This is a genomic window from Streptomyces sp. S186, assembly GCF_051603415.1.
In the GTDB taxonomy this organism is placed as follows: Bacteria; Actinomycetota; Actinomycetes; order Streptomycetales; family Streptomycetaceae; genus Streptomyces.
The window spans coordinates 1,415,572-1,530,914 of sequence record NZ_CP193932.1 but is presented as its reverse complement, the minus strand read 5'-3'; the positions used below and the strand labels follow the sequence as shown (position 1 = coordinate 1,530,914).

The following is a 115,343-nucleotide window of genomic DNA, read 5'->3' as shown; positions in this document are numbered from 1 at the left end:
CACGCGGGGCCGGCCAGATCCCGCAGTGGCAGGAAGGGGAGAGCCAGCAAGCTTGCCGTGACGCTGACGGCCACGGTCCGGGTGACCAGCCTGGGACGGTTCAGTCTGCCCAGTGCGTCGGCGAAGGCGAGGAAGACGACGGGCATCAACACGGCGCTGTAGTGGTAGTCCAGCCCCCAATACGCCGGATTCGTCGACCAGAAGCGCCAGGCGAGCGTGGGCAGCGCGAGGAGGACCAGCGGTGAGCGCAGGGCCAGGAATACGGTCGGGGCGAGCAGCGCGAGTAGGGTGCCCGATTTCTCCGGCGGCAGGAGCAGCCGGGTGAGCGGATCCCCGGTGGCCTGGGTAGCGGTGTGGAGGTAGTCGTAGTGGCCGCCGGGGTTGAAGGCCGGGATGACGACCAGCACGATCAGCAGGCCGGACAGGATGCCGTAGGCCAGTACGGCCGTGCCCAGCCGACGACGGCCGCGCAGCAGGAGGTACAGGCCGATCGCGGTGACGGTCAGCGGTAGGTCTTCCTTGACCAGGACCAGGGGCGCCGCCCAGGCTGCGGCGGTGCGCCAGTGGCGCAGGGCCAGGCTTTCCAGGCAGAAGGCGAGCAGGGGGACCGCGAAGGCTATCTCGTGGAAGTCGAAGGCGACGGCTTTCTGCAGGCCCCAGGACAGGCCGTAGGCGATGCCGATCGCGGTGCCCAGCCGCGGGGTGGTGGTGCGGATCGCCAGCCGGGTGACCGGGATGACGGACAGCGCGACCAGCGCGGCCTGGGCGGTGAGCAGGGTCAGCGGGGTCGGGAAGAGCCGGTAGAGCGGGGCGAGGGTGGCCAGGATCGGGTGGAAGTGGTCACCGAGGAGGTTGTAGCCGGCGCCCTTGAGTTCGGAGACGGGGGCGCGCAGTTCGGCGTAGGCCCGTACGGCCTGCTCGAAGATGCCCAGGTCGTAGCCGGTGGAGCGGAGCTGGAGGTGCTTGGTGACCGACAGGGCGGCGTAGGCGGCGAAGAACAGCAGCGCCAGGAGGTGGGGGCGGCCCGGACGTCGCCGGTGGGTGTCACCGTCGCGGGGTAGCGCCAGGTCCGCGAACGGGCGAGGGCGGGACGGGGCGGGGGCGGACACTGGGCCTCCTGCAGGACGCGGACAGGGCGTCCACCGTCGGCCGGCCGTCATGAAGCAGCGATGAAGCCGCATGAAGCGATCCTCATGTGGGCAATCGCGCCCGTGGCACCATTGCGGAGTGCGCGTACTGGTGGTGGAGGACGAGGAACGACTGGCTTCCGTGCTCCGCCGTGGCCTGGAGAGCGAGGGCTACGCCGTCGATGTGTGCCATGACGGCCGCCACGGCCTCTGGATGGCCCGGCAGCAGCCCTACCAGGCGATCATCCTGGACATCATGCTCCCCGGCCTGGACGGGTACCGGGTCTGCGACCGGCTGCGACGCGAGGACATCCGCACCCCGATCCTGATGCTCACCGCCAAGAACGGCGAGTACGACGAGGCGGAGGCCCTGGACACCGGAGCCGACGACTACCTGACCAAGCCCTTCTCCTACGTGGTGCTGCTGGCCCGGCTACGAGCCCTGATCCGCCGCGGCGGCCCCATACGCCAGCCCGCCGTCCAGATCGGCGACCTGCACCTCGACCCGGCCACCCGCCGATGCCGCCGCGGCGGGACCGAGATCGAACTCACGGCCAAGGAATTCGCCGTCCTCGCCTACCTCGGGCTCCGCGCCGGAGACGTAGTGAGCCGCGCCGACCTGCTCGAACAGGTCTGGGACGCCCATCACCAGGCCACCAGCAACATCATCGACGTCCACATCAGAGCACTGCGCCGCAAGATCGACATCCCGTTCAACCGCGCCACCATTCACACGGTGCGCGGTGTCGGCTACCGACTGCTCGACGATGCTCGGTAAGCGCCTGCCGATCCGCCTCCGCGCCGCCCTGGCCGCAGCCCTCACCGCTGCCCTGGCTTTCGCCGTCGGCGCATGGTGGCTCCGCCATGAGGTCTACGCCTCGAAAATGAACGATGCCCGCAACCGGGCCAGTGTCAGCCTGGGCATCATCGAGCAGCGCTACAAGCGCGGCGCCGACAGCAACCAGCTCCCCTTCGAGACCGCCGACGCGTGGGCGATCGTCGACCATAGGGGTCGGTTCGTCGAAGGCGACCCCGACCTGGAGCCTTTCGTACCCGATCCCCTGGGTGTGCACCCTGACCTCCCAGGACCAACCGTCGCCATCGAACGGGACCTCCACTTCGGCACCGTAACCAGCGATGCCCGGCCCGGCAGCGAAGAGTTCGCCGACCGCGACTTCAGGGTGATGTCCTCGACCTTCCAGGGCCGTGGCCTGCTCGACGGCAGGTCGAGCGCCCCCGTCGAGAACCTCACCCTGCATGTCCTCGTCACCCCCCAGGACGCCGAAGAGGCCGTTGCCACGGTCGATCATGTGCTGTACATCGGCCTTCCCGCGGCAGTCCTCCTGGTCGCCCTGATCGTCTGGGCCACCACCTCACGGTCCCTGCGCCCCGTGGAGGACATCCAACAGCGCCTGCGCACCATCACCAGCCGTGACCTGAGCCTGCGCGTACCCGTCCCACCCCGCCACGACGAGATCGCCCGCCTGGCCACCACCACCAACGACACCCTCGACCGGCTGGAACAAGCCGCCGAGCAACAACGACGCTTCACCGCCGACGCCTCCCACGAACTGCGCACTCCTCTTGCCGCGTTGCGAGCAGACCTCGAAGTAGCCCTGCACTACCCCGACGGCACGGACTGGCCCAGCGTCATCCGCGGCACCCTCAGCGACGCCGAACGCCTGGAGCAACTCACCGAAGACCTGCTCCTGCTCGCCGACCTCGACAACGGCACTCCGTCAACCGCCCGGCCCGTCGAACTGGGAGTCCTGACCCGGAAAGCAGCCGCACAGGCCCGCCGGCACGCCCCCGCCTCCGTCCAGATCGACTGCCCCACCAGCGACGACGTCACTGTCCACGGCGATGCGCGACAGCTGGAACGGCTCCTGCGCAACCTCCTCGACAACGCCGTGCGCCACGCCCGCAGCCGCGTACTGGTCACCGTCTCCGCCCACGCCGCCACCGCTCTGGTCGAAGTCCGTGACGACGGCCCCGGCATCCCCGCCGAGCACCGAGAAAAGATCTTCGAGCGGTTCACCCGCCTCGACGCCTCCCGCAACCGCACCAGCGGCGGCACCGGCCTCGGCCTGGCCATCGCCCGCGAAATCGCCCACAACCACCACGGGACTCTCACCCTCAGCGAGACCCCACCCGCTGCCGGAGCTCACTTCGTCGCCGCTTTCCCTCTCGCCCCCGGTGAGCACGACGCGCGACACGAACCCAACTGAGGCCCGCCGTCACTCTCATGGGACCGAGCCGGCCGCGCCGGGGATGGAAGAGGGCGCCGGCTCAGCGCTCCGGGGTCCATCTGTGGATCAGCTCGTGCTGTGCCAGATCCTTGAAGTAGCGGTGCCGCGACCAGGCGTCGAGGTCGCCGATGACGATGAGGCGCCGACGGGCGCGGGTGACGGCGACGTTGAGGAGGTTGGGCTTTTGAGCGGCCCAGTTCCGAGACCCCACCTGTCCGGCGCCGGTGCCCAGCACCAGGATCACGATGTCCGCTTCCTTGCCTTGCGTGGTGTGCACCGTGCCGTAGCGCTTGGCGGTGAGTGCCCCGCCCACCACCTTGCCGAGGCCGTGGACGACGTCGCGGAATGGGCTGACGACGAAGACGGAATCGTTCAGACGGCGCTTTCGCTCTGTGGCGGGGTCGCCTCCCGCAGCGTCGCCGGGGAGCGCCTCGCCGGTGTGCAGTCGCTCCTGTCGGATCGCCTCGTCAATGCGGGTGCGTATCCGGTCGAGGGTGATCTCCAGGGCCCTTCCTTCCTCAGGGTTCCACTTCTCCTCGCCCGGTAGTGCGCGGACGTCCCACCACACACTGCGCTGCGCCAGCGGGAAGTCGTCCTGGTCCCGATCGACTCCGTAGACCATCATCCCGTCGTAGGCGATCTTGTTGCTGATGTCGAACATCAGGCGATCGCAGCGGCGGTGCACCCGCAGGGGGGAGCCGAGCCAGATGTCCTCGCCGTCCTGGTCCTTCAGCCAGGTGCCGTACGGGTTGAGGCGGTCTGCGAGGGCCTGGACGGAAGCGGCAGCCGGGGCCCACTGACGGTCCACCGCGAAGTGTCCGGCCAGGCGCCGCTGGCCCGTCCACGGGAGAGTGACCACGGGTTCGAGCTGCAGCGGGTCGCCGACAACGACGGCACGGCGGGCGCGCCACAGGGCGCCGACCACCTCCTGCGGGGCGGCTTGGCCGGCCTCGTCGACGAACAGCCAGCCCAGGGCCTCGCTGCCCAGCTGGGCGAACATGCGGCCCACCGAGGCGAAGGTCGTCGAGACCACGGGAACGACCAGGAACAGCAACTGCCAGGCGGCCAGCACCGTTTCGGCGTCCAGGTCTGCCGGCGCCTGACCTTTGACCACCTCCATCACGGCCTGGAGGTTCTTGCGCATGCGCTCGGGCGCGGTGGCCAGCAGCGCGCGGTGCAGATCCAGGGCCGCGAGGAAGAGTTCCGAGCGTGCCTCGGCGAACGCGGCGTCCATCCAGGGCGCTGACTGCTCCCGCGTCTCCATCGCCTGGCGGTCATCGGGGGCCGCCTGCCATTCGGTTCCCGGCACGCAGTCGCCCCACCGCTCCCTGGCGGCGGCCAGCCGGCGTTGCTCGGCTTCCCGCTCGCGGCGCCGGCGGGCCACTTGCTGTCCGGCCTCGGCGGCGGTGGTGACCTGGCGCTCACGTGCCTGCTCGCACGCGGTCAGCCGGGCCTCAGTGCGCATGATCGCGCCCAATGCCTGATCCAGTTCCCCCTGGGCGGAGCGCAAAGCCGCGTGCCGTGCGGCCCGAGCGGCTTCCAGCTCGGCAAGCCGGGCGTCTGCGGCCTCCACATCCGCTTGGAGCGGAAGGCGCCCGGTCTCCCAGCGCCGCATGGGCTCGCGGGTGACCAGTCTCCTGATCAGGCCGGGTTTGCCCGCATCGTGGGCGTGGAGTGCCGACTCCGCTGTCCTGACGCCTTCCTCGCCGTAGCGGACTGCGGCTTCGGCCAGGTCGAGTCGCGTTCGCTCGGCGGACATCGCGTCCTGGCGCCGGGCGTGCTCCTCCCGGTGGTCGGCAAGTTCGTCTTCGACGCGGCGCTGCTCCTGTTGCAGGAGCAGCAGCGTGTCATGGGCGCCGGACTCCCAGGCCACCAGCTCATCCAGGAGGGCATCGGGGCCGGCGAGCCGGGTGAGCAGTTCCGCGATCTCCTGCCGCTCCGCGGCCAGCGCGCGCACGTGGCTGCGGGCCTGGGTGAAGCGCTGGACCGCCTGCGTCCAGGTCTCCTGCCCCAGCGGCGCCGCCGCGTCGGCATCAGGGCTCGTGCTCGGGGCGTTCTGTGAGGCGGCAGAGAGGTGATTGGCCTGCAGCTGCAGGATCTTGTGCAGGCCCAGGAGCGGGCGGTCCTCGTTCGCCTCCGGCCTTGGCTTGCTGTTGCCCTTGGCCTGCTCGCCCCACCAGAAGCGCTGGACGAAGTCGGAGCGATTGCTGCGCCGTCCCAGGCGTGCGGCGATCGCACCCCAGGCGTCTTCCTCCAGCGCCAGGCTCGCGGGGCCTGCAAGGTAGTCGGCGCGCCCTTGCCATGCGTCGCCGATCGCCCGTGCGCCGGGGACTTCCAGGGTGACGTTCTCCACCGCTCCGTTGTTGGACGAAGCGATCACGATCTCGAAGCCGGTGAGTTCGGGGATCAGGGGGTGAATGGTGCGCGGGTAGGTCTTGCCGGCGTTCTCCTCCGTGCGCCAGGTACGCGGCTTTCGGGCGAAGGCATCCTCCGGCCGTTCCAGGGCCGCCAACCGCTCGGCTCGTTGGACCACCAGGGCCGCGATCAGGTCGCGCAGCATGGTGGTCTTGCCGGTTCCGGGTGGTCCGTTGACCCCGTAGAGGCCGCCGCCGTTGTCCTGCCCGAGACTCGCCAGGATGCGGTTGACCGCGAACTGCTGGCTGAGCACCAGCGGTTTGTCGGCATCCGCCGGCCACCGGCCCAGGGGCATGCTCGACGGCTGCACGCTCTCCAGCACGATCTCGGGCAGGCGCCGCACGTCAAAGCGGTTCATCGCATCCAGATCCGCCTCGGCCCGCAGGTAATCCAGCAGCGCGGTGCCGGCCTGTCCGGCCTCGAGGACACCGGCGACCCGCTCCAGATCGTCGGCGTAGAAGCTGTTGAGGAAGACATCACCGCCCGCCTCATCCGCGTGCCGGGCCGCGACCTGATAGCTCTTGACCCGGATCGCGTTGGGCAGGAGAACCTCGGCGACGCCGAGCTGCTCGGCCACCCACCGGGTGATGGCCGCCAGGTCATACACATCCAGGACCTTCGTGCCCACCTCGGGCGGAGGCCCCTCCGGTTCCGCCTCGCGCTGCTCCGCTTCCTCTGCTTCACCGTTGCCCAGACCTTGGCCGGATGCTGCGCTGTCGCCCGGGGCGTGGTCGGTCAACCGGGCAGCAGCGGAATCGATCAAGTCACCGCCGACCTGCTCGATCACCTTCGCGGCCACCGCCCCCGCCACGGGACCCAGCCCGGCACCTACCGCACCGGCCGCTGCCCCGAGCCCGCCCTTCGCCGCGCTGACGGCGAGGCGGGACATCAGCCCCGCGACCGGGCCGAGTCCCGACTGCGGCGACGCAGGGCCGGCCACGGGCTGGCGATCGACTTCGATCCTCCCGTCGCCAAGGTCCAGCAGCCGCTGCAGCAGGTGTGTGCTGTCCTCGTCGAAACCGGTCAGCCACTGGTCACTGTGCGGCCCGGGATCCAGGGTCTGCCCGACCGCCCAGGCACACGAGGACAGGGTGACACTGTCCTTGATCAGCAGCCCGTCCTGGTTCACGGTGAAGCAGAGCACGGCGCTGTCACCGCCGATCCGGCCATCGAAGTCCTGCTCGGACTCCGGAGCGCGGAACGCCTGCAGCAAGACATCACGTACCTTGTCGACCGCGAAGATCCCGGCGTAGACCGTGTGCTGCCACACGAGGCTCGGCCGGGACCGGGTCCGACTGATGACGGAGCCGGGTTCCCAGGGCAGTGGCCGATTCGGCCCCACGGCGAAGAGGTTCTTGCGTGGATTCGCCGGATCGACCTTCGGCGGGCTGAAATACTCCACGGCTCGCCAATAGCGCAGGATCTGCGCTTGACGCTGCCGCTCAGCCCTCGACCGATTGACGACCCCCATCCGTCCCCCCTGTGATCGTCGACCCCGGGCACCGTAGCAGAGGCCAGAGCGACGCAACCGCAGTTGTCCACTGCGACGAACTGGGCCGCCCCGTGGAGAGCGGCCAACGGCTCGGGCGTGCTGGGACCGGCAGTCGCTAGCTGTACCGGGCCGCTCCGGTACCAGAGTGGGAGCGGTGCCCCCTCACTTCCTGGTTCCACAGACTGGCGGAGTCGGTAGCGGCTCGCCGTCGTCTGCTCCGGGCCTTGAACGCCTCGCCAGGCGTCCGTCGGGAAGACCTGGCGGCACCAGAGTGGAGCTGGGGCGCCGCCCGCCAACCGGCGCGAGACCGCCACGGCGATTCAGAGCTACAACGGCCGAGGTGCTGTGGGAGGTAGGGCGCTCGCTCGGTCTCGGTGGGTGTTGTGCGGTTTTCGTTGGTGAGACCGCCCGCACCCGGGACGTCGAGGTGCGGGCCATGTGTCCCGCATCCCTGTGTTATTGCGCATGGGTGAAACCGCTGTTCTCTCCGCACGCATGGTGCCGGGGTGTCCGTCCCGTAGGCCGGGGCGGTGGGGTGCGGCGGATGAGTGCGGTGGCTGTGAGGGCGGCGGTGAGGTAGACGGCGGCGCCGGTGCCCAGGGCCCAGGCATAGCCGGCGACCACGTTGGTCTGGGTGGCTGCGACGGCCATCAGTGCGGCCAGGCCGACGGTGGGGCCCAGTTCCATCGCGGTGTTCATGACGCCGCCGGCCAGGCCGGTCTGGTGCTCGGGCACGTCCGCGGTGATCAGGACGGCCGATCCGGAGAAGGCGAGGGAGGTGCCGGCCGGGAGAAGGATCAGACCCGGCAACAGGCCCAGGACGTAGGTGGTGTTGGGGTCGATGGTGGCGAGCAGGGCCAGTCCCGCGGCAGCGATGGTCAGGCCGGCGATGGTGATGCGGCCGGCCCCGAACCGGGCGACCAGGGGTGCCGCGGCGCGGTTGGTGGCGATCAGGGCGACGGTGAACGGCAGGAAGGCGCCTGCCGTCGCCAGCGGCGACCAGTGCCGTATCTGCTGGAGGTAGAGGGCGAGCAGGAAGGTCACCAGGCCGATTCCGGCGGCCGCGAGCAGGACTCCGGCAAGGCCCACGATGCGGTGTGGTGTGCGGATGAAGCCGGGCGGCAGGAGCGGGTCGCGGACGCGGCGCTCAAGGGCGAGGAACGCACCGAGCAGCACGGCGCCGATGGCGAGCGGGGCGAGGACGGCGGCCGAGGCCCAGGGGTGGTCTTCGCTGAGGATCAGGCCGTAGCTGGCCAGGGAGATGCCAAGGGTGGCGAGTACGGCGCCCGCGGGGTCCAGGCCGGGGCGGGCGCGGGACGCCGGGGCGGGTCCTGCCGGTAGCAGGGGCCGGGTCAGGGCCAGGGCCAGGGCGGCGACGAGGACCGGTATGGCGAACATCCAGCGCCACGAGATCCATGTGGTGGCCGCGCCGGAGGTGAGGGTGCCCACGGCCGCGCCGAGTACGGAGACGCCGCCCCAGGTGGCCATGGCCCGGCCGAAGCGGGCCGGCTCGGGGAACACCGCACGCAGCACCGCCAGTGCTGCCGGTGCGGTCAGTGCCGCGCCGACCCCCTGCGTGAAGCGCACCGTCACCAGCGCTTCGAAGGTGGGCGCGAAGGCGGCTGCCGCGGAGGCGAGTCCGAAGAGGGCCAGGCCCGCCGTGAACAGCCGCCGGCCGCCGTACCGGTCCGCGAGCCGCCCGCCGAACAGCAGCAAGCCGCTGTAGGGCAGCCCGTATGCGGCCTGGAGCAGTACCAGATCCGCCGAGCCGAGGCCGAGCTCCCGTGCGATGTCCGGTAGCGGGATGGAGATCAGGGTGATGGTGAAGATCAGAGTTGCCTGGACGATGCCGAGCACCGCGAACGCCAGGCCGGCCCGGGGCCACGCGGTGCGGCCGGCCCCGGGACCCGCGTCCTGGCGTTGGCCGGGGAGGGGCTGTGCGGTGATGCTGTCTTGGGGGGATATGGGCATGGTGCGGATGTCCCTTGTATCTGTTGCCTGTTGCCTGTTGCCTGTTGCCTGTTGCCTGTTGCCTGTTGCCTGTTGTCTGTTGTTGTCTGTTGTTGTCTGTTGGTCGGGCAGGCGGGGCACGCCCAGCAGGGGGCGGGGTGAGGCCGGCCGGTTTAGGACGCATCGGCCGTGCGGCGGTCCTCGGCGGCCCGCTCGACCTCCTCCTGGACGAGGTCGTGGTTGATGGCGATCGCGGCTGCCGATCCCATACCGGCCGCGGTCACCACCTGGGCGCGCGAATCGGCCACATTGCCCACCGCCCACACACCGAACTCGCTGGTCCGGCCCGTGCGGTCAGTGATCACCCAACCGTTCTCATCCCTCTCGCAGCCCAGGCCGGTCAGCAGGGCATCGTGGGGCACCATGCGAGGGAAGACGAACACGGCGCTGCGGGGCACCACTTGGCCCTGGGACAGCTCGACCCCACTCAGCCGGTCGTCCGCCACCACCAGCTGCTTGATCACGCCTTCGGCGATGCGGATCTCCCGGGCGGCCAGCCGTTGGCGCTCGTCGCCGCTCAGGTCGAGGGTGTGGGGGAAGAACACCACGTCGGCCGACCACTGGCGCAGCAGCAGCGCGTGCTCCACCGCGCCCGGGTGGGTGCCCAGCACTCCGATCGGCTGGTTGCGGACCTCGTAGCCGTGGCAGTACGGGCAGTGCAGCAGGTCCCTGCCCCATCGCTCGCGTACGCCGGGGATCTCGGGGAGCTCGTCGCGGAGTCCGGTGGCCACCACCACCCGGCGGGCCCGGAGTACCGGGCCGCCGGCCAGGTGCACGAAGTAGCCGGGGGCGATGTCCTCCACCCGGCCCTCGATCACCTCCACGCCGTAGGCCGCCACCTCCGCCCGGCCCACCGCCAGCAGGGCGGACGGTGGCATCCCGTCCCGGGACAGAAAGCCCTGCATATGCGCAGCCGGGGCGTTGCGCGGTTCCCCGGAGTCCACCACCGCCACGCGGCGGCAAGCGCGGGCCAGCACCAGGGCCGCATTCATCCCCGCCGCTCCGGCACCGATCACCACCACGTCATAGACGGAATCAACGGAATCAACGGAATCGTTCGGTGCGTCGTTCTTGTTGTCGCTCATGGCGATCACCTCCGCCCTCAGGCTGGGATCGCCATCCAGAAATCACAACATTTGTTGCTGTTTACGGGACAAGGGGGGTCCAATGGGTGGCATGGAGCACGAACCCGCCGTCACCCGAGCCCTGTCCGAGGTCGGCCCCCGCCTCAAGCGGCTGCGCACCCAGCGTGGCGTCACGCTGGCGGCGCTCTCCGAGGCCACCGGCATCTCCAAGAGCACCCTGTCCCGCCTGGAGTCCGGCCAGCGCCGCCCCAGTCTGGAACTCCTGCTCCCCATCGCCCAGGCCCATCAGGTCCCCCTCGACGAACTGGTCGGCGCCCCCGAAGTCGGCGACCCGCGCATTCGCCTCAAACCCCAGCGCATCAACGGCAACACGGTGCTGCCCCTGACCCGGCAGCCCGGTTCACTGCAGACCTACAAAATGGTCATCCCGGCCACCCGCAGCACTCCGGAGCCGTGCACCCACGAGGGCTACGAATGGCTCTTCGTCCTCTCCGGGCACCTCCGTCTGATCCTGGCCGACCACGACCTGATCATGACGGCAGGCGAGGCCGCCGAGTTCGACACCCGGGTCCCGCACTGGTTCGGCAGCACCGGGGACGGCCCCGTCGAACTCCTCAGCGTCTTCGGCCGCCAGGGCGAGCGCATGCACGTACGCGCCAAACCACGCCCACGGAACAAGAGCAGCCGCTGAGGGGCCTGGCTGAATCCCGGTCGGGTCCGGCGCGCAGCGGTGCGGGAGCCACTCACACCACGGTTGCCAAGGCGGCAACGTTCTTTGCCCGCCAGGGGCACGGGGCCGCACCGTGCTCCTGAGAGCACTCCGACCTGGTGTGAGGATGGTGATGGCCGTGACCCTCCGGCCCGGCCGTGCGGCCTCGTTCTGGTTCCTCGGAGCGACGCTGGCCGCCGTGATATTCGCCGCAGGCGCGCCCTCCCCGCTGTATGTGGTCTACCAGGCGCAGTGGGGCTTCTCGGCAGGCACGCTGACGGTGGTGTTCGCCGTCTTCGTCTTCGCGCTGCTGCTCGCCCTGCTCACCGTCGGGAGACTGTCGGACCACATCGGCCGCCGCCCGGTGGTGACCGCGGCCCTGTTGGCCGAGGCGCTGAGCATGGTGCTGTTCATCGCGGCCGACAAAGTGGGCTGGCTGATGGCCGCGCGCGCCGTGCAGGGACTGGCCGCCGGCGCCGCGATGGGCCCCCTCAGCGCCGGACTGGTCGACCTGCAGCCACCCCGCAACCCGCACCTGGGGGCACTCGTGGCCAGCATGGCCCCACCCGTCGGCATGGCGACGGGAGCGCTGGGCTCCGGCCTGCTCGTGGAGTACGCCCCCGCCCCCACCACTCTGGTCTTCGCCGTGCTGACCGCCGTCTTCCTCACCACGGCCGTCGGCATGCAGGCCGTGCCCGAGACAGCGGTTCGCCGCCCCGGAGCGGCGACCTCGCTGCGCCCTCGCATCGCCGTGCCCCGCCGCATCCGCAGGCAGTTCCTGGCCCTCGTCCCCTTCTCCCTCGCCGCCTGGTCGCTGACCGGGCTGTTCATAGCGCTCGGCCCGTCCCTGGCCGTCGACGTCCTGCACCTGTCCAGCCACCTGACGGGCGGCCTGACCGTGGCCGCGGCTGTCGGCACCGGCGCGCTGGGATCCGTACTGGCCCGCGGATGGCCGCCGGCCCGCTCCCTGACCGCCGGGGCGCTGACCCTGGCCACCGGCACCGTCCTCACCCTGACCGCTCTCGCCTCGACCAGCGCCCCGCTGTTCTTCCTGGGCGCCGCCGTGTCCGGCCTCGGCTACGGCGCGGTCTTCCTGGGCACCTCCCGCACCCTGGCCCACCTGGCACGCCCAGGCGAACGCGCCGGACTGTTCGCCGCCGGCTACGTCATCAACTACCTGGCCTCCGGACTGCCCGTCATCGCGGCCGGACTCACCGCGTCCCACATCGGCCTCACGCCCACCGCCCTCGGCTACACCGCCGCCCTGGCCGCCCTCGCCATCGGAGCGGCCACCTCCGCCCGCCGTGCCACAACCAGCGGCGAACCCCTCGCGCAGCGGCCAGGCAACCCCGGCCCAGTCACCGCGGACCAAGGCCGCGGACGGCCGCACGCGAACCGCTCCGGTTGAGTTCCCCGGCAGCCGCAGGGCAATCGGATCGCCGTCGGCACCAACGCCGACGGCCACCGCGGCATCCTCGGCCTGGACGTCTCCACCGCCGAGAACGGAGCAGGCCGGCCGGCCCTGCCGCGCTCGCTGACCACCCGCGACGCGTCCGGCGCATGCGTTGCCGTAGAGCGTTTGTCCTGGATGCTCCTGGATACGAAGTCCGCCGCCGGACCGGCTGGCTTCCTTCCGCTCGCGCTTGCAACGCAGCGCCTCGGCCACATAGGCCGAAGGACCCCGCTCAGCCGCCTCCGCGCGGATCTCGTCGAGGAGATCCTCGGGGATCGTCACCGTCCCCGGTGACGCGGTGTCCGCATGGATTTGTGCGCCCTGTCCTCTCGTTCCTCTCTGCCGCACAATGGGGCGTTGGGCCTGCGGAGCCGGGTGAGTCGTATGACGCCGTGCGATTTCGTGTACTTCCCGTTCAGCGATCTTGAAAGGAAGGCCCATGGCCTCCCAGCACACATCGCCCTCGGAACCTGTCTCCGGCCGATTACCGCATACGGGCAGGCGCGGACTCCGTAGGGTCCGTGGCTCCGTGAACCGCGTCGTGGTCGTGGGGGCAGGGCCGGCAGGGCTGTCGGCGGCGCTGCGCCTTGCGGCGGCCGGGTGTGAGGTGACGGTGTGCGAGCAGGCTTCGGTTCCCGGAGGCAAAGCGTGCTCGGTGACCTCCGGCGGCTACGTCCTCGACGCGGGTCCGACGGTCCTGACGCTGCCCGAGACGATCGCGGAGGCGCTGGCGTGTGTCGGTGAAGACGCCGCCGACTGGCTGGAGTTGATGCCGGTCGACCCCGCCTACCGAGCACACTTCGCGGACGGTTCGCGGTTGGACGTCCTCACCGACACCGATGCGATGGCGGACCAGATCGCGCGTGTCTGCGGTGCCCGGGAGGCGGAGGGATATCGCAGATATGTGGCCTTCCTCCGCGCGCTCTACCGTTACGAGTGCCGCGAGTTCATCGACCGTAATGTCGACTCGGTACGGCAGTTGCTCAGTCCCGGTCTGGCTCGCCTTGTCGCACTGGGGGCCTTCCGGAGCCTGGATGCCAAAGCGGCGAGTTGTCTACGGGATCCGCGTACCCGGAGACTGTTCACGTTCCAGGCGCTGTACGCGGGCTTGGCCCCGCATCGGGCGCGGGCACTGTACGCGATCATCTCGTACATGGACGCCGTGGCCGGAGTGGTCCACCCGCCGCGGACGGCCCACCGTCCACCGCACGCTGGCCCACGCCCACGGCGAGGGCCGCAGCGCCGGCGCAGCCAACCGACTGGGCATCAGCGCGGCGATTCTGCTCGGTGACCTCGCCCTGGCCTGGGCGGACGAACTCGTGCACACCGCGGCACTCACCCCGGCGCAGCCGGCCGTCGTCCTGCCGCTCATCGACACCATGCGCACCGAGGTGGTAGCCGGCCAGTACCGCGACGTCACCGCCGCAGGCCGCCCTACCGCGGACCTTGACCGGGCCCTGCTGATCGCGCGCTACAAAACCGCCACGTACGCATCCGTGGTCGCCGCCACCGCCACGCGAACCCGAGCCATCACCCGTCACGAGCACGTCCTCACCCGCCCGTACATCATCCTGGACAACGCCGCACTGCACAGGCACCTCCGCCACGACTCGATCTCCGAGATCACCGGACGTGCCGTGGCCGTCACCCACGGCCGAGCCGGTTCGACCGTCCACCTTGCCGACGGCCGACGGATCACCACCGGCCTCGTGGTGGACGCCACCGGATCCCGCCGCGCACTTACGGCTCCCCGCGCGCCGCGTCAGCGCGCCGTGCACACCGCGCTGGAGGTCATCACCGACGCGCCGTCGGCCCGCGCTCTTCTCCCGCACGGCGAAGGCACCTTCATGGACTGGCGCTCCGTGCCCGGCATACCGCCCGGCCGGCCGACGTTCCTCTACGCGATGCGCCTCGGCGGCGACCGCGTCGTACTGGACGAGACCTGTCTCGCCCGCCGCTCGGCTTCCCCGCCCTCCGAGAGCGCCTGAACGCCCGCCTGGCCGCCCTCGGTATCCACCTCGACGGCTCGAGCACGGTTGAACAGCGAGCCCACATCACGCTCGACCTCCCGTTGCCGAGACCCGACCGGACGATCCCGTTCGGCGCGGCGGCCTCCCTCGTGCATCCCGCCACCGCCTTCAGCGTGGCGGCCTCCCTTCGTCTCGCACCCCTGGTCGCTGCAACACTGGCCGGGCATTTCCCCCGAGGACCTCACGCGACGGCCCGAGCCGTCCGGCGCGTCGTGTGGAGCCCCAGCGCACGCATGGTGCACCTCCTGCGCCGCCGCGGCCTCGAATTCCTCCTCACGCTCCCGGACGAGACCGCCTGGCAGGAGTTCTTCGACGTTTTCTTCACTCTGCCCGAGCAGCACATCGCCACCTACCTGTCCGGCCGCGAAGACCTCCCCGGCACCGCGAGAGCCCTGGCCGCGCTTTTCCGCGCCCGCACCGCACGGCCTGCGCCGAAACCTCATACGGGAAGGCGCCTTTGCACGTACGCCGTGGGCGCGTTGAACCAGCTTGATGTCGGAGAGATCGGCCAACATCGGTTCGACGTCCGCTGGATAGAGGTTCTCCCCGCGAAGCGCGCGGAGCGGTTCTCCTTCGGCATATCCTTCCATGGTTGATCGATAGGGGTTGCCGTGTCTGAATCAATGTCGCGGGATGAGGTCCTGCAGTGACTCACCAGTAATGGCTGGAGTCCGGACAGGGGTATCGAGGAGAGGGTTCGCGAATTCATTTCCGAGGTCGTTGATCATCAATCCGACCAGCGGGTATGAGGGTGATTTCAGCGAAATCGCCGATCTGTCGCAAGAGCTGTGGAAGCGCCTGTTCCGGGTCGGGTACGACCTTCCTGACGCAGGGATCTTTGTCGTGGCCGAGGATGGAGAGTTCTACGGCATCCATCATACGGGGGCGTATTACCTCGGCTCTGACGAATTAGAATTCTTCAGCAACTGGGTGAGGGGTGACTTGCAAGGTGTCTGAGAGCTGGGAAAGGACGCTGATTCCCGGGACGGCGTCTTCCCTCCTCGTATCAGCTCAGCTCTGGGCCCCGATGCCGAAGGGACTCTTGTTCCAGCTGTTTCCTGCTGTTTCGTGGTGGAGGGAGTCCAGGACGGTGAGTTCGTCTTCGGAAAGGCGCAGAGAGCCGGCGGCCACGTTCTCGGCGAGGTGGTCGGGGTCGCCGGTGCCGGGGATGGCCAGGACGTGAGGGCCACGGTGCAGTGTCCACGCCGGCTGGATCTGAGCTGCGCTCACCCCCCCGCGCGGGCGATGGTATGCACCACGCTGCTGTGGTCGGTGATCGCCCCGGAAGTGCCTCCGGTGCCGGCGATCGAGTAGAACGGCACGAACGCGACGCGCTGTTCACCGCAGATGCGCAGGAAGTCCGTCTGCTCAGGCGATGCGCCGATGCCGTACATGTTCTGGACGCAGACCACCGCTGCGATGGCCTGGGCCTCGGCGAGAAACGTCTCGGCCCCCGGCTGCGGTCTTTGCACCACGACCCGCACGCCCGCCTGGCTCGCCTGGCCCAGGAAATCCGCACATGCTGGGAGCTGGCTCTCGCCCCCTACTGGGCACGCATCCGCGCGGTGCTCGACACCGACATCCTCCACCGGGCCCGCCAGGTCGCCGAGCACGGCGCGGGCCACGTACTCAACGACCTGCACACCGCAGTGACATGGGACGGCAGCGCGCTGCACCTGAGCCGCCGGAACAAGCCCCTGTCCCGCACCACAGCGGGCCCGGGGCTGTTGCTTGTCCCGTCGGCCTTCACAGGGGCACGTGTGACCACCCGAGTCGCACCGCCCGAACCACCACAACTCGCCTATCCAGCACGTGGCACCGGGTCGCTATGGGCCCCCGAACCCACGATCGGCACCGACGCGCTTGCCGCGGTACTCGGCCGCTCACGAACCCGCCTGCTGGCCGAACTGAGCACCCCGGCCTCCACTACCCAACTGGCACACCGCACCGGCCTGTCCCCGGCCGGGGTATCCCCATACCTGACCGCATTGCGAAGCGCGGGTCTGGTCAGCGCCCATCGAGTCGGCCGCTCCGTCCTCTACGCCCGCACCGCCGCCGCCGAAACCCTCCTCAAGGCTGCCTCCTCCACATGAGGTTCGCGTCAACCCCCGAAGGACTTCCGGAGCCGACCACTCAGGTCGCGGACTGGTGGTACCTGTGACGCAACCTCAGCGAGGCCGCCGAGTGGGCCGTCGTACCGCACTGTCACTGCCTGCCTGTGCTTACCAGGTCACTCCAGCGGCCCGAGTCGGCGAGCGAGAGTTGTTGTCCTCAGGGGCCTCTCCTGACCCAAGCGCCGCACCCTCCAGTGGCAAAACATCCAACTTCCACCCCATTTGGATAGGATTCGGGTAGTGGAGCGGCCCGTTGGGCTCCGCCTCCTCCTCTCTTGGCTGGTGGTTTCCGTGCTGCGGTGGCGGCTTCGAGGCGATCCTGAAGCGGATCCGGTGTAAAGGTGGTGGCTGATTGACTGGGCGAGAAGACCAGGCTGGAGGGGAGTGGAGGGGCGCAGAGGGAGCACGGATCGCCGAGTACCTGCTGCAGGACGAAATCGGCCGGGGCGAAATGTCGGTGGTCTACCGAGCGGAGGACCTGCGGCTCGGCCGGACCGTGGCGGTGAAGCTGTTGGCGCCCGAGCTCGCCCGCAACGACACCTTCCGGCAGCGGCTCGTGCACGAGTCACGGGTGGCCGCGGCGCTCGACCATCCGCACATCGTGCCGGTCTTCGAGGTCGGCGAGACCGAGGGCATGCTCTACATCGCGATGCGGTACGTCCAGGGCAGGGATCTGGCGACGCTGCTGGCCCGGGACGGGCCGCTCTCGCTGGAGATCGCGTGCCGGATCGCCCTGCAGGTGGCCTCCGCGCTGGACGCGGCGCACGCGCACGACCTGGTGCACCGGGACGTCAAGCCCGGCAACATCCTGATCGCCGAGGGCACCGACAACGACCGGCCCGAGCACGCCTATCTGACCGACTTCGGGCTGACGACGAAGTCGCTGTCGCTGACCGATCTCACCGGCGTCGGTCAGTTCGTCGGCACGCTGGAATATGCGGCGCCCGAGCAGATCTCTGGCCGGCCGGTGGACGGCCGGTGCGACGTCTACAGCCTGGCCTGTGTGGTCTTCGAGATGCTGACCGGGGCACCGCCCTTCCGGCGGGAGGACGACATGGCGCTGCTGTGGGCCCACCAGTACGACCCGCCGCCGGTCCTCACCGAACTGCGGCCGGATCTGCCGCCGGCCGTCGACCCGGTCTTCGCCCGCGCGCTGGCCAAGACACCGGACGACCGGTACGAGACCTGCCAGGGCTTCGTGGCGGCGCTACGCGCGGCCGGGCGGACCGGGCAGCCGCCGCCCCCCAAGCCGTCGGCGGTGCCGCGAAGCCGTCCGCCGCGCCAGGCAGACACCACGCCTGACGGCTCGGCTGAGAGCACACCGCCCGGACCACCCTTCGACGATGACGACGAGTGGTGACACATGGGTGACATCGCCAAGAGTGTTCTCGGCGGAGCGTGGACAGTCCTGGTGGGATGGCTCTTGCCGACTGCGTTGAACGTGAGCCTCTTCGTCGTCGCTGTCTGGCCGAGCCTGCGGCCCACCGGCTGGTCCTGGAAGCTGTGGTCGACGGGGCTCACGCCCCTGTCTGTCGAAGTGCTGGCCGTCTCGGTACTCCTCGGACTGGCGCTCAGCGCCTTGCAGAACCCCCTCTACCGCGTGCTGGAGGGGTACGCCCTCTGGCCGAGCGCGCTCTGCGCGTACGGGCGCGCTCGCCGACGGCAGGCCAAGCAGGACCTGCAGGACCGCATCACTCTGCTTCGGCTGGAGCGCCAGGAGCAGGAGGACCGGCTGACGCCGGATGACACCGCCCGCTTGACCGCCTTGCACGCCAACCCACGGATTGCCCGAGCCGCCCGTAAAGACCGGCGGCGTACGGCCGTGCAGCGCGCGCTGCTCCGCGAACGACTCGCTCGCTACCCGGTCGACGACGCCCAGTTGGCACCGACGATGCTGGGCAATGCGATTCGGCGGTTCGAGGAGTTCGGCTACGACAGATTCCGCCTCGACACCCAGGTGATGTGGAACGAACTGACCGGTAGTGCGCCGGAGCAGGTTCGCCGACAGGTCGATCTCGCGCGCGCGAACGTCGACTTCTTCGTGGCTCTGCTCTACGGCCACTGCGCCGTCATCCTCTGCGCGGCGGCAGCCCTGACCACAGCCCGCCCCGATGTCCCGCTGCTGCTCACGGCCGTTGCCGTGCCAGGTTTCCTGATTCCGGTGTGGTATCGCGCAGCCGTGTCGGCAACCGACGAATGGTCCGCGGCTGTACGGGCACTCGTCAACACAGGACGTAAACCGCTCGCCGAATCCCTCGGCCTCGTCCTGCCGGGAAAGCTGGCCGGTGAACGAGAGATGTGGGCACTGGTCTCCAAAATGTCGCGGTTGCCGCATCACGAACGTGCCGCAAGGCTGGACGCCTTCCGGGCGGAACCGCCCGAGAACGCACCGCCGTTGCCTGGGGACAACGGCGCCGGTCAGAGCGCGAAGTAGCCCGCACGACCACAACACCTGACTGTGCCGGCGCCGTCGGACCTGCCTGCCGGCGGCCTCTGCCCGGCGAAGGCAAAAGGGCGTTGTCCAGCTCCACGGACATGATGCTGTTGGTGATCTTCAGGAGTCGCGGGTTCGAGTCCCATCAGTCAATTGCTGGCAGAGACGCTGGAAATGGGTGGTCGGAGTGGTGCGATGCCCCTCTTGGGGGTGCTGGGCGAGGCGGATGATGTCGGTTCCGGCGGCCGTGAGGACGTGTTGCACGTGTGTCTTGGCGATTCCGCGGTAGCGGCAGTGGCGCAGGCTGTGGGCGCGGACAGTCTCGGACACTGTTGCCTCGCAGCCGGAACGCAGGGCGTAACGCTGCTGCCATGCCTTGGTCTTCTGCTCTGCCCGTGCCTGGGTCTGGATCTCCTGGATGGGCTGGGGGAGCAAGGTGATATGGCGGCCCTTGCCATCGACGTTTCCCGTGCAGCGAAGGCGCCCTTCACACGCCCGACAGGACATGTGGGAGAACAGGACGGAGAAGCGGGCGTGTCCGTCGGTGTGGGTGGGCTTCCAGGGTGGGCTGGAGGCCGGCTGCTCACGGCTGGAGTGGCACGCGGATGCGGACAATCCCCGAGCGCACGAGTTCCACACCCAGTTCGTCACCCCTGATCCGCCCGGGAAGCGGTTGCGCTACCGCCTGGAGGGCGAGGACCTGCTGACCGCGCACGCAAGGTGGCCGCAGCCGTGACCAGCGCCCAGCTGGCCGGCCCTACCGACGGAAGTGAACGTCCGGACTACCACCGTTGCGTCGCCGACATGATCGGCGGCACCCCTCTGGTGCGTCTGAACGCGGTCACCCGCGGGCTCAAGCCGTTGGTGCCGGCGAAGGCGGAGTTCGTCAACCCCTGCGGATCGGTCAAGGACCGCATCGCACGGCTCATGATCGACCAGGCCGAGGCCGAGGCCGAGGGACTGCTGCGCCCCGGGGCACCATCATCGAGCCCACCTCCGGCGACACCGGCGCCGCCCTGGCCATGATCGCCCGAACGCGCGGCTACCGCTGCGTCCTTGTGTGCCAGGCAAGGTCTCGCCCGACAAGATCGCCGTGATGCGCGCCTACGGCGCCGAGGTCGTCGTCTGCCCCAGCGGGCTCGGTCCCGAAGACGCGGAGTTCTACACCAACGTCGCCGACCGTCCGGCTGCGTGCACCCCGGGTGCCTGGCGTCCGGACCAGTACGGCAACCCGATCCGGAAGGCTCCGTCTTCTCCGGCGGTGCAGGAGACCCCTACCTCCTGGAGGCCGTCGGGGAATGTTTCTGGCCCAAGAACCACGACACCGACATCTGCGACGACATCATCACCATCACCGACCACACGGCCTTCCACACCGCCCGCCGAGTGGCCCGCGAGGAGGGACTCCTCGTCGGAGGCTCCTCCGGCATGGCCGTCGCCGCAACCCTGCAGGCGTACGCCGAACTCACCGAAGACGACACGGTGGCCGTCCTCTTGCCGGACTCCGGCAAGAACTACCTCTCCAAGATCTTCAACGACACCCGGATGACCCACCACGACTTTCTCCCCAGGGCCGGTCCGACGGGTCGGCCGGGTGATCCGCCGTGACCAGCCACGACGTGCTGCGCAGCCGGACCGTGCCGTCTGCCGTCTCGTGGTCGCGCAGATGGTCCGTCAGGGTGCGGTGGGCGCGGGCTCGTGCAGTGGCGTCGGCCTGCTTCATCAGGTGGCGACCGGGGCCCGTTCCCAGCAGGAACTCCGCCGCGTCCTCGGCTCCGTGGCCCCATGTCCCGTACGCCTGCGCCTGGTTGACGGTGATTCCGGTGAAGCCGGCCGCGGTGAGGACGTCGCGGATGCGGTCCGGGGCGGCCAGGGAGAACATGCCGGGCAGCCCTGGCTGCCCGAAGTCGCCGACGGGCAGGAAGTCACGCAGTGCTGCCACCGCCATCACCCAGCCGTTGAGCATGGCATCGGCCGGACAGACGAACGCCAGGCGCCCGCCAGGCCGCAGCGCCCGGCGGACGTTGCCGAATGCCGCTACGGGGTCGGCGAAGAACATCACGCCATAGCGGCTGATCGCCGCGTCGAACGCACCCGCCTCGAAGGGATGCGCCTGTGCGTCGCCTTATGTGAAGGAGACGTTGGCGATGCCTTCCCGCTCTGCTCGGGCCCGCGCCTCGGCCAGCATCGGGCCGGACAGGTCGAGGCCCAGCGCACGCCCTTGGGGTGCCCGGAGCGCGGCCAGGCGCGTGGTCTGCCCGGAGCCGCAGCCGAGGTCGAGGATCCGGTGGTCCCCGGTGATGCCGGCGGCGTCGAGAAGCCGTTCGTTGAAGCCTTCGTTCACGGCGTTCCAGCGGTCCTGGTTGCGGGCCCAGTGGGTTCCTTCGGAGCCGTTCCACGCCTGTGCCTGCTCGGTGTTGACGATGTCCGGCACGGGTGCCTCCTGTGGTGGACGACAGAGCATGGGCATGCGCCCAAATTGTATGGGCATGTGCCCAGACTGGCAATCCCCGCTACCATCCAAGAAGTTGTGCCCCACGAGGGCGACGGAGGCAGAACGGAAGAGAGAGGCCATGTCACCGCGTGGAGTGGCGACGCCGGACGTACGCGAGCGGCTGTTCGCGGCCGCCGAGCGCGTCGTGGAAAGGGACGGACCCGGTGCACTCACCAGCCGGTCCGTCACGACCGAGGCGGGCTGCGCCAAGGGTCTGTTGCATGCGCACTTCGCGGGGTTCGACGAGTTCGTGGCCGAGCTCTGCCTGGACCGGTTCGCGCGGACGGCGGCAAAGGCACAGGCCCTGTCCGGGCTCGCCGGACAGGGCACGGTGGCGCGGAACCTCGAAGATGTCGCCCTGGCGCTGTTCGACTCCGGCGGACCCGCCATCTCGGGCCTGGCCATGGCCCGCCCCGCCGCCACGCTGCGCATCCGCGAGGCCCTGGAAGGCGGGGCGCCCGGCTTCACCACGATCCAGGAGGCCATCACCGGCTATCTGCAGGACGAGCGGGGGCTCGGCCGGGTGGCGGAGACAGTCGACCCGCGCACGGTGGCCCTCGCCATCGTCGGCACCGCCCACCACCTCCTGATGACCAGCTGGCCGGGCACACCTGACCCACGGCCCCCTATGACGCGCCTGGTGGCCGCGTTGGTGGGAGGCTGATCAGGAACAGCGCCACACACGCACGACGGCAACGGTCACGGTGCCTGAAAGACGTACGCCCGGTTGTCGAAGGGCGTCGCCACGGCCCGGTAGAGCTTCAACCGGTTGATCAGTTGCTCGGCTTCGTTCCTGTTTCCTGCGGGCACAGCGTGCCAGGCCAAAGCCGGTGGGCCGGCCACCGTCACCCGCGTGAACACCCCTCCGCGGCAATACGCCCAGGGCCTGTCCCAGGCACCACCACCGGAATTCCGGTGCCCTACCTCGCGAGGGCTGTTCCCAACCCCGATGATTGCCACACCTTTGTGGGTCCACGCCACCATCGGGTTATGACGGTCGTCATAAGCGGTGGTCGCGCTCGACTGTGACAGGCGTTATATCCAGAGGGGAGCAGGCACGTGCCCAAGGCGAACCCGCAGGCGCGGGAGCGGATCGTGGTCGGCGCCGCCGACATGATCAGCCGGCGGGGCCTGAGCGCCACGAGCATCCGGGAGATGGCCAAGCTGCCAAGGCTGCGCAAGGAGCTGGAGAAGGGGCCGGCTGCCGGGCTGCAGGCGTTCCTGGCGCTGTGGCGCAAGATCGTCGTGGACACCGGCTTCCGTGCCGGGTGCCCAGTGCCGGCCGTGGCCATCGAGGAACCGCCGACCGACGAGATCCCGCCCGCCCTGGCCGCCGCGGCCGAGGTCTTCGACCAGTGGGAGTCCCTGCTCGCCGACTCCCTGCGCGCCCACGGTGCCCAGACCGACCAGGCAGCGCAGATCGCCGCCCTCGTCGTCTCCTCCATCGAGGGCACCGTGGCCATATGCCGTGCCAAGCGCAGTGCCGAGCCCCTCGACCGGGTAGCCGCCCAGCTCCAGGGGCTGATCGACCGCGCCATCGGGGCCTGAGGCGCACATCGCCCCCTCGCCGGGTTGCCCCGGCGCCGGCCGGGTCGGCGTCCCGCACCTGGATCGCGGGACGCCGACCGGAGACCGCTCACACGCCGAGAGCGGCGTGTGGCGGCTCCAGCGCCACGTCCCACGGCTGGACCCGGCAGACGCCGGCGAGCCGGTGGCCAGGCGTCCGAGCGGCGACGCCAGGCACGGCCGCTCCAGCGGCTTCCTCTGAGTGTTTCGTCACAGAGGGCCGGAATACGGGGACGATGTGGAACCTCCGGCACTGTCTTGCCTGTCCCGCAGGGTGGAACCGACCTTCTTGCCCTTCGGGGCAGTACCCACCGGAGCAGCAGGATGACGACCCCACCGGCCAGGATCTACCAGTCCAGTGGTCGACGCCGGGCCACCGTCGCCCGGAGATGGATCATGGGAGTAGTGCCCGTGGCCGTCCTCGGGCTGATCGCCTGGCCGGTGATGAGCTACTTCGGGATTCCGCCGTTCACCGGCGAGGGTGACCCTGTCAGCTACGACCGGGCCGGTGCCTCGAAGGCCGCCGACTCCGAAACCCTGCTGCCCACGGGCCCCAGGGCCGACTTCACCAGCGTCAAGACGCTGAGTGACGGCACCAAGGTCAGCGTCGCCACGCTGGAGGGAAAAAAGTCAGGATTCACGGGCAAAGTCTGGGTCTGGGCCCCCAAGGAGTACACCCAGGACCCGAAACTCGCGGCGCGCGGCTTCCCCGTCATGATCGCCCTGCCCGGCGGCCCCGGTAACGACAGCAACTACTGGTCGGTCGGAGAGTTCGGCAAGGACAAGCTCTCGTTGGAGAAGAGCGTCTCGAAGTGGTACCAGGAGGGCAAGAGCAAGCCCTTCCTGCTGGCCATGCCGATCCTCAACCCCGGCCCGGACGACAAAGGCATCTACTGGGACGCCAGCGACATCCCCGGCCAGCCGAAGATGGGCACCTGGCTGACCGAGGACGTCCCCGACCTGATGAAAGCCAACTTCCGGACGATCAAGTCCCGTGACGGCTGGAGTTACATGGGCTCCTCCACCGGCGGGTTCGCCAGCCTGAAGGCCGTGCTGAAGCACCCCGACAAGTTCAAGACCGCCATCGCCAACGGCCCGGACATCGTGCCCGACTCCCCGCTGTGGCGAGGTCATGAGAAGGAGAAGCGGGAGAACAACCCCGAGGAGCTGGCCAAGCAGCTGGCGGCCACCAAGGGGCCGGACGTCTACATCGCCTTCCAGGTCGGCACGAAGGAGCACGCGGCGACCATCAGCGCCATCAAGAAGTTCATGGCCACGTACGGCAAGGGGCCGGTCCACACCAAGCTGTGGGAGATACCGGGCGGCACCCACAACGGTGCCACGTACCTGTCCAACATGGAGGCCCCCACGCAGTGGATCAGCGAGCACATCAAGTGGCAGACGCCCCGGCCGTGACCATGGCGGGCCCCACCAGGGCTTGAACCGACAGCTACGGCAACTGCAATGCGCCCCGCATCACCGGCGTGTACACATGGGCCGACTTCACCGTCGGGCGCCCGCCCGCTCCTCACGACCGCGCCACCGTGGCTCCCGTCAGGCGCCGAGCATGGCTCGCAGGCGTTGCTTGTCGGGTTTGCCGACGGGGGTGAGCGGGATGTCCGTGACGATGTGCACGGCGGCCGGGGCGCTCAGCGCGCCCTTGCGCTCGGTGACGAAGTCCCTGAGCGCGCCGTGCTCGGGGCGGTGCCCGGCCGCCGGGACGACCGCGATGTGCACTTCCTCGGTGGCGTCCGCGCCCCGTGCGCCGAAGACCGCGCAGTGGGCGATCGCCGGGTGGGTGAGCAGCAGGTCCTCCAGCTCGTGGGTGTAGACGTGGCCGCCCACGACGATGATCATGTCCTTGAGGCGGTCGACGATGTAGAGGTAGCCGTCCTCGTCGAGATAGCCCACGTCACCGGTGTGCACCCAGTCGTCGCGCAGGACCTCCGCCGTGAGGTCGGGGCGTCGCCAGTATCCGCTCATGGTCTGTCCGGAACGTACCCGTACCTCTCCCACCTGCCCGGTCGGCATGGGGCTGCCGTCCTGGGTGTCGTGGATGGCGATGTCGACGCCGGGGATCGCCCGTCCGACCGAGGGCTGTCCGTCCTCGGGCAGGTCCTGGTGTTCCTCTGGTCCGAAGACGGTGACGGCGCCCGCTTCGGACTGTCCGTATCCGCCGTACAGGACCGCGCCGAACACCTCGTGGGCCCGGCGCAGACGGGACGCGGAGGCGGCGCAGCCGCCGTAGCTGATGCGGCTCACGCTGCTCAGGTCGGTGGCGGCCAGGGCGGGGTGGTCCAGCAGCCGGTAGATCAGCGGTGGCAGCAGCCACAGGTGCGTGATCCGCTCGCGCTCCACGGCCGCAAGGACGTCGCCCGGGTCGAACTCCCGGTGCAGCACGATCGATCCGCCCGCCAGCAGGGTGGCGTCGGCGATGTTGCCCGCGACGTGGGCGAGGGGAGTGCAGGCCAGGAAGCGGGGCGGCGCGCCGGATCCGTAGGAACCGAAGGCGAGCATGTCCTGGTACGGGCCGTGTGCCATCCGTACGCCCTTGGGGACGCCCGTGGTCCCTCCGGTGCGGCGGATGCACCAGTCGTCCTCGGGGCGGGCGGCCCCGGGCACGGGGTCGGCCGGGTGCCGCGCGGCGCACGCGAGCAGGTCCTCGCCCAGCGGGCTCGGCCCGAAGGCGTACACCCGGGGCGGGCGGGCCAGGCGCAGCAGTCGCTCGGCGGCCTCCGGGGAGTCCGGCTCGACGATCAGCAGGTCGGTGTCGACGCTGCGGGCGATCTTGGCCAGGGTTTCGGGGGCCATGCCCTGGTAGAGGGAGACCACCCGGGCGCCCAGCAGGTTGGCGGCGTAGCGGGCGGCCAGCGCCTCGGGGCGGTTGCCGGAGAAGAGCGAGACGGTGCTGCCGCGCCCGATGCCCTGCGCGGCCAGCTCCCGGGCGAAGCGGTACACGCTGTCGCGGAGTTCTGCCGCGGTGACCTGTCGGCCGTCGGCGGCGGTGATCACCGGCTGGGACGGATGGCCGGACAGAACGTCGGCTATGGCCTCGACGTAGCAGCGGAAGGCGGTGCCGGGAGTGCCCGGAGCGGAAAGCACCGGAGATGCAGGGAAATTGTGGTGCATAGAGTATCTCTCCCTACTTTGTAGGCGATTGCTACTGAACGGGAACGCTACCTTCCGGTAATCGCAGGCAAGCGAAGCGCGGGTGAACAACAGGTGAGGACCGCGTCCGACGCGCAACCACAGCTCACCGGGCTCGCGCCACTGCCAGCGGGCCCGCGCCGAGGACCGCATCCGCGCCGCCCGGCTGCGGCTGTTCTCCGCCGCCGGCTCGACGTCGTCCCGAACCCGGCTGACCAGCAGCGTCCGGTAGGAGGTGTGGTGGTTCTGGGTGAAAGTCGCCCCGTGCGGAGCATGATTTTTGCGCCCAAGCAACTCGACAAGGCCATTTGAGGGACTATCCCGTTTGGCTGATCGGGCGGGCGGTCGCCGCCTTCCGGGTGCAGAATCAATAAGGCGGCTGGCCGGAGATGATCGCGGGACAGGCGTTGTCGGCGTGCGTGAGCGTATTACTCGGCGTATTACTGCCCGGGTATGGAGCCATGGTAAGTCCGTGCTCTGTGTTGCATAAGTCCGTGGTCTGTGTTTGTTGCACGAGAAGGCATCGGTACGAGAAGGGTGTTCCTTAATGTACGAGACGCTCTCCCGCCTGTTGGTCCAGGAGTTCGGGATCTCGTCGGACCTGGTCCATCCCCAATCAACGGCCCGAGCGCTCGAAATGGACTCGCTGTCGTTGGCGGAGCTAACAGTGATGATCACGGAAAGGACGGGACTGCGGTTCGAAGAGGATGGTGTGACGCTCGACAGTACGCTCGAAGAGATTGCCACGCACTTCGTCCCGTCCGACGAAAAGACCTCTCCGCACGGGGATTCCATGCCTTCCGTCCCGGAGTAGGCGCGGCTGGGTGCCGCTGCGGCATCCTGAACACCCGGTCATCGCATCCTGAACACCCGGTCATTCGGGAGCGCGTGAGGAAGCGCCGCGGCCGGCTGATCGAGCAGACGCTCTCAGCCCTCCGGGCGCCGAGTCGAACGTGAGCGGCTGGCTCGACGGTCGCGGGACAGGTATTGTCGGAGTGTGAGTGCGCCGCTTACCGCTCGGCATTCAGTGAGAAAAGGAACGGCGACGTGTCATCCGAGCCGTGTTCTGCGCGGCGCAGTGGCTGTAGTGACAGACTCCATGGAAATTTCGGAGTTCACAGTCTGTGTCCCAGTAGGAAGTTTCTTCACCGCATTCGTGGACTGCGGGCGACCCCCCGGTCCGTGAAGAGGTGTCGAACCCTATCGACAGGATGACCATGACTGGCTGGATCGCTGATGCTCCCTTGCTCGACGAGTTCACCTCGCGTCGCGACATCTATCCCTACTACCACGTCATCGAGGACCGGCCGACGCCGGGCGAGGTCGTCGTCGACGGCATACGCGCGGTCAACGCGGCCTCGACGGATTACCTCGGGCTCACCGCCGACTCCGGCGTGCGCGCGGCGGCCTCACATGCCGCCGCCAAGTACGGCACCTGCTGGACCGGATCTCCGATGCTCGGCACTGTCGGACTCCATCATGAGCTGGAAGAGGAGCTGGCCGACTTTCTCCGCCGCCCCGCGGTCATGCTGACCGTAACGGGATTCCAGGCCAACCTGACTCTCTCCTCCCTTTTCGACACCGGTCACATGGTGATCGCGGACCAGCACATCCACGCCTCCCTGCTGGAATCCGTCCGCCTCGGACGAGCCGAGTGCCGCCGGTTCGGTCACAATGACGTCGCCCATGCCGAAAGGCTGATGCGGATCTCTGCCGACAAGGGAAAGGTCCCCGTCATTGTCACCGAGGGCGCGTTCTCCCTCGGCGGAGACCTCTGCCCGGTTCCGGAACTCGCCGCACTCGTCAAGCGTTACGGCGGCGGCCTGATCATCGACGGTGCGCACGACATCGGTGTGCTCGGAACCAACGGGCGAGGCGTCGGCGAGCACTTCGACGTGGAGGAGGGGATCGACCTCGTCACCGGTACCCTCTGCAAGGCGTTCGGCTCCGTCGGCGGGTTCGTCGCGGGCTCCGTGAAGGCCATCCGCAGCCTGCGCCACCTCGGAAATGCGGCGATGTATTCGGCATCGATGGCACCTGCGTCCGCGGCCGCCGCGTTGGCGGCAGTACGGACGGCTCGCGCCCGGCCCGAGCTCCGCGCCGCATTGTGGGAGTCGGCCCGACGTCTGCACCGCGGCCTGGCGCAGCAAGGACACCGTGTGCCGTCCTGGCCGGGCCCTGCGGTCGCGCTGCCGGCGGGGAAGCCCGAACAGGGGCTGAAGACCTTGGAAGACGGCCTGAAGACATGGCGGGCATTGCTCGAAGCGGGTGTCTATACAGGGGCATTTCTGCCTCCCAGCGTGGCGGGGGACCGGCTCGTCCTCCGCCTTTCGGTCACGGCCGGGCACACCCCGCAGCAGGTTGACCGGATCCTTGAGGTTGTCGGACAGCTCCTGCCGCCCTGATCGAGCATTGGAGACCCGCCGCTCCGCCACGTCGCCACGCCCTACCGAAGGGAGCGGACATGCGATGCAAGGCTGCTGTCACCGGCATAGGGATGATCACCCCCGGCGGACTCACCACGGAAGCCACCTGGGCCACGGTGTGCCAGGGACAAAGCATGGCTCGCACCGATCCCGACCTGGCCGGGCTCCCCGTGGACATCACCTGCCGGGTCGACGGGTTCGACGCCGACGCCGTTCACGGCAGGCGGCTGGCCCGACGCCTGGACCGCTTCACCCACCTCGCTCTCGCCGCGGCCCAGCAGGCAGTCAGGGACGCCAAACTCGAACCGGGTGCCTGGAACGCTCCCCGCGTGGCCGTCGTCCTCGGCGTCGGTGGCAACAGCATGAACACCTACTTCCGCGAGTTCGAACTCCTGGGCCAAGGCCACCCGGAACTGGTTTCCCCCCTCGCGCTGCCGCGCAGCGTTCCGAACATGGCTGCCGCCGAGGTCGCCATCGCCCTGGGGGCCCGCGGCCCGAACTTCACTGTTGCCAGCGCGTGTGCCTCCGGTGCCACCGCACTGGCGGTCGCCGCCAGCATGGTCACCTCGGGCGCCTGCGACATCGCTCTCGCGGGCGGCGCCGAGTCCGGACTCTCGCGGATGACCGTCACGGGTTTCCACCAGATGCACGCCCTCTCACAGCGCACCGACGCTCCTCGACTCGCTTCACGCCCGTTCGACGTCGACCGCGACGGCTTCGTCCTCGCGGAGGGCGCTGCGGTCCTCGTCCTTGAGCGCCCGCAACACGCCCTGCGTCGCGGTGCCGACCAGCGTGCACTCCTCTGCGGACATGCCTGCACCTGCGATGGCTACCATCCGGTGATCCCGCATCCTGAGGGCATCGGCGTCGAACAGGCTCTGCGTACGGCGTTGAAGGAGTCGGGCCTCGATTCCCGCGACATCGGGCATGTCAATGCCCACGGCACCTCCACCCCGGTCGGCGACACGGCCGAGGCACGTGCCCTGCATCGCATCTTCGGCCCGGCGCCGCCCCCCGTCACCGCACCGAAGAGCATTCTGGGCCACTCTCTCGGAGCGGCCGGTGCCATCGAGGCGGCCCTGACCGTCCTCACCCAGCAACACCAGCTCATGCCCCCCACCGCCAACCTCCACCGCCAAGACCCCGACTGGGAACTGGACATCGTCACCCAGGCTCCCCGAGCCGCGGCCATCAACGCCTCCGTGAGCAACTCCTTCGGCTTCGGCGGGCACAACACCGTCCTGGTGTTTGCGGGGGAATGAGCGCATCGGACGGCGTTGTCACGTTGCTGGGCGTGAAGTCTGCTGCGGAGATGAGCGTCCCACCTGGACGTGCCTGCTCGGGTCTCACGATCCCTTCTCAGGCATGTCTCAGACATCTCTCAGACAGCCACCCGACTGGGCCAGTCTCGGTGACAAGCAGGGGGGCACGGGACGCACCCCGCCTGGGAAGCGAAGAACGACAGGGCGACAGGGTTCCTCCCGCCCCTGCCTGGCGCGCGACAGGCACCGCTCGATGGCGATGCTCCCGTCTGTGTGGTGAAGTGGGGACGTGACGGACCGCCGCATTCGGCGGCGGGTGCAGGGCCGAGGCCGTCCACTCCGTCCCACGCGGGCCGCGGCGCCGAGCGCCCCCTGCTGGCCGAGCTGCCGCGCCGGTCTCTGCCTCCGTCCGAGCGATACGGCCTGGCCGTAGCCTTCACAGTTCTGTGCCTGGGTGTCGTCCGACCGCGTGAAGGGAGCCGAACTTCCAGTGGACTCACAGGACTTGGACCCACAGGACTTGGACTCACAGGACTTCACCGTGTCCAACGCCACCAGCACCACCACCGCCGGAAGCCCGCCCCCCGGACCCGGGCTCGGGAAGCGGGCCGACCGTTCCCGGCTCGCCGCTCTCGGACGCCTCCTGGTCCGGCGCCGCGTACTCGTACTGGTTGCCGTGCTGCTGGCCGTGGCAGCCGCCGTCCCGATCGGCGGAGGTGTCTCCGACCGGCTGTCCGGCGGTGGCTTCATCGACCCCGCGGCGGAGTCGTCGAGGGCCGAGAAGTTCCTCGCCGACCGCTTCGGATCGGGTGCGCCCAATCTGGTGTTACTGGCCCGCACCTCAGGTTCGGTCGATGACCCGCGGGCCGCGACCGCCGGTCGAGACCTCAGTCGCCGGCTCGCCCAAGAGCCGGGCGTGCTGTCGGTCGCGTCGTATTGGACGACCCCGCACGCGTTGGCGTCGCCGCTGAGGGCCCGTGACGGGCGCTCGGCGCTGGTGCTCCTGCGGCTGGCAGGCGACGAGGACCGGGTACGGGACAACGCGAAGGAACTGGTCCCCCGTTTCACCGGCCGTCAGGGGGTGCTGAGGCTCTCTGCGACCGGGACCGCGCAGGTGTATGTGGAAGTCCAGAAGCAGAGCGACCAGGATCTCTTCCGGGCCGAGGCGTACGCGGCCCCGGTCATGCTGGTGATCCTGCTCTTTGTGTTCGGCAGTGCGGTGGCGGCCGTTCTGCCCCTGCTCATCGGCGTGTGTTCCATCCTGGGCACGTTCGTCGTACTGAGGGTCCTGTCCGAGCTGACCTCGGTGTCCGTGTACGCCATCAACATCACCACCGCGCTGGGCCTGGGTCTGGCCATCGACTACAGCCTGTTCATCGTCACCCGTTACCGGGAGGAGCGGGCGCGTGGCCTGGACACCGCTGAGGCGGTGGCGCAGAGCGTCCGCACGGCCGGGCGCACCGTGCTGTTCTCCGCGCTGACGGTGGCGCTCTCGCTGTCGGCTCTGCTGCTCTTCCCGCTGTACTTCCTGCGCTCCTTCGCCTACGCGGGCGTGGCAGTGGTGGCGCTCTCGGCCCTCGCGGCCCTGGTGGTACTGCCCGCGGTGCTCGGCCTGCTCGGCCCACGGATCGACGCGTGGGACGTGCGGCGGCTGTTCCGCCGCGGACCGCAACCAGGCGCCGCCGACGACACGTTGGCCGGGCCGGCCGCCGGGACCGCGACCGCGACCGGCGGATTCTGGCACCGGCTCGCCACTGCCGTCATGCGGCGACCGGTGCTGTGTGCGGCTGGAGTGATCACCTTGCTGGTGCTGCTCGGCCTGCCGTTCACCCGGATCTCCTTCGGCGTCATTGACGTCCGGGTCCTGCCCGCCGGCGCGCCCGCGCACCGTACGGCACAGTTCGTGGAGGAGGAGTTCTCCAGTCGCGAGACTTCCGCCCTGTCCGTGGTACTGCCCACCGTCAGTGGCTCCGCCGACCGCGAGCGGATCGCCGCCTACGCCGCCCGCCTGTCGACTCTGCCGGACGTGGCACGGGTGGACACCGTCACCGGCTCCTACGCTGCAGGACGGCAGGTGGTGGCCGCGTCCGCGCCCTCCTTCGCCGCGGGCGATGCCGGCTGGCTGTCCGTGGTGCCCTCGGTCGAGCCGGACTCCTCCGCCGGCGTCGAACTGGCGGAGCGGTTGCGGGCGGACAGCGCACCGGGCCCGGTGCTCGTCGGAGGCGAGGGTGCGGAACTCGCGGACACACGTGACGCGCTCGCCGCCCGGCTGCCCGCGGCAGCGCTGATCATCGGTGCCACGACGGTGGTGCTGCTGTTCCTGTTCACCGGCAGTGTGCTGGTCCCGTTCAAGGCCGTACTGCTCAACCTGCTCAGCCTGACCGCGACCTTCGGCGCGATGGTGTACGTCTTCCAGGAAGGCCATCTACGGTCTCTGGTCGGTGACTTCACGGTCACCGGCTCGGTGGATATCTCCATTCCGGTACTGATGTTCTGCGTCGCGTTCGGACTTTCCATGGACTACGAGGTGTTCCTGCTCTCACGGATCAAGGAGGTGTACACCGAGACCGGTGACAACACCCAGGCCGTCGCCGCCGGGTTGGAGCGCACGGGACGCCTGGTCAGCGCCGCGGCCGTCCTCGTCGCCGTCGTCATGCTCGCGCTGGCCACGTCGGGGATCACCTTCCTGAAGCTGCTGGGCGTGGGCCTGGCCCTGGCCGTGCTGCTGGATGCCACGCTGGTGCGCGGCGTGCTCGTACCGGCCCTGATGAGACTTGCCGGGCGGGCGAACTGGTGGGCGCCACCTCCTCTGCGCCGCCTCCACCGCAAGCTGGGGCTGTTGAGTCCGTAGCCGGCCACCCTCGCCCGCCACGACACCGCCATGTCACGGTGTTGGTCGACGGTTGTCACGGGCTTTCCCACCGGGCTGCCAGAGTCTCGGGAAGGGCATCCCGGTTCGCTCGGGTCACCTGGACGAGTTCGACGCCGGCACGCCGCTTCAGAGCGTCGGTGAACGGGGCACTCTTCGCGTGGACCGTGGCGACGATGTCGATCTCGGTCTCGAACAGGCGCCGGACGGTGTCCTGGAACGCGGTGCACGCCAGCTCCATACGCCCGAGCTCGTCGATCAGCACGAGCGTCCCGGGAACCGGTTCCGTCGCCGCTGCCCTGAGCGGCGGCAGTGCGAGCCGTTCCATGACGCCCAGGTCGACGCCGTACCGGCCCACCCGGGGTGTACCTGTGAAGTCGACATGGGCGAGCACGGCTCGCCGGCCGCCCGTCAGCGTCTCCGGCGCGAATCCGGTCCGCATGCCGCCTTATGTCGCGCCGGGCTTGGTCCAGCAACGGGGCGGGGGACCAGGTTCGCGGCCAGGCGTGATCCGTACGTGACGGCAGAGCCGTTGGCGCCGTCGTCACGAGAGCCGGCCCATAGGCAGAAGGACGCCGAGAACGCCCCGTCCGGCCGGGGCGTCGAGCGCAGCGCGACGTCGGTGCGGACCTCCTCGCCCGGGCCTTTGACGGGGTGGCGTACGACCGGCCCGGTCAGGGTCAGGGTCCCGGGCTGAGGCCGGAGCAGCGCGGCGAGGGCGCCGAGCTGCCAGGTCGCGGACGCCGGTGTGTGTGCGGTGCATGCAGTCTTGGTGCCTTGAGCATGAGCCATTAGGTTAGGCTGGCCTAAGTGTTCGAAGCTGTGCGGCCGCCGGGCAGTTGTGTACCTCTGGGAGTACTTGTGACGCGTTCGAGCAAGTCGACCGCGCCGACGCCAGCGATGGCGTCGGCCGAGCTTGTGATCGAGCATTACGACGGCACAGCCGTCACCTCGACCGTCGGGCGGTGGGCAACCGCCTACGAGGACGTGTACGCGGACGCGCTGGGGCTCAGCGACCATCGCGATCCGCCCGTCTCGGACCGGCTGCTGCGGCATGCCGAGCGCCCCGGCTTCGGGCTGACGGCGGCTCTGCACGGCGATGAGGTGGCCGGCTTCATCTACGGGTACACGCTGCCGCCGGACTCCCTCTGGTGGGACGGCCTGGTGCCGGATCCCGGTGCGGAGTTCACCCGCGAGTACCCCGGACGCACGGTCGGGGTGTGCGAGTTGCTGGTGCGTCACCGATGGCGGCGCTCACACATCGGGCACACGCTCTTCGAGGCGTTCCTCGCGCGGCGCCCGGAGGAGCGCGCAGCGGCATTCGTGTCCGAGGGCAACGACGTCATGCTCGCCACCTACGCCAAGTACGGCTTCGAGCCCGTCGGCCGGACGGAGCCGTATCCGGGATGGCGGCCCCACGTGGCGATCGTGCGCCCGCTCGGCCGTGGCTGAAGTCCTCTCCTGCTCCCAGGTCCTGCCCGGAAAACGAATCTCCTTCCCTGTACCCGCCATACCCGCCCCCGACCTGAGGCATAACCGTGTCCATTGAGTTGCCGCCGTCCGCAGCCCCGCGATCCGTCTACCCCGTGAACGTGGTCCCGGAGAGGGTTCGCGGCCGTCTTCTGGAACTGGCGCAGTCCGCGACGCCGGTTTCCACGTATGTGTACGACGGAGACGTCGCCGCCGAACGTGCGCGGGAGCTGCGCGGCGCCCTTCCCGAGTGGGCGGCCGTCTACTACGCCGTGAAGGCGAACTCCTTCCCCGGAGTCGTCGCGGCTCTGGCGCCGTATGTCGACGGGTTCGAGGTCGCCTCCCGCTCGGAGCTCGAACTCGCCCTGTCTGCCAAGCCGGTCGACGAGGGCGCCACCGCCCCCGTGGTCGCCGCGGGACCCGCGAAGTCCGTCCCCGTCCTGACCGCCCTCGTCCGGGCCGGGGTCGAGGCGATCAACGCCGAGAGCCTGCTCGAACTGCACCGGATCAGCCGGATCGCCGTCGCGGAGGGCGTCCGCGCCAAGGTGGCGCTGCGCGTCAACCCGCAGACGATCCCGGTCACCGGCTCGCTGCACATGGGTGGTGTGCCCTCCCAGTTCGGGGTGGCGGAGCCGGATGTGCCCGGTGTGCTGCGCGCGGCGGTTCAGCTGCCCGGCCTGGATCTGGTCGGCTTCCACATCCACGCCGCCTCCAACAACCTCGACGCCGACTCCCATGCCGCGTATCTGCGCTGGTGCGTGGAGTGGAGCGTGCGGACCGCCCGTGAGAACGGGATCGACCTGCGCCATGTCGACATCGGCGGCGGTATCGGTGTCGCCTTCGAGATCGGGGAGAAGCCCTTCGACGTGGTCCGCTTCGGGGAACTGGCCGCGCAGGTGGAGGTCCCCGACGGCGTCAAGGTCGTGCTGGAGCCCGGCCGCTTCCTGGTCACCGACTGCGGCTGGTACGCAGCCGAGGTGACCGACGTGAAGGCGTCGTACGGCGAGTCGTTCGTCGTGCTCCGTGGCGGCATCAACCACTTCCAGCTGCCCACCTCCTGGGACATCGTGCACAACGTCGCGGTCCTGCCCGTCGAGAACTGGCCCGAGGGCTGCCCCCGTCCCGCCGCCGAGGACACCCGGGTGACCGTCGTCGGTGAACTGTGCACCCCCGAGGACACCCTGCTGCGCGACGTGAAGGTGGACCGGGTGCGCGCCGGCGACCTGGTCGTCTTCCCCAACGCGGGCTCCTACGGCTGGGAGTTCGCCATGCACGGCTTCCTCGGGCACCCGGTCGCCGAACGACTGATGCTCTGAACGAGCCCCCGGCCGCCGCGGCCCGTCCCCGTGGCGGTACCGCCATCGCGCAATGCCTCCTTCCACCCCACCGGTGCGGTCATCCCCGCCTCTGTCCCCCTCCTTGGAGCCAGTCCTCATGACCCTGCAGCCCACCGACCTGCCCGCCGCGGCACAGCGGACCGCACCCAGCGGAGCGGCCATCCTGGAGCGCCAGCGCGGACGCGAATCCGCCGCCCGTACCTACGCCCGCTCGTTCCCCATCGTCCCGGCCCGCGCCCAGGGCATGACGATCGAGGACACCGACGGCCGCCGCTACCTCGACTGCCTCTCCGGCGCCGGCACGCTCGCGCTCGGCCACAACCACCCCGTCGTGCTGGAGGCCATCCAGCGGACCGTCAGCAGCGGAGCCCCGCTCCACGTCCTGGACCTGGCCACCCCGGAGAAGGACGAGTTCACCGAGGCGCTGTTCGCCACCCTGCCCGGTGACTTCGCCGACAAGGCGCGTATCCACTTCTGCGGGCCGGCCGGAACCGACGCCGTGGAGGCCGCGCTCAAGCTGATGCAGACCGCCACCGGCCGCCGTGGCGTACTGGGCTTCACCGGCGCGTACCACGGCATGACCGCGGGCGCGCTGGCCGCCTCCGGCGGTGTCGGGACGAAGACGCCGGTGCCCGGGATCGCCGCGGACGTGACCCGGCTTCCCTACCCGTACAGCTACCGCTGCCCGTTCGGCGTCGGCGGCGAGCGCGGTGCGCAGATCTCGGCCGACTACGTCGAGCGGCTGCTGGACGATCCCAACGGGGGAGTGGTGCCGCCCGCGGCGATGATCCTGGAAGCGGTGCAGGGCGAGGGCGGCGCGGTGCCCGCCCCGGACGCCTGGCTGCGCGAGATGCGGCGGATCACCGCCGAGCGCGAGATTCCGCTGATCGTCGACGAGGTGCAGACCGGCGTCGGCCGCACCGGCGCCTTCTGGGCCGTGGAGCACAGCGGGATCGTGCCGGACGCGATGGTGATGTCCAAGGCGATCGGCGGCAGCCTGCCGCTGGCGGTCATCGTCTACCACGAGGACTACAACGGCTGGCTGCCCGGCGCGCACACCGGCACCTTCCGCGGCAACACCCTCGCCATGGCGACCGGAACCGCCACGCTGCGGTACGTCTCCCGCGAGGGCCTGGTCGAGCGGGCCGCGGCCGTCGGTGCCCGGATGGCCGAGCGGCTGACCGCGCTGCGCTCCGAGCTGCCGGTGATCGGCGACGTCCGCGGCCGCGGCCTGATGATCGGCGTCGAGCTGGTCGACGCCGAGGCCGAGCCGGACGCGTGCGGCGCCCGGCCGTTCGCCCCGCAGCTGGCCGCGCAGGTCCGTGACGCGTGCCTGGAGCGCGGCCTGATCGTCGAACTCGGCGGCCGCTTCGACTCCACGGTGCGGCTGCTGCCGCCGCTGATCATCACCGACGAGCAGGTCGAGGCCGTACTGGACCGGCTGACCGACGCCCTCGCCGCGGTGACGGCCACTCAGATCGCGGGAGCGGGGGCGGGAGCATGACGGGCAAGGTGCATGAACTGCCCGTGACCGGCGGGGAATCCGCGGTCGCCGGCGGCGCGGAGGAGCGGCACGGTCTGCGGCTCGTCCCCGAACCGGCCGCCCCGCCGGCCGACGCGCTGGACGAGGAGATGGCCGGACTGCTGCGCGAGGCCGCTCCGGCATCGCCCGGCGCCCCGCACACCGCGCTGTCCGGGGGCACGGGCGGCCCCGGCGCGCTCACCCCGCTGCTGCGCACCGTCCTCGCCGCCCTCGCCGAAGGGACCGGACGGCGCGGCGGACCGTTGGCCGCCGGGACGCCCGCGGAACTGGCCGCCGACGTCGCCCGGGTGTTCGCCGAGGCGGACGGCGACGATGCCCTGCGCAGGCTCACCGACGTCCTCGCGCACGGCAGCGCCGACCCGGCCGACCCGGCCTGCGCGGCGCATCTGCACTGCCCGCCGCTGGCCGTCGCCGTCGCCGCCGACCTCGCCGTCTCCGCGCTCAACCCCTCCCAGGACTCCTGGGACCAGGCACCCGCCGCCACCGCCCTGGAGACGCTGCTGCTGGGGGAGTTGGCGCAGCTTGTCGGCTACGACCCGGCCGAGGCGGCCGGTGTCCTCACCTCGGGCGGCACCGAGTCCAACCTGATGGGCCTGATGCTCGCCCGCGACCGTGTGCTCGGCCGGGAGACCGGGCGCCAGATCGAGCTGAGCGGGGTACCGGGCGGCGGCCCCCGGCCGCGGATCTTCACCTCCGCCGCCGCGCACTTCTCGGTGCAGCGGTCGGCGGCCCTGCTGGGCCTCGGTGAGGACGCGGTCGTCCCCGTCCCCGTGGACGACCGGCTGCGCATGAAGCCCAGGGCGCTGGCCGCGGCCCTGAGCGCCTGCGTCGCGGAGGGCGACCTGCCGGTGGCGATCGTGGCCACCGCCGGCACCACCGACACCGGGGCCGTCGACCCGCTGCGCACCTGTGCGTCGCTGGCCGCCCAGTACGGTGCCTGGCTCCACGTGGACGCCGCGTACGGCGGCGGCGCGCTGCTGTCCGACCGGCTCGCCCCGCTGCTGGGCGGGATCGCACTGGCCGACTCGGTGTCGCTGGACTGGCACAAGCTGGGCTGGCAGCCGGTCGCGGCGGGCATCTTCCTCGTCAGGCGGGCGGAGACCTACGCGTCGCTGGCCCGGCGGGCGGTCTACCTCAACCCGCAGGACGACGAGGAGGCCGGCTACCCGAGCCTGCTCGGCCTCTCGCTGCGCACCACCCGCCGGGCCGACGCCTTCAAGATCGCCGTCACGCTGCGGACGCTGGGCCGAGAGGGCCTGGGCCGTCTGGTGGACGCCTGCCACGAGTTGGCGCACTCCGGCGCGGCGGCGGTCCGTGCCCATCCGCGGCTGGAACTGCACGCCGACCCCGTCCTGACGGCGTTCCTGTTCCGCTACCTGCCGGAGAACCCCGAGCACACCGACCCGGAGCACATCGACCGGATCAACGCGGCACTGCGGCGCAGGCTGCTGCGCGAGGGGCGGGCGGTCGTCGGCCGCACCGAGCTGCCGGGCGAGGGACCGGGCCGGGTACGTCTCAAGCTCACCCTGCTCAACCCGCACACCACCACCGACGAGGTCCAGCGGCTGCTGGACGCGGTCGTGGCGGCGGGCCGGGCCGAGGAGGAGCGGTGAACCACCCCGTCGAAGCCCGCCACACGGACACGGACATGGCCCCGGCCCTGCCCGAGCCCGCCGCCGGCCCCGACCCGCTCGACGACGCCGACGCCCTGCGCGCGGGCGACGCGGCGGCGATGGAGACGCTGCTGCGTGCCTACGTACGCGAGACCGGCGCCGATGTGCCCGCCGCCGGCCAGGCGCTGCAGCTGGACCTGCCGGCCAGTCAGCTGACCCTGTCGGTGCCCGTCCGGTACCGGTCGGCCACCGGCTGGCACCGCTTCGGAGCGCCCCGCCTGGCCGCCGCCGGCGACGGCAGCGGCCTGCCCGCCGACGCCTCGCTGGTGGCTGCGGCGCTGATCCGCGAGACCACCCTGGGCCGCGGCGCACCGCCGCACCACGGCGCGGACGCGGCCGCGCGGGTGCTCAACTCCGCGCGGCGCACCGCCGCCCACATCGAGCGGCGGCGCGCCGAGTCCCCCGACGCCCAGGGCCCGACGCCGTTCCTCGACAGCGAGCAGGCCCTGCTGCTGGGACACCCCTTCCACCCGGCGCCCAAGAGCCGCGAGGAGGCGTCGGACGCGGAACTGGCGGCGTACTCACCCGAGTTGCGTGGCTCCTTCCCGCTGCACTGGTTCGCCGCCCACCCCGAGATCGTGGTCGGCGAGAGTGCGGCCGGCCGGCCGGTCGCCGAGCTGCTGCGCCCCCTTGCCTCCGGGCTCGGCCTGCCCGAAGGCATGGTGCCGCTGCCCGCGCACCCCTGGCAGGCCCGCGAGGTGCTGGGCCGCCCGGAGGTCGCCGCCCTCGTCGATGCCGGGCTGCTGCGCCCGCTCGGCGCGGCCGGGCCCGACTGGTACCCCACGTCCTCCGTACGGACCGTCCAGCGGCCGGACGCGGAGGTGATGCTGAAGCTGTCCCTGGGCATGCGGATCACCAACTCCCGCCGCAACAACCTGCGCAGCGAGCTGCGGCTCGGCGTCCGCGCCGCCCAGCTCCTGGCCGCCGGCCCCGCCGACTGGCTGCGCGCCGAGCACCCCGAGTTCGGCATCCTGCGCGACTTCGCCTGGATCTCGGCCGGTGCGGACGGCCCGGAGACCGGTCTGGAGACCGCGATCCGCGACAACCCCTTCCGGGGCGGTGGACACGGCCGGCCCGAGGGTCTGTGCGTGGCCGGCCTGCTGGCCGAGCGGACCGGTCCCGGCGACGGCACACCGCCCCGCCACCGCGCCCTGCTGTGCGCGGCGGTCGAGCGCGCCGCGGGTGCGCTCGGCGTCTCCACCGCCGAGGCGTCGGCGCGCTGGCTGGAGCGCTATCTCGACGTCCTCGCCGTACCCCTGATCCGCCTCCAGGCCCGGTACGGCATCGCCCTGGAGCCGCACCACCAGAACACCCTCGTCGCCCTCGACGCCAACGGGCTGCCCTGCGCGGGCTGGTACCGGGACAGTCAGGGCTACTACCTGGCCGAGTCCCGCACCGCCGCCATCGAACGGCTGCTGCCCGGTGCGACCGACGGCGTCGACCTGGTCTTCGAGGACGCCTTCGTCGACGAACGCGTCGCCTACTACCTGGGCATCAACAACCTGCTGGGGCTCATCGGCGCGTTCGGCGCCCTCGGTCTGGCCGACGAGGGCGACCAACTGCGCGTCCTGCGTGGGGTGTTGCAGCGGCTGCGCACGGCCGAGCCCGCCGCCAGGGGCCTGCTCGACCTGCTGCTCGACGCGCCCGTGCTGCGCTGCAAGGGCAACTACCTCACCTGCGTGGACGGACTCGACGAACTGGTCGGCGACGTTCACACCCAGTCCGTCTACATCGATCTCCCCAACCCCCTTACGGAGGCACAGCGGTGACCGCGCCCTCGACTTCCCCCGACCACCACACCCCCTACGACCTGGTCGGTGTCGGCATAGGCCCGTTCAACCTGTCGCTCGCCGCGCTGGCCGACGGCGCGCCCGGCTTCCGTTCGCTCTTCCTGGACGCCAAGCCGGCGTTCTCCTGGCACCCCGGCCTGCTGATGGAAGGCACCACCCTGCAGGTGCCGTTCCTCGCCGACCTGGTCACCATGGCCGACCCGACCAGCCCCTGGTCGTACCTGAACTACCTCCGTGCCCACGACCGGATGTTCAAGTTCTTCTTCTCCGAGCGCTTCCACATCCCGCGCCGCGAGTACGACCACTACTGCCGCTGGGTCGCCGAGCGGCTGCCCTCCTGCCGCTTCGACGCGGCCGTCAAGGCGCTGGAGTGGGACGAGACGGCGGACGCCTTCGCCGTCACGTACCGCTCCGCGTCCGGTGCGCAGACCCGCGTCCTGGCCCGCCAGGTCGTCCTCGGTGTCGGTACCGACCCTGTCGTGCCCGAGCCGCTGCGCCCACTGCTGACCGACGCCCACGCCGGCCGCGTCCTGCACAGCGCCGACTACCGCACCCACCGCGCCCGCCTCGCCGCGGCCGACGACGTCACCGTCATCGGCGCGGGCCAGTCCGGCGCCGAGGTCGCGCTGGACCTGCTGCGCCACCAGGACGGCGAGGGCAACGGCGGCCCGTATGTGCGCTGGCTCGCCCGGACCACCGCGTTCGCGCCCATGGAGTACTCCAAGATCGGCCTGGAGCACTTCACCCCGGACTACATCCGCTACTTCCGCGGCCTGCCCGAAGCCACGCGCGAGCGGCTGACGGCCGAGCAGTGGCAGCTCTACAAGGGCGTCAGCGAGGAGACGCTGGGCGAGATCTACGACGAGATGTACGAGCGCACCATCGGCGGCGGCGAGCCGCGCGCCGCGCTGCACCCGGCCGTGGAGGTCGTCGCGGCCGAGGCCGACGGCGACGGATACCGGCTCACCTGCCGCAGCCGGCAGCAGGACGAACTCTTCGAGATCCGCACCTCGGCCGTGGTCTCCGCCACCGGCTACGCCGCCTCCCGCCCCGCCTTCCTGGAGTCGATGGCCGACCTGGTCGACTGGGACGACAGGGGCCGCTACCAGGTCGACGGCGACTACCGGGTCGCGCTCGACCCCCGGGTCTCGGGCACGCTGTACGTCCAGAACGCCGAGATGCACACGCACGGTGTGGGCGCCCCCGACCTCACCCTGGGGGCCTGGCGCGCCGCGACCATCCTCAACGCCGCCGCCGGGCGCACCCTCCTGCCCCTCGCCCCCCGGCAGGCGTACACCACCTTCGGCGCACCGCAGGAGCCGGCACCCGTCCCGGCCCAGGCGCCCGCCGCCGTCCCCGCCCCGGCGGAGATACCGCGATGACGGCCGCGGAGACGAAGAGCGGCGCGCCGGTCCGCGACGGATCGGCGCGCCGCGCCAAGTCGGTGCTCCTCTCGGTCATCGGCCTCCACCTGGTCGCCGAGACCGCGCTGACGCCGTTCCTGCCGCAGCTCTTCGAGCGGCTGTACGGGATCGACGACCCCGAGGCGACCGGGCTGTACCTCTGGATCTGCCGGATCGCCGGCCTCCTCGCCCTCCCGCTGTGGGGACTGGCGGCCCGGCGCTGGTCCCTGCACCGACTCGTGCTGACCGGGCTGTGCGGCTCCGCCGTCCTCGACCTGCTCCTGGGCATGGCCCCCAGCTACCCGGCGTACCTGGCCCTGTCCACCTTGATCGTCACGACCAACAGCGCACTCCTGCTGGCCTATCCGGCGTTCATCGCGGAGCACGGCGACGAGTCGTCCGAGGACGGCACCCGGGCGCGGCTCACCGGTATCTGCTCGCTCGTGATCGTCTTCCATCTGTCGGTGGTCGTCTCCACGATGGTGGGCGCCGGTGTCCTCGCCCTGCCGGAACCCCGCGTCGGCATCTCGGCGTTCGCGGTGCTGGACACCCTGCTGGCCTGGCTCACCTACCGCATCCTGGGCAAGCGCCCGGACATCCGGGAGGACAAGGCCGCAGGCGCCCGGAAGGACGGCGCCACCGCACCCCGCACGGGCCGTCTGCCGTGGCTCATGGTGCTGGCCTACGTCGCGCTGATCGGCGTCGCGTTCGACTTCTCGGTCAACGTGGCGCGTCCGTTCTTCACCGAGTTCGCCGAGGGCCTGGGCAGCGGCTCGGTCGGCGGCGCGGTGCTGTTCTTCCTGCCGAGCCTGGCCGCGCTGGCCGCGCTGGCCGTCGTACGCCGCTGCCACGACCTGCTCGGCGAGCGGCTGCTGCCGCTGTCCCTGGCGGTGGGCGCGGCCGGGCTGGCCTGGAGCTGGCTGGCCGGCTCGCTGCCCGGACTGGTCGGCGGGCGCCTGCTCTTCGGCGTCGGCCTGGGGATGGGGCAGGTCGCCGTCGAACTGCGCATGTTCCGCGCGACGGGGACGCGGGGCCCGGCGTTCACGGTCGTGGAGACCGCCCGGTCCGCCGGTCTGCTGGCCGCACCGATCGCCGCCACGGCGGCCGTCTCGTACGACCTCGCACTCCCGCTGGCCGTCGCCGCGGCCGTTCAGGCCGTTGCCGCCGTGGTGTCCCTGCGCAGCCCGCGGAGCGGCGGCACGGCACCACTCACGCCGCCTGCGGGCCCACCGGAGGCCACGGGCAGGCCCGCCGTGCCCTCGCAGATCCGGCGCGGGACGTACCGGCCCGCGCAGGCCGACGACCGCCCCCTGACCGCCGCCACCGCCGCCACCGCGCACTCCGAGGAGAACCACCGATGAACCGCACCACACGAGACGCCTGGGCGCAGGCGGGCCGACGGCTGCTCGCCAAGGCCGTGGAGGAGTTCGCCTACGAGGAGCTGCTCGGCCCCGAGCCCGACACCTCGGCCGACGCCCCCGACGCCTACCGGCTGGACTTCACCGACGGCGTCCACTGGACGTTCCGGGCGAGCCGCGGCACCTTCGGCACCTGGCGGCTGGTGCCCGGCACCCTGCGGCGGCACCCCGCGCCCGGGGACGGCGAGAGCGGCCCCGAGCGACTGCTGCTCGACGCCCGCCCGGTCCTGGGCTGGGACGGCCCCACCACGGCCGAGGTCCTGCGCGAACTGACCGCCACCCGGCGGGCCGAGGCCGAGGTCATCGCCCGCGCCCTGCCCGCCGCCGCCCTCGCCGACCTGGACCACCTCGACCTCGAAGGCCACCAGGACGGTCACCCCTGCATGCTCCTCAACAAGGGACGGCTCGGCTTCTCCGCCTCCGACGCCGCCGCCTACGCCCCCGAGGCGGCCGGGACGGTGCACCTGCTGTGGGCCGCCGTCCACAGCAGCCTCGCCTCCTACTCCGGCGTGGCCGGCCTGGACGAGGACACCCTGCTGTCCGAGGAACTGGACGAGGACACCCGCAAGCAGTTCGCGGCCGTCCTCCAGGAGACCTGCGCCGAAACCGGTCAACCCACCGCCGACTTCCACTGGCTGCCGGTGCACCCCTTCCACTGGGACGAGGCCGTCGCCCCCCTCTTCGCCCCCTACCTCGCCGACGGCCGGATCGTGCTGCTCGGCGAGGGCCCCGACCGCTACCGGCCGCTGCAGTCCATCCGCACGCTGGCCAACCTCGACCATCCGCACCGCCGCAATGTGAAGGTGCCGCTGTACATCCGCAACACCCTCGTCTGGCGCGGTCTGTCCACCAGGCCGACCGAGGCGGCGCCGGACGTCAGCGCCTGGCTGCACGCCGTCCGCGACGCGGACCCATACCTGCGGGACGAGCTGCGCTTCCACCCGCTGGGCGAGGTGGCGGGCGTGGCCGTGCGCCACCCGCTGTACGAGTCCGTCAAGGACGCCCCGTACCGCTACCACGAACTCCTCGGTGCCGTCTGGCGCGAGCCGGTCGCGACGCTGCTGGGCGAGGGCGAACGGGCCCGCACCATGGCCGCGCTGCTCAAGGTCGGCTCGGACGGCCGGGCCCTGGCCGCCGAACTGGTCGAGCGCTCCGGACTCGCCCCGCGGGCCTGGCTGGCGCGCTTCTTCTCGGCCCTGCTGCCCGGCCTGCTGCACTACCTCTACCGGTACGGCACGGCGTACTGCCCGCACGGCGAGAACACCGTCGTCCTCTACGACGCCTCCGACACCCCGATCGGCATCGCCGTGAAGGACTTCGCCGAGGACGTCAACCTGCTGCCCGGCGAGCACCCCGAGTACGCCGGACTGTCCGAGCGCGCCGACGCGCTGCTGCTGCGCTGGCCCGCCGGCGAGCTGGCGCACTCCCTCCTCAGCGCCGTCTTCGCCGGGCACTTCCGGTTCTTCGCCCCGCTGACCGCCGAGCACCTCGGCGTACCGGAGGACGAGTTCTGGAGCCTGGTCCGCGCCGAGATCGAGCGCTACCACGCCCGCTTCCCCGAACTGGCCGACCGCTTCGGGGAGTTCGGGCTGCTCGCGCCCGAGTTCGACCGGGTGGCGCTCAACCGGGAGCAGCTGCTCGGCGGCGGCTTCCACGACCGCGCCGAGAAGGACGAGGGCTTCGACGTCGTCCACGGCACCCTCACCAACCCCCTCGCCACCGCAACCGCCCCCGCGCAGGACCCCCAGGAGCAGATATGACCACCTCGCCGTACGCACGACTGCGCGCCGAGGCCGACGCCGGAAGACTGGAGGACGTGATCGTCAGCGTCCCGGACCTCCAGGGGCGGCTCCAGGGAAGCCGGCTGTCCGTGCCGTACTTCCTCGACGAGGCGGCCGAGCGCGGCTTCGGCGCCTGCCTCTACCTCCTCGCCTCCGACGTCGAGATGAACACCGGCCCCGGCTATGCCATCGACGCCTGGCAGAGCGGCTTCGGCGACTTCGTGCTGCGCCCCGACCCGGCGACCCTGCGCACCCTGCCGTGGGACGAGGGCAGCGCCCTCGTACTCGCCGATGCGGTCTGGCCGGACGGCCGGGCGGTCGAGGTGGCGCCGCGCCAGGTGCTGCGCACGCAGCTGGACCGGCTGGCCGAGCGCGGACTGGCCGCGTTCGCCGGCACCGAGCTGGAGTTCCTGGTCTTCCGCGAGACCTACCGCCAGGCATGGGACCGGCGCTACCACGGTCTGGAGACAGCCACCGCCTACAACGTCGACTACTCGCTCCAGGGTCTCGCCGAGATCGAGCCGGTGGTGCGCCGTATCCGCCGGGAGATGGTGCGGGCCGGGCTCACCATGGAGACCGCGCGCGCCGAGTGCCATGCCGGCCAGTACGAGATCGTCTTCCGTTACGACGAGGCGATGGCCACCTGCGACAACCACGTCTTCTTCAAGAACGGCGCCAAGCAGATCGCCGCCCAGGAGGGCGTCGCGCTCACCTTCATGCCCAAGTTCGACGAGGGCGAGGGCAATTCCTGCCACATCCACCTGTCGCTGCGCGGCACCGACGGCTCGGCCGTACTGGCCGACCCGGCCGCGGACGACGGCATGTCCGAGCTGATGCGCCACTTCGTGGCGGGACAGCTGGCCTGCCTGGCCGACTTCGCGCTGCTGATGGCGCCGAACATCAACTCCTACAAGCGCCTCCAGCCGGGCGGTTTCGCGCCCATCGGCATCACCTGGGGCCGGGACAACCGCACCTGCCCGGTCCGCGTCGTCGGCTCGGGGCACTCGATGCGCATCGAGCACCGGGTACCCGGCGGCGACGCCAACCCGTACCTCGCCACCGCCGCCGCGGTCGCCGCCGGCCTGTACGGCATCGAGAACCGTCTCCCGCTGCCGGAACCGCACGCCGCCAACGCCCTGGACGACCCGTCGGTGCCGCGGCTGCCCAGCACTCTCACCGAGGCGCTGCACCGCTGGGAGAACAGCGAGATCGCCGCCAAGGTCTTTGGCGCATCGGTGGTCGCCCACTACGCCCAGGCCGCCCGCACGGAGCTGGCCGCCTTCGAGTCGGCGGTGACCGACTGGGAGCGGGTCCGCGGCTTCGAGCGGCTGTAGGCGCCGCACCGGACCGTGCACAGACGCCGGCGGCCCGACACGAAGTGCGTGTCGGGCCGCCGGCGTTGTGGTGCGGTGGTGGTGCGGTCGCGTCGGCCGATGGCCGGTCGCCGGGCCGTCAGCGGAGCTTCTGCGCCATCTCGTCGAGGACCTTGTTGGCGCCGGTGTAGCCGATGCCGAGCATCCACAGGCTGTCGTTGACCGCGTAGACCTTCTTGTTCTTCACCGCGTCCAGCTTCTTCCACATGCTCCCGCCGGTGGTGGCGGTCTCCTTGGCCTTCTCCGGGTCACCGTAGGTGGAGTGGAAGATGACATCGGCGTTGGCCTCGTCGGTCTTCTCCGGGCTGATGTCCAGGGAGAAGCCGTTGCCGTCCACGTTGGCCGGGCGGCCGACCTTCAGGTCCTTGAAGATGCTGCCGATGAACGTGTCGTTCTTGTAGAGGCGGGTGTCCGCACCCTCGACGAACCGGACGAAGCCGACCTTGGTCTGCTTGGCCTTCTCGGGGCCGCCGAGGGCCTCGGTCACCTTCGCGACATGCTTCTCGTAGTCCGCGACGACGTTCTTGACCTGGTCCTTCTTGCCCAACGCGTCGGCGTGCAGTTCGAAGTTCCCGCGCCAGGCGGGGCCGGTGGTGTTGGTGAAAACGGTCGGGGCGATCTTCGAGAGCGCCTGGTAGTTCTTCTCGTCGCGCGCCTTGCTGCTCAGGATCAGATCCGGCTTCAGCCCGTAGATCGCCTCCAGGTTGGGCTCGCCGATGAGACCGACCTTCTTGATGCCCGCCAGCTTGTCCGCGGGCAGGTACGTGGACAGCGGCGCACCGGCCTCCGCCTGGACCGCGCCGACCGGCTTGACGCCGAGGGTGATGGCCGAGTCGAGGGCGTCGGTGTCCAGGACCACCACCCGCTTGGGATGGTTGGACACCTCGACGTCGCCCATGGCCGTCTTGACGGTGTGCTTGCCCCCCGTGGGCTCCGTTCTGGCGTCGTCCTTGCCACCCCCGCAGGCGGTGGCGGTGACGGCGAGCGCGGCGACGGCAGCGACGGCTGCGGCGCGGCGGTTGAAGGAGCGGGACATCTGGGGACCTTTCCGGTACGGGGACGAGAGCGAAGCAGACGGGCTAACTTAGGTAAAGCTAACCTTATGCGGAACGGTGGACAAGCTCGTCCGGATCACAACTCGGTGTCCGTGCCGGCCGGGCACTCCAAGGGGCCCGGCCGGACGCGGCGTTCACGGACACGGCGTTCATGGATACGGGTCAGCCGGACTCCGCCGCGGACGTACCCGCCGCGACCGGCGTGTCCGCCGCCGCGGAATCCGCGCCACCGCCTTCCGCCTGCCAGGGCCGGCCGGGAACGACCAGCGGGCCGCCGGTCACCGGGTCGGGCACGACGACCGAGTCGAGGCCGAAGACGTCCCGCACCAGATCCGCGGTGACGACCTGCGAGGGACGGCCCTGTGCGACGATGCGCCCCGCCTTCATCGCCACCAGGTGATCCGCGTACCGCGCCGCCTGGTTGAGATCGTGCAGCACCGCGACGACCGTCCGGCCGCGCTCGTGGTTGAGCTGCCGTACCAGGTCCAGCACCTCGACCTGGTGCGAGATGTCCAGATACGTCGTCGGCTCGTCGAGCAGCAGCAGATCCGTCTCCTGGGCGAGCGCCATCGCGATCCACACCCGCTGCCGCTGACCGCCCGACAACTCGTCCACCGCCCGCTCGGCGAGCTGCGTCACGTCCGTACGCTCCATGGCGCCGGTGACCGCGCGCTCGTCCTCCTCCGACCACTGCTGCCACCACCGCTGATGCGGCTGGCGCCCGCGCGAGACCAGATCGGCGACCGTGATCGCCTCCGGCGCCACCGGCGTCTGCGGCAGCAGCCCGATGGACCGCGCGATCGTACGGGTGGGGATGCGGTCCAGGTCCTTGCCGTCCAGCAGCACCGAACCGTGCCTGGGCTTGAGCAGCCGTCCGAGCGCGCGCAGGAGCGTGGACTTGCCGCACGCGTTGGGGCCGACGATGACGGTGACCTGACCGTGCGGGACCTCCAGATCGAGGTCCTCGACGACCGTACGCGCCTCGTAGGCCAGGGTCAGGCCGTGGGCTGTGAGCCTGCTGTCGGTCACGCTTTTCCTCCAGTACGGCTGCGGATGCTGCGGTCTTTCACGATGAGCCAGATCAGATACGGGGCGCCGATGGCCGCGGTCAGTACGCCCACGGGCAGTTCCACCGGTGCGAACAGCAGACGCGCCGGCAGGTCGGCGGCCACCACGATGAACGCACCGAGCAGCGCCGAACTCAACAGCGGGATCTGCGCCGTGCGCGTCAGGCGGCGGGCGATCTGCGGCGCGAGCAGCGCCACGAAGTCCACCGGCCCGGCCGCACCGGTCGCGATCGACGCGAGGAACACGCCCAGCAGCGCCAGCCCGAGCCGGGTGCGCTGGAGCGGTACCCCCAGCGCCGTGGCGGTGTCGTCGTCGAGCGCCACATTGCGCTGCGCCCGCGCCGCCCAGATCACACAGGGCACCATGGCGAGCAGCGTCCACCCCAGCGGGGCGGCCTCGTCCCAGCCCCGCCCGTTGAGCGAACCGGTCAGCCATACCTGTGCCTGCTGGGCCAACAGGTAGTCGCCCTTGGTGATGAACAGGTGGACGATCGACCGCAGCGCGATGGCGATGCCGATGCCGATGAGGACGAACCGTCCGGCGTGCAGCCCGCCGCGCCAGGCGAAGAGGTAGACGAGCACGGCGGCGAGCACCCCGCCCGCGACCGACACATACGGCAGGACGCCGAACGACGAGACGCCGAACGTGAGCGCGCCGATGGTCAGGGCACTCGCGCCCTGGGACACCCCGATGATGTCGGGGCTGGCGAGCGGATTGCGGGCCACGGTCTGGATCAGCGCACCGCCCACCCCGAAGGCCGCCCCGACCAGCAACCCCAGCACCATCCGCGGCAGCCGCAGCTCATTCACCACGAGTTCGGCCCCGGACGGCTGCCCCGCCAGGATGTTCAGGACCTCGCCCGGCGCGACATCGGTCTCGCCGAGGCAGAGGTAGGCGACGCACACGGCGGCCGTCAGCAGCGCGAGCGCCACCGCGACCACGGCCGCACGCCGGTGGACGAGGAAGGAGCCGCGCCCCTTCCGCACGAGCGCATAGCCGGCCGGGCGTACGCGCACCGCCGCGGGGCGCTCCGTGGCAGCGGCCGTCATGAGCTCACCGCCTTGCGGCGGACCAGGACGATCAGGAACGGCACACCGATCAGCGCCGTCATCACCCCCGCGGGCACTTCGCCCGGCGGGAAGACGACCCGTCCGATCACATCCGACACCAGCAGCATGACCGGCCCGAGCAGCGCCGCCATGGGCAGCGTCCAGCGGTGGTCGCTGCCCACCAGGGCGCGCGCGATATGGGGCACCGCGAGCCCCACGAAGGCGATCGGACCGGCGGCCGACACCCCGACGCCGGTGAGCACCGTCGCGCCGACACCACCCACGATCCGTACGGTCCCCACGTTGTGTCCGAGCCCCTTGGCGACGTCCTCTCCCAGCGCCAGGGCATCCAGCCCCCGCGCCACCGACAGCGCCAGCACCGCGCCGACGACGAGGAACGGCCAGATCTGGCCCGCCATGTGGGCATCCCGCCCGGCGATCGACCCGACCTGCCAGAAACGGAACTCGTCCAAGGTGGCCGCGTCCGTCGTCAGCATCCCCTGGATCACGGCGATCAGCAGCGCGTTGACGGCGGCACCGGCCAGCGCCAGTTTCACCGGACTCGCCCCGCCGCGGCCGCTCGACGCGATGGCGTACAACGCCACCGACGCGATCCCGGCTCCGGCGAAGGCGAACCACACATAGCCGGTGAGGGTGTGCACCCCGGCGATCGCGATGGCCAGCACCACACCGGCCGCCGCGCCCTGACTGATCCCCAGCACACCGGGATCGGCGATGGGATTGCGGGTGATGCCCTGCATCACGGTGCCCGCAACAGCGAGCGCCGCGCCGACCATCAGGCCGACGAGGGTCCTGGGCACCCGCAGGGACCGTACGACCTCGGCGGCGTCACTCGTTCCACCGTGCCAAAGGGCGTCGAAGACTTCCCCCGGGGCAATCTGGCGGGCGCCGACCGCAAGGCTGAGCAGCACCGCAAGCAGCAGTGCTATGACGGCCGCGGCCGTCCAGCCGACGCGCCGGCCGACCAGAGCGCCGCGCGGGGTGCTGATCGTGGCAGCTGACATCGCATCCATTTCGACATGACGAAGACGGTCTGAAACCTGGTACTCAAGGAGTTAGGCGACCCTAAGTGTATTGGGGCGCTTTCCGGGCGCGCGACCGACCGCCGGACAGGATGCGTGCAGCCGCCTGCAACATGTGCTCGCAGCGGCTGGAGCGGACCTACGGGCGGGGCTCGCCGCGGTAGGTGCCGAAGGACCAATTGTTGCCCTCTGGGTCCTCGATTGCGAACTCGCGGCTTCCGTATGCCTGGTTCTCGATGGGACGGATCACCTTCGCACCGGCAGCGGCGAGCCGCTCGTAGAGCTCGTCGACCCGGTCGGTGACGACGTACGCGCCGAAGGAACCGGGCGGCACGCACCACGCGGAGTCCGGCTTGTACGTGCCGAGCATGATTCCGCCGCCTTCCGGCCAGTTGAGCTGGGCGTGCGCGACAGTGCCGGCGTCCTCGTACACGGCCGTGCGCGTGAAGCCCACGGTGTCCACCAGGAAATCGATCAGTGCGGGGGCGTCGTGGGCCTGGAGGGTGGGCCAGACGCTGGGCTCGCGCGTCTTCTTCTCGGTTGCGTTCATGTGTCCCACTCTGAGCCGTAGCGGTGGCCGCCGGCTTGGATATTCCGGCACTCCTCGGCCAGCCAGGCGGTGGGGTTCACACCGGTGTACTGGCGGAAGTCGCGCACCAGGTGGGAGTGGTCGTAGTAGCCGCAGTCGGCGGCCACCCGGGCCAGGTCGGGCCGGTCGTGCGCGGACACGGCCGCTACGACCTGCGCTTTCGCTCTGTCGAAGCGCATCAGCCGGGCGGCCTGCTTGGGGGTGAGCCCGGTCTCCGCGCGAAAGAGCGTGGTCAGGCGGCGTTCACTGAGCGCGACGTGGGCGGCGAGCCCCTGGAGGGTGCCCGCGCCGTGGTGCCGGGCAAGCCAGGCCCACGCCTCGGCGACCTCGTCCCGCACGCCCGGTGTGTCCGGGGCCCGGGCCACCTGCCTGCGCAGGAAGTCGGTCAGCGTGGCGAAGCGCTCTTCCCACCGGTCCTGCTCGCGCAGTCGCTCGTGCACTTCGGCACCGGCCCGGCCGAGCACCTCGGTGCCCTCGGCGACGGCGTGCCCGGTCAGCTCCGCCGCGGGCATCCCGAACAGCGCCCGCGCAGCGAGCGGGTGCACGGCCAGTTGCACGCCCGACTCCCGCTCGGGCTGGGCCACGTACGCCGGAGCCTGTCGCAGCCCACCCACCACGATGTCCGTGCGGAAGGCGTCCGGGCCGCGCGCCTGCTCCGGCGTCAGCCCGGCGGTGACGGGTCCGTCCAGGGAGAAGATCAGCGTCAGATACGGAGACGGCAGCCCCCGGTGCAGCCCCTCCCGCACCCCGGCGATGCGGTAGCCGACGGCGGAGACCACCATGCCGCCAAGCCCGGGTGTCATCCGCACCATCTCCTGGTCGACGGTATCTGTGGCCATTCCTCCAGTATCAATCCCGGATCCCCTAGCCAGAGTGCCCTCGGGACTGCGGGCCCTGGTGTGACGCTCGAGCAGCCACCCCCGGCAGCGAGTGCGGGAGTGATTTGCATGACGTGAATGAACATGATTACCATTTTCAGCATGGTGCGGATCGGTAAGAGCAGTGGAGGGCAGCTGCCGGCGACGGCGGTGCAGAGCGCGTATTTCGCCGGGCGGGATCCAGGGCTGCCGCTGGGGGGCCTCGACTGCGTCGCGTACCTGGAGTTCAGTGGCAGGAGCATCGACGTGGGGCGGCTCGGTGACGCCGTCGCCGCCCTGATGGCCAATCCGTATCTGCGGCTGCGGTTCGTCGACGCGGAGACCTTGGAGGAAGCGGCGCAGGCCGTTCCGCCGCGGCTGCGCCGGCACGATCTGAGGGGGCTGGAGTCCGGGGACGTGGCCCAGGCGCTGGCGGGGAGACGGCGGCGGATGCTGACGGAGTCGCTGGACCTGGTTGGGGGGCGGACGTGGGCGGTGGAGGTCAGCCAGCTGCCCGACGGGACGTCCACGGTGCATCTGGCGATCTCCCTGGCGATCGCGGACATCGCCGCGATCGGCGTGCTGGCCTCGCAGCTGGCCGCCGCGCTGGGCAGCGACGTCCTCCCGGAGTACCGGGAGTTGGGGGACGTACGGGAGCGGCTGCGCCGGGCGCGGCGGCCACGGCCGGCGGTGGCGCAGGACGTCGTCGACGCCCGGCCGGTCGAGTTGTTCGCGCCGCCTCAACTGCCTCAACTGGCTGAACTGCGTCAACTGCCGCGGTGTACCGCTGTGGCCGGACCGTCCGACGGGCCTCGCGGCGGAGCGGAGGCGGACCCGGCCGCGCATCCGCTCGTGGAGCGGATGGCCACCCGGTTCGGTAACGCCGAATGGAGTCGGCTGGAGGGGCGGGCGCGGGAACTGGGCTGCACGACCGCGGCGTTGGTGCTCGCGCTGTACGAGCGGGCGCTGCGCCGGTTCTCGTCCGGCGCTGAGTTCCTGGTGACGGTGACCGGCGTCGACACCACCGGCACCGAGGACGAGGTGGTGGACCGCACGGTCACCTACGCGCACCGCGCGCGTCCCGATGCCACGGACACGTTCGCCGAGACCGTGCGCGAGGTCGGTGACGAGCTCAGGTTCCGGATCTCGCGCGGTGTCGAGGCGACGACGGAGCTGCGCGAGGCGCTCAAGGCCGGAAGCGGGCATCCTGGCCTGTCTCCTTATGTGTTCACCTTTGCGGCGAAGCGACCGGTGTTTGGTGACGATGCGGTGGCGGTGCTCGGAGAGCCCGAGTTCTTTTCGACGACGCCACAAGTGATCATCGACTGCCGGGTCTTCCGGCTGACGAGCGCGGGTGTGGAGGTCGCGTTCGACGTGCGCCGCGAGGTGCTGCCCGACGGAATGGCGCGCGAGATCTACGAGCTGTTCGTGCAATCGCTCCGCGAGGTCGTCGAACACGGCGCTCCGCGGCTGGAGTTGTGCCGTAGCACGGTCGATGAGCGGCTCGCGGTCAACTCCACCGCGCCCGCCCGCACAACCGGTCTGCTCTACGAGGACTTCCGTCGGCGGGTCGGCGAGCAGCCGCACGCCGAGGCGGTGCTCTGGGATCCGCGGCAGTACCGCGAGAGCGGTGACCCCGTCGGCGCCGGGGAACACGGGCGGCTGACCTATGCCGAACTGGACGACAGGGCACTGCGGCTGGCCGCCGCGGTCCATGCGCGGGTCGCCCCCGGCACGGTCGTCGCGATCCGGCTGCCGAAGGGACCGTCACAGGTCGTGGCGGTGCTCGGGGTGCTGTACGCGGGATGCACCTATCTGCCGATCGGCGTCGATGTGCCGGACGCACGTGCGCAGGCGATCGCCGGGGCGGCCGGGGCCGGGCTGGTGCTCACCGCGGACGATCTCGCTGTCGGTGCCGCCGATGCCCCCGGCGCCGCCGGTCACGATCCGCTGCCTGAGCCGGTGGCGGCAGCGGGCGACGGGCTTGCGTACATCATCTACACGTCCGGCTCGACCGGGGCTCCCAAGGGGGTGGCGATCGCCCACGGTGCGGCGCTGAACACAGTGGCCGACGTCAACGCCCGGAACGCGGTCGGCCGCCACGACCGGGTGCTCGCGGTGTCCGCGCTGGACTTCGATCTGAGCGTGTACGACATCTTCGGTCCGCTGTCCTGTGGCGGGGCGGTCGTCACCATCCCCGAGGACGCCCGGCGGGACGCCTTCGTATGGGGGGAACTGGTCCGCCGCTTCGGGGTGACGGTGTGGAACACCGTTCCCGGCCTGGTCGAGATGCTGCTCGCCGCCAACGACGCGAACGACGAACTGGACTCGCTGCGTACGGTGATGTGCTCCGGGGACTGGATCGACCCGGGGCTGTTCCGCAGGCTGCGGGCGGCCGCGCCGAAGGCGGTGCTGGTGGCGATGGGCGGCGCCACCGAGGCGTCCATCTGGTCCAACGCGTACGTGATCCGTTCGCAGGACGACATCGACCCGGAGTGGCAGTCGATTCCGTATGGCGTGCCGCTGTCGGGACAGAAGTACCGCGTCGTCGATGACGCGGGACGGGACCGTCCCAACGGGGTCGCCGGTGAACTGTGGATCGGCGGAGCGGGGTTGGCCACCGGGTACCACCGCGCGCCGGAGCTCACCGCCCAGCGGTTCGTCACCGACGGGCAGGGGGAGCGGTGGTACCGCACGGGCGACCTCGGGGTCTGGCGGGAAGGGCCGTTGCTGTTCATCCTCGGCAGGCTGGACACGCAGGTGAAGGTCCGGGGCCATCGCGTCGAATGCGGCGAGATCGAGCACGCGATCCGGCGGGCCGGGGGCGTTTCGGCGGCCGTGGTGACACCGATCCGGAACCGGACGGCGCTGGGGGCGTTGGTTGTCCCGGATGCAGCGGACGTGTCTGTGCCGGTGCCGTTTGATGCCGGGGCGCTCCGTGAACGGCTCGCCCGCGACCTGCCGCACTACATGGTGCCGACGGTGATCGCCGAGGCCGCGGAGCTGCGGTTCACCGCGAACGGCAAGGTGGACCGGAGGTGGGCTGCCGCGCAGCTGGAGTCGGACGGGTCCGCGGCGGCCCCGAGGCCCGGCGGCGCGGATCGTGACAGCGAGGTCGCCGCGGAATGGCGTCGCGTGCTCGGCGTGGAGCAACTCGCCCCCGACGACAACTTCTTCGTTCTCGGCGGGGACAGCCTCGCCGCGACCCGGGTCTGTGCGGGGCTGCGGGAGCGGGGCATCGAGGCCGGAGTGGACCAGCTGTTCGCCAACCCGACGCTGCGGGCGTTCGCAGCGGTCTGCGTCGCGGTGCGGACGCCGGCGGTGCCGGTGCCGGTGGCGGGTGTGTCGGACGCGCAGGACGGGCAGGATGTGCCGGCCCTCCGGGATACGGCCTGCGAGGAGGCCGAGACCGCGCTGACATTCCCGCTGACATTGCCGTTGACCCCGTTGCAGCGGGCGTACGCGCTCGGCGCGGACGGGATCCGCGGGGTCGTCCGTACGGCACCGCGGTACTCGGTCGTGATCAGCTCCGCCGGGCCGGTCGACTTCGACGCGTGGTCGAAGGCGATCGACGTCGTGTGCGCCCGCCTCGACGGACTGCGGTGCATACGCCACGGGGACGCGGCACAGCGCGTACTGCCGCCCCACGAACTCCCCGAACACCCTCCGCTCACCTGGCTCGACGCAGGCGTCCCCGCCCGGGCCGCGGACCGCTTGCGCGCCTACCTGGCCGGTCTGGACGACGAGACCGAACCGTCGACCGGCGTGCTGACCGCTGTGGCGGTACGGGGCCACGAACGGGAGATCGGGCTCAGCCTCAATTACCTCGGCCTCGACGCCCGCAGCCTCATGGCCGTACTCAACACGCTGATATCCGAGGCGTGCGGGACCGAGCCGGCGGAACCGATCGCCTCGTCCCTGGCGGAGTTCGGCCGGTACGCGGCACGGACCGCCGCCGAGGAAGCACGCTTCCGGGCCGATGCCCCCGATGCCCCCGAGGCCCCCGTTGCCCCCGATGCCTCCGATGACGACGCGGCGGGTGGACTGCGGCCACCGGAGCTGCCGGTACGGCGGATTCCCGGTGAGCGGGTCGTCATCCACTCGCGCGGGGTGCGTCTCGACGCTGATGAGACCGGCGCGCTGACCCGCATCGCCAGGGATCAGCAGGTCACCACGTCATCGCTGCTGCTGGCCGAGTTCGGGCAGTCCCTTGCGGAGATCCTCGGTGCGGACGCCGTGGACATCAGCGTGCCGATGTCCCGCCGGCCCACGGACGTCTCCTCGGAGGTGCTGGGCAATTTCACCGAACTCGCGCTGTGCCGCTGCGGTCCGGACGTCGGCGCCCGGGAGGTGCACCATGCGCTGGGGCGGGCCGTCGCCGGGTACGCGCCCGGCGAGCGGGATATCGCCCGGGCGGGCCGTGCGGCCTTCCCCGTCGTCTTCACCAGCACCCTCGGGCTGTCGTCGGCGCAGCGTCTGTTCCGCGGCGAGGTCAAGGCGGTCTGGTCGCACACCAGGACTCCCGGCGTACTGATCGACTGCCAGGTGGTGCCGCGCGACGAGGGGATCGAACTGCGCTGGGACTGTCCGGACGATGTCTTCGAACCGGGCTTCCTGGACCGGGCGTTCGCTCGGTTCGTGGGCCGGATACGGCGCCTCACCGGGAGGAGGAGCGGGGGAGCACCGGCTGCCGGCCCTGCCGCACCGGCTGCCGGCCTCGCCGCCGTACCGGCTGCCGACCCAGCGGCACGGTCCGCGGCGGTGGCGGTGTGCGCGCCGGACCGCGACGAGCTGGTGGCGACACTGCGTCACTGTGTCCGGCGCGTGGACCCGCAGCAGGTCAGGCCCGCGCTGGCGCCGGTGTTCGACCGGTGGCGCACGGCACTCGCCGACCTGGAGGTGGCGGGCGAACCGCACGCCGCGGACGCCGAGTTCCTCGCGCACTGCCTCACCGGTGAGGTGCGGGTCACGCGGCTGTTGGAGCACGAACGACTTGCGCCGGAGGTGCTGTTGACCCGTTCCCTTGAGGTCGGCGGACTGCTGGCGCAGGTGTACGGCGAGCTGCGTCGCGCCGCGGAGACCGCGGGCCGCAGCGTGCGGGTGGCTCACCTCGGTGCCGGCACCGGGCTGCTGCACAGCGTGCTCGCCGGACACCTGGCGGGGACGGACATCGAGTGGGTACCGGTCGAGCGCTCTCCGCTGCTGCGCGATCTCGGCGAGGAACGGGGCCTGGAGTCCCTCGCCGCGCCTCCCGAGACACCGGTGGACGTCGTCCTTGCGCTGGGCGCGCTGCACCGGGACACCGGATTGGCCGCCATGCTCACCGACCTGCCCGTCGTGCCCGGGGCCACGCTCCTGCTGGCCGAGGTGACCGAGCCCGACCCGGCCTCCCTGGTGACCGCGCTGCTCGACTCCCGCATCGCCGACCCGGCGACCACGCCGCTGTGGCCGGTGCCCACCTGGTGGAACTGGCTGACGGAACGGGGCTGGCGTCCCCTCTCGGTCAGCGCACCCACCCCGCAACTCGCTCTCGTACATGCCCGGTACGAGCGGCACGAGCAGTACGAGCGGTACGAGGGCGGCGCTGCGGATGACACCCCGGCACGCCGGAAGGAACAGAAGGAGCGGCAGCAGCATAAGGAACAGAAGGAACGGAAGGAGCGGGCAGAAGCACCCCGCACCGGCGTCGAGGAGCTGCTTACCGGCCTGTGGCGGCGGTATCTGCCGGAGGCCGCACGCACGGCCGGGCCGGACGACGACTTCTTCGTGCTGGGCGGCGACTCGCTCGCGGCCACGCGGGTTCTCGCCGAACTGCACACTCATGGCTTCATCGGCGTTCGGCTTGCCGACCTGTTCAACATCCCGGTGCTCGGCGAACTGGCGCGGCACGTCGCCCGGTCGGCGCGCGAAGACGAGCCTGCGGCTCCGGTGCCTGCGACTCCGCTGTTCGCGGCGGCCTCCCCGGACGCGGACCCCCGCACCGCCGCGGACACCTCTGCCTTCCCGCTGACCAAGGTGCAGCAGGCGTACCTGACCGGCCGCAGCGAACAGCAGCTGCTCGGGGGCGTCGCCTCGCACTGCTACTTCGAGTTCGACGCGCCGGAGCTCGACACCGATCGCTTCACCGCCGCCGTCGAGGCCGTGGTCCTCCGCCATCCGGCCCTGCGCACCACGGTCGCCGACGAGGACGGCGTCCTGACCGGCCGCGTCGGGGACCGGCCGGTGCACCCGCCCGTCGAATGCGCCGACGATCCGCGGAAGAGCACCGCCACGGAGATCCCCGACCCGGCTCGGCGTGGCCCGCTCACGGTACGCATCGGGCGCCCGGGCGGCCCGGGTGCGTCCGGGACCCGGATCGGGATCGGGATGGACAACCTGATGCTCGACGGTGCCTCGATGTGGCGGGTGCTGCGGGAGATCGGCGCGCTCTACGCCGGGGCCACGGCAGCGGAACTCGACCCGCTGCGCGCCTCCTTCGCCGACTACGTCTCCCAGCGCCCGTGGCTGTGCGGCACCGTGGCACCGACGGAGCGGGACTTGGCGTACTGGGCCGCCAACCCCGTGCCCGAAGCGCCCGCACTCGTCAGCGCGGCGCAGATCGTCGCACTGACCGAACGGCCCGTCTTCGCTCGGGTGGGCACCGGCCTGGACCGCACGGAGTGGGACGCGGTCCGCGCCGCGGCGGCGGGTGCCGGCCTCACGCCCGCCGCGCTGATCTTCGCCGCGTACGCCGCCGAACTCGCGCAGTGCAGCGGCCAGGAACGGTTCGCGGTCAACGTCACCACCTTCGACCGCGACCCGACCGTGCCGGGCATTGACACAGTGGTGGGCGACTTCACCTCGCTGACGCTGGTCGGTGCGCACGTGGCTGACGGCGGCGACCTCGTCCCCATCGGGCGGAGCGCCCAGCGGCAACTGGCCGCGGCCCGGGACCACCGCACCGTCACCGCCATCGATCAGCAGCGCAACGCGGTGCGGGAGACGGGGGATCCGGTGCGCGGCATGTATCCCGTGGTGTTCACCTGCGGGCTCGGGATGCAGGATCCCGGGCTGCGCTCCGACGACTTCGGGTTCGGGCAGTTGGTGTTCAGCTGCTCGCAGACCCCGCAGACGGTGCTGGACCTCCAGGTCCACGACGACTGCCGGGGGCTGCACCTCACGGCCGACCACGTCACCCAGCTCATCGGCTCCCGGCGGGCGCAGGCCGTGGTGAACGGGGTCGCACGACGGCTGCGCGACTTCGCCGGGTCCGCAGGCGCACGGCCGGACGCCGAGGAGCCGGACCCCGGCCAGTCCGGCGCCGGGCGGCTCGACGCGCTCATCCGGCAGGCGTGGGAGCGCGCGCTCGGCACGGAACTGCCCCGGGACGGGGCGAACTTCTTCCGCGCCGGGGGCGATTCACTGCGGGCGACGCGCTGCGTCCGCGCCCTCCAGGAGCAGGTCCACCCGCGGATCACGCTGCGAACCCTCCTGTCCCATCCGGACCTTGAGACCTTCACCGCCGCGGTGGCGGAGCTCGCGACCGACACGACAGACACGACAGACACAGCAAACACGGCCAACACGGCAGATGACGACTACGAAGCAGGTGAGCTATGACCTCCGTCCAGCAGCTGATCGACAGGATCGAGATGAGGGGCGTCGATCTGTGGCTGGAAGACGGGAAGCTCCGCTTCAAGGCCCCGACCGGCGCCTTCGGGCCCGAGCTGCGCGAGCAGGTCGCGGCGCGGCGCGACGAGGTCATCGCGGTACTCGCGGCTCGCGAGGCCGTGGTGCGGGACCCGGACAACGCCGACCGGCCCTTCCCGCTCACCGATGTCCAGGCCGCCTACCTCGTCGGCCGGACGGACGCCTACGCGGAGGGCGGCGTCGGCTGCCACGGCTACGCCGAGTTCCTCCTCCCCGACGACCTGGCCGGACCGGCCGGGCGGCTGCGGCAGGCATGGCAGCGGGTCGTCGACTGCCACGAGATGCTGCGCGTGACGGTCTCCCCGGACGGATGGCAGCGGATCGACCCCGGCATGGACGTACCGCTCCTCGTCCACGACTGCCCGACTCCCGAGGCGTTCGACGAGACCCGCCGGGCCGTGCGGTCGCAGCTCCAGCACCGCAGTTACGAGCTCGGCGGCGGCCCGATGATCGACGCGGTGGTGACGCGCGGCCCGGACGAGTCGGTGCTGCATCTGTCGGTGGATCTGCTCCTCACCGACTTCCGCGGCCTCGAAGTGATCCTGGAGGACTTCGAAATGGCCCTCGACGCCCCGGCGACGCCCCTGACGAAACCGTCCCTCACCTTCCGCGACTACATCCTGACGATGGGCAGGAGGGCAGGTACGGCGCGGGCGCGCGCAGACCGAGCCCGGGACGAGGAGTACTGGCAGGAGCGCAGCGAACAACTCCAGCCGGCCATGCGGTTCCCGCCCTCCCTCCGGGCCCCGGGCCGGAACCAGGACCGGGGACGCGGGCCGGTCCGCTACACACGACGCAGCCACCTCGTCGAGCCGGAGCGCTGGGCGGCCCTGACCGCCGCGGCACGGTCGCGGGGGGTGACGCCGTCCGCGCTGCTGCTCGCGGTGCTCGGCCGGATGGCCCGGCGTTACACCGACGCCGACCGCTCTCTGGTGACCGCGACGGTCCTGGACCGCAGCCCGGTCACGGAGGACGTGGACCGGATCGTCGGGGACTTCACCTCGACCGCTCTGACCGAGGCCCCCGGACAGCCCGGTGTGCCCTTCGTCGACCTTGCGCGCCTGGCGCAGGACTCCCTGTTCGAGGCGTTGGACCACGGCGCGGTCAGCGGCGTCGAGGTGGGTCGGATGCTGGCGCGCCGGCCGGAAGGGCGGAGCAGCACCCCGCAGGTGGTGCTCACCTCGACCGTGGGCGCCGGCACGGGGCCGGGAACGGGAACGGGCATTGGGCGCCGGCTGAGGCCCGTCGTGGCGGCCGGGCTCAGCCAGACGCCGCAGGTCCTGCTCGATGTGCAGGCCGCCCCGCACGGCGGCGGGGCCTCGCTGGTCTGGGACAGCAGGGACGGCGGGATCGAAGAGAGTGTGTTGGACGCCGCGTTCGAGGACTTCGTAGGCGCCGTCGAACTGCTGGCGGCGGACGAGTCGGCCTGGGACCGCGACCTCCTCGACCGCCGCGCGCTGCCGGCCGTCACGCGGGTGCCCCGGCGTCCCCGGGGCACACTGCAGACCCGAATACGGGAGCACGCCCAAGCCGCCCCCGACGCCGTCGCGGTCGTCCACTCCGGCACCGGCACCACGGTGAGCAGGGGAGAGCTCGCCGAGCGGGCCTCCGCGGTCACCCGGACGCTCGCCGGCGCCGGGGTACGGCCGGGCAGTCCGGTCGTGGTGGCGCTGCCGCCGGGCCCGGACCAGATCGCGGCGGAGATCGGCGTACTCGCCGCAGGCTGCTACTTCGTACCCGTCGACCCGGAGTGGCCCGCCGCCCGCCGGGAGCACATCATCGCCACGCTCAGCGACAGCGGCGCCGACGCCGGTGTGTTCGTGATCGACCCTGACACCGTCCTCCTGCCCGCCGGGGACCCGAACATCCCAGACATCCCAGACGTCCCAGATATCCCGGCAGTGGACCCCGGACAGCTCGCGTACGTCATCTTCACGTCCGGCTCCACCGGGGCACCGAAGGGCGTCGCGCTCACCCACGACCAGGTCGCGACCACCCTCGACGCGATGGAGGAGCTCCTCCAACTGACCGCGGATGACGCCGTACTGGCGGTCTCGCGGCCTTCCTTCGACCTGTCGGTGTTCAACGTCTTCGGCGTGCTCGCCGCGGGTGGACGCGTGGTGCTGCCGTCCTCGGGCGTCACCGCCGACCCGCAGACCTGGGTCCGCGCGGTGGCGGAGCACGGCGTCACGGTCTGGAACTCGGTGCCCGAACAACTCCAGCTTCTGCTCGACCACTTGGACGACGAGGGCGCTCCGGCGGGCCGACTGTCCGGCCTGCGCGCGGTGCTCGTCTCCGGGGACTGGGTCCCGGTACGGCAGCCCGGGCACCTGTGGCGCCACGCGCCCGATGCCCGCTTCCTCGCACTCGGCGGCGCGACAGAGGCGTCGATCTGGTCGAACCTGCACGAGGTGACCGAGGCGCTGCCGCCGGACGCGCGGTCCGTTCCGTACGGAACGGCACTGCCCAACCAGGGCATCTGGGTCCTCAACGCCGACGGAGAGCCCGCCGTCCCCGGACAGCCGGGCGAGATCCACATCGGCGGCGACGGCGTCGGCGCCGGATACCTCGGCACCGGCACCGGCACGGGCGCCAGCGCCGGCACGGGTTCCGCCGCCTCCGCCGCCTTCTACCGCCACCCGGACAACGGTGAACGCTGCTACCGCACCGGCGACCGCGGCAGGCTGCTGCCGAACGGGGAGATCGAGTTCCTCGGACGCCTCGACGGCCAGGTGAAGATCCGCGGGCACCGCATCGAGCTCGCCGAGGTCGAATCCGCACTGTGCGCCGCAGAAGGGATAGCGGCCGCCGTCGCGACGACCGCCGACACCGGGCGCGGCAAGACACTCGTCGCGGGCGTGGTCCCCCGACGCGGGCCGGACCGGCGCGCCGAAGGCGTGCGGCACGCAGAACGGGTCGAGCAGGCCGTCGCGGCCGAACACGCCGCGTTCATCGCTGAGTTGGACGCCGACGCCTTCACCGAGTTCCTCGCCCGTATGAACGCGGTGGCCCTCGACGCGATGGGCAGCAAGGTCGCCGAGGAGTGCGCGCGGGGAACCACCGGCGTCGAGGACCTCGTCGCCGCGCTCGGCGGCAGCGGCCACCGGCCACTGGTACGGCGCTGGATCCGCACGCTTCAGGACGAGGGCAGGCTCACCGTGTCGGGCGGAAACATCACCGTCGCCCCGGAGCCGCACGAGGAGACGGCACTGCTGCAGCGGTGGTCCGAGGCGCGCGAGCTCGGCCGCGCGCTCGACTACGGCGACGAGCAGCTCGCCTACGTCGAACGCTGTCTCGCCGAACTGCCCGCCCTGCTGTCCGGCGAAGCCGACCCCCTGGCACTGCTGTTCCCCGAGGGCAGCACGCATGTCGCCCGGGCCGCCTATGCCGAGAACCTCACCAGCCGGTACCTCAACGGCCTGATCTGCGCCGGCATCAGGGAACGGGCCGAGCAGCGCAACGCCGCCGGACAGCCGCTGCGGATCCTGGAGATCGGCGCCGGTGTCGGCGGCACCACCGCCCCGGTGCTCGCCGCCCTCGAAGGGTGCCGTGCCGCGTACACGTTCACGGACGTCTCGCGCTTCTTTCTCGACGAAGCGGCGCAGCGGTGGCCCGAGGTGAACGTCGCGCTCTTCGACCTCAACGAGGACCCGCAGGAGCAGGGCATGGCGCCGGGCGCCTTCGACGTCGTCCTGTGCGCCAACGTGCTCCACAACGCCCGGGACATTCCCGCGGCCCTCGACCGTCTGCACGGGCTGCTCGCCCCCGGCGGCACCCTGGCCGTCATCGACTCCACGAAGGTCAACGCGCCGCTGCTGGTGTCGATGGAGTTCAAGGAGGGGCTGACCGGATTCACGGACGAACGGGCGGCGACCGGTGACGCGTTCTTCTCCCTGGAGCAGTGGAACGCCGCGCTGGAGGCGTCGCCGTTCGAGCGGTGTGTGCACTTCCCCGCCGAGGACAGTGTGCTGCGCCCGGCAGCGCAGTCGGTGTTCTTCGCCGCCGCGCGGCTCGACGAGGAGCTCCTCACCCCCCTGGGCGCCGAGCACCGGCCGGTGGCCCGGATCTGGCGCGAGGTGCTGGGCCTTGACCCGGACCATCCGATCGCGGCCGGCGACAACTTCTTCGAGCTCGGCGGCGATTCCCTGTTGATCGCCCGTTGCGTGGGCACGCTGCGGCGGGAGATCCCCGGAGCCGCGGCGATTCCGTGGGACCGGCTGCTGCGGGAGATCGTCGCCGACCCCACGGTGACCGGGTGCGTACGGGCACTCTCCGACGGCGGCACGGCGGACCCCTCCGCGCCGGAGACCGGAACGGAGACCGGGACGGAGACCGAGAAGGGAACCGCCGACGGCAAGCGGCCCGCGGAGGCTCAACGGCCCCTGGTCCAACTCCTCGACGGCCGCGGCAGCCGCTGGCAGCGCGATGCCGTGGTCCTCGTCCACGACGGCTCCGGCGGGCTCGGCCCGTACCGCGATCTGCTGGCACGGCTGGAGACGCGGACCGAGCGGCCGGCCGTGTTCGGTGTGCGGCGTACCCCCGGCGACGGCGGTGTCGACGTCGCGCCCGAGGAGTTGTTCGGCACCCTCGCCGAACGCTACGTCCGCGCGCTCGACGACAGCGGACCGGACCGGACCGACGGACCGGACCGCACCCACGGCCGGATCCATCTGGTCGGCTACTGCATGGGCGGCCTGATCGCCGCGAGCATGGCCGAGCGGCTCGCCGAGCGCGGGACCCCGCCCGGATCGCTGACGGTGGTCAGCTCGTACCGCATCCCGTTCGTCATCGAGGACGGCCTGCTGCTCGACTACTCCTTCGCCAGGCTGATGTACCGCGACCCCGCCGACGCCGGTCTCGACTTCGACGAGCACGAACTCGGCGACCTGCTGAACGAGGCACGCGCCCGCTACGGCAACCGCGTGCCCCAGGGCGCGTTGGCACAACTCGCGGTCGACTACCCGAGGTTGGGCCCGGCGATTGCGACGGCACCCGACAGTGTGCGGGCCCGGCTGGACCGGCTCGCCGCCTCCGACCCGGCCGGCGCCTGGACGCCTGCCTCCGGCGCGGTGGGGCGGGCTTGTGTGCGAACCCTGCTCGGCCGTCAGGGCGCCCATGTCGTTGCCGCCGGGCGTCATCTGCCGCGGCTGGAAGAGGAGTTGCGGGCGTACGGGGCGGTCAGCCCGGACACCGTCCGGGTAGACCTCGACGAGTCGGGCTCCGTGGATGCGGCGCTGGCAGGGCCGGCCGGTCCGGTGGATGTCGTCGTCAACTGCGCCGGGCCGTCCTACCGTTACTCCGCGTCGACCGCGGAGACGGCGCTGCGGCACGGAGCCCGCTACGTCGACGCCGGCGGCGACCAGGCCCTCATCGGCGAGACGGCGGCAGCGGCCGAGAGGCACGGCGCGCTCGCCGTGTTCGGCGCGGGCGTGCAGCCCGGGCTGGCCGGTGTGGCCGTGCGCGCGGTCGCCGCCCGGCTGGCGGACCCCGCGACGACGGAGATCGACGCCCACTGCGGTGGGGTACAGCCGCTCAGCCGCGCAGGACTCGACGAGTACCTGCACGCGGTGCGCGCCCGGACCGGTCATCCCGGAAAGATCTACCAGCGGGGTGCCCTGCACACGCTGCCACCCGACACCGGCGTCGCCGTCCCCGAGGCATTCCCCGACACCGCTGCCTTCCCCGGCTCCCCGCGCGCCCATGTGAGCCTGGACGAGGAATGCCGGGCCGCGGCCGAGGAGTTGGGCCTCGCCGCCCTGCGGTGGTGCAACGTCACCGGCTCGGCGCCGATCGAACAGGCCCTGTCCAGGGCGCTCGGGCAGGAACGCACCCACACCGAGACGCTCCGAGCGATCGACGCCGCGGTCTCCGGGGCCCGGCCGTACTTCCGGATCAGCCTGCAGGGCACCTCGGGACACGGCACCTCGGGACACGGCACCGCGGGGCAGACCACCGTGCGCACCACCCTGCACTGCGCCGACAGCTACGCCCTCACCGGAGCCGTGGCCGCGCTGGCCGCCCTCGAAGACCCGCGCGGCAGGACCGGCGCGGTCTGGATGTCGGAGTACGTCGATGCCCGGCGCTTCTGGGACCGCATGGCCACGGACGTACCCGGGGTGTCGCTCGTTCTGGACACCGCCCCGGCCGCCGGACTGCCCGGGCCCTGGCCCTCCGAACCGGCCGAGAAGCCCGGACAGTTCGAGGAGGGCGAGCTGTGAGCCGGAGCAGACCACGCGCGGTGGTGGTCGGCGCCACCTTCGGCGCGCACTACGCACGGGCGCTGGCCGGTCCGCACTCACCCGTGGAACTCGTCGGCGTGGCCGGCACCGGCGGGCAGGCCGGACGCGCTCTCGCGGCGGAACTCGGGGTGCGCTACCTGGCCGGGACGGACGAGATCGACGGTGCCGAGCTGGCCGTCGTCGCGGTCCGCTCCGCGATCGTCGGCGGGCAGGGCGACGAGATCTGCCGTGACCTGCTGCGACGCGGCATCTCCGTGCTCCAGGAGTTGCCGGTGCATTCCACGGACGTGGTGCGCTCGGTCCGTATCGCGAAACGGTCGGGAGCGGCCTTCGCGGTGACCGGCTTCTACGAGCACCTGGAACCGGTCCGCCGGTTCATCGCCGCGGCACGCGCGCTGGACGCCGTCTCCCCGGTCACCAGCGTCGAACTCCGCACCACCGTCCAGGTGCTGCACTCCAGCCTGCGCGTACTGTCCCGGATCCTCACCTCCCCGCCGGGCGGTGACCTCGCGGTGCACCCGGCAGCGGCGCCGGCCAAGTCCCTGGTCAGCACGGGCTGGGGAGACGTCGCGGTGGATGTGCTGGTACGCAACGGCTACGACGCACGCACACCCGACGCCAACTGCCAGCCCCTCATGGGCTTCGTCCTCGGCACACCGGACGGCGAACTGTCGCTGCCGCACGTCCACGGCCCGACCCGGTGGGAGCCCCGGCTGCACGAGGACACCCCGGGACGGCTGCGCCACCCGCAACAGCGCCTGTCCCACGTCCTCGGACCGGACGATTGGACCGGCGACACCGTCTTCACCGGCCTGTGGGCGGAGGGAATCACCCGGGCGCTCAGCGGCTTCGCCGAGGCACTGACCACCGGGCGGCAGCCGGTCGGGCAGCGGGACCTCGCCGTGCTGCGCCACTGGGAGGCGATATCGGCCCGGCTCGGCAGACCCGCCGACCTGCCCTCCGCACCACCGAAATTCATCAACGTCCATGACCTGGAGGTGTGTTCTTGAATCCTCCCCTCCCCGAAGGGAGGCGATTCCTCACCTTCCAGGGCTGATGTGGGGATTTCTAGCTCACGCTGCCTGACCAGGCTGCGCCTGGTCAGGTCTTCCACGATCAGCACTAGCCGGGTTGAGACCAGCCCGGACCAGCATCACGCGAGCGGAGTTCTTATCTCGGGGGGATACGGCTCCGCACGCGGTGCAGGCATACGTTCGTTCTGAGAGAGGTAGTGCGTGCTTGGTTCTCGCTCCGCACTGCGCACAGTCCATGGTGGTGTGCGCGGGGTGTACCAGGCGGACATCCCGCCCGTGCTTGCGGCCCATTTCGATCAGGGCCGTCTTCGTCGTGCTGATGGCCGCGTCGGCGGCCTTCCGTGCCATGGTGGTCTTGGCCAGGAACTTCGGACGGAAGTCTTCGACCGCGAGGGCGTCATGGTCGGCCACCACCGTCTTGGCCCACTTGCGGCCGGTGTCCTGCCGCTGCCGGGCCACCTTCTTGTGCAGCTTCGCCGTCAGCTTCCTCGCTTCGCGGTAGCCCTTCGAGGCGGGCTGCCCGCGCTTCGGCTTCCGCCGGGTCATCATCCGCTGATAGTGCGCGAGGCGCTGGGCGGCCTTCTTGCCGTGCTCGGCGTGGGGAAGGTCGTGGGTGTCACTGCTGGTGGTCGCGGTCTCCTTCACCCCCCAGTCGATGCCGATCACGGCGCCGGTTTCGGGCAGCGGTTCGATCTTGGCAGGCGCGACGAAACTCGCGTACCAGTGTCCGATACTGTCCTGATAGACCCGCACGCTGGACGGGTTGGCCGGGAGCTCCCGCGACCACACGACGGTCAGCACGATCCCGCCCGCCAGGTGCAGACGACCGCCTCTGAGGCGGAAGCCACGCCGGGTGTAGTTCAGCGATGGCCGCGCCTCACGCTTCTTCCAGTGAGGCATCCCGGCCCGCTGCCGCATCGGCAACCGTTCCTTGATGTCCTTCTGCGCCTTGGCGCGGGACTTCCCGAAGTCGCGTATCAACTGCTGCTGCGGAACGCTGGAACCCTCACGCAGCCATCCGTTCGTCTTGCGGGCCTCGGTCAGCATCTTGTCGAGCTGCGCAGGCCCGCACATCCGCTTGGACGCACCTTCGGGCCGGTGCTTGTTCCACAGGTGTGTCTGCTTCGACTTTGCGCAGCACTCGTTCCAAAGCCACCGGCACCGGCCCCACTCGCTCACCAGGGCGGCGCGGGCCGTGGACGACACGCGAAGCCGGAACGTCCACCGGGCATGCCCGGCGTCCTCCGCTGTCGCTGCCGTCGTCATACACATCAACCTATCTGGGAGGACTGACAGTTGAGAGATCTTGATCGTTGTGGACTGCCTTACCACCGTTCGGGAAGTACGCCGGATCGCCCTGGCGGCGATCCGGGCTTCCCCTGCCCTGCTCCGCAGGAGTCCGATTCTCCCCCCAAACGGGAGGTACCCCCACGCCGCTCTAAGGGACGGGACATCCCTCGGAGGTATCCGGTGAAGGCAGTGGCACCACTGAGCGATGCCGAGACGAGCAGGGGAGGCGGCGTACCCGTCGTCCCTGTCGTCATCTTCCCGCACGCCGGGGGAAGTCCACGGTTCTTTCTGCACTGGACCGGCGTGATACCCACGGCCCGGCTGTTCGGCGTCACCTATCCCGGACGGGACGCCCGCCTGCACGAGCGGCACCGGGACAGCCCGCATGGCGACAGCCTCGTCGGCCTCGCCCGCTCGATCGCGGACGACCTCGCGGCGGCCGGCCTCGCCGAGGCGGCGCCCGTGCTCGTCGGGCATTCGATGGGTGCGCTGGTGGCGTACGAGACCGCGGCGGCGCTGGCGGCCCGCGGTGCCCGAGGCGTTCAGGTGGTGGTGTCGGGACAGAACCCGCCCTCCCACGGCGTGGGCACCGCACTGCACCGGGACACCGACGCGAAGCTGATCGCCGACATCGTCCGGCAGAATCCGGCGAGCGCGGAGCTGTGGCAGGTGCCCGAACTCCGCGAGATGTTCCTCCCGGTGGTGCGGGAGGACTACCGGCTGCTGGAGACATACGCCTGCACCGGCGCTGTGATCCCGGACATCCACGTGGTCTTCGGCGACCGCGATGACGAGGTCGACCCGGTACGCATCGGCGAGTGGAACGACTTCGCCACCCAGCGGCGTGCCCCCGTCCGATGCGCGGGCGGGCACTTCTACCTGCAGGCGCCCGACACCCAGCTCCCGGAGCTGATCAGCACCATCTGTGCCGGCACCGGAGCCGGTGCGGGTGCCGGTGCCGATGTCCGCGCTGCCCGCGGGGTGTGCGCCGATGTCTGACCAGCACACCAGGCAGCAGCCGGGTCTGTCGCGGCAGCCAGGGCTCTCGGAGAAGATCACGGGCGGCCCGCTGTTCCGGATCCTGCGGCCGGTGCTCGCCCCCACCGCGGTCGCGGTCGCGCTACAGGCCGCCGGTTCGCTGTGCTCGGTGATCCCGTTCTTCGCCCTGCTGGATCTCGCCGAGGGGCTGACCCACCATCAGGACGTGGGCGGGCCGCTGTTCTGGTTCATCGCCGGGCTCGGCATCCAGTCGACCTGCGGCTTTGTCGCCCTGCTGATCACGCACTTCGCCGACGTCGAACTCCAGGCGACGCTCCGCCGCACGCTGAGCGCCAAGCTGGGGCGGCTGCCGCTGGGGTGGTTCGGAGCGCACTCCTCGGGGCGGGTGCGACAGATCGTGCAGAACGACGTCGACTCGCTCCACCAGCTCGTCGCCCACACCCTCGTCGAGTCCGTCGCCTGCGTGCTCACCCCGGCCGCCGGACTGCTCTTCTGCTTCGCCGTCGACTGGCGGCTCGGGCTCGCGGTCATCGCTCCGATGGTCCTCTACTTCACCGTGTTCTCGGCGCTGCCCAAGACCGGAAACCGGGACATCATGGCGCGTGTCTCCGCCGAACTCGCCGCCGTCAGCTCGGCGATCACGGACTACTTCCGCGGGGTCGTGGTGCTGAAGGTCTTCGGCAAGGCGGGCGAGAAGTACGGGCGCTTCACCGCGGTCTCCGAGCGGTTCCGCGAGGAGTTCACCGGCCTCGTCCGGCCCGCGATGCGCGCCCAGGCCGTCGCGGGCGTGTTCCTCACGGCGTCGGTGATGGCCTGCTCGGTGTTCGCGGTGGGCGTCTGGAGCGTGCAGCAGGGCTGGACGCGCGCCGCCTCGCTGCTGGTGGTGTCGGCCGTGGCCATGATGCTCCCGGCGGCCGTCCTCACGGTCGCGACCAGCGCCCAGGCCCGGGCCGACGCGGCCGAGGCCGCGGGACGCATCGTCCGTCTGCTCGACGAGCCGGAGCTCCCGGCCACGGACCGGGAGGCGGAGCTGCGCGACGCGACGGTCGAGGTGCGTGACGTCGGCTTCGGATACCGCGCGGAGGAGCCCGTACTGCACGACATCACGCTCACCTTCCCCGCCCGCACCACGACTGCCCTCGTCGGGCCGTCCGGCGCGGGAAAGTCGACGCTGACGGCGCTGCTGGCGCGGTTCCACGACGTCGACCGGGGGCAGATCCGCATCGGGGGAGTGGACGTCCGCGACATCCCGACCCGGCAGCTGTACCGCACCGTCGGGGTGCTGCTCCAGCAACCGCAGCTGCCCGCCGTCTCGGTGGCCGACAACATCGCCCTCGGCCGCCCGGACGCCACTCGCGCCGAGGTCGAACGCGCGGCCCGCGAGGCACTGATCCACGACCGGATCCTCGCGCTGCCGAACGGATACGACTCGGTGGTCGGCACGGACGCCCGGCTGTCCGGCGGGGAAGCCCAGCGCATCGCCATCGCCCGCCTGCTGCTGGCGGACACCCCGGTGCTGGTGCTCGACGAGGCGACGTCCGCGATCGACCCGGACGCGGCGGCGCTGCTGAACGCCGCCCTCCGGCGCCTGACCGCGGACCGCACCGTCATCGTGATCACACATCGGCTCGACAGCGCGAAGGAGGCCGACAACACCGTGGTGCTGGAGCACGGACGCGTCGTGGAGCAGGGCACCCACGCCCAACTGCTGGAGCACGGGGGCGTCTACGCCCGCATGTGGAACGACGACCTCTGTGGGGTGCCCCGGTGATCTCCGCGCTCATATCCATCGGCGGCACCGCCACCGGCCGTGCGTTCCGTGGCTTCCTGACCCTCGCTACGCTGGTCGGTGTGCTCCAGGGAATCGCGCTGGCGACGCTGGTGCCGATCCTGCTGTCGCTCTACCGGAACGATGCCCAGGCGGCCTGGTACTGGCTGGCCGCGCTCGGCCTGCTCGCGGCGGTCGGCGGCACGCTGCTGGCGCGGGTGACGATGCGGGGATTCCACCTCGCGATGGACGTCATCGTCGCCATGCACCGCCGCATCGGCCGGCGGCTCGTCGAGCTGCCGATCGGCTGGTTCACCCCCGCGACCACGGGGCGCACCTCGCACGTCGCGGTGCGGGGCACGATGTTCGTCGCGCAGACGGCGATGGACATCCTGGTACCGCTGACGCTCCATGTCGTCACGCCGCTCACGGTCGCGGTCGCGACCTGCTTCTACGACTGGCGCATGGGGCTGGCCCTGCTGGCCGCCGCACCCGTCATCTGGCTGTCGGCAACAGTCGCCGGCCGCCGCAACGGCGCGGCCGAACGGCGGATCCACGATGCCGCTGCGGCCACCAACACCCGGCTCCTCGAATTCGCGGAGAAACAGCTGACGCTGCGCGCCGCGGGCATCGAAGCGACCGCGTACACACCGCTCGACGACGCGATCGACGCACAGCGCAGGGCCGGACGGCGGGCCCTCTGGTCCTCTCTGCTCGGCCTGGTCCTGCAGGGCCTCGTCGTCCAGACCGCGTTCGGCGCCGCCGTGACACTGGGCGTCTACCTCGCGGTGCACGGCACCGCCGACCCGGTCCACGTGGTCGCGCTGATCGGGCTGTGTGCACAGTTCACCGGCCCGCTGAAGATCCTGGCCGAGCTCGGCACGGCGCTGCGCCGATCGGCCGTGGAAGTCGGTGCCGTCCGCGATCTCGTCGAACTCGACGGACTGCCGGAACCGGCCACGCCGAGCCCGGTTCCGTCACGGCACGACATCGCCTTCCACGACGTCACCTTCGCCTACGAGCCCGGGCCAGGGTCGGAGCCAGGGCACGAGCAGCGTGGCCAACCCGTCCTCAACGGGCTGTCGTTGACCGTTCCGCACCGCTCGATGGTGGCGCTGGTCGGCCCGTCCGGGAGCGGAAAGACCACCCTCACCCGACTGATCGCCCGCTTCTGGGACGTCCAGGACGGGGCCGTCACCCTCGGCGGCACCGACGTCCGTGAGTTCGCCACCGACGACCTGATGGCCCAGTTGTCCCTGGTCTTCCAGGACGTCTACCTCTTCGACGACACCCTGGAAGCCAACATCCGCCTGGGCAACCCCGACGCCACCGACGAACAGGTCCGGCGCGCCGCGGAGTTCGCGGCGGTGACCGAGATCGCCGAACGCCTTCCCGACGGCTGGCAGAACAGCGTCGGCGAAGGAGGCCGGGCGCTGTCCGGTGGCGAACGTCAGCGGGTGTCCCTCGCACGGGCCCTGGTGAAGGACGCCCCGGTGGTGCTGTTCGACGAAGCCACCGCCGCCCTCGACCCGACAACCGAAGCCGTGGTGGCCGAATCCATCCGGCTGCTCGCCGGGCGCGCCACGGTCCTGGTCATCGCGCACAGCCTGGCCACGGTGGCACAGGCCGACTCGATCGCCTTCCTCGACGGCGGCGCCGTGGTCGAACACGGCACCCACGAGGACCTCCTCGAACGGAACGGCAGGTACGCCCAGTTCTGGCGCTCCCAAGCGGGAGAAACCCCACTGCTGACAAGGAAACCAGGAGCACAACCGTGAATTTCAAGGCCAGAGACCTGGTATCGCTCGGCGTCTTCAGCGCCGTCTATCTCGTCCTCTATTTCGCCATCAACATGCTCGCTTCGCTCACCCCCCTGCTACAGCCCCTTACCTCCTTCGCCACCATCGTGATCTGCGGCATCGTCTTCATGTTGTTCCGGTCCCGAGTGCGTTCGACCGGAATGGTCGCGCTGATGGCCCTGTTGCTCGGCCTTCTCACGCTGCTGCTCGGCCACCACGTGATCACCATGGCGACCGCCCTCGTCGCCGGTGTCGCCGCGGAGATCGTGATCGCCGCCAGGCGCGTCTCACCCGGGGTCTCCGACGTGCTCGGCTATGCGTTCTTCAGCCTGTGGTCGGCAGGTGCCATCCTGCCGCTGCTCTTCCTGCGCGAGGACACGCTCGCCCAGGTACGCGCGCAGATGGGCAACGCCTACGCCGATACCTACGCCGGCCTGATGACGCCGGGCGTGGTCCTCGCGATGGTGGCGAGTTACTTCGTCGCGGGTCTGCTCGGCGGTCTGCTCGGACGCAGGATGCTGGCAAAGCACTTCGTGAAGGCCGGACTTGCCTAGCCGGGGCTGGTTCGACGTCCGGACCAGACTGCTCGCCGTCATCGTCGTCGACCTGCTCCTGCTGTCGTCGGGCACCCGGTTCATCCAGGTCCCGGCCCTGCTGGTGCTGGCCGTGCTGCTGGTGTCGGAGCGGGCGGTACGCGGCGCCGCGTGGTTCACCGGGGCATGGGCCGCCGTCACGGCGCTGAGCCGGTGGGTGCTGCCGCATGTACCGGGCGGCGCGGTGATCATGACAGCGCTGCTGTACACGGTCCCGTACGTCATCGCGGCGGGGTACGGGTACTACTTCGTCCGCTCGACGACTCCGAGCGAGCTGTCCGGCGGACTGAACCGGATGCGCGTACCCCGCTTCGTGATCACCCCGCTCGCGGTCATGCTGCGGTTCACCGCGACCGTGCGCGAGGACGCCGTGGCGATCACCGACGCGATGCGGCTGCGCGGCCTGTTCGGCCCCGCGGCCGCGGTCCGTCACCCTCTGCGGACCGTGGAGTACGTGCTGGTTCCGCTGCTGGCGGCGGCGGTACGTGCCGGCGAGGACCTGGCCGCCTCGGCGATGTGCCGCGGACTCGGCGCCCCGGTCCGGCCGACGACGACCGCCCGACTGGGATTCGGCATCCGCGACGCGGCCCTGGCGCTCACCGTGCTGACCCTGGCCGCCCTCGCCACGCTGTGGAACGTAACGGAGTAACGGAGTGATGACTGTGGTGAAGGCGATCGCGCTCGACAAGGTCACCGTGCGATACCCGGCGGGCCGCGAACCGGCGCTGCGTGACGTCTCGTTCGAGGTGTCGGAGGGGGAGTGCGTTCTGCTCACCGGCGCCAGCGGATGCGGCAAGTCGACCGTGATCCGGCTGCTGAACGGCCTCATTCCGCACGTCTACGAGGCCGAAGTGTCCGGCGGCGTCGCGGTGTTCGGAAGCGATCCGGGGAACCGACCGCTGCACGAGACGGGACGCGCGGTGTCGACCGTGTTCCAGAACCCCAGGACCCAGTTCTTCTGCACCGACCCGCTGTCCGAGATGGCTTTCGGCAGCGAGAACGCGGGTGCGGACCCGGAGGGGATCCGCGCCCGCGTGGCGCGGGTCGCCGACCGGATGGGCGTCTCCCGCCTCGCCCGCCGCAGCATGTTCGCGCTCTCCGGCGGAGAGAAACAACGCGTGGCGCTGGCGTCGGCGGTCTGCGACCAGCCGCGGATCCACCTCCTCGACGAGCCGACCTCGAATCTGGACGACGGCGCGGTGGAGGAGCTGCGAGCATCCCTGACACGGCTCCGCGCATCCGGCGCGACCCTCGTCATCGCCGAACACCGGCTGCACTACCTGCGTGGCCTGGTCGACCGGGTGGTGCGGATGGACGGCGGCCGGATCGCGGAAACCTACCGGCCCGAGGACTTCTGGGGCCTACCCGAGCAGACGCGCCGCGAACTGGGCCTGCGCAGCCTGCACGCCCCGGAGGCCGCGCCGAGCCACCAGGCGGCCGACAGTAAACCGGGTCTGGTCTGCCACCACCCGCGCTTCGGCGAACTGCGCTTCCCCCGCGCGACGGTGACCGCTCTCATCGGACGGAACGGCGTCGGCAAGACACACACCGCGCGCATCCTCTCCGGCCTCGAAAAGTCGTCGGCGCACGTGGCCCTCGACGGCGTGCCGTTGACGCGCCGGGAGCGGACCCGCCGCGTCTTCCTGGCCATGCAGGACGTCAACCGGCAGCTGTTCGGCCCGTCGGTCCGCGAAGAACTGGCACTGGGGCGCCCGGGCGTGTCGTCATCCGCCGTCGACGACGCCCTGCGACGGCTGGACATCGGCCATCTCGCCGACCGGCATCCACTGTCGCTCTCCGGCGGCCAGCAGCAGCGGTTGGCCGTCGCGTCGGCGCTCGTCGAGGGCCGCGAGGTGTACGTGTTCGACGAGCCCTCCTCCGGCCTCGACTTCCGCTCGATGCGGTCCGTCTCCGAGGTGCTGACGAACCTCGCCGACACGGGCGCGGCCGTGGTCCTGATCACCCACGACCACGAACTCGCCGACGAGTGCGCGAAGAACCTCGTGCCCTTGTCCGCTACGGAGGATTCTCCCTGAACGTCCATGCTCCGCCCGCCTGCTCACACGTGAGTGCTGTGCTGCGCCGCCGGCTCGTGTCCTGGGGCAGGACCGGTGGCGGTTCCGGGACTCCGTTGCTGTCGCGGCCGCATGAAGACGGTGGCGGCAGCCGTGGCGAGGACCAGCACAGCCGCGACGCAAAAGGCGTTTCGGGCGCCTGTCAGCGTGGTGGCGCTCCCCTGCACGAGAGCGCCGGACGCGGTGACGTGGAAGAAGACACTGCCGAGCAGGGCGACGCCCAGGGTGCCGCCGAGTTGCTGAACGGCGTTGAGCAGACCGGCTGCCGAGCCGGTCTCGTGCGGGCGGACGTGGTGCAGGGCAGTGGTGAAGAAGGGCACGGCGTACAGGCCCTGGCCGAGCCCGGCCACCGCCAGCGCCGGGAGCAGCGACCACGGGTAGGAGCCGGGCCGACCGGTGCCGTACACCACCGCCGCGGCCACGGTGCCGAGGAGCAGGGCCAGCAGACCGACGGCCATGATGCAGGCGGCACCGTATCGCGGTACGAGCCAGGCGCCGGCGGCCCAGGACGACAGTGCCATGGCGACCGACCAGGGCAGCAGGGTGTAGCCCGCCGTCAACACGTCGCTGTGCAGCCCTACTTGCAGTTGCACCACGATCACCAGCATCAATCCGTTGACCACGGCGAAGAAGAGCACGGAGGCGATCAGGGCGGCGGGGAAGCCGCGCTCGCGGAACAGGCTCGGCTCGACCAGCGGGCTGCGGCCGCATCGCCCGCGCCACCGCTGGTGGAGAGCGAAGCCGGCCAGCAGCGCGCCGCCGAGGGTCAGCAGCGACCAGCACCAACCCGGCCACCTCACCGCGCCTCCCTGGATCAGGGGGTAGACGATCAGACCGGTGCCCAGCACCGCCAGCACCGTACCGGTGAGGTCCAGACGCGGCCGCCTGGCGGCGCGGTCCTCACGCAGCAGCCGACCGGCCAGCAGGACCGCGGCGCCGAGGGGGACGTTGACGAGGAACACCGCGCGCCACGTGGAGCCGAAGAGATCGGCGTGGGTGAGCACGCCGCCGAGCGCGGGACCGGTGACGGCGGCCAGACCCATGACGGGGCCGATACAGCCCATGGCCCGGGCCAGCTCGCGGCCGTCGAACAGGGCACGGATCATGCCGATGGTCTGGGGAATGATGAGCGCCGCGGCGGCCCCTTGCACGGCCCGTACCGCGATCAGTGCCGCGGTGGACGGGGCCAGCGCACACGCCAGCGAGGCGAGGGTGAAGGCGGCCATGCCGGCGCGGAAGATCCGCCGGCGGCCGGCGATGTCGCCCAGGCGCCCGCCGGTGATCAGGAAGACGGCGAAGGGCAGTGTGTAGGCGGCGCTGAACCACTGGATGGCCGCGTCCGAGCCGCCGAGGTCGGCACGGATCACCGGCGCGGCGACGGTCATGACGGTGGCGTCGAGGAGGTTCATCGCTTCGGCCAGCAGGAGCACCGCCAGCGCGGCCCAGCGGTGCGGATGGGGTGTGGTGGATTCGTCACGCATGGCCCGACGGTGCGCCGAGGCCCGATCCTGCTTCCACTCCTGCCGACAAAGCGATGAGACTTTCCACATTCCCGTCTCGTGTGCATGATTCTCACATGCTGGACGACATCGATCGCGGTCTCATCCACGCCCTGCACATCGACGGCCGGGCGCCGTTCAGCACGATCGCCGACGTCCTAGGTGTCTCGACGCAGACCGTCTCCCGCCGCTACCGGCGGCTGTGTGCCGAGGCATCGCTGCGGGTGGTGGGCCTGGCCGACCCCCACCGGGCCGGGCGCACGCAGTGGCTGCTACGGCTCACCGCCGTCCCGCACGCCGCCCAGGACCTCGCGGCCGCGCTCGCGCGCCGCGCCGACACCTCCTGGGTCATGCTGGCCTCGGGCGGCACCGAGATCGTCGCGCTCGTGCACACGCCTACCGCCGACGGCCAGGCCGGTCACGCGCTGCTCCTGCACGACATCCCGCGCACAGCCGGCATCACCGCCGTCTCCGCACACTGCGTCCTGCACACCTACCTCGGCGGACCCACCGCCTGGCCCGGACGCGCACAGAGCCTCGATGCCGAGCAGCGCAGCCGCCTCGCGCCCGCCGCCGCGCCCGCCCGTCCCGCGCAGCAGGCCCTCACCCCGGCCGACGGCGACCTGCTCGCCGCCCTCCAGCGCGACGGTCGTGCCAGCCTCACCGACCTCGCTGAGGCCACCGGCTGGTCGGCCGCCACCATCGCGCGCCGGCTGTCCGATCTGCGGGCCGGCGGCGCACTCTTCTTCGACGTCGAGCTCGACAACTCCCTGCTGGGCGTCACCACACAGGCAGTGATGTGGATGGCCGTCGCCCCCGCCCACCTCGACCGCGTCGCCCGGACCTTGGCAGGGCACCACGAACTCGCCTACGTCGCCGCCGTCACGGGCCCCAGCAACCTGGTCGCCGAGGCCCTGTGCCCCGACCCGACAGCGCTGCACCGCTATCTCATCGAGAAGGCAGGAGCCGTGGAAGCGATCCGCGGCCTGGAGACCGCTCCTGTTCTGCGCATGGTCAAGGCAGCCGGCCCGCTCCCGTCCACGACCCGCCCCGGCGCGCCCCGCCGCGCCAGGACCCGCACCCCACCGGCCGGGTAGGCCGCGAAGCGCTCCGGGCAGCGGTTTCGGGCCACTGCGGCGGCGAGTCGGTGCGGGCCGAGCGCGGTGGAAGGGGCCGCGCCGGCATGGGTGTTGTGCGCCAGTTCGACCAGTGTCTGCGTCTCGCGGTGGGCTTGAATGCGCTCCTTGGCAGAGGTTCGGGCATGTGCCAGGCTCGTTCGGGCGTGTGCCAGGCTCGCCGGTGCGCTGCCGTTCCGCCCCGCTCCCCTGAGGAGAGTCGGCATGACCACGATCGAGCACGACCAAGCAGGTGATCCCACCCTCTACCGCACTCCGGCGGACGCCGTTGCCGCACCACCCGAGAAGTTCGCCTACGTCGTCGGCTTCGACCGCACGGCGCAGCGCCCAGATGCCTTGTTCACCCTCGACACCGACCCCGAATCCCCGTCATTCGGCCGCGTGTTGAGCATGGTCGAAGTCCCCGGACGCGGTGACGAGCTGCACCACTTCGGTTGGAACGCCTGCTCCAGCGCCCTCGCGCACGCCGGTCACCACCACCCCGAACGTCGCTACCTACTGGCGCCCGGACTGCGCTCCTCGCGACTGCACGTCTTCGACACCCACCCGGACCCGGCTCGCCCCCGCCTGGCGAAGGTCGTCAGCGCCGACGATCTGGCCGCCAAGGCGGGCTACTCGCGCCCGCATACCCTGCACTGCGGCCCCGACGGCGTCTTCCTCTCCTGCCTGGGCGGCGCGTACGGCGCCGATGGACCCGGCGGCGTCGCCCTGCTCGACCACGACACCTTCGAGGTACTGCGCCCCTGGGAAACAGACCGGGGACCGCAGCACCTGGCGTACGACGTGTGGTGGCATCTGGGCCACAACGTCGCCGTGACCAGTGAGTGGGGCACGCCCTCGATGGTCGAGGACGGTGTGGACCCGGAGATGCTGCTCGCCCGCAAGTACGGCCACGCGCTGCACTTCTGGGACCTGGACACGGGCCGGCACCTCCAGCGCGCCGACCTGGGAGACGAGCACCAGATGGTGCTGGAACTGCGCCCGGCCCACGACCCGCAGGCCACGTGGGGCTTCGCCGGCGTCGTGATCAGCACGGCGGACCTGTCTGCGTCGGTGTGGTTGTGGCACCGGGACGCCGACGGGGATGGTGGGGAGTTCTCCGTACACAAGGTCATCACCCTTCCCGCCGAGCCTGCCGAGAAGAGCCAACTTCCCCCGGCGCTCCAGCCGTTCGGCGCCGTACCGCCGCTGATCACCGACATCAATCTGTCGGTCGACGACCGCTGGTTGTATGTCTCGGCCTGGGGGACGGGCGAGCTGCTCCAGTACGACGTCAGCGACCCCTTCCACCCCCGCCGGACCGCGTCCGTGAGGCTGGGCGGCATCACCGGCCGTGCGCCGCACCCCTCGACGCCGAACGTACCCCTGTCCGGTGGGCCTCAGATGGTCGAGCTCAGTCGCGACGGACGACGGGTGTACCTGACCAATTCCCTTTACGGGGCGTGGGACGACCAGTTCTACCCGGACGGTATCCAGCCGTGGCTGGTCAAGCTGGACGCGGACACCGCCCGCGGCGGACTGGTCGTCGACGAGCGCTTCTTCCCCCACGGCGAGGAGTTCCAGGGAAGGCGGGTGCACCAGACCCATCTCCACGGCGGCGACGCCTCCTCCGACTCCTACTGCTACCGCTGACGGCCGCCTGGCTCGCATCGACCTGGAGCGACGCGCGCGAGTACGCCGATCTCCAGCGCGGCCCACAGGGCGCCGTCGGGGGTGATCGCGCCGTCGCCAATCCGCACGGGTGCGTAGGTGCGCAGGGCAATGGGCGGCCGGATGGGTGCCGAGGACCCCTGTCCTGAGAGTCGGCTGCGATGCTCGCATCACGACAACGAGCTGGGTCACGAGGTAGCACCTTGTTTTCTGTGAGTTCTAACGGTTTGTTAATGAAGTTGAATGATTCCGGTAATAGGCGCAACGGAAGCGTGGCTTGGGTCGTGACTCGCGCCACAGCTAGGGAGGTGATATATGCCGCACTGTTACCATCGCGGCATGCTGATTTCGCGGCAGTTAATCTATTTCACGAGTCTCGCCAAAGAGTTACATTTCGGGCGCACTGCCGAATTCCTCCACATTACGCAGTCCGCCCTTTCTCAGAGCATTCGGTCCATGGAACGTTCGCTGGGACTGGAACTCTTCGAGCGCGATAGACAGGGCGTCCAACTGACCGACGCCGGGCGGGCCCTGCTGGAGGAGGCCGAGGAACTCGTCGAGCAGTCCGAGCGTGCCCTCAGGGCGGTGCGCAGAGCGGCGCAGGGGTGTCGCGGGACGCTGCGGATTCTGTACAGCCGTTCCGGGGTTCATCTTGGGCAGCGCGGTCTCGTGGAGGAGTTCCGCCGCCGGTATCCGGGGGTTGACGTGCGCACCGAGGCCGGGTGGGCGGCGCACAATCTGGAAGCCTTGCAGGCCGGTGCGGCGGACGTCGCGTTTCTGCGTACGCCCCCGTGTTCCTCGGACGTGGCCACCCATGTCGTCAGCCACGAAGAGTTGGTTGCGGTCGTGCCCGTGGGGTCGACGGTGGCCTCCTCCGGCGAAGTGGTCAGCCCCGAAGAGCTGCGAGGGGAGCCGGTGGTGACATGGCCCAGGAGCCAGGCGCCGGAGCTGTATGACCGCATATTGGCGCAGGTGTGGCGCACGGAGGGCCCGTCCGTCGGCCTGGTCGAGCCCGACTACGCGAACGTCATCGAGGCGGTCCGCGCCGGTCACGGCATCGCGGTGCTGGACCGTCGGCTTGCGGAGACCGCTGGGCAGGACGGGCTGGTGATCCGTCGGTTTGTGCCGCCGCGTCCGGTCGGCGAGGTCTCCGTGGCATGGCTGCGCGGGGCCACCGCACCGGTGCTCCGTCGCTTCATCGGCTTCCTCAGGGCCGAGCGGCCAACGCCCGTGGCGGCTATGAAGGTTGGTGTAACGGCGGGGTGAGGAGCGGCGGCGCACCATAGAGGGGCGGCCCGTCAACGCGTTGAGTGACGCGGTTGGTTGGTTCGAACCCTGGCCGACACACCCGGGCCCACACCCGCACCAGCCGCTTCGCAGCACTCTGCCCCGCCGGTCAAGTGATCGGCGGGGCAGAGCGACAGGGCCGGGCTCCTAGATTTCCTCCGCGACGGCCGGCGTCGGGAGGGCGGTTCCACGGTCGCGTTTCCGCACGTAGCGGGTCATCAGTGCACAGCTGACCAGCCAGAACACGCCGCCCAGGAAGATCAGCCAGGAGTCGCCGAGTACGGGGTCCAGGTTGGCGAGCAGACCGGTCGCGACCCAGCCGATGGCCATCACCGATCCGCTGACGCCCAACACCCAACCCTGCTTGTCCTCGGGAACGGCGTCCGAGAACACCGTGAGCAGCGTCGTGTAGGCGACCATGTCGAAGGCGCCGATGACCATCGCCAACACCCATTGCCCGGCTTGTACATGCACGAGCCCGGAGGCTACTTGCGCGACGCCGGCCACGACGAGGCCCACCTGTGCGGTGTAGGCGGCGGTGCGACGGCGCAGCAGGGCGCGGACGACCACCGTGAGACCGATGACGAAGAAGGTGCCGATGAGGCCACTGAACAGGCCCAGCCCCAGCGTGGAGTAGTGGAATTCGTGCTGCAGCTGCAGCAGGATCATCTGGAAGTAGAGGCTGTAGCCGATCTGCATGAGCAGGAAGATCACGCAGAGCAGCCGCACCCGTTGGTCCGTCGCGGCCTCGATGATGACTTTGAACGGCAGCAGCACACTGATCTTCTGTGTGCGCGCCGCCCGTGTCGTCTCCTTGAACTTCACCAGAATCCACAGGTAGCAGGCGAAGGAGAGGAGACCGACGAGGGCGAAGGGCGTCCAGTAGCTGAAGAAGCTCACCGTGGCAGAGCTTGATGTCGCGCCGCCGATGACCGGGCCGATCACGATTCCCGCGCTGTAGGCGATCGACATGATACTCATGTTGATGGCTTTGTTCTCGGGGGTGCTCAGGTCCGAGATGGCCGCCTGCGCGATGCCCTGGCAGCCTGCCATGAGTCCGCCGAGTCCGCGGCCCACGATGAGCAGGACCAGACTGGGCAGGGCGGCTCCGGCGGCCATCATGAAGTAGCTGGCCGAGAGGCCGAGCACGCAGGTCGAGAGGACCCGCTTCCGTCCGAAGACGTCCGAGAGCTCACCCATCAGCGACGAGCCGAAGAACATGAACAGCGGATACACGGCGTATCCGAGGCCGATGAAGAAGAACCGCCACTGTTCACTGATGCCGGCGGACAGGATGCCGGAGTGCGGATCGCTGAAAATCGCCGACAGGATCGGGTAGACGAGGCCGAATCCCATGGCGTCGATGCAGATGGCCAGCAACGACGGTGAAATCTTCCAGAGATCGAGCTTTGTGCCCGGCTTGGCGCTCGACTTGGCGTTCGACACGGCCTGTTCCGTCTGTTCCGTGCCGTTTTTCTCTAATCCCATATTGGTCCCTGTGTTTCACTTGCTCTCGTTGAACAGGTATCCGGTGTACCGCGCGATCAGGCTGTCGTAGTCGTCGTCGGGATACCGGAGTCCGATCGTCTCCAGCGCGGCCTGGGTGGCCTCGGTGCGGACTGCTGCGGAGGGTGTCGAGCCGTCCGGTCCGCCCGTTCCTCCGTAGAACGTCTTCAGCGGGTAGAGCACATGGTCGGGCCGGATCGGGCGTACGTGGTTCTCGATCCATTCATCGGTCGGGATGAGTTCGACCGGGTGTCCCAGGCGCCGGAGTTTTTCCAGGTACTGTCGCCACGTCATGCTTTTCGGGTTGGCCAGGTTGAAGAACCGGGGGTCCGAACCGTAGTCGCGTGTGTGGGAGAGGCCGACAATCGCCTCGCTCACCCGGTCGACGGGGACCATCTCCACTTCCTTGTCCCAGTCGGGAGCCACGCCCAACTCGATGCATCCCCTGATGAGCATCAGCGAATGGTTGTTGAGGTGGTTCGACTTTCCGGTGAGGCTGTGCCCGGTGATGTTCCCCGGACGGTAGACGTCCACGGGCACCCCTGCCTCCGCCGCCTGGACGAGCAGGTTCTCGGCGGCCCACTTGGACAGGACGTATCCGTCGGAGGCGCTGGGTTCACGACGTGGCGGAAGCTCTGCCGATCCGCCTTCCTGGATCCGGTTGCCGGCCTTGCGGGTGGAGATGAAGAACACCTTCTTGCGGCGTTCTTCGGTTGCCAGCCTGACGATGTCGACCGTGCTCTGCACGTTGGCCGCGCGCAGGCTCTCGTAGTCGAGGAGATGGTTGACGTGCGCGCCGCAGTGGTAGATCGCGGTGGCCTCGGCCGCGAGCGAGTGCCAGGTTTCCGAGTCCAGACCGAGGCGTGGTGTGGACAGATCGCCGGGAAGGAAACTCAACCGACCAGAGAATGGACCCAGTTCGATGTCGTACTCGGCCGCAGCGCGATGGACCTTTTGTGCGGCTTCGGTAGCGTCGGTCGCTCGCACCAGCAGATGAATGCGGGCGGTCGTCGTATGCAGGAGACGGTCCAGGAGATGTATGCCCAGAAAGCCGTTCCCGCCGGTGAGCAGAATGTCCCCGGCCTGAGGGGCATCCTGCCTCGGCGCGGGTGGGGGGACGAGCTCCAGGCGTGCGGTGGCGTCGGCCTGTGCCGCGCGTCGGCCTCGGCCGCTCAACCGACCGTCCCGGACGAAACCGAGCAGGTTGGCGAAGGTGGGGTCGGAAAAGAACTCCAGGGGAACTGGCGGGGTGTTGAGTTTCCGTCCGACGGTGGAGATGAGTGCGCTGGCCAGAAGGGAATCGCCACCGGTATGGAAGAAGTTGTCGTCGAGTCCTACCGTGCGCCTTCCGAGCAACGAGGTCCAGATATCGGCGAGTCCGGCCTCCTGCGCGTTCTGTGGCTCAAAGCCGCTCGGGGAGTGTTCGTCGTCCTCGTCGGGAAGTGGTAACCGATTGACGTCCAACTTCCCATTGCTGTTGAGGGGGAGGGCCTCCAGGGGCACGATGTGGTCCGGGACCATGTACTGCGGTACGTGGTCCCGCAGGAATTCCCGCACGGTCAGCGGGTCGGGGCGCCCCGCGTCCCCCGTCACATAGGCGATAAGGCGCGGGCTGCCGCGAAGTTCGCGGGGAACGACGGCGGCGTCGCGGACACCGGGGCAGTGCCGGGCATGGGCTTCGATGTCGAGGGTCTCCACGCGCATACCGCGGATCTTGATCTGCCGGTCCACTCGGCCGGTGTGTACCAGGGTGCGTCCGTCCTCGTTGATCCGGACCAGGTCTCCGGTGCGGTAGAGGGTGGCGTCACCGGGCACACCGATGGTGTTCGCCGCAATGAACTTCTCGGCGGTGAGCTTGTCGTCGAGGTAGCCGTTCGCCAAGGCGGGGCCGGCTACGTAGAGTTCGCCGACATTGCTGTCGGCTCTGTCCGGAACGACGTGGAAGGTGCTGTTCAGCATGGGGCCGCCGATGGGCACAGTGCTGGTCGTGCGCGGTTCGCGCGGGTCGAGTCGATGGTGGGAGACGACGCCGCTGAGTTCGGTCCCGCCGAGCACGGCGGTGACATCGACACTCGGTGAGAACAAGGTCCGGAAGCGGTCGATCAGGTCGTACCCCACCGGTTCGCTGCCGATGACCAGCAGGCGGAGTTTGTTGTCGGTCAGTTCCTGCGTACGGGCGGCCGGTTCGTGGGACAGGAAGTCCAAAAGGTTCTTGAGGAAGGACGGCACGATGTCGAGCACGGTCGCCCCGGTTTCCTTGACCATTTCGAGGTATTCCCCGGGGCGGAGTCGCTCCTCATCGCGACTGATCGCGACGGTGGCCCCATGCAGCAGCGGTACGAGGAGATGGCGCACCGACGAGGAGAACGCTATGGAGGCCGTGTGCACATAGACGTCGCCGGCATGGAGATCGAGGGCGGACCGGGCGGCCTCCAGGTAGTTGGTCAGCCCTCGTTGGTTGACCTCGACTCCCTTGGGCGTTCCCGTCGAACCGGAGGTGTACATGATGTACGCGGCAGTCGTGCCGGGCAGCACACGCCGATTGACCGGCTCGCAAGGTGCAGCGGACGGCACCGAGTCGTCCACGTCGACCATGACGCGCGGCGTATGCGGGGGCAGGAACTCGTCGCACTGTTCGGCAAGGGATTGCTCTGTGATGACCGCGTCCAGACCGGCGCCCCGGCAGATGGTGCGGAGTCGTTCCGACGGATAGCCGGGTTCCAGTGGGACCCAGACGGCGTCGAGGTGCATGGCGGCGCATATCGCGATCGCCATGGGGAAGCCGCGGCCGACCAGCACACCCACGCGGGTGGTTCCGGCCTCGACGGGAAGCTGGGTGAGGAGTCGGCCGGCCACACGGACGGCCTGGTGGTGCAGGTCGCGGTAGGAGAGTTCCTCGCCGGCGCAGATCAGCGCGGCCTTGTCCGGATGGTGTTCGCAGATCTTCGCGAACCGCGTGCTGAGGTTTTCCTCCGGTATGGATGCCTTCTCGCCAATGAGCGTGTACACGTCGCACCTCGGATGGGGAAAGAGAGAAGCGGTGGGGATCTCAGTGGGCGCCGTCGATGGCTGACCGGTACGGATGCCGGCCGCCGCCCGCGCGGCCCACGGCGAACGGGGCGTGCCACTGCTGGAGCGAACGGACCTGGTGGCCATCGGGCCGCGCGCTCTCGATCGCGGTGATCACCGCCTCGAAGGCCCGCAGAGTGGTGGTGTAGGGGACGTTCTTGTCCATGGCGGCCCGCAGCAGGCAGGCGAACTCCTGTCGTTCCTCGACCGTGGTGTCCCGGTCGCAGACGACGGCCAGCAAGGTCCCGCCCGGCCGCTCGCAGCACTTCAGTTCCTTCATCAGCACGTGCGGGGTCGACGAAGGAGTGGCGGCGATTCCGTGGTGGGCCAACATCTCGGCGAATTCCACATCGGTGGAGATGTGGAATCCGAGGTTGGCCAGTCGCTTCACCGGAGAGATGAACGCGCGCTTGTCACCGCCGGTCACCGAGACGAACACCGTGCCGTGATCCGGGAGGTCGCCGTACCCGGCAGTCTGCGACTTGGCGTAGGCCGGGCCGAAGGCGGCGTCGATTCCCATCACCTCGCCCGTGGACTTCATCTCCGGCCCGAGCAGGGCGTCGACGCCCAGGCCGTCCGGGGTGCGGAAGCGTTGGAACGGCAGCACGGCCTCCTTGACCGCGACGGGAGCATCCACCGGAAGCCGCACGCCGTCACCACTGGTCGGGAGCAGCCCTTCCGCGCGCAGATCGGGCAGGGTGGCGCCCAACATGACGCGGGCGGCGGCCTTGGCCAACGGAACAGCCGTGGCCTTGGAGACGAACGGCACCGTACGCGAAGCTCGGGGATTGGCCTCCAGGACGTAGAGGGTGCCGTCCTGCAGCGCGTACTGGACGTTGAGCAGGCCGCGTACACCGATGGCACGGGCCAGTGCCTCGGTACTGGTGCGCACTGCCTGGATGTCGTGCCGTTCCAGCGTGGTGGGGGGCAGGACACAGGCGGAGTCACCGGAATGCACTCCGGCCTCCTCGATGTGCTCCATGACGCCGCCGAGGTAGAGCTCGTGGCCGTCGTAGAGAGCATCCACGTCGATCTCGATGGCGCGGTCCACGAAGCGGTCCACGAGGACGGGGTGTTGAGGACTGATCTCCGTTGCACGGTCTATGTACGAGGCCAGTGCCGCATCGTCGTGGACCACCTCCATACCGCGCCCACCCAGGACGTAGGACGGTCGCACCAGCACGGGGTAACCGATGCCATCGGCGATCTGCTCGGCCTCGGCGGAGGAGGCCGCGATGCCGTATCGAGGCGCCGGCAGGCCGGCGGAGGCCAGCAGTTCCGCGAAGGCACCGCGGTCCTCGGCGGTGTGGATGGCTTCGGGCGAAGTGCCGACGACCGGCACCCCGGCATCCTTCAGACGCTGCGCCATGCGCAGTGGAGTCTGGCCTCCGAGCTGTACGATCACGCCGGCGACGTGACCTGACCGGGACTCGGTGTGCACCACCTCCAGGACGTCCTCGAAGGTGAGCGGTTCGAAGTACAGCCGGTCCGAGGTGTCGTAGTCGGTGGAGACGGTCTCCGGGTTGCAGTTGACCATCACCGTTTCGAAGCCGGCTTCGCGCAACGCCGTCGCCGCGTGCACGCAGGAGTAGTCGAATTCGATGCCCTGGCCGATGCGGTTGGGGCCGGAACCGAGGATGATCACCTTGGGGCGGTCGGCTTGGGCAGCCACCTCGCACTCGGCGTTCGGATCGAGTTCGTAGGCGGAGTAGTGGTACGGCGTCGTCGCGGCGAACTCGGCGGCGCAGGTGTCCACGGTCTTGAAAACGGGCCGCACACCCATGCGGTGCCGTAGGGCGCGTACCGCGTCCTCGCCCACAAGTTCCGTCCGCAGGGCGGCGATCTGCTCGTCCGAGAGGCCCGCGCGTTTGGCACGCCGCATCAGCGCGCTGTCGAGCACGGGTGCGGAGAGGAGCTCGGAACGGAGTTCCAGCAGCGCCGCTATCTGGTCCACGAACCAGAGATCGATACCGCTGGCCCGGTGCACCTCCTCGGCGGTGGCGCCGAGGCGCAGGGCCCGCTCCACGGTGTACAGCCGGCCGTCATGACCGGTGCGCAGTTCCTCCAGCGAGGTGGCCAGGCACGTGTCGTCGGGGTCGGGTCGGGTCCAGAAGCCGGAACTGGAGGATTCCAGGGAGCGCAGTGCCTTGCCCAGGGCCTCGGGGAAACTGCGGCCCAGTGCCATGGCCTCACCGACGCTCTTCATCGTCGTGGTCAACCCGGTGTCCGCGTCGGGGAACTTCTCGAAGGCGAACCGGGGAACCTTGACCGCCACATAGTCCAGTGCCGGCTCGAAGCTGGCAGGCGTCTGCCCGGTGATGTCGTTGCGGATTTCGTCGAGGTGGTAGCCGATTGCCAGCCGTGCGGCAATCTTGGCGATGGGGAATCCGGTGGCCTTCGACGCCAGGGCACTGGAACGAGAGACCCGCGGATTCATCTCGATCACCACGAGCCGGCCGGTGACCGGATGGACGGCGAATTGGATGTTGCAACCGCCGGTGTCGACACCGACCTCGCGCAGTACCGCGATACCGACGTCGCGCATGCGCTGGTACTCACGGTCGGTGAGCGTCATCGCGGGGGCTACGGTCACGGAATCGCCCGTGTGGACGCCCATGGGGTCGATGTTCTCGATGGAGCAGACGACCACGACATTGTCGTGTTTGTCGCGCATCAGCTCCAGCTCGAACTCCTTCCAGCCCAGCACACTTTCCTCGACGAGTACCTCGTGAACGGGGGACTCGGAAAGCCCGAGTGTCGCCATCCGCTCCAGTTCCTCAGCCGTGTGCGCCATGCCCGACCCCAGCCCACCCATGGTGAAGCTGGGCCGAATCACCAGTGGCAGACCGTGTTCGTCGGCGAACGCCCGCACATCCGCCATGGACCGGCACACCGCACCGATCGGCACCTCACCGCCGACAGCGCGGACCACGTCCTTGAAACGCTGCCGGTCCTCGCCCCGCTGGATGGCTTCGATGTCGGCGCCGATGAGTTCCACACCGTATTTGGCCAGCACTCCACGCTCATGCAGGGCCACTGCCGTGTTCAGCGCGGTCTGGCCGCCCAAGGTCGCCAGCAGCGCATCCGGTCGCTCCGCCGCGATGACCTTCTCGACGAATTCCGGAGTGATCGGCTCGATGTAGGTGGCGTCCGCGAACTCCGGGTCCGTCATGATGGTCGCCGGGTTGGAATTGACCAACGACACGCGGATTCCCTCGGCACGCAACACCCGGCACGCCTGTGTTCCCGAGTAGTCGAACTCACATGCCTGACCGATCACGATCGGCCCCGAGCCGATCACCAGAACGTGCTGGATATCCGATCGCTTGGGCATCAGTGTGCCTCCTCCATGAGACGGCTGAACTGATCGAACAGAGGCGCTGCGTCGTGGGGTCCGGCAGCTGCCTCCGGGTGGAATTGGACCGAGAACGCCGGGCCGTCCCAAAGGCGCAGCCCCTCCACCGCTCCGTCGTTGGCGCAGTGGTGGGATACCTGGGCACGCCCGAAGTCGGTGACGAACTCTTCGCGCGGCTCGCCCTCGACTGCGAAGCCGTGGTTCTGCGCGGTGATCGACACCGCGCCGGACGACGCATCGATCACGGGGATGTTCAGCCCGCGATGCCCGTAAGGGAGCTTGTAGGTCGCGCGCCCCAGTGCACGTCCCAGGATCTGGTGGCCGAGGCAGATCCCGAACAGTGGGATGTTCCGCTCCAGCACCTGTCGGACCAGGGCGACCTGCGTATCGGCGGTGGCGGGATCGCCGGGACCGTTCGAGAGGAACACCCCGTCCGCCCCGGTCATCAGCACGTCCTCGACCGTCGAGGACGACGGCAGCACATGCACCTCCATGCCGCGGGTCGCCATCATGCGCGGGATGCTCGCCTTCATTCCCAGGTCGAGGGCCGCGACCGTGCATCGCTTCCGGCCTTCCGCCGGAATTACGTAAGGCTCGACGGTGGTCACATCCGCGGCCAGGTACGCGCCGGTCATGCCGGCGGACTCGGACACGGCAGCGATCATGTCGTCGTCGGATGCCAGCGCGGCACCGGAGAACACTCCGCCGCGCAGGGAACCTGACCGACGCAGGTGACGCGTCACCGTCCGGGTGTCGATCCCGGCGATGCCCACGACGCCCTGGCGTGCGAGTTCTTCGTCCAGCGGCCGGCGGGACCGCCAGTTCGACGGGCGCGGAGCCGGGTCGCGGACGGCGTATCCGGCCGCCCAGATCCGCGTCGACTCGTCATCCTCGTCGTTCCACCCGGTATTGCCGATCTGTGGTGCCGTCGCCACCACGATCTGCCGGTGGTACGAGGGGTCCGTCAACGTTTCCTGGTAGCCGGTCATGCCCGTCGAGAACACCACCTCGCCCAAGGAGGCCCCCACGCGGCCGAACGACTCGCCACGAAATATCCGGCCGTCCTCCAGGACCAACGCGGCTTCTGTGATTCCCATTTACCCCGTCCCGTAAGTCGTCCCGTAAGTAATCGAATGCGGTGAAGTCGAAACCGGACCGTCACTCTGCGATGACGCACGGTCGAATCGCCCGCCCGGCATCGGCGGTGACGCGCCCATGCAGGAATGTCGTGACGAGCGTGGCCGGCAACGTCATTCCCACGTAGGGAGAATTGCCTCCAGGGCTCGCCAACTCCGCTGCCCGAACCGTCCATTGCGCATCACCATCGACCAGGGCCAGATTCGCCGGCTCGCCCACCGCGATGGGCCGGCCGTGGTCAGCCAGTCCCGCGATCCGGGCCGGCCGTTCACTCATGACCCGCGCGACTCCCCGCCAGTCCAGGCACCCGGTGAGCACCATGGCCTTGACCACGACCGACAGGGCCGTCTGCAGCCCGATGGCCCCGGACCGGGCCTGTGCCCACTCCCGCTCCTTCGCGCCGGGCGGACAGGGGGAGTGGCCCGTGGCCACACAGTCGACGACCCCTTCCGCAAGCGCGCGGCGCAGCTCGAGCACATGGTCCGCGCTGCGAAGCGGCGGGTTCACCTTGAAGGCGGGGTCATAGCCGGCTACGCAGTCATCGGTGAGCAGGAGGTGATGCGGCGAGACGTCAGCGGTGACGCGGATGCCCTGATGCTTCACCCACCGCAGTAAACGCATGGTCCCCGCCGCAGACACCTGGCTGAAGTGGACGCCGGCGCCTGCCTGTTCGGCCAGCAGCGCGTCCCGCGCCACCATCACTTCCTCGGCCACGGCAGGCCAGCCCGACAGACCCAGGCGTGCCGCATTGGCACCCTCGTGGGCTTGAGCTCCCTCGGTGAGTCTCTGTTCCTCCGGGCGTTGGGCGATCACGACGTCCAGCGAGGCGGCGTATTCCAAGGCTCGGCGCATGAGCAGGGCATCGGCGACGCAGTGACGGGCGTCGGAGAAGACCCGCACGCCCGCATCCGAACGTGCCATGGCGCTGATCTCGGCAAGTCTCTCTCCGCGCAGGCCGGCGGTGACGGCACCTACTGGATGGACGTCGACCAGGCCGATGGACTGTCCGCGCTGCCACGTCCGGCACACGACGGCCGGGTTGTCGGCGACCGGATCGCTGTCGGCCATCGTGAAGACCGCTGTGTAGCCGCCCAGAGCCGCGGCCGCCGAGCCGCTCTCCAACGTCTCGGCTTCTTCGTCGTCAGGCTCGCCCAGATGGGCGTGGAGGTCGACAAAGCCAGGCAGGGCGATCAGGCCGTGGCGGTCGAGTTCGTCGGCGTCGGTAGCGTCGATGCCGTGGCCGATTTCCGCGATGCGCCCATCGGCGATACGGATGTCCACCGGCTCTTCGCCGTACGGTCGAACGCCTCGCACAACGAGGGATCTCACGCGACATTCCTCCCGTCGGCATCGTCGCGACCGGCGAGCAGATGATGCAGAACTGCCATCCGGACGTACACACCGTTCCGCACTTGTTCGCCGATCAAAGAGCGTGATGATTCCACTACGGCCGAGCTGATCTCGTTGCCGCGCAACACGGGGCCGGGGTGCAGCACGACTGCCTTCTCGGGCAGCAGGTCGGCGCGCGCGACGGAGAGTTGGAAGTTCTCCGCGTACTCCCGCAGCGACGGGAAGAATCCCCCCTGCATGCGTTCGGTCTGGATACGCAGCATCATGACCGCATCCGTCGTCGGCAACTCGGCGTCGAGGTCGTGCCCGATGGATATCTGCATTCTCCTGGCCCAGGCAGCGAATCCGCCGGGAAGCAGCGTCGCCGGCGCCACAAGGGCGATGTGCGCCCCCAAGGTCGACAGCAGATGCATATTCGAGCGCGCTACCCGCGAATGCAGGACATCACCAACGATCGTGATTTTCCTGCCCGCCAGGTCGCCCAGGCGATGCCATAACGTCGTCACATCCAGCAACGCCTGCGTGGGGTGTTCATGCATACCGTCCCCGGCATTGACGACCCTTGTGCCCGTACCGGCCAGCCAGCCGGCGATACGGTGCGGGGCCCCGGACGCCGGATGACGCACGATCACACAGTCGACGCCCATCATGGCCAGTGTCCGTGCGGTGTCCCGGAGAGATTCCCCTTTGCCGACCGAGGACCCGCCGGCCGACAGATTGACCACCTGGGCGCCCAGCCTCTTCGCCGCCAACTCGAAGGAAACACGCGTTCTGGTAGATGCCTCGTAGAACAACGTGGCCACCGTGCGTCCACGCAGCAAGGGCCTGATCTGGGAGGAGGGCTCCACCTCGGATACCCCCGATACCTCCGAAGACTCACCTCTGAATTCCAATGCGCCTGCCACGATGGATAACGCGTCGGCGCGACTCATTCCTTCAGTGGACAGCAGGCTTTTCATGTCGAGTTCACCGCCCCCGAAAATTCAGCGAATACACAATGCCGTCGACGAAAAATAACCGTAGGTGATGGGGGTACTTCGCGCCAACGATAAATATTGATCACCTGATCAGTTTCGTTAATCGCGGGGTTTGTGGAGCCCGTTGTCCCCTCCCCTTCCCATCAGGCCGGTTCCGCCGCACCCGGCAAACAAGCCTGGCAAGGCTCCTGCTCCTGCACCGGGCCCGGACACCGGTGCAAGCCACCGGACGGTCACCCGCCTGAAGCGCACCGGGGACGAAGCCTGGGAGAGCCGACGGCAGGCGAGGCGTTCGCGCGGCGGCGGCAGGTGCGGGCCTCACGATGTTGGTCACAGCCCACCGGCCCGCCGGCATCCGATCGCTCCCGGCTTGTCGGCGATGACGGGACGGGGCCGCGCCAGGCCATGCCTGGTTGTTTCCATTCGATCTTTGTGTGGAGATTTCGAAAAGGTCGCTGATAGGTTGGATATGTGGTGAAGGTCGCGATGTGGCTGGGGGGTTGCGGGATGGCAGTTGCCTCTGCGGCGGCTGCGTCACCCCGCGCGAGCCACACGCAGAGTGCGGAGAGGACACGGAGTGACAGGGGCTGGGCGGGGGGCGGGTGGTCCGGATGAGATCCACGGGCCGTCGGGTCGCCGGCGGATCACACAGCGGGAGCCTCTCGCCAGTGAAGGGAACGGCGTCCGGGCACCTACGTCCGCAGACCCCGAACACTCTGAACACACGGACCACACGGAACACACGCTGCAGCTGAGGGTTGAACCGCCTGCACCGGCCGGCGAGACCATACCGACGCGGCGGCCGGAGCGGACCGACGGGCGGCCCGGTCGGCGCAAGCCCGCTCAGTCGTCATCCGCCCGCATGCGCATCGGTACGCTGCTGAGCCCCCTCATCGAGCGGCTGGCGCCGTGCGCCCGCCGGCTCAGGCCGCGTTATCCGCGTCCGGGCCGCACCGGCTGGCGCCGCTGGATGCCCTCCTGGCGGCAGTGGCTGGGCGTCGTGTCGACGGCCGTCGGCCTGACCGGACTGTTCCTGGCCGTCGCCTACGCCGCCACCGACATACCCGAGGACCTGAACGCGTACGCCACCCAGCAGGACAACGTGTACTTCTGGTCCGACGGCACACCCATGGCGCGCACCGGCTGGGTGCAGCGCCAGGCGATGCCGCTGAAAGACATACCCGAGGACGTCCGTTGGGCCGTGCTGGCGGCCGAGAACGAGAGCTTCTACGACGACCCCGGCGTCTCTTTCAAGGGCCTCACCCGCGCTCTGTGGCGCACGGTCGGCCAGGGCGACACCCAGGGCGGCTCGACCATCACCCAGCAGTACGTCAAGAACGTCTACCTGAACCAGGACCAGACCGTCAGCCGCAAGTTCACCGAGGCGATGATCGCGCTCAAGCTCGACAACCGGTTGAGCAAGGACGAGATCCTGGAGGGATACCTCAATACCAGTTGGTTCGGCCGCGGCACCTACGGTATCCAGCGCGCCGCGCAGGCCTACTACGGCAAGGACGCCGGCGAACTCAACGCGAGTCAGGCGGCTTTCCTGGCCTCGCTGCTCAAGGGCGCCGGCCTGTACGACCCCACTCTGAGCGCGGCCAACCACCACCGGGCGGTGAAGCGCTGGAACTGGATCCTGGACCGGATGGTCAAGATCGGCAGGCTGTCGCCGTCCGAGCGGGCCGGGTATCGGACCTTCCCGGAGCCGCTCAAACAGAACCCGCTGTACGACACCGGCCAGCAGAGCGACTACCTGGTGGAACTCGCCTCCCAGTACGCCAAGAACGCCGGGCACCTCTCGGACCGGCAGTTCGACCTGGGCGGCTATCAGATCTACACCACCTTCGACCGCAAACGGGAGGCGGCCCTCGACGCCGAGGTGGCCAGGGCGCGCAAGAAGGCCCGGCAGACCCACCCGGACGCGGCAGCCACCGCCCATTACGGCGTCGCGTCGCTGGCCACCGACGGCCGCATCCTCGCCGTCTACGGCGGCCCGGACCACCGGAAGCAGGGTTACAACGAGTCCAACGCCGGGACGGTACCGGCCGGTTCGGCCTTCCTGCCGTTCGTCTACGCGGCAGGTCTGGAGCACGGCGTGGTGAGGAGGCGGGACGCACCCCGGGAGAAGGTCACCCCGCGGTCCCTTTACGACGGCGACGACGGCGTGCCCGTCAGCACACCGGAGGGCCCCTACTGGGACCGCAGCGGCAAGAAGGTCACCGCCCACAACGACGGCCGGAAGTCGTGGGGCCGGATGACGCTGCGCGAGGCGCTCGCCAAGTCGGTGAACACCCCCTTCATGCAACTGGGCATGGACACCGGCCTGGACAGGGTCAAGCAGACGTCCCAGGCGGCCGGGCTGCTGTCGTCGAGCCTGGGGCCACAGGTACCGGCCCTGTCCCTGGGCAGTTCCACACCGAGCGCGATCCGCATGGCCAGCGGATACGCCACCTTCGCCGCCGCGGGGCAGCACGTCGAGCCGTACTCCGTGCGCCGCGTCACCCGGAACGGCTCGGCCGTGCGGCTGGACCTCCCGGTCGCGCGCCGCGCGGTAACCGCCCAGGTGGCCGGGGAGGTGACGCAGGCGCTCGCCGACTCCTTCCGCGCCGCCCACCCTGACGCCGCTCCCGCCGCGGCGGGGGTGTCCGGCAAGGCCGGCACCGTCGCCGACGACACGGCGGCCTGGTATGTCGGCACGGCCCGCGCCGTGTCGACGGCCGTGGTCGTCTACCGCATGGACCTGGCCAAGAGCCTTGAACCGCTGCCGCTGAAGGGGCTCGCGGGAAGCGCCGCCGACAGCGTCCCGTACGACATCTGGGCGGTTGCCATGGGGCCACTGCGCTGATCTGCGGGCCCGTACCCGGACCCGCACTCGTATCCGCATCCGTACTGGAACATCCCTCGCAGATTGAGCCTTGTATGAAGTCGACTCCGGGCCGCCGCCGTAAGGCGCGCATACCCCGCCGCCCCGTCCGTACCCGATGCGCAGCCCTCGCGGCAGCCGCCCTCGTCGTCTGCGCGGCCGCCACCGGCTACCTGGTGTTGACCCAGACCGACGGCCAGGCTTCGGCTCCCTCCGGCGGTAAGGGGGGAGCGGTCGCCCAGAGCCCGCCGCCGCCTCGCAAGCAGCCGGAGTGGGACGGCACCACGAAGATCCTCGGGGACGGATCGACCTCCTACACCGGCCCGCAGAAAGGGCAGTTGAAGGCGGTGCCGCTCAAACCAGGGGAGGTGCCTCCCCAGTTCGTCGTCTTCTCCTGGGACGGCGCGCTGGAGGGCGACGACCGGCTCTTCTCCCACTACCGCGAGATGGCCAAGCGCTACGACGCCCACATGACCTTCTTCCTCACAGGCATCTACCTGCTGCCCAAGAGCAAGAAGGATCTCTACCACCCGCCCCAGCACCCGAGGGGTTCCGCCGCGATCAGCTACCCCACCGACGAGCACATCCGCACCACCCTGACGCAGCTCGCCGCGGCCTACGAGGACGGCAACGAGATCGGCACCCACTTCAACGGCCACTTCTGCGGCGCCAAGGGAGGCGCCGACTGGAGCGTGCAGGAGTGGAAGAGCGAGATCGACCAGTTCTACGACTTCGTGGAGAAGTGGCGGACCAACACCGGCGACAAGGACACTCCCGCGCTGCCCTTCGACTTCCGCAAGGAGGTGGCCGGCGGCCGAGCTCCCTGTCTGGAGGGCCGGCCGAACCTGCTCAAGGCCATGAAGAGCTACGGCTGGCGCTACGACGCGAGCTCCCCGGGCGACTTCCAGATATGGCCGAGCAAGAAGAACGGCATCTGGGACTTTCCGCTGCAGATGCTTCCGTACCCCGGTGGCGACTACCAGGGCCTGTCGATGGACTTCAACTTCCTCTACAACCAGTCCCACGGCGAGACCAAGGGCGATCCGGCCAAGTACGCAACCTGGGAGCGGCAGACCGTCGACTCCTACATGGCAGGCTTCAACCGCGTCTACTACGGCAGCCGGGCACCGCTGTTCATCGGCAACCACTTCGAGGACTGGAACGGCGGTATCTACATGAAGGCCCTCGACCAGGTGGTCAGGAAGACCTGCGCCAAGAAGGGCGTCAAGTGCGTGTCCTTCAAGGAACTCGCCGACTGGCTCGACGTGCAGAAGCCCGAAACGCTGCAGCGCCTGCGCGGCCTGGATCCGGCCCAGTCGCCGGACTGGTCCACGGTCGTCCCATGACCCGGAAGCCGGCCTGGCTCCGATTGCCCACGCCTCTTCACATACTTCAGACATCTCGTACAGAATCCGATCGCCCGGGCTGTGTACCGGAGCAGAGGGGAACATCGTTGAAATCCACGAGAACAGGCCGCAAGTGGAGCCGCGCCACCATAGTCACGGTGGCGACAGCCTCGGTGGTCACAGGAATCCTGCTGCCCAACGGGAGCGCGAGCGCGGCGGGCCCGGCCGGCCCGACGGTGGACTCGGCAACCAAGGCCGCGTTCCAGCGCCTGGCCGACGCGGTCTTCACCGATCGCACGCAGTCCCTGGTGAGCGATGTCCGTAGTGGGCGTCAGAAGTCGCACCCGCAGCGGACATCCGGCTTCACCGGAAAAGTGCGCCTGTCCGAGACGCAGTCGCGCGAGGAGCGCTCGATGCTCGACGCACTGCGTGCCCGCAAGTCCCGCCTCGCCCGGCTCGGTGAGAGGTACAGCGGAGCCGGCACCCGTGTCACGCTGGACGCCACCTGGGTGGCAGGCCGGTATGCCACGGTCGACGTCACCGAGACCACGACTCTGGCGTACGAGGCGGCCAGGGGTGCCCGGCCCGAGACCACCGGGTTCCGGGCCCACCACGAACTTTCCTTCCAGGCCGATCGCAAGGGTGACTGGCGGCTGACCGATGTCCGCGACACCGACGCTGGCTACCTCGCGGTGAACCAGGTCGCCAAGCCGTCCACCGCCAAGCTGTCCCTCGCCAAGCCGTCTGCCGCGAAGCCGTTCGTCGCCGCGCCGGCCACCGCCGCCGACCCGCCCTCGGCGACCCGCTCGGCCACGACGTGGCCCGCGCCGGGCAACCCGAAGAACTTCACGGCCACCGGGTACGACTACCACGCCATGGCGGCCTACGCGACGAAGTACTGGAACGACTACAACCCGGACTACCCCGATTTCAGCGGCGCCGGCGCCGGCGGGGACTGCACCAACTTCGTCAGCCAGTCCCTCAAGGCCGGCGGCTGGCAGCACGTCCCCGGCTACACGACGGACTTCCACAAGTGGTTCGGCAACGCCGAGATCCAGTCGGATTCGTTCGTCGGCGTCAACGAGTTCTCCTGGTTCGCCCTGTCGTCCAAGCGCGCCACCAGCCTCGCGAACGTCTACCAGATGGACGTCGGCGACGTGCTGCAGCTGGACTTCGACAAGGACGGGTCCAAGGACCACTCCATGATCGTCACCAAGCGCAGCCGGCAGGGCATGCCGTACGTCACCTATCACTCCACCGACACCTACAACAGGTCGGTGGCCAGCCTCATCGTGTCGTACCCGACCGCCGCGTACTACGCCTACCGCACCTGAGAGGCACCCGACACAGCGGCCGGCTCCGCGGCCCGGCCACCGCACTTCGGAGTCCCCGCACTCGGATGATCCGCGGTGGCCGTACGCGTTGCCCGCCGGGTCCACCGCCGGGAGCCATCCGCGATGATGGGAGGCGTGGAGAATGCGCCGAAAACAGTTGAGATCGAGGTAGTGCCGGACGCCAAGGGCGCACTGGCCTGGCTGCATGAGCGACTGACGCCCAGCACGGACGTGTGGGAGCACGTCGTCACCGAGGTCGTCCCCGAGGGATTCTCCGCGTACGTACGCGTCTTTCACGCATGGACCGTGGAGGAGGACCCCGGACTGCGCCGGACATGGCGGGAGATGGCTGAGGCCGCCGGTGTGCATTACCACGGCGAGCTGGCGGGCGGGCCGCTGCGGCAGGAAATGCTCACCCCGCCCGTCGGGGAGCAGTGGGAGACCCCTGACGCGGAGGCCGACCTCGTAACCCGGCGCGGCCTGGCGGAGATTCTCGCGGGCGCCACGGCCCCGGATCAGGGAATCTGTTTCAGCTATGAGCTCGCCAGAACTCTCTTCGGCAAGGAGCCCATGGTCTGGAAGTCCTCGCTGTCCGCGCTGGAAGCGGTCCGCACGCACATGGGCGAGGAGCACGGGGGACCTGAGCACTGGTGGCCGGAAGACCGCAGCTGGGTGGTCGGCTGCGACTGGGATCTGTGCTCGACCTATATCGCCTGTTCCGAGGAGCTGGCCGAAAAGCTCGTCCGCAGCGACCTCGTCGAGGCTCTCAGGGTTGCCCCCACTGCCCGCGTCGACGACGGCTCCGACAGCATCAATACCTCCTCGTAGCCAAGTCACCCGGGCGTGGGCCCCGCCAGGGCCTCGGTCCTGGCGGGGCCCACGCCGGTGATTTCTTCAGGCGTCCTGGCTGACGGACGGGTTGCAGATGGTCGGTGCAGTAGCGGTTGACGTCTCGTGGGCGGCGCGGGTGTGTGATGCGGAAGGGAGGACGGCTGTCGAGGGGTGGGGCGTGCAGGGCACTTGCGCGGCGGCCATCGCCACCGTGGGGATAAGGGCGAGCAGGCCGATAGAGGCAGCACGCAGCATGAGGTTAGCCTTACTTCTTTCATGCCCCGGTATCCGTGCGCACATTTGCAGCGCACGGATACCGGGGTCGGAGAATCAAAATGCGTAAGCGACGCTACACCGGGCTGAACGGCATTGCGAATCCGGGCTATAGGTTCTGGAGAGAACCTTTGGGGTCAGTCCGCCGCCTCATTCGAGGCCTGTCGTAGCCGGCCGCTTACGCGCGCGGCCGCGCCCTTGTCGCCTAGCTCGCGGAATATGCCAAGAGCATCTTCCAAAAGCATTTGCGCTGCATCGAGGTCGCCTTCATCGTGTCGGATTTCCGCCAGGGCTTCTAATGCTCGCCCGGTTTCCTCGGGATCCTGGGTGCGGCGGGCCAGGAGGAGTGCGGACTCGAAGTGCTCGGCGGCCGGCCGCAGCTGTCGCATGGCGGCTTCCGCGTTCCCCAGGTGGCGCAGGGCGCGGCACTCCTCGTAGCGGGCGCCGATGCTGCGTGCGAGGTCAAGCGCCCGGGTGTGGTAGTCGACGGCCTCGGGGAAGCGCCCCAGACTGTGCTGGGCGGTGCCGAGGCCGATGAGTCCGTTGGCCTCGTTCTTCCGGTCACCGAGTCGCTGAAAATCGAGGAGGCAGTCCCGGTAGAGCCTTGATGCTTCCTCGGCGTTTCCGGCGAGTGCCGTAATCTCTGCGAGGTTGAACCGGGCTATCGCTTCGTCATGCGGATTCCTGATTTCCTTGGCGATATCGAGTGCTTCCTCGATGTACCGTCGAGCGAATGAGATATTCCCCATGCGTACATGAAGATCGCCCAGGTTGTTCTTCGTTTTGCCGACCGTCCTCGTGTCGCCGGCCCGCTGGGATTCGTCAATGGCTTCCAGGAAACGCTCCTGCGCCTTTTGGTACTCGCCCAGGTGCAGCAGGGCGATGGCGATGTTGTTCACGTACCTGGCGCGGTTCGCCGCGTTTCCGGATTCATTCTGTACGGCCAGCGCCTGCAAGTAGAAGTCCAGGGCCGTCCGGTACTTTCCGCGATTCCAGTCAAGTACGCCGAGCGCGCGCAGCGCCTCGCTCTCCGCATCCGGGTAGCCCAGGGTGCGGGCCAGTTCCAGTGCGCGGTGGCAGGCTTCCTCGGCCTGCGGGTAGTGGCCGGTCTGTGCGTGCGCGCCGCCCAGATCCAGCAGGGCGAGGCAGAGCGCGCGCCGGTCACCGGTGCGCTGCCAGTGGCTGACGGCGTGTCCGTGCAGCCGGTCGGCGTGCGTCCAGTGGCATTCGGCGTCGAGGAAGCCGGCCAGAACGTGACAGAGCTGGGCGGCGCGCCCGGGGGAGCTGTGCACGCGGTCGTAGTGCTCTGTGGTGAGGAGGTTGGCGCGTTCGAGGCTCAGCCATGACCGGGCGTCATCAGCATCGCTGAAGTGAGGCAAGGGCCAAGGCCCTGGAGCGAGTTCATGGGCCAGGCGCAGCCGCTGAGGGTAGATCAGCGCATCGGCCCGTGACGCGGTGCACAGATAGAAATCGGCCAATTGGTTGAGGGCATTACACCGCTCGACGTCGTCGTCGGTGGAGTTGGCCAGGGCGCGCGCGTACTCACCCAGAAGATCATGAAACCGGTACCGGTGAGGGGAGGGTTCCTGTAGCAGATGGCACTGCAGTAGCCCTTCAAGAAGCCGCTCGGTTGCCTCCAGCGACCGGTTCAGCAGGGCGGCAGCCGCGTATGGTCCGAACTCCGATCCCAAATGCAGACCGAGCAGGCGGAATGCGGAACGCTGGCCGGGCGTCAGCGTTTGGTACGAGATTTCGAATGCGCGGCCTATTTCGTGGTAGGCGTCCCGGATTTCTCCCAGCCGTCCCGAACCGCGTGTGAGGCGCTCGCGGAGGGTGGCCAGCGTCCATGACGGGTGGGTGCTGAAGCGGTTGGCGACCAGCTCGATCGCCAGCGGCAAATGCCCGCAAAGATGGACGATTTGCGCGACTTCGCTGATGTCCTGACTGCGGTGCTCCCCGGCGAACTGCAGAAAGAGCGCGATCGCGTCCTGTGGCGGCAGTACGTCCAGAGCCAGTGAGTGGGCGCCGGGCAGTCCGGCCAGGTGCCGTCGGCTCGTGACGATCGCCAGGCTGGGGGAATCACTGGGGAGGAGCGGGATGACCTGGGAGGGCGAGGTGGCATCGTCCAGGACGAGGATCACGCGCCGGCGCGCCAGCATGGTGCGCCACAGTGCGGTGCGCTCCTCGATGTCGGCGGGGATGGCGTCGGCGGGAACACCCAGCAGGCGCAGCAGCATGGCGAGCGCCTGGCCGGCTTCCAGCGGTTCCTGTACGCGCGCGTGGGCGCGGAGATCGAGATAGAGCTGCCCGTCGGGGAACCGGTCGCCCATGTGCCGCGCGGCATTGATCGCCAGCGCCGTCTTGCCGATCCCGGCCATCCCGGAGATCGATTCCAGGGTGACCACCGACCCGTGGTCGGCGACCGCTTCGACGGCCCGGCTCAGCCGCCGTAGCTCCGCCTGCCGTCCGATGAGAGCGGATTGCCGGGGCAGATTGTGCGGTGCGGGCATCACCATGGGCGGTACGGAGCCTGAGGGGGCCGCGATGGACCCGGCGGCCGCGACGGTCCCGGTGGCTGCGGCGGACGCGGCGGATGCGAGGGGCATGGCGGGCCCTGCGGGCCCCGTGGACCCGGTGGACTCGGCGCCCCCGGGAAGCAGGTCCCGCACCGGCGCGCGCCGGAGGATGCGCTGATGGATGCGCGCCAGTTCCTCACCCGGCTCCGTGCCCAACTCGGCGCGCAGTCTGCGTAAGGCGACCTGGTAGACGCGGAGGGCGTCGGCATGCCGTCCGCATCCGTAGTAGGCGACCATGAGATGGCCGATCAGCGTTTCGTCGTCGGGGTGTTGGTCCACCAGGTCGGCCAGGTCCCCGACGACGTCGGCGAAGCGGTGCAGCCGCAGTTCGAGGGCGATCCGGGAGGACGTGACACCAAGGCGCCGCTGGGCGAGCTTCCTTCGTGTGCGCTCGGGCCACAGCCCGGGCAGCCCGGCGAGCGCGTCGCCACGCCAGAGATCGTCGGCTTGGTGAAGGAGGTCGACGGCGGCTTCGGTGTTTCCGCCGTCCGCTGTGGAGCGGGCCTCGGAGGCCAGGCGCTGGAAGCGATGCCAGTCGATCGAGCCCGCGTCCATGCGCAGTGCGTAGGTGTGCGCCTGATGTGAGATACGCGGTACGTCGGGTCCGGCGCCGTACTCGCGCAGCGCCTTGCGGATTCGCGACACGTAAACGTGCACGTTCTTACGGTCGTTGGCCGGCGGATCGCCCTCCCAGAGGCGGCCGACGAGTGCGTCCAGCGAGACCGGACGGCCGACCGCCAGAGCGAGTGAGGCCAGGATCAGACGTTCTTTGTCCGAACCGAGGCCGAAACAGCGACTTTGTGCCACGAGGCCGACCGGGCCGAGCACTTGGATGTCCACCAGCGCCTCCCCCTGACAGTGCACACCCCGCCGTCAACGACTATGACAGGGGTCACAAAAGAGGGGCCAGAGGGCCTGGCGCAATGGCCGATTCCTATGCCATCGCTCTATGTCAGGGTCTCTGTACCGTACTTGATGGGTAGTTCCCCTCCGATCAATGTGCGACCGATCACCCATCCGTGACCGATCTGCGAGCGAGTCGATCCACTTTTTGGTGCAGAGGTGATCGGTAGCGGGGGTTGGTGGAACAGGGGGGCGGATGCGTCGGGACGAGAACGTGGTCGGCGGCGAGGCACAGGTCAACGGCCCCGTCATCCAGGCGGGAGAGGTCACCGGCGGCATCCATCTCCATGGCGCCGAGCAACGGCCACCCCTTCCGGTCCCACGCCAACTCCCGCCCCTCACCGCCCATTTCATGGGCCGCTCCGACGACCTGGCGGCGCTGGACGATCTGCGCTCCCGACACGACGGGCACTCACCGCCGCTGATAGTGGTCAGCGGTCCTGCCGGTGTCGGGAAGACGGCGTTGGTGACACGGTGGCTGCGCGACACCGACGAGGCGTATCCGGACGGCCATCTCTACGCCGACCTGCGCGGGCACTCCCCCGAGGGACCCGCCGAGCCCGGAGAGATCCTCGGCCAGTTCTTACGGGCCCTCGGAGTGGGCCCCGTCCCGGCCGGACTGGCCGAACAAGCCGCGCTCTGGCGCTCGGTCACCGCGGACCTCCGGATCGGCATAGTGATCGACAACGTTCTGTCCGCGGCCCAGGTCCGGCCCATCCTGCCCGGCGGCAGACGCGGCCTCACCGTCGTGACCAGCAGAAACCGGCTGACCGGACTGAGCGTGGACGGCGCTCGGGTGCACCACCTGGGCGTCTTGGACCCGGCAGCGGCCGAGGAACTCCTGTCGCGAGGAGTGGGTCGGGAACGCGTGCAGAACGAGGCCGCCGCGGCTCGCGAGGTGGTTCTGCTGTGCGCCGGCCTTCCCCTGGCCGTATGCCTGGCCGCCGCGCGTCTCGCAGCGCGGCCCAAGCAGCCGCTGCGCGCCCTGGTCGACGCGCTCGCGGAGGACCGCGATCGCCTGGAGGAGCTGACAGTGGAAGGGGAAAAGGCGGTACGCAGCGGACTGGACGGCTCGTATGCGGTCCTGTCGGAGGGCGCGGCGCGACTGTACCGGCGCTGGGGCCTGCTGCCGGTACGGGTATTCGAAGCGCGCAGCGCGGCGGCGGTCTGCGGGGTGCCCCTGCGGGTGGCCGAGCGGCTGATCGACGCGCTGCTTGAGGCCAATCTGATCGAGGAGTCCGGGCCAGACGCCTATCGCTTCCATGATCTGGTGCGGCTCCATGCGCGCGAGCGCGGTTTCCTGGACGAGACGGACGACGGCCGCAGCGAGACCCTGCGCCGGGCGTGCGACTGGTACCTGGCGACCGCCACTGAGGCCCAGCGGCTGCTGACGCCCATTCAGCTCACCCTGCGGCGGGACTTCGCCTTCCGCCCCGACGGCCTCCCGCTCCCGTTCGACGACGAGACCGGGGCGCTGGAGTGGTTGGCCGCGCACCGGCTGGACCTGCTGGAAGCCGTCCGCACCGCGACCCGACAGGGCTGGTACGACACGGGCTGGCAGATCGTCGACGCGATGTGGCCGCTGTTTCTGCGGCTGAGACACTACGGCCTGTGGATCGAGGCCCACGAACTGGGACTTGCCGCCGCGGAACGCGCCGGTGACCGGACCGCGGAGCGCCAGATGCTCAACTCCGGCGCCATCGGCCTCACCAGCGCGCATCGCATCGACGATGCCATCGACTGGTACCACCGGTCCCTGATCGCCGCGCGTGAGGCCGGCGACGTGCGAGACGAAGGACAGGCGCTGCACGGCCTGGGCACGTGCCATCGCGAGGCGGGCCGCACCGGGCAGGCCGTCTCGTACCTTTCCCAGGCCATCACGGCGTGGGAGAGCTGCGGCTATCAGCGCGGTGCCGCGCTGTCCCGGATCATCGTCGGTGAGATCGCCCTGGAGGACGACGACATCGACCGCGCCGTCGGCTGCTTCTCCCAGGCGCACACCTCGCTGACCGAGGTACGGGACCCGTACGACGCGGCGCGGGCGCTGGCCTTCCTCGGATACGCGCACACACTGGCCGCAAGCCCGGGGAAGCGAGCCGCAGACACCAGGGCCGATGCCTACGAGCGGGGCATTGGTGAGCTCCGGGAGGCGCTGGCCGTCTTCGAGGCGTCGGGAGCGGCTCACTGGCGGGCCAGGGCCTTGGAACTGCTCGGCCGGAGTGCCCAGCACCATGGCGATACGGATGCCGCCCGGGAATTCTACGAGCGTTCCCGGGCGGCTCACCTGCCGCACAGCCCTGATGAGGCGGAGCGGCTGGCGGGGCGGTTGGGGGAGCTGGGCGGGGGGACCTGTTGAGGGCGGATTCAGGGGGGCTCGAACGGAACCCGTAGGGGGTGCGAGCGCCCCCTACGGGCCTACAACGCGGTGGGCGGCGGCGGTATTCCCGGTGCTCGGCCTTCCCCTTGCTCGGCCTTCCCCTTGCTCGGTCTTGCCGTTGCCCGGTCTTTCCGTTGCGCGGCGCGTGCTCGGCGCGATAGGGCCTCGGTATGTAGCAGGCCCTCAAGCTGTGTACGTAGCGCGCGTCAGTACGACCATCGACGCCAGCTTGCCCCAGGATTGCCCCGCTGCCGCCCAGCCGTACAGGCAAGAGGGGAGCAACGCTCGGTCCGGGGCCGTGGGCGGACTTCCGCACCAGGACGGCGCGGGCACCAGGCACGGTCGCACCTGCCCCCGGCCGCCCCGGCGTTCCGCCACCGCCCAGCCCCCGTCATCCAGGGGCAGCGTGGCGAGCCGGCAGCCGACCCGGTCGGCGAGTACGTCCGCCACCCAGCGCAGGGCGTGGGCACGTGGGCGGGGGACGCTGCCGTGCAGCAGGTCGGCGCACCCGAGCCAGCGTTCCTCGGTGCAGAGGTCGATATCCACCGCGAAGTGGTCATGCAGGCAGGGCAGCCGGCCTGCGTCGACAGGCGCATCGGCGTTCCTGGCCGTCCCGTCGTCCTGTGCGTTGACGGCGTACCCGCCTTCCGTCACGGCCTCCACCACATACGCTCCCCCCGGCGTGCCGAGAACCATCCGCAGCGTCGGCGCCCCGGTGCCGGGCCGGGCCCACCGGCCGCCCGCCGCCGTGGCCGGTTCGACGCTCACCAGCCGGCCGCCGCGCCGCACCCACCGGGGCGCACCGGACGTGCACGCCGTCATGCCGGTACCTCCGACTCTCCCGCGTGCCAGGCATCCCCGTCATCCCTCGCCACCCAGGTATCCAGCGCCGGCGGCAGCGGCAGGCGCCGGGTGACGGCCGGGAACGCGGGCTGGCCAAGTCCCAGGACGCGGTACATCAGCCGCCGCATGTTCCGGCTGAACCGGCCGGGTTCGGAGGTGATACGCGCAGCGATGGCGGCGTAGTCCTGCCGTCGGTACTCGGCCGCCGCGTAGTCCAGTTGCTCCAGCAGCCCATGGGCGGGTGACAGCGTCGGTGCGGTGACGGCGAGCGCGGCGGCCGGCGAGGCGGGGTTGATCTCCCGTTCCGGTGACGCCGCCAGCAGGATCGGCGCGTGGGTGAGCGTGCCGTAGAGGGTGACCGAACCGTGGTCCCCGATGATGCCGTCGGCCGCGATCAGGACCGTACGCCAGTCCGCCTCGGGCGGCACCACCGCGATGCCCCGCGTCCGGCACTGCGCCAGCCAGGCGTGTACCTGCCAGGGCCCGTGCCCGGACCACACATTGGGGTGGACGAGGACGGCCACCCGTATTGAGTCGTCGTTCAGCTCGCTCAGGAGCCGGGGCAACAGCGTCTCGAACGAGCCGAAGGACGAATGCGGACCCCAGGTGGAGACCACGCCGATCAGCCGCTGCCCGGCGCCGATGCCGAGCGCCCTACGGTAGGCATCGCGCTGCGGCAGGCTGATCGCCATCCGGTCGTGCGCCGGGTCACCGGCCACGACCGCCACGGGAAGGGCCGCCGGGCAGTGACGTGCCAGTTCGCCCGCATCGTCCTCGTGGGGCAGTACGACGGCGGCCGGCAGCGGCCTGCCGTCCGGCACGATGTCCCGCCGGGACAGTCCCGCCACCCACTGCTCGTCCGAAGTTCCCACCCGCTTGAGGTAGTTGGCGCCGTGCGGCAGTGTGATCAGCGGGCCCCGGATCTCCTCCACGCCGCGCGGACCGGCGGCCAGTACGAGATCGAACTCCATCCGCACCGCTTCCTGCCAGGTGAGCTGCGCACTGCCCAGCCGGCCGAGCAACTGCGCCACCCCGTCGCCGAACTCATGCGGCGGCGCGGTGAACATCACCTGGATGCGGAAGTCCGACTCCAGCAGCGAGAACACCTCCTGCAGCCGCTTCCCGTAGGGCACGGTGTGCACGATGACCAGGACGCGTTTGCGGCCGACCAGCGTCAGCCACTCGCGCTTGTGCTCCGGTTTCTGGCTCTCCCGTCCCAGTCCGTAGGACGTGGTGATTGCCGACATGACATCCCCCAATGTCTGCTGTCCGCCGCCGTCGTCGTGACGGCCGCCTCCCGTTGCCCCCGGCCGATCCGCGGGGGTATGGAGGAGCTGCCCGGGTGGGTGTGCGAAAGGCTTGCCGGGCGGTTGCAGAAAGCTTGCGGCGCGGGTGACGTCGACAGGACCTGGAGCGTTTGCGCCGGTCAGGGGGTGTTGTCGTCGAAGGTGGCCCCGGGCCCCGGTTGGACGGCGGATCAGCGGAGTCCGGCGAAGAGATCGTCCTCGGGTACGGTCGCGCCGGTGGCGTCCTGGACGCGTACGAAGGTCTCCATGCCCATCAGCTCGCCGAACCTCTCCTTGCCCATCTTGAGGAAGAAGATGCTCTCGCCCTGACTGGCGTGTGCGGCCAGCGCGTCGAACTTCTGACCGCTGAACGCGGTGGTCTCCACCCACGTGGTGATTTCGTCGTCGGGGAGGCCGATCTCGGCCATCGCGGCGGCCTCGGCAGGATCCGGCTCCGGCATGTCCTCATGAAACTCGCGCATGATCTCGCCGAACCGCTGCATCATCGAGCGGGGCATCGTCGTCCAGTACACCTTCGGTGTCAGCGCGGTCATCTTCAGCGCCGCCATCGTGATGCGGTGGGCCTGGATGTGGTCGGGGTGGCCGTAGAAGCCGTTCTCGTCGTAGGTGACGACCACATCGGGTCGGTAGTGCCGTATGAGTTCCGCGAGTCGGGCGGCGCCTTCCTCCACGGGGGTCTGCCAGAAGGAACCGGGGGCGTCGTTGCTCGGCCAGCCCATCATCCCGGAGTCGGCATAGTCCAGCATCTCCAGATCGCTGACCTTCAGGACGTCACAGCTCGCCTGGAGTTCTCGACGGCGCATCAAGGCGACGGCCGCCGGATCGTGCCCGGGATCGCCCGGCTTGACACCCCCCGGTCCGTCACCGCAACCGCCGTCGGTACACGTCACGAGAACCGTGCGGATGCCCTCCGCCGCGTACCGCGCGAGGACCCCTCCGGTTCCGGTGGCCTCGTCGTCGGGGTGGGCGTGCACCGCCATGAGCGTCAAGGGCCGGTCAGTCATGTAACAGTCCTCCTGCAGGAATACGTGTGGTCTCGGTCGTGCAACAGCGCGGCCGGGCCGGCTGTTCCCGGCGCGCACGAGAACACCTCGACACCTCGACACCCCGGATCACAGGGCGGTCGGCGGCAGACGTCGATTCGGTGGATCCGTGCCAATGCCGTACAGTTCACCGTGCCGTCGCGGGGTGGAGCAGCTCGGTAGCTCGCTGGGCTCATAACCCAGAGGTCGCAGGTTCAAATCCTGTCCCCGCTACTCACAGGTGAAGGCCCGGTGGATCCACCGGGCCTTCACTGTTCGTGTTCTCGTGTTCTCGATTTCGATCTGGCGGCGGCCCGGTCGGACCGGGCGCCGGGTCAGCGTACGTGGACGGTCTTGGTCTGTGTGGTGATGTCCGCGCGCGGGTGGCCGCCGCGCGGGCCGTCGACGCCGTAGAGCACCCCACGGAACTGGAGCACGCCCCGATGGCCGGCCTTGACCTTCACATCGGCCTTGGCCTCGCCGGCGCCCACGGCCACGATGCGGCCGCACTTGACGGTGTGCCATGCGCCATGCGCCCCGACACGCTCCTGCGCGCAGAACTTCGCATACTGCACCGCGTCACTGTCCCCCTGCCCCTTGACGTAGACGCTCTGGCCGAGCTTCACGGTGCCTGGCGACACACTGAGCGTGACACTTCCCTTGGCGAACGCCGGCGTCACCGCCAGCACCGCCGCAGCCACCCCCACGACACCCACCGCGGCGAACCTCGCCCCCTGGCGCCCGAACATCCCACTTGCGGCGCGCCCGTCTCCACGATGCGTCATCGCTGTCCTCCCGTTGCTGCGTTCTCTCGTCTCGCTCCTGGACGACAACGAGCTTCAACGGTCGGGTTGGCGTTGTGCTAACGGACGGCTAACGCGGTGCAGAGGCGTGTTGGCCAGGAACGGTGCGGCGACGGCGGCGCAGGTGGGGGACCGTCGCGCCCGAGAGCGCCAGGGCTGCCGCGCCGGAGGCGGCCGGGAGCCACGGAAAGGAAGAGGAGGGGGGAGAGGTGGTGGAGGTCTGGTTCTCGGCGAGGGGGTAGCCGCCGGCGAGGCCCTTGCGGTCGTAGGCCGAGCCCGGAAGCTTGTCGGCGTAACGCTTGGCGACGAGTTGCTGGTATGCCGCGAGCGAGACGCGGGGCTTGCCTTGGAGGGCTGTCCGGGCTTCCTGGTTGAGCGGCTCGACGGAGCCGCCGCCGGTCAGCCGGTACCAGCCGTGGATCTGCGGCTCCATGAAGGTCTGCGCCCGGCCCGTGCCGCGTTCGGCGGCGCTGATGTCCGCGTCGCCGTCGCGGATGCCGGCCAGTTGCCAGGCACGGCCGCCTTGTTCCGGGGCGAGCAGGACGGCGGCCTGACGGCCGCCGGCGGCCGAGACGCGGGAGGCGAGGTAGGACAGCCGCAGGGCCGAGCCGGCGGTGGGCCTGGTCTTGCCGGTGACGAACTCGGGGGAGAGCTCGTAGAGGGGAACCGGCTTCTTGAGGTCGAAGCCGGATGCGGCGGCAGGTGCCTGCGCGAGACTGCGCGGGGCACCGGCCGTGCCGCCGTCCGCGCCGCCGGCCGGGGTGCGGCCCTCGACAGCCGTCAGGAAGCGGGCGACGGTGTCGTGGACCTTGTCGGAGCGCAGCACCTGCTGAGCGGCGGCGTAGTCGGTCGCCGCGGGAGCGGGGGCGGTGGCTCCGTCGGCGGCCCCTGCTGAACCGATTCCGCAGAGGGCGGCGGCGACGGCAGTGGCAGCGAACAGGGTGACGGCGCGTCTGGTCGTACGGTGCATGATGGGTCGTCTCCTCTAGCCGAGCATGCCGATGCGTGTGTGGGTCCACCGGAAGGAGTTGTTCGCGGAGTAGGCGGAGTAGTTCCACCAGGTGTAGGTCTTCGTGGTGGGCCAGGGGTCACCGACCGCGATCATGTTGCTGGTGCTGTCGTAGCCGTAGATGACGTTCATGTGGCCGCCGCCGGAGTTCCAGCCGATACGGACGGCGAACGGGCGCCCGTTGGCGATCTCGGTCCGGGTCTCGCCGAAGGAAGCGTTGCGGTACAGGTCGGTGCCGCTGCTGCGGAAACCCATGTTGCGGAGGGCGTTGGCCATGTCGCCGAGGGTGGCGGGGCGGTTGTTGCAGTCCAGCCGGTTGCCCTGGGCGGCCAGGCGGCAGAAGTCGTACTGGTTGTAGCGGGTGTAGCCCCAGTAGTTGGCTATGGTCAGGCCGGTGGCGTCCCAGCACCACTGGTTCTTGACCTGCTTCTGCATGCTGATGTCGAGCGCCTTGCGGCCGGTGGGCTGGGTCGAGGCGCAGACCGGCAGGTTCCCGGTGTCCTCCCGGATGAACGCGTCGGCGATGTAGAACGTGCCGGACCAGATCCAGCGGGAGTCGTTCTCGACGACGTCGCCGGTGGTACGGCAGGACATCGGGATGCGGTCGCCGACCCGCGAGCTTCCGGTGACGCCGGCCGAAAGGGACGGCTGGGACCGCTGGTTGATATTGCTGAAATTGCCTCGTCCGCCGGTGACCGTGCCGGTGACGGCTGCCTGGGCCTGGGGGGCGATGCTCAGCAGGAGTCCGCCGGACAGGACGGCGGCGGCGATCGTGGGCAGAAGTGCCTTGGTGCGCCTTGATATGCGCCTTGATGTGCGTGTTGATGTACGCGTTGAGATGCGTGTTGATGTGCGCGTTGGTCTGCGGAAGCCGTGCATGGGGGCCTTCGTTTGCTGATTGGTGATTGCTGATTGCTGCTCGGGGAGGCCGATGGAGCGAGGTTGGCGGATCAGTACTGGATGGTGTGGTGGTAGAGGATGTTGCGGGCCTTCGATCCGCTGTCCAGGCCATAGGCGGGCCGGTCGGTGAGGAAGTACTCACGGAAGGTGGACTGGCGCTCGCGGGACATCATGGTGTTGCTCTTCGTCCAGCCGCCGTCGACCTGGGACCACAGGTCGACCAGCGCGGTGGCGACCCGGGCCTCGCAGGCGTCGCCCCAGTCCATGCCGCGTGTGGTGCGGTCGTTGCCGAGGTTCATGGAGCTGCCGTTGCCCCACGTCATGACCGTGTCCTTGAAGGTGTGGAACGCCACGGCGTCGGCGAAGCCCTCGGTCCAGCCACAGGTGGTGGAGGAGTTGCGGTTGACGTAGTGGGGCGAGCAGTTGGTGACGTACGGCCACCATCCGTTGTAGAGCTTGCCCATGAGGGAGTGTCCGGCCTCGTGGATGGTGGTGTGGCCGGAGTCGGGGTCGCTGTCCGCGAGGTGGACCTTGTCGTCGCGGTTCGTCCAGTACGTACCGTCCCGGGAGCCCGGGTACCACTGGACGGTGATCGGGGTGCAGCGGCCGTTCTGCTGGTTGCTCGTCCAGCAGGTGCTGGTCGAACCGCGGTCCCACCAGAGCTTGTTGAGGGTGTCGAAGGCGTGCCAGGCGCGGCTCTGGCCGCTGTTGGCGTAGACGGTGCCCAGGCTTGCGTTGCCGGAGACGTTGCTCAGGGCGTTCGAGGTGGTCGAGTAGTGGCGGTTGTATCCGTCGACGACCGACCACATGGTGCCGGCCTGGGTCTGGAACTCCGCCCAGACCTGGGAGGTGACGGATGTGCTCGGCGTGTAGCAGAGCTTGAACGTGCCGTCTCCGTTGCCGGTCAGACCCGCGGCGAGCTTCTGCGTACCGCCGCCTGCGGTGGCCCTGCCCCAGAGGGTGACGTTGGCGTTGCTGACCGGCAGGTCCCGGTCGGCCTTACGGTTCCAGCTGCCGCCCTCGGAGGACTGGAAGCGGTTGCGCAGCGTGCCGCTGACGCAGACCGGGGCGTAGCGCTTGCCGGGGGCGGCGGCCTGTGGGGGAGCGGGAGCGCTCGGTGCGGCCGGGGCGGCGGCGCCCGGGCGTGCCGGGTGTGCCGGCCGGTCGTGCGCCGTGGGCCCGTCGGCCGGGGTCGCGTCGGCCCTGGTCACGGACATGCCCTTGGTGGTGGAGCCCTTGGCCTTGCCGATGGTCAGTTCCACCGAGGCGTGACCGGCGCGGTGCGGGTCGGGGCGGTCGATGTCACTGACGTCCGCCTGGATCTGGGCGGGGCCCGCGGCGACGGCTTTGACCTTGAGTTTGATGGTGCGGGTGCCCGGGGTGAGGGACAGCGTCCGGCTGGTGCGCTGGCCGAAGGGGTCTGCCGTGGGTGCGGCGAGGGCCGGGTTCCGGTCGATGATCCGGAGGGCGGGCGGAAGTTGGAGGGAGAGGCCGGCGCGCTTGACGTCGGTCTGTGCCGTGACGGCCACGGTGAGGGTGGTCCGCTCGCCGATGGCGGGGAGGCCGTCGAGGGAGGCGGTGACGCCGAGACAGCTCGGCGGCGCTTCGGAGTTCTTGTCCGCGGGGCGGACGGTGCAGGTTTCCGCCGGGGCGGGGGTGACCGCGTAGGCGGACGGTACGGCGATGGTGGTGATACTGGCGCCTATGCCGCCCGCTGCGACCAGCGCAGCGGTCTTCGGCAACCGTATTCGGAACATGGGCATGCCTTTCTGCGACGTGCACACGACGGGTTCGGTGCACGCCGATTTGAACCATTGGGGAGAGGGGGGAGCGGGCGCTACCGCGGTCGTCAATCACTGGTCAACGGCAGCGCCTTGATCGACAACTCACCGAGACTTTACGTCATATGGATTTCGCATGTCACATTCGGAAACAGGCAACAACGCGGCTCAGTAGGCGAATAGATGCCGTGTCACATGCGGTTTTGCGGTAAACCCGCAATGTTTTGCGGTAAACCCGCAACAGGAAAGGGAGTTTGGTGCGCACGCACTCTTTCTCCGCCGCAATGAAGGCGCGCTTTCCGCTCACTTCACCAGGGCTCCTACTCCGCCGTCATGTAGCGCGTCCACAGCTCGATCGGCAGCGAACTGCCCACCGTTCCCCGGGGTGTTCCGCCGATGCCGTCCAGCGGGAGCAGCTCCTGCGTCCTGGGGTCGATACGGGCGAGCGAGACCGCGGTCGACAGGGAGTCGCGGTAACCGACGTACCAGGCGGACTTGTTGTCCTGCGTGGTGCCGGTCTTGCCGGCCGTGCCGGGCCCGGCGGCCTGCGCCGGCCGCGCCGTGCCCTTGCGGACCGCCTCGCGCAGCGCGTCGTCCACGGCCCCCGCCACGTGCGGCGGCAGGGCCTGCTCGGTCTCCGGCCGCTCCACGGGCACGTCGTCGCCGTTGCGCCGGAGTCCGGCGACCGAATACGGCTCGGTGTGCCGGCCCTTGGCAGCGAACGTGGCGTAGGCGTCGGCCATGCGGATGGCGCTGGGCGTGGCGGTGCCGAGCGAGAACGACGGCAGCTTTTCTCCGAGGCTGCTCTCCAGCAGACCCGCCCGCACGCTCACCTTGCCGACCTGGTCCAGCCCCACGTCCATGCCGAGCTGCATGATGGGGGTGTTGACCGACTGGGCGACCGCGTCCTTGAGTGAGATCTTCCCCCAGGACTCGTCGCCGTCGTTGACCGCCCTGACGATCTTCCCCGACCGGTCCCAGTAGGGGCCCTCCGGGGTGTGCAGCGCGACCTTGTTGTCGCCGTCGTAGCGCGTCGCCGGGGTCACGGGTGTGCGGGGCCTGCCGCGCTCGTGCTGCACCCCGTCGCGCAGGGCCGCCGCGTAGACGAAGGGGGTGAAGGCGCTGCCCGCCGGCACGACGGACGAATTGGCGTCGTTGAATCCCTGTTTGAGGTAGTCCGGTCCGCCGGACAGGGCGACGATGCGCCCGTCGGTGGTCACCGACGCGGCCCCGATGCGCACCTCGCGGTCGGCCGCGCGCCGGCCCGGGGCCAGACCGTCCCGCGCCTGCTCGACCGCCCGGGTGAGCGCTGCCATCCTCTTCTTCTCGAATGTGGTGCGGATCTGGTAGCCGCCGCGCGCGAAGTCCCGCTCGGAGACGGGGGAGTGGGCCAGCAGATAGGCGCGGGCCGTCTCGACGAGGTAGCCGGTCTGGCCGGACAGGCCGGTGACTTTGGGCGGGGCGATCGGCTCGGGGAAGTGCGTGTACTGCGCGCGCTCCTGCGGGGAGAGCCTGCCGATGGCCACCATCCGGTCCAGGACCCAGCTCCAGCGCTCCACCGCGCGCTTGTGGTTCTCGGTGCCGGCCGCCGGGTCGTAGAGCGCGGCGCCCTTGAGCAGGGACGCCAGGAAGGCGCCCTCGCTCACGTTCAGCTGCGAGACGTCCTTGCCGTAGTAGGCGTGGGCGGCCCGCTGGATGCCGTAGGTACCGCGCCCGTACCAACTGGTGTTGAGGTACCGCTGGAGGATCTCGTCCTTGCTCATCTTGTTGTCGAGCTTGATGGCGATGACCATCTCGGTGAGCTTGCGGGTGAAGGTCTGGTCCTGGTTGAGGTAGGCGTTCTTCACGTACTGCTGGGTGATGGTCGAACCGCCTTGGGTGTCGCCCCCGGTCACCATCCTGGAGACGGCGCGGACCATGCCGCTGGGGGAGACCCCGCTGTCGGAGTAGAACGTCTCGTTCTCCGCGGCCAGCGTCGCCCAGCGGACCTTCTCGGGCACCTGGTGCAGCGGTATGTCCTGCCGGTCGACCTCGCCGGTGCGGGCCATCTCACTGCCGTCGGCCCAGTAGTAGACGTTGTCCTGCTGGGTGGCGAAGGCGTTGAGGTCGGCGGGTATCCCGGTGCGTAGGTACAGGATGGCCAACAGTCCGGCCACGAGGGTGACGGCGGAGCCGAGCAGCCCCAGTGTCTGGCGCCACGACGGTACCCAGCGCCTGAACCCGGTCCGGCCCGGGCGGGGATAGGCGGGGCGGAATCGTGACCCGACGGACGGGAATTCCCGTGTCCGGGGCCGGCGTTCGTACAGGCGGGGGCGAATGATCACTGGACCGTCCGGCAACGGGGCAGGGCCCGGCCGCCATGGGGGGTGGCCGGGCCGATACGGGGGTG

At 70.1% G+C, this 115,343-nt stretch carries 74 protein-coding genes, 1 tRNA gene and 5 pseudogenes (1 of these 80 running past the window's edge); 47 read left to right on the top strand and 33 right to left on the bottom strand.

Annotated elements, in window-relative coordinates:
• On the bottom strand, positions 1 to 1,109 hold the 5' portion of the coding sequence (locus ACRAS8_RS06650) for a DUF2079 domain-containing protein (RefSeq protein ID WP_438484851.1). Its footprint begins 304 nt before the window's first position; 1,109 of the gene's 1,413 nt are visible here — the first part of the coding sequence; the start codon lies at positions 1,107 to 1,109; its stop codon lies off the left edge, out of view.
• A 118-nt stretch (positions 1,110 to 1,227) separates the two neighbouring features.
• Here ACRAS8_RS06650 and ACRAS8_RS06645 point away from each other — a divergent pair, with 118 nt between their 5' ends.
• Both ACRAS8_RS06645 and ACRAS8_RS06640 read left to right on the top strand, forming a co-directional pair.
• Complete coding sequence (locus ACRAS8_RS06645; RefSeq protein ID WP_438484850.1) at positions 1,228 to 1,905, top strand: response regulator transcription factor; 678 nt, start codon at positions 1,228 to 1,230, stop codon at positions 1,903 to 1,905.
• Positions 1,871 to 3,355 (top strand): sensor histidine kinase, encoded by a 1,485-nt coding sequence (locus ACRAS8_RS06640; RefSeq protein ID WP_438484849.1) that lies wholly within the window; start codon positions 1,871 to 1,873, stop codon positions 3,353 to 3,355. Before ACRAS8_RS06645 ends, ACRAS8_RS06640 begins: the two co-directional genes overlap by 35 nt.
• 61 nt (positions 3,356 to 3,416) lie before the next feature.
• Here ACRAS8_RS06640 and ACRAS8_RS06635 read toward each other — a convergent pair whose 3' ends face one another.
• The 3 genes from ACRAS8_RS06635 to ACRAS8_RS06625 all read right to left on the bottom strand — a co-directional run bounded on the left by ACRAS8_RS06635 (position 3,417) and on the right by ACRAS8_RS06625 (position 10,378).
• A complete protein-coding gene (locus ACRAS8_RS06635) occupies positions 3,417 to 7,262 on the bottom strand; it encodes an AAA domain-containing protein (RefSeq protein WP_438484848.1) in 3,846 nt (1,281 codons plus the stop codon).
• Positions 7,263 to 7,739: 477 nt separating this feature from the next.
• Positions 7,740 to 9,254, bottom strand: coding sequence for an MFS transporter (locus ACRAS8_RS06630; protein WP_438484847.1), 1,515 nt, complete (start codon positions 9,252 to 9,254; stop codon positions 7,740 to 7,742).
• Between the two features lie 152 nt (positions 9,255 to 9,406).
• Complete coding sequence (locus tag ACRAS8_RS06625; protein ID WP_438484846.1) at positions 9,407 to 10,378, bottom strand: NAD(P)/FAD-dependent oxidoreductase; 972 nt, start codon at positions 10,376 to 10,378, stop codon at positions 9,407 to 9,409.
• A gap of 91 nt (positions 10,379 to 10,469) precedes the next feature.
• On the opposite strand from ACRAS8_RS06625, the gene ACRAS8_RS06620 reads away from it, so the two are divergent.
• The 5 genes and pseudogenes from ACRAS8_RS06620 to ACRAS8_RS06600 all read left to right on the top strand — a co-directional run bounded on the left by ACRAS8_RS06620 (position 10,470) and on the right by ACRAS8_RS06600 (position 15,527).
• The gene (locus ACRAS8_RS06620; protein ID WP_438484845.1) at positions 10,470 to 11,069 is read left to right on the top strand and encodes a helix-turn-helix domain-containing protein; all 600 of its coding nucleotides are present in this window, start codon (positions 10,470 to 10,472) and stop codon (positions 11,067 to 11,069) included.
• A gap of 151 nt (positions 11,070 to 11,220) precedes the next feature.
• Complete coding sequence (locus ACRAS8_RS06615; protein ID WP_438484844.1) at positions 11,221 to 12,495, top strand: MFS transporter; 1,275 nt, start codon at positions 11,221 to 11,223, stop codon at positions 12,493 to 12,495.
• Between the two features lie 574 nt (positions 12,496 to 13,069).
• Positions 13,070 to 13,831 (top strand): FAD-dependent oxidoreductase, encoded by a 762-nt coding sequence (locus ACRAS8_RS06610; RefSeq protein ID WP_438484843.1) that lies wholly within the window; start codon positions 13,070 to 13,072, stop codon positions 13,829 to 13,831.
• Positions 13,752 to 15,166: pseudogene (locus ACRAS8_RS06605) on the top strand (lycopene cyclase family protein). Before ACRAS8_RS06610 ends, ACRAS8_RS06605 begins: the two are co-directional and overlap by 80 nt.
• A gap of 124 nt (positions 15,167 to 15,290) precedes the next feature.
• A complete protein-coding gene (locus ACRAS8_RS06600; protein ID WP_438484842.1) occupies positions 15,291 to 15,527 on the top strand; it encodes an SUKH-3 domain-containing protein in 237 nt (78 codons plus the stop codon).
• Positions 15,528 to 15,581: 54 nt separating this feature from the next.
• Here the strand turns inward: ACRAS8_RS06600 and ACRAS8_RS06595 are convergent.
• A pseudogene (locus ACRAS8_RS06595) lies at positions 15,582 to 16,009 on the bottom strand (aldo/keto reductase); the annotation flags it as partial.
• 27 nt (positions 16,010 to 16,036) lie between these two features.
• Between ACRAS8_RS06595 and ACRAS8_RS06590 the strand changes: the two are divergent.
• The 3 genes from ACRAS8_RS06590 (at position 16,037) to ACRAS8_RS06580 (ending at position 19,118) form a co-directional block, all read left to right on the top strand.
• Positions 16,037 to 16,663 carry a DUF5937 family protein gene (locus tag ACRAS8_RS06590; RefSeq protein ID WP_438484841.1) on the top strand — a complete coding sequence of 209 codons (627 nt, stop codon included), beginning with the start codon at positions 16,037 to 16,039 and terminating at the stop codon, positions 16,661 to 16,663.
• 373 nt (positions 16,664 to 17,036) lie between these two features.
• Positions 17,037 to 18,044, top strand: a complete 1,008-nt coding sequence (locus tag ACRAS8_RS06585) for a serine/threonine-protein kinase (RefSeq protein WP_438484840.1) — start codon at positions 17,037 to 17,039, stop codon at positions 18,042 to 18,044.
• 3 nt (positions 18,045 to 18,047) lie between these two features.
• Positions 18,048 to 19,118 carry a hypothetical protein gene (locus tag ACRAS8_RS06580; RefSeq protein WP_438484839.1) on the top strand — a complete coding sequence of 357 codons (1,071 nt, stop codon included), beginning with the start codon at positions 18,048 to 18,050 and terminating at the stop codon, positions 19,116 to 19,118.
• A gap of 120 nt (positions 19,119 to 19,238) precedes the next feature.
• On the opposite strand, the gene ACRAS8_RS06575 is transcribed toward ACRAS8_RS06580, so the two are convergent.
• Entirely contained in the window at positions 19,239 to 19,625 is a 387-nt protein-coding gene (locus ACRAS8_RS06575) for a transposase (protein ID WP_438484838.1), read from the bottom strand.
• Between ACRAS8_RS06575 and ACRAS8_RS06570 the strand changes: the two genes are divergently transcribed.
• Both ACRAS8_RS06570 and ACRAS8_RS06565 read left to right on the top strand, forming a co-directional pair.
• Entirely contained in the window at positions 19,624 to 19,854 is a 231-nt protein-coding gene (locus ACRAS8_RS06570; RefSeq protein ID WP_438484837.1) for a hypothetical protein, read from the top strand. The genes ACRAS8_RS06575 and ACRAS8_RS06570 overlap by 2 nt on opposite strands.
• Before the next feature lie 68 nt (positions 19,855 to 19,922).
• Positions 19,923 to 20,684, top strand: a pseudogene (locus ACRAS8_RS06565) (PLP-dependent cysteine synthase family protein); the annotation flags it as partial.
• Here the strand turns inward: ACRAS8_RS06565 and ACRAS8_RS06560 are convergent.
• Positions 20,650 to 21,552, bottom strand: a pseudogene (locus ACRAS8_RS06560) (class I SAM-dependent methyltransferase). The pseudogenes ACRAS8_RS06565 and ACRAS8_RS06560 sit on opposite strands and share 35 nt — an antisense overlap.
• Before the next feature lie 139 nt (positions 21,553 to 21,691).
• Here ACRAS8_RS06560 and ACRAS8_RS06555 point away from each other — a divergent pair.
• Complete coding sequence (locus ACRAS8_RS06555; protein WP_438484836.1) at positions 21,692 to 22,276, top strand: TetR/AcrR family transcriptional regulator; 585 nt, start codon at positions 21,692 to 21,694, stop codon at positions 22,274 to 22,276.
• Here ACRAS8_RS06555 and ACRAS8_RS06550 read toward each other — a convergent pair.
• Positions 22,277 to 22,480 (bottom strand): annotated as a pseudogene (locus tag ACRAS8_RS06550) (hypothetical protein); the annotation flags it as partial.
• Between the two features lie 191 nt (positions 22,481 to 22,671).
• Between ACRAS8_RS06550 and ACRAS8_RS06545 the strand changes: the two are divergent.
• Entirely contained in the window at positions 22,672 to 23,160 is a 489-nt protein-coding gene (locus ACRAS8_RS06545) for an LmrA/YxaF family transcription factor (protein WP_438484835.1), read from the top strand.
• Positions 23,161 to 23,574: 414 nt separating this feature from the next.
• Positions 23,575 to 24,594, top strand: a complete 1,020-nt coding sequence (locus tag ACRAS8_RS06540; protein WP_438484834.1) for an alpha/beta hydrolase — start codon at positions 23,575 to 23,577, stop codon at positions 24,592 to 24,594.
• Between the two features lie 138 nt (positions 24,595 to 24,732).
• Here the strand turns inward: ACRAS8_RS06540 and ACRAS8_RS06535 are convergent, their stop codons facing one another.
• Positions 24,733 to 26,307 carry an AMP-binding protein gene (locus ACRAS8_RS06535; protein ID WP_438484833.1) on the bottom strand — a complete coding sequence of 525 codons (1,575 nt, stop codon included), beginning with the start codon at positions 26,305 to 26,307 and terminating at the stop codon, positions 24,733 to 24,735.
• Between the two features lie 565 nt (positions 26,308 to 26,872).
• Here ACRAS8_RS06535 and ACRAS8_RS06530 point away from each other — a divergent pair.
• From ACRAS8_RS06530 to ACRAS8_RS06515, 4 genes are all read left to right on the top strand, one after another.
• Positions 26,873 to 27,139, top strand: coding sequence for a phosphopantetheine-binding protein (locus ACRAS8_RS06530; protein WP_438484832.1), 267 nt, complete (start codon positions 26,873 to 26,875; stop codon positions 27,137 to 27,139).
• A gap of 403 nt (positions 27,140 to 27,542) precedes the next feature.
• On the top strand, positions 27,543 to 28,730 hold the full coding sequence (locus tag ACRAS8_RS06525) for an aminotransferase class I/II-fold pyridoxal phosphate-dependent enzyme (RefSeq protein ID WP_438484831.1): 1,188 nt from the start codon (positions 27,543 to 27,545) through the stop codon (positions 28,728 to 28,730).
• A gap of 59 nt (positions 28,731 to 28,789) precedes the next feature.
• Positions 28,790 to 30,013, top strand: a complete 1,224-nt coding sequence (locus ACRAS8_RS06520) for a beta-ketoacyl-[acyl-carrier-protein] synthase family protein (RefSeq protein WP_438484830.1) — start codon at positions 28,790 to 28,792, stop codon at positions 30,011 to 30,013.
• Between the two features lie 541 nt (positions 30,014 to 30,554).
• Positions 30,555 to 32,864 (top strand): MMPL family transporter, encoded by a 2,310-nt coding sequence (locus ACRAS8_RS06515; RefSeq protein WP_438484829.1) that lies wholly within the window; start codon positions 30,555 to 30,557, stop codon positions 32,862 to 32,864.
• Positions 32,865 to 32,919: 55 nt separating this feature from the next.
• Here ACRAS8_RS06515 and ACRAS8_RS06510 read toward each other — a convergent pair whose 3' ends face one another.
• Positions 32,920 to 33,324 carry a nucleoside-triphosphatase gene (locus tag ACRAS8_RS06510; RefSeq protein ID WP_438484828.1) on the bottom strand — a complete coding sequence of 135 codons (405 nt, stop codon included), beginning with the start codon at positions 33,322 to 33,324 and terminating at the stop codon, positions 32,920 to 32,922.
• Positions 33,325 to 33,743: 419 nt separating this feature from the next.
• Between ACRAS8_RS06510 and ACRAS8_RS06505 the strand changes: the two genes are divergently transcribed.
• The 9 genes from ACRAS8_RS06505 (at position 33,744) to ACRAS8_RS06465 (ending at position 46,631) form a co-directional block, all read left to right on the top strand.
• The gene (locus ACRAS8_RS06505) at positions 33,744 to 34,334 is read left to right on the top strand and encodes a GNAT family N-acetyltransferase (RefSeq protein WP_438484827.1); all 591 of its coding nucleotides are present in this window, start codon (positions 33,744 to 33,746) and stop codon (positions 34,332 to 34,334) included.
• Between the two features lie 134 nt (positions 34,335 to 34,468).
• Entirely contained in the window at positions 34,469 to 35,668 is a 1,200-nt protein-coding gene (locus ACRAS8_RS06500; protein ID WP_438484826.1) for an alanine racemase, read from the top strand.
• 118 nt (positions 35,669 to 35,786) lie between these two features.
• On the top strand, positions 35,787 to 37,193 hold the full coding sequence (locus tag ACRAS8_RS06495; RefSeq protein ID WP_438484825.1) for a diaminobutyrate--2-oxoglutarate transaminase: 1,407 nt from the start codon (positions 35,787 to 35,789) through the stop codon (positions 37,191 to 37,193).
• A gap of 128 nt (positions 37,194 to 37,321) precedes the next feature.
• Entirely contained in the window at positions 37,322 to 38,845 is a 1,524-nt protein-coding gene (locus tag ACRAS8_RS06490; RefSeq protein ID WP_438490360.1) for a pyridoxal phosphate-dependent decarboxylase family protein, read from the top strand.
• Positions 38,842 to 40,674, top strand: coding sequence for an IucA/IucC family protein (locus ACRAS8_RS06485; RefSeq protein WP_438484824.1), 1,833 nt, complete (start codon positions 38,842 to 38,844; stop codon positions 40,672 to 40,674). The genes ACRAS8_RS06490 and ACRAS8_RS06485 overlap by 4 nt, the downstream gene beginning before the upstream one ends.
• Entirely contained in the window at positions 40,671 to 42,077 is a 1,407-nt protein-coding gene (locus tag ACRAS8_RS06480) for a lysine N(6)-hydroxylase/L-ornithine N(5)-oxygenase family protein (RefSeq protein ID WP_438484823.1), read from the top strand. Before ACRAS8_RS06485 ends, ACRAS8_RS06480 begins: the two co-directional genes overlap by 4 nt.
• Positions 42,074 to 43,459, top strand: a complete 1,386-nt coding sequence (locus ACRAS8_RS06475) for an MFS transporter (RefSeq protein ID WP_438484822.1) — start codon at positions 42,074 to 42,076, stop codon at positions 43,457 to 43,459. The genes ACRAS8_RS06480 and ACRAS8_RS06475 overlap by 4 nt, the downstream gene beginning before the upstream one ends.
• The gene (locus ACRAS8_RS06470; protein WP_438484821.1) at positions 43,456 to 45,276 is read left to right on the top strand and encodes an IucA/IucC family protein; all 1,821 of its coding nucleotides are present in this window, start codon (positions 43,456 to 43,458) and stop codon (positions 45,274 to 45,276) included. The genes ACRAS8_RS06475 and ACRAS8_RS06470 overlap by 4 nt, the downstream gene beginning before the upstream one ends.
• Positions 45,273 to 46,631, top strand: a complete 1,359-nt coding sequence (locus ACRAS8_RS06465) for a glutamine synthetase family protein (RefSeq protein ID WP_438484820.1) — start codon at positions 45,273 to 45,275, stop codon at positions 46,629 to 46,631. Before ACRAS8_RS06470 ends, ACRAS8_RS06465 begins: the two co-directional genes overlap by 4 nt.
• A gap of 118 nt (positions 46,632 to 46,749) precedes the next feature.
• Here ACRAS8_RS06465 and ACRAS8_RS06460 read toward each other — a convergent pair whose 3' ends face one another.
• The 6 genes from ACRAS8_RS06460 to ACRAS8_RS06435 all read right to left on the bottom strand — a co-directional run bounded on the left by ACRAS8_RS06460 (position 46,750) and on the right by ACRAS8_RS06435 (position 52,313).
• The gene (locus ACRAS8_RS06460; RefSeq protein ID WP_438484819.1) at positions 46,750 to 47,706 is read right to left on the bottom strand and encodes an ABC transporter substrate-binding protein; all 957 of its coding nucleotides are present in this window, start codon (positions 47,704 to 47,706) and stop codon (positions 46,750 to 46,752) included.
• A 181-nt stretch (positions 47,707 to 47,887) separates the two neighbouring features.
• Positions 47,888 to 48,754 (bottom strand): ABC transporter ATP-binding protein, encoded by an 867-nt coding sequence (locus ACRAS8_RS06455; RefSeq protein WP_438484818.1) that lies wholly within the window; start codon positions 48,752 to 48,754, stop codon positions 47,888 to 47,890.
• Positions 48,751 to 49,842: a FecCD family ABC transporter permease gene (locus tag ACRAS8_RS06450; RefSeq protein WP_438484817.1), complete on the bottom strand. Its 1,092-nt coding sequence runs from the start codon at positions 49,840 to 49,842 to the stop codon at positions 48,751 to 48,753. Before ACRAS8_RS06450 ends, ACRAS8_RS06455 begins: the two co-directional genes overlap by 4 nt.
• Positions 49,839 to 50,867 carry a FecCD family ABC transporter permease gene (locus tag ACRAS8_RS06445; protein ID WP_438484816.1) on the bottom strand — a complete coding sequence of 343 codons (1,029 nt, stop codon included), beginning with the start codon at positions 50,865 to 50,867 and terminating at the stop codon, positions 49,839 to 49,841. Before ACRAS8_RS06445 ends, ACRAS8_RS06450 begins: the two co-directional genes overlap by 4 nt.
• A 157-nt stretch (positions 50,868 to 51,024) precedes the next feature.
• Positions 51,025 to 51,435 (bottom strand): VOC family protein, encoded by a 411-nt coding sequence (locus ACRAS8_RS06440; protein ID WP_438484815.1) that lies wholly within the window; start codon positions 51,433 to 51,435, stop codon positions 51,025 to 51,027.
• Positions 51,432 to 52,313, bottom strand: coding sequence for a helix-turn-helix domain-containing protein (locus tag ACRAS8_RS06435; protein ID WP_438484814.1), 882 nt, complete (start codon positions 52,311 to 52,313; stop codon positions 51,432 to 51,434). The genes ACRAS8_RS06440 and ACRAS8_RS06435 overlap by 4 nt, the downstream gene beginning before the upstream one ends.
• A 141-nt stretch (positions 52,314 to 52,454) precedes the next feature.
• Here ACRAS8_RS06435 and ACRAS8_RS06430 point away from each other — a divergent pair, with 141 nt between their 5' ends.
• Genes ACRAS8_RS06430 through ACRAS8_RS06420 form a run of 3 tightly spaced genes read left to right on the top strand, consistent with a single transcriptional unit; the run spans position 52,455 to position 67,269 of the window.
• Positions 52,455 to 59,930 carry an amino acid adenylation domain-containing protein gene (locus ACRAS8_RS06430; protein WP_438484813.1) on the top strand — a complete coding sequence of 2,492 codons (7,476 nt, stop codon included), beginning with the start codon at positions 52,455 to 52,457 and terminating at the stop codon, positions 59,928 to 59,930.
• Positions 59,927 to 66,238 (top strand): amino acid adenylation domain-containing protein, encoded by a 6,312-nt coding sequence (locus ACRAS8_RS06425; protein ID WP_438484812.1) that lies wholly within the window; start codon positions 59,927 to 59,929, stop codon positions 66,236 to 66,238. The genes ACRAS8_RS06430 and ACRAS8_RS06425 overlap by 4 nt, the downstream gene beginning before the upstream one ends.
• Positions 66,235 to 67,269, top strand: a complete 1,035-nt coding sequence (locus ACRAS8_RS06420; RefSeq protein WP_438484811.1) for a Gfo/Idh/MocA family oxidoreductase — start codon at positions 66,235 to 66,237, stop codon at positions 67,267 to 67,269. The genes ACRAS8_RS06425 and ACRAS8_RS06420 overlap by 4 nt, the downstream gene beginning before the upstream one ends.
• A 63-nt stretch (positions 67,270 to 67,332) precedes the next feature.
• On the opposite strand, the gene ACRAS8_RS06415 is transcribed toward ACRAS8_RS06420, so the two are convergent.
• Complete coding sequence (locus tag ACRAS8_RS06415; protein ID WP_438484810.1) at positions 67,333 to 68,559, bottom strand: RNA-guided endonuclease InsQ/TnpB family protein; 1,227 nt, start codon at positions 68,557 to 68,559, stop codon at positions 67,333 to 67,335.
• Between the two features lie 213 nt (positions 68,560 to 68,772).
• Here ACRAS8_RS06415 and ACRAS8_RS06410 point away from each other — a divergent pair, with 213 nt between their 5' ends.
• The 6 genes from ACRAS8_RS06410 to ACRAS8_RS06385 are packed head-to-tail and all read left to right on the top strand — an operon-like array spanning position 68,773 to position 75,778.
• Complete coding sequence (locus ACRAS8_RS06410; RefSeq protein WP_438484809.1) at positions 68,773 to 69,582, top strand: thioesterase II family protein; 810 nt, start codon at positions 68,773 to 68,775, stop codon at positions 69,580 to 69,582.
• Complete coding sequence (locus tag ACRAS8_RS06405) at positions 69,575 to 71,353, top strand: ABC transporter ATP-binding protein (protein WP_438484808.1); 1,779 nt, start codon at positions 69,575 to 69,577, stop codon at positions 71,351 to 71,353. Before ACRAS8_RS06410 ends, ACRAS8_RS06405 begins: the two co-directional genes overlap by 8 nt.
• The gene (locus ACRAS8_RS06400; protein WP_438484807.1) at positions 71,350 to 73,128 is read left to right on the top strand and encodes an ABC transporter ATP-binding protein; all 1,779 of its coding nucleotides are present in this window, start codon (positions 71,350 to 71,352) and stop codon (positions 73,126 to 73,128) included. Before ACRAS8_RS06405 ends, ACRAS8_RS06400 begins: the two co-directional genes overlap by 4 nt.
• On the top strand, positions 73,125 to 73,703 hold the full coding sequence (locus tag ACRAS8_RS06395) for an MptD family putative ECF transporter S component (protein ID WP_438484806.1): 579 nt from the start codon (positions 73,125 to 73,127) through the stop codon (positions 73,701 to 73,703). Before ACRAS8_RS06400 ends, ACRAS8_RS06395 begins: the two co-directional genes overlap by 4 nt.
• Positions 73,696 to 74,391, top strand: coding sequence for an energy-coupling factor transporter transmembrane component T (locus tag ACRAS8_RS06390; protein ID WP_438484805.1), 696 nt, complete (start codon positions 73,696 to 73,698; stop codon positions 74,389 to 74,391). Before ACRAS8_RS06395 ends, ACRAS8_RS06390 begins: the two co-directional genes overlap by 8 nt.
• A gap of 7 nt (positions 74,392 to 74,398) precedes the next feature.
• Entirely contained in the window at positions 74,399 to 75,778 is a 1,380-nt protein-coding gene (locus ACRAS8_RS06385; RefSeq protein ID WP_438484804.1) for an ABC transporter ATP-binding protein, read from the top strand.
• A gap of 23 nt (positions 75,779 to 75,801) precedes the next feature.
• Here the strand turns inward: ACRAS8_RS06385 and ACRAS8_RS06380 are convergent, their stop codons facing one another.
• Entirely contained in the window at positions 75,802 to 77,298 is a 1,497-nt protein-coding gene (locus ACRAS8_RS06380; RefSeq protein ID WP_438484803.1) for an MFS transporter, read from the bottom strand.
• A gap of 95 nt (positions 77,299 to 77,393) precedes the next feature.
• Here ACRAS8_RS06380 and ACRAS8_RS06375 point away from each other — a divergent pair, with 95 nt between their 5' ends.
• From ACRAS8_RS06375 to ACRAS8_RS06365, 3 genes are all read left to right on the top strand, one after another.
• Positions 77,394 to 78,413, top strand: a complete 1,020-nt coding sequence (locus ACRAS8_RS06375; protein ID WP_438484802.1) for an Lrp/AsnC family transcriptional regulator — start codon at positions 77,394 to 77,396, stop codon at positions 78,411 to 78,413.
• 243 nt (positions 78,414 to 78,656) lie between these two features.
• The gene (locus ACRAS8_RS06370; RefSeq protein WP_438484801.1) at positions 78,657 to 80,084 is read left to right on the top strand and encodes a selenium-binding protein SBP56-related protein; all 1,428 of its coding nucleotides are present in this window, start codon (positions 78,657 to 78,659) and stop codon (positions 80,082 to 80,084) included.
• Between the two features lie 357 nt (positions 80,085 to 80,441).
• Positions 80,442 to 81,368: a LysR family transcriptional regulator gene (locus ACRAS8_RS06365; protein WP_438484800.1), complete on the top strand. Its 927-nt coding sequence runs from the start codon at positions 80,442 to 80,444 to the stop codon at positions 81,366 to 81,368.
• A 168-nt stretch (positions 81,369 to 81,536) separates the two neighbouring features.
• Here ACRAS8_RS06365 and ACRAS8_RS06360 read toward each other — a convergent pair whose 3' ends face one another.
• The 6 genes from ACRAS8_RS06360 to ACRAS8_RS06335 all read right to left on the bottom strand — a co-directional run bounded on the left by ACRAS8_RS06360 (position 81,537) and on the right by ACRAS8_RS06335 (position 92,765).
• Complete coding sequence (locus ACRAS8_RS06360; protein WP_438484799.1) at positions 81,537 to 82,835, bottom strand: MFS transporter; 1,299 nt, start codon at positions 82,833 to 82,835, stop codon at positions 81,537 to 81,539.
• 57 nt (positions 82,836 to 82,892) lie between these two features.
• Entirely contained in the window at positions 82,893 to 86,051 is a 3,159-nt protein-coding gene (locus tag ACRAS8_RS06355; protein WP_438484798.1) for a thioester reductase domain-containing protein, read from the bottom strand.
• Complete coding sequence (gene carB, locus ACRAS8_RS06350; protein ID WP_438484797.1) at positions 85,945 to 89,298, bottom strand: carbamoyl-phosphate synthase large subunit; 3,354 nt, start codon at positions 89,296 to 89,298, stop codon at positions 85,945 to 85,947. Before carB ends, ACRAS8_RS06355 begins: the two co-directional genes overlap by 107 nt.
• The gene (gene carA, locus ACRAS8_RS06345) at positions 89,298 to 90,416 is read right to left on the bottom strand and encodes a glutamine-hydrolyzing carbamoyl-phosphate synthase small subunit (protein WP_438484796.1); all 1,119 of its coding nucleotides are present in this window, start codon (positions 90,414 to 90,416) and stop codon (positions 89,298 to 89,300) included. The genes carB and carA overlap by 1 nt, the downstream gene beginning before the upstream one ends.
• A 61-nt stretch (positions 90,417 to 90,477) precedes the next feature.
• Positions 90,478 to 91,785 (bottom strand): dihydroorotase, encoded by a 1,308-nt coding sequence (locus ACRAS8_RS06340; protein WP_438484795.1) that lies wholly within the window; start codon positions 91,783 to 91,785, stop codon positions 90,478 to 90,480.
• Positions 91,782 to 92,765 (bottom strand): aspartate carbamoyltransferase catalytic subunit, encoded by a 984-nt coding sequence (locus ACRAS8_RS06335; protein WP_438484794.1) that lies wholly within the window; start codon positions 92,763 to 92,765, stop codon positions 91,782 to 91,784. Before ACRAS8_RS06335 ends, ACRAS8_RS06340 begins: the two co-directional genes overlap by 4 nt.
• 880 nt (positions 92,766 to 93,645) lie before the next feature.
• On the opposite strand from ACRAS8_RS06335, the gene ACRAS8_RS06330 reads away from it, so the two are divergent.
• From ACRAS8_RS06330 to ACRAS8_RS06315, 4 genes are all read left to right on the top strand, one after another.
• On the top strand, positions 93,646 to 95,631 hold the full coding sequence (locus ACRAS8_RS06330) for a transglycosylase domain-containing protein (RefSeq protein WP_438484793.1): 1,986 nt from the start codon (positions 93,646 to 93,648) through the stop codon (positions 95,629 to 95,631).
• 74 nt (positions 95,632 to 95,705) lie between these two features.
• Positions 95,706 to 96,995, top strand: coding sequence for a hypothetical protein (locus tag ACRAS8_RS06325; RefSeq protein ID WP_438484792.1), 1,290 nt, complete (start codon positions 95,706 to 95,708; stop codon positions 96,993 to 96,995).
• Positions 96,996 to 97,153: 158 nt separating this feature from the next.
• Positions 97,154 to 98,329, top strand: a complete 1,176-nt coding sequence (locus ACRAS8_RS06320) for an amidase domain-containing protein (protein WP_438484791.1) — start codon at positions 97,154 to 97,156, stop codon at positions 98,327 to 98,329.
• A 135-nt stretch (positions 98,330 to 98,464) separates the two neighbouring features.
• Complete coding sequence (locus tag ACRAS8_RS06315; protein ID WP_438484790.1) at positions 98,465 to 99,157, top strand: hypothetical protein; 693 nt, start codon at positions 98,465 to 98,467, stop codon at positions 99,155 to 99,157.
• Positions 99,158 to 99,570: 413 nt separating this feature from the next.
• Here ACRAS8_RS06315 and ACRAS8_RS06310 read toward each other — a convergent pair whose 3' ends face one another.
• Positions 99,571 to 102,849 carry an AfsR/SARP family transcriptional regulator gene (locus tag ACRAS8_RS06310; protein ID WP_438484789.1) on the bottom strand — a complete coding sequence of 1,093 codons (3,279 nt, stop codon included), beginning with the start codon at positions 102,847 to 102,849 and terminating at the stop codon, positions 99,571 to 99,573.
• Positions 102,850 to 103,108: 259 nt separating this feature from the next.
• Here ACRAS8_RS06310 and ACRAS8_RS06305 point away from each other — a divergent pair, with 259 nt between their 5' ends.
• Positions 103,109 to 105,268: a tetratricopeptide repeat protein gene (locus ACRAS8_RS06305; protein WP_438484788.1), complete on the top strand. Its 2,160-nt coding sequence runs from the start codon at positions 103,109 to 103,111 to the stop codon at positions 105,266 to 105,268.
• A gap of 204 nt (positions 105,269 to 105,472) precedes the next feature.
• Here ACRAS8_RS06305 and ACRAS8_RS06300 read toward each other — a convergent pair whose 3' ends face one another.
• The 3 genes from ACRAS8_RS06300 to ACRAS8_RS06290 form a co-directional block, all read right to left on the bottom strand.
• Positions 105,473 to 106,111: a hypothetical protein gene (locus ACRAS8_RS06300; RefSeq protein WP_438484787.1), complete on the bottom strand. Its 639-nt coding sequence runs from the start codon at positions 106,109 to 106,111 to the stop codon at positions 105,473 to 105,475.
• Entirely contained in the window at positions 106,108 to 107,379 is a 1,272-nt protein-coding gene (locus ACRAS8_RS06295) for a hypothetical protein (protein ID WP_438484786.1), read from the bottom strand. The genes ACRAS8_RS06300 and ACRAS8_RS06295 overlap by 4 nt, the downstream gene beginning before the upstream one ends.
• Positions 107,380 to 107,609: 230 nt before the next feature.
• Positions 107,610 to 108,443: a PIG-L family deacetylase gene (locus ACRAS8_RS06290; RefSeq protein WP_438484785.1), complete on the bottom strand. Its 834-nt coding sequence runs from the start codon at positions 108,441 to 108,443 to the stop codon at positions 107,610 to 107,612.
• 178 nt (positions 108,444 to 108,621) lie between these two features.
• On the opposite strand from ACRAS8_RS06290, the gene ACRAS8_RS06285 reads away from it, so the two are divergent.
• Positions 108,622 to 108,695: transfer RNA gene (locus ACRAS8_RS06285), tRNA-Met, on the top strand.
• A 101-nt stretch (positions 108,696 to 108,796) separates the two neighbouring features.
• Here ACRAS8_RS06285 and ACRAS8_RS06280 read toward each other — a convergent pair.
• The 3 genes from ACRAS8_RS06280 to ACRAS8_RS06270 all read right to left on the bottom strand — a co-directional run bounded on the left by ACRAS8_RS06280 (position 108,797) and on the right by ACRAS8_RS06270 (position 110,867).
• Positions 108,797 to 109,246: a hypothetical protein gene (locus ACRAS8_RS06280; protein ID WP_438484784.1), complete on the bottom strand. Its 450-nt coding sequence runs from the start codon at positions 109,244 to 109,246 to the stop codon at positions 108,797 to 108,799.
• Between the two features lie 88 nt (positions 109,247 to 109,334).
• Positions 109,335 to 110,234 (bottom strand): hypothetical protein, encoded by a 900-nt coding sequence (locus ACRAS8_RS06275; protein ID WP_438484783.1) that lies wholly within the window; start codon positions 110,232 to 110,234, stop codon positions 109,335 to 109,337.
• Between the two features lie 15 nt (positions 110,235 to 110,249).
• Positions 110,250 to 110,867 (bottom strand): papain-like cysteine protease family protein, encoded by a 618-nt coding sequence (locus ACRAS8_RS06270; RefSeq protein WP_438484782.1) that lies wholly within the window; start codon positions 110,865 to 110,867, stop codon positions 110,250 to 110,252.
• Positions 110,868 to 110,871: 4 nt separating this feature from the next.
• Here ACRAS8_RS06270 and ACRAS8_RS06265 point away from each other — a divergent pair, with 4 nt between their 5' ends.
• A complete protein-coding gene (locus ACRAS8_RS06265; RefSeq protein ID WP_438484781.1) occupies positions 110,872 to 111,171 on the top strand; it encodes a hypothetical protein in 300 nt (99 codons plus the stop codon).
• A gap of 52 nt (positions 111,172 to 111,223) precedes the next feature.
• On the opposite strand, the gene ACRAS8_RS06260 is transcribed toward ACRAS8_RS06265, so the two are convergent.
• Positions 111,224 to 112,915 carry a mycolysin gene (locus ACRAS8_RS06260; RefSeq protein WP_438484780.1) on the bottom strand — a complete coding sequence of 564 codons (1,692 nt, stop codon included), beginning with the start codon at positions 112,913 to 112,915 and terminating at the stop codon, positions 111,224 to 111,226.
• Between the two features lie 359 nt (positions 112,916 to 113,274).
• Positions 113,275 to 115,110: a transglycosylase domain-containing protein gene (locus ACRAS8_RS06255; RefSeq protein ID WP_438484779.1), complete on the bottom strand. Its 1,836-nt coding sequence runs from the start codon at positions 115,108 to 115,110 to the stop codon at positions 113,275 to 113,277.
• Positions 115,111 to 115,343 lie beyond the last annotated feature (233 nt).

Excerpts from the sequence above, each read along its gene's own strand:
- ACRAS8_RS06635 (WP_438484848.1), bottom strand. The coding sequence starts at position 7,262 with ATGGGGGTCGTCAATCGGTCGAGGGCTGAGCGGCAGCGTCAAGCGCAG.
- ACRAS8_RS06630 (WP_438484847.1), bottom strand. The coding sequence starts at position 9,254 with ATGCCCATATCCCCCCAAGACAGCATCACCGCACAGCCCCTCCCCGGC.
- ACRAS8_RS06625 (WP_438484846.1), bottom strand. The coding sequence starts at position 10,378 with ATGAGCGACAACAAGAACGACGCACCGAACGATTCCGTTGATTCCGTT.
- ACRAS8_RS06620 (WP_438484845.1), top strand. The coding sequence starts at position 10,470 with ATGGAGCACGAACCCGCCGTCACCCGAGCCCTGTCCGAGGTCGGCCCC.
- ACRAS8_RS06615 (WP_438484844.1), top strand. The coding sequence starts at position 11,221 with ATGGCCGTGACCCTCCGGCCCGGCCGTGCGGCCTCGTTCTGGTTCCTC.
- ACRAS8_RS06580 (WP_438484839.1), top strand. The coding sequence starts at position 18,048 with ATGGGTGACATCGCCAAGAGTGTTCTCGGCGGAGCGTGGACAGTCCTG.
- ACRAS8_RS06570 (WP_438484837.1), top strand. The coding sequence starts at position 19,624 with ATGTGGGAGAACAGGACGGAGAAGCGGGCGTGTCCGTCGGTGTGGGTG.
- ACRAS8_RS06575 (WP_438484838.1), bottom strand. The coding sequence starts at position 19,625 with ATGTCCTGTCGGGCGTGTGAAGGGCGCCTTCGCTGCACGGGAAACGTC.
- ACRAS8_RS06555 (WP_438484836.1), top strand. The coding sequence starts at position 21,692 with ATGTCACCGCGTGGAGTGGCGACGCCGGACGTACGCGAGCGGCTGTTC.
- ACRAS8_RS06540 (WP_438484834.1), top strand. The coding sequence starts at position 23,575 with ATGGGAGTAGTGCCCGTGGCCGTCCTCGGGCTGATCGCCTGGCCGGTG.
- ACRAS8_RS06535 (WP_438484833.1), bottom strand. The coding sequence starts at position 26,307 with ATGCACCACAATTTCCCTGCATCTCCGGTGCTTTCCGCTCCGGGCACT.
- ACRAS8_RS06530 (WP_438484832.1), top strand. The coding sequence starts at position 26,873 with ATGTACGAGACGCTCTCCCGCCTGTTGGTCCAGGAGTTCGGGATCTCG.
- ACRAS8_RS06525 (WP_438484831.1), top strand. The coding sequence starts at position 27,543 with ATGACTGGCTGGATCGCTGATGCTCCCTTGCTCGACGAGTTCACCTCG.
- ACRAS8_RS06520 (WP_438484830.1), top strand. The coding sequence starts at position 28,790 with ATGCGATGCAAGGCTGCTGTCACCGGCATAGGGATGATCACCCCCGGC.
- ACRAS8_RS06510 (WP_438484828.1), bottom strand. The coding sequence starts at position 33,324 with ATGCGGACCGGATTCGCGCCGGAGACGCTGACGGGCGGCCGGCGAGCC.
- ACRAS8_RS06495 (WP_438484825.1), top strand. The coding sequence starts at position 35,787 with ATGACCCTGCAGCCCACCGACCTGCCCGCCGCGGCACAGCGGACCGCA.
- ACRAS8_RS06490 (WP_438490360.1), top strand. The coding sequence starts at position 37,322 with ATGGCCGGACTGCTGCGCGAGGCCGCTCCGGCATCGCCCGGCGCCCCG.
- ACRAS8_RS06475 (WP_438484822.1), top strand. The coding sequence starts at position 42,074 with ATGACGGCCGCGGAGACGAAGAGCGGCGCGCCGGTCCGCGACGGATCG.
- ACRAS8_RS06470 (WP_438484821.1), top strand. The coding sequence starts at position 43,456 with ATGAACCGCACCACACGAGACGCCTGGGCGCAGGCGGGCCGACGGCTG.
- ACRAS8_RS06465 (WP_438484820.1), top strand. The coding sequence starts at position 45,273 with ATGACCACCTCGCCGTACGCACGACTGCGCGCCGAGGCCGACGCCGGA.
- ACRAS8_RS06460 (WP_438484819.1), bottom strand. The coding sequence starts at position 47,706 with ATGTCCCGCTCCTTCAACCGCCGCGCCGCAGCCGTCGCTGCCGTCGCC.
- ACRAS8_RS06450 (WP_438484817.1), bottom strand. The coding sequence starts at position 49,842 with ATGACGGCCGCTGCCACGGAGCGCCCCGCGGCGGTGCGCGTACGCCCG.
- ACRAS8_RS06445 (WP_438484816.1), bottom strand. The coding sequence starts at position 50,867 with ATGTCAGCTGCCACGATCAGCACCCCGCGCGGCGCTCTGGTCGGCCGG.
- ACRAS8_RS06440 (WP_438484815.1), bottom strand. The coding sequence starts at position 51,435 with ATGAACGCAACCGAGAAGAAGACGCGCGAGCCCAGCGTCTGGCCCACC.
- ACRAS8_RS06435 (WP_438484814.1), bottom strand. The coding sequence starts at position 52,313 with ATGGCCACAGATACCGTCGACCAGGAGATGGTGCGGATGACACCCGGG.
- ACRAS8_RS06430 (WP_438484813.1), top strand. The coding sequence starts at position 52,455 with ATGGTGCGGATCGGTAAGAGCAGTGGAGGGCAGCTGCCGGCGACGGCG.
- ACRAS8_RS06425 (WP_438484812.1), top strand. The coding sequence starts at position 59,927 with ATGACCTCCGTCCAGCAGCTGATCGACAGGATCGAGATGAGGGGCGTC.
- ACRAS8_RS06415 (WP_438484810.1), bottom strand. The coding sequence starts at position 68,559 with ATGACGACGGCAGCGACAGCGGAGGACGCCGGGCATGCCCGGTGGACG.
- ACRAS8_RS06405 (WP_438484808.1), top strand. The coding sequence starts at position 69,575 with ATGTCTGACCAGCACACCAGGCAGCAGCCGGGTCTGTCGCGGCAGCCA.
- ACRAS8_RS06385 (WP_438484804.1), top strand. The coding sequence starts at position 74,399 with ATGACTGTGGTGAAGGCGATCGCGCTCGACAAGGTCACCGTGCGATAC.
- ACRAS8_RS06380 (WP_438484803.1), bottom strand. The coding sequence starts at position 77,298 with ATGCGTGACGAATCCACCACACCCCATCCGCACCGCTGGGCCGCGCTG.
- ACRAS8_RS06375 (WP_438484802.1), top strand. The coding sequence starts at position 77,394 with ATGCTGGACGACATCGATCGCGGTCTCATCCACGCCCTGCACATCGAC.
- ACRAS8_RS06370 (WP_438484801.1), top strand. The coding sequence starts at position 78,657 with ATGACCACGATCGAGCACGACCAAGCAGGTGATCCCACCCTCTACCGC.
- ACRAS8_RS06365 (WP_438484800.1), top strand. The coding sequence starts at position 80,442 with ATGCTGATTTCGCGGCAGTTAATCTATTTCACGAGTCTCGCCAAAGAG.
- ACRAS8_RS06355 (WP_438484798.1), bottom strand. The coding sequence starts at position 86,051 with ATGGCCACCAGGTCCGTTCGCTCCAGCAGTGGCACGCCCCGTTCGCCG.
- carB (WP_438484797.1), bottom strand. The coding sequence starts at position 89,298 with ATGCCCAAGCGATCGGATATCCAGCACGTTCTGGTGATCGGCTCGGGG.
- carA (WP_438484796.1), bottom strand. The coding sequence starts at position 90,416 with ATGGGAATCACAGAAGCCGCGTTGGTCCTGGAGGACGGCCGGATATTT.
- ACRAS8_RS06335 (WP_438484794.1), bottom strand. The coding sequence starts at position 92,765 with ATGAAAAGCCTGCTGTCCACTGAAGGAATGAGTCGCGCCGACGCGTTA.
- ACRAS8_RS06330 (WP_438484793.1), top strand. The coding sequence starts at position 93,646 with ATGCGCATCGGTACGCTGCTGAGCCCCCTCATCGAGCGGCTGGCGCCG.
- ACRAS8_RS06325 (WP_438484792.1), top strand. The coding sequence starts at position 95,706 with ATGAAGTCGACTCCGGGCCGCCGCCGTAAGGCGCGCATACCCCGCCGC.
- ACRAS8_RS06305 (WP_438484788.1), top strand. The coding sequence starts at position 103,109 with ATGCGTCGGGACGAGAACGTGGTCGGCGGCGAGGCACAGGTCAACGGC.
- ACRAS8_RS06300 (WP_438484787.1), bottom strand. The coding sequence starts at position 106,111 with ATGACGGCGTGCACGTCCGGTGCGCCCCGGTGGGTGCGGCGCGGCGGC.
- ACRAS8_RS06295 (WP_438484786.1), bottom strand. The coding sequence starts at position 107,379 with ATGTCGGCAATCACCACGTCCTACGGACTGGGACGGGAGAGCCAGAAA.
- ACRAS8_RS06290 (WP_438484785.1), bottom strand. The coding sequence starts at position 108,443 with ATGACTGACCGGCCCTTGACGCTCATGGCGGTGCACGCCCACCCCGAC.
- ACRAS8_RS06280 (WP_438484784.1), bottom strand. The coding sequence starts at position 109,246 with ATGACGCATCGTGGAGACGGGCGCGCCGCAAGTGGGATGTTCGGGCGC.
- ACRAS8_RS06275 (WP_438484783.1), bottom strand. The coding sequence starts at position 110,234 with ATGCACCGTACGACCAGACGCGCCGTCACCCTGTTCGCTGCCACTGCC.
- ACRAS8_RS06270 (WP_438484782.1), bottom strand. The coding sequence starts at position 110,867 with ATGTCCTGCCGTACCACCGGCGACGTCGTCGAGAACGACTCCCGCTGG.
- ACRAS8_RS06265 (WP_438484781.1), top strand. The coding sequence starts at position 110,872 with ATGCGGTCGCCGACCCGCGAGCTTCCGGTGACGCCGGCCGAAAGGGAC.